This window comes from Alkalicoccobacillus porphyridii, from assembly GCF_007293315.1.
GTDB lineage: Bacteria > Bacillota > Bacilli > Bacillales > Bacillaceae_D > Alkalicoccobacillus > Alkalicoccobacillus porphyridii.
This window is the reverse complement of record NZ_VLXZ01000002.1, coordinates 346,030-432,031: the sequence shown is the minus strand read 5'-3', so window position 1 is coordinate 432,031 and position 86,002 is coordinate 346,030. Positions and strand designations below refer to the sequence as shown.

Below are 86,002 nucleotides of genomic sequence, written 5' to 3'. Positions count from 1 at the left end.
TCCACAGTAGCTCAGTGGTAGAGCAATCGGCTGTTAACCGATCGGTCGTAGGTTCGAGTCCTACCTGTGGAGCCATTGCTTCCATAGCTCAGCAGGTAGAGCACCACCATGGTAAGGTGGGGGTCAGCGGTTCGAATCCGCTTGGAAGCTTTATAGAAGTACTGGTGTAGAAGGGTTTCTCCGTTGATGGAGAGGCTCTTTTTTGTGTGAAAAAGAGAAAACAGAACCTGACCTAGGTCATCACTACAATCTGATTTTTACTGGTCATGGTTAATAGTGTTGCGTATTAATGTACCTACGTTTAAGGTGACAAAAATATCACATACCAACTTATTTTGTCATCTAAAGCGTGCGACCCTGATTTGAAAAAGAACTACACTATGATTATACCAATTTGATCGGAGTGTACGACATGACTATTCATCATGCGCCAAAGAGCGTTTTAATCGCTGAAGGAGTACGTAAATCCTATGGTTCTAAAGGAAATGCTCAACAAGTCTTAAAGGGAATCGATCTTCGTGTCGCGGAAGGGGAGTTTGTTGGCATCATGGGGCCTTCTGGCTCAGGTAAGACGACGCTTCTTAATACGTTAGCCACAATAGATCATGCTACAGATGGGCAGATTTTTATAAATGAACATGAGATTTCTAAAATGAAAGATCATCAACTTTCAAGGATCCGTCGTCAGCATTTAGGGTTTATTTTTCAAGATTACAATTTGCTTGATACGTTGACGGTTAAAGAAAATATATTGTTACCTGTTTCGTTAACAAACATAAGTAAAGATCAGGCTGAAACAGAGTTTGATGCGATTTCAGAGTTGTTAGGCATTAAGGAGTTAGCAAATAAATACCCTTCTGAAATTTCGGGTGGTCAAAAGCAGCGAACCTCTGCAGCACGAGCATTAATTCACTCGCCCTCGCTTGTTTTTGCTGATGAGCCCACCGGTGCCCTTGATTCAAAAGCCGCCTCCAATTTATTAGGGAATTTACATGAGATTAACCAAACACGCCAAGTCACGATTGTCATGGTGACTCATGACCCGATGGCATCTAGCTATTGTAGCCGGGTAATCTTTTTAAAGGATGGAAGAATTTTTTCTGAATTGTATCGGGGAGAGAAAACGAGAGAAACCTTCTTTAAAGACATTCTTGATATGCAAGCCGTTCTTGGAGGAGGCAATCAGATATGAACACACGGAAATTAGTACTCCGAAGTATGCGAAAAAACATCAAAATGTATTATCTCTATTTTTTCGCGATGATTTTTAGCATCGGTTTGTATTTTATCTTTTCTACCTTACAAAATGATCAAACTGTTGGAAAAATGGTTCAAGCTAGCGTGAACTTCTCGACGGCCCTACAAATCGCTGGAATCTTACTCATTTTTATTACGATTGTGTTTACGCTGTATGCGACCAGCATCTTTATTAGAAGAAGAAGCCAAGAAATCGGATTGTATCAGCTAATTGGCTTGTCTAAGGCCTGGGTCGCTCGAGTATTAATTTTGGAACATACCATTTTGGGTTTAGGGGCTTTGCTTATTGGAACACTCGTTGGAGCATTACTCTCGCGACTCTTTCTTATGCTGTTTTTGAACCTGATTGGCCTTGAGGTTGTGTTTGGCTTAAGCTTCTCCTTCCAAGCGCTAATCCAAACGATTGCTGTTTTTACTTGCTTGCTTATGGTCACATCCATACAAATTATATGGACGGTTTATCGTAGTACATTACTAGAATTATTTCAAGCAGATCATCAAAACGATACGTTTGTCGAACGTCCAAGCATCGTTTCAGGTATGTTAGGGCTAGCAGGATTAAGTTTAATTGGGTTTGGTTATTATGTGTCCACTTTTATTGCATATAACGCAGATGCTCTGGTTTTTCTTATGTTAATCGTTCTCGTTTGTACCATACTCGGAACCTATTTAGTTTTTCATACGACAATTAGCTGGATATTGAATGCTTTTCGAAAAAAGAAAAGTGGAAATCTCGGATTGTATAACAGCCTATCTGTTGCGCCATTAATGCACAGAATGAAAGGCCACGCCAATTCGTTAACGATCATTACGATCCTATCTGCTATGGCGATTACGATGATCTCTCTTTCGTATTCCTTATATTATTCAACCGAAACAGATGTGAGATTGTCGATGCCTTTTGATTTTGCCCTAGAGAATATGCCGGAAGAAGGCGCTGAGATAGCCAGTAAGTTAGAGGAGGCACAGATAGAATTCGATCAATATCAAGTAGATGGCATTCGATTTCAAGGCGCATGGGTGGAACAGGATTCAGAGGCAGCTCATCTGAATAGGCCGTTTTTGCTGTTCTCAGCAGAGCGGATGGAGCAGGTTGGATTAGAGCTTGAACGTCCCCAAGAGGGTGAAGCCATCTATCATAGTTCGAGAGCCATTATAGAAGGCATGGAGGTTAACTCTCCAAAAGAGGTGAGGTACGCGTCGAATGATGAAGTAAATCGACTAACGGTCCCAAAATCTCGGCTTGATAACGTGATGAATTATATTTTTTATGGCGATCAATTAGTTGTATCTGAAGAAACCTTCGCGAGAATGAGAGACAGCATTCAGGAGGATGAGTACAAAGAAACTTTGGCTTTTGATGTTTTTAACGTATTGGATCCGGAGAAAACGGATATTGCTACAGACATTTTTTTATCTAGTGTGGATCGTGACCTATTACTCAGAGACTTTTATTCCACCTATGAGGGATCACGTCAAACCTTTGGATTACTCATTTTCATCGCCGGCTTTCTAGGCTTGGTCTTTCTCCTATCAACGGGAAGTATATTGTACTTTAAACAAATGACAGAGGCTGAACAAGAAAAAAATCATTATCGGACCCTGCGACAGCTTGGATTTCAAGTGAATGATATTATGAAGGGCATCATTCGTAAACAGCTCTTTGTTTATTTAATCCCTCTGGGAATAGGGTTAACTCACGCTGCTTTTGCCCTTAACGTAAGTTCTATTCTCATCGCAGCAAGCATGCTGACCCCTATTCTGATTAGTATGGCAGCATATATTGTGATTTATTTAATCTTTGCGGCATTTACCATTCAATACTACAAAAGCATTGTCAAAAGTGCCTTATAGAAAGGAAACGTTGAATATGAAAAAGCTACTTGTGTCCACTCTTGCTTTACTGATTACAGTTGCAAGCCTATACTTTATTTTCCGTGAGACCTTTGACAGATTTAATCCATTGATTGAAGAAGAATTTGTTTATGTCGAAGTTCATGATGAACCAACGGATGATAATGGAAGATTTAAGTATGACCTGAAAGGTGTTAACCAGGATAACAAAACAAAAAGAGTAATATTTAGCACCAGTGCAAGGCTCGAACCAGGTACGTTCATTAGAGTGCTTGCGAAAGGGACGTACTCTAAAGAATATAAATCTATCAATGAGGATGAAATGCCGTGATATAAAAATGCTAGCGCAAAAAAAAGACAATCTACTTTCTCTTTTAAAGAAGTAGATTGTCTTCATTATTTAACGAGAGTGCACAGCTACATCTAAATTCAGCCAATTCACTTCTTCTGTAGTTAATTGTAGCTTTGCTCCATGCGCACATGAAAGCATTTCTTCATTGTTTTGAGGACCGATAATGGCTGCGGTAGGGAATGATTGATTTAATACATACGCCAGCGCAATTTCAATGGTTGATACGCCTTTTTCATTCGCGAGCTCTGTGGCACGATCAAAACGTTGCCAGTTTTTATCATTATAAAAAACGCGGACTAGGTCTTCGTTTGAAAAGTCATTGCGATCAAAACGTCCTGTGAAAAAGCCCCGAGCTTGGGAGGACCATGAAAGAACCGGAATGTTTGACTGCTGATGCCACTGAATGGCTGAAGGATTCAAGCTAATACATCCCGGCCAGTACGCTTCCTTCGCTTTAGCGAGACTTAAATTCGGACTTGAAAAAGAGAAAGCACGTAATCCGTGAGTTGCTGCATATTCGTTCGCTTCTTCAAGGCGAGAAGTCTCCCAATTCGAACCACCAAAGGTAGAGATATGGCCATCCTCTACAAACTGATTCAGCCACTCTAAGATTTGACCCACTGGAACTGTAGGATCATCTCGATGGAGGGCGTAAAGCTCCACGTGATCCGTTTTAAGACGATCCAGGCTAATTTTTAGCTGTTCCTGAAGTTCCGCTTGGTTAATCGTGTGTCCGTGCTCGTTCGGGTGGCCTCCTTTTGTCCAAATATTTACTCGATCGCGATTGCCTGCATCTAACCAATTGCCGATTGCTTGCTCGCTTAACCCACCACTATAAATATAGGCTGTGTCGATGGTGTTTCCACCGATACGTAAATAATTCTCAATCATCTGCGTTGCCGTTTCTTGATTTTCTGGTGTGAAATAGTCAGATCCCATAATGAGAGATGAAACAGGTGAGGCCAAGCCTTCTAGTTGGATTGATTTTAACATGTATTAAAGCACCACTCTTTCTTTATTATCGCAAACGAAGCACGTAACCATCATGACAATTACTATAATGATTACGCTTCCAAAAACACCTCGGTATTTACGTTTTTGCACAATCATACAACGTCTTAAAAATCATATCATTTTTCTGTGGAATAGAGAAAAAAGCCTTAAAAAAGAAACCGGTTTCAATTAAAGGTATATCGGTTTGATGATTTTGTCAATCGCTTATACATGTTATTTATCTCTATAAAGAAAAAAATATAACGACAACGCATTGGTTTTGCTAACGTTGCCGCTCTTCACAAGAGTTTCTCACGGTTACATACGTTGGAATGACGGTTTCTTTTTCTTGTTCTTCTTGCGCGATTAGACCTATTAACGTTTCAATCGTTTTTTTCGCGAGCTTTTGATAATTGTGGTTAACAGAGGTTACGCCAGGGGGGAAGTGCTCTGCTAGATAGGTATCATCAAAGCCAGTAACCGAGATGTCAGTAGGAACCTTCAATCCGAACTTTTGAAACATTTTAATGGCGCCAATCGCTACAAAGTCATTAATACACAGAACCGCTGTCGGTCTATCATCGAGGTGAATAAGGTGCATTGCATCCTCTTCTCCTGCCTCAATGCTGTAACCACTATTATGAATCCATTCCTCTTTAAATGTTAATCCTTTTTCTTTCATCGTCTCCCGAAAAACATCTATCTTTTCATCTGTCGAAGAGACGCCTATCTCTCCACCTAACAGGCCAATCGTCTGGTGTCCTTGACGATCGAGTATATCTAGTAATCGGCGAACGCCACTAGCTTCATCTGTGCGAATGGTATGGGCATCTACACCATCCATCTTTCCATTTACAAGCACAATAGGTACATGCTCCAGTGCGCCTATCATTCCTGTGCGCAGTTCCTCTGTGGGGTGAGTTTGATTAATTCTCCCGCCTAAGAAAACAATACCATCAACCTGGCGAGAGATGAGGCTATCTAAATAGGCTTGTTCAATAGAGAAATTCTGCATAGAGTTACATAAGAGGCATGTGTAGCCTTTATCAAGTGCCTGCCTTTCAAGCATCTTTACAATCATCGAATAAAAGGGATGATCGATATCAGGAAGAATGATACCAATCATCTTTGATTGTTTTAAATACAAGCTTTGTGCCATCACATTCGGTTTAAAGTTGTATTTATTAATTAACTCCAACACTCTGCTTTTTGCAGGCTCCCGAACGTTTGCACTTCCTGTTAATACCCTCGAAACAGTGGCAGGTGACACATTCGCTTCTTTGGCAATGTGATAAATCGTTACGCCGTCTTTCTTTAGCATGCGTTGTCTTCTTCCTCTCTCGATCATTTTCTTAATTTCTACCAAAATTATAGATTCGATTGTGAATAGAGTCAAAGTGCTGGAGTGATCAAATAGAAAAAATTATGAAAGTAAAAAATGTATATTGACAAAAAAGGATTTATTTTTTAAAGTTAAATGAAACCGGTTTCTTTAAATGTAATTCTTAATTGGAATGAAAAAAGAGAGTTTATTTGTAAAAATGTAAGCGGTGACAATTCATTGTATGAATACAACCGCTTAAGGGGAGCGATGACATGAAACGTTTATCTATGTATTCAGCAGCGATTGTTGCACTTGTGTCTTTATCAGCTTGCGGAGGTTCTGGGAGCGATGACAATACGTTGACCGCTTGGGCATGGAATATTAACATTCCTGTTCTTGAAGAGGCAGCAGAGCAATTTAAAGCAGACAATCCTGACTTTGAATTAGAAATTATTGAAGTAGGTACACCAGACGTTTATCAACGAATTACTACAGGTCTTCAAGCGAATGGGGAAGGTTTGCCAGATATTATGCTCGTTGAAGACGACCGAGTCCAAGGCTATCTTTCCAATTTTCAAGACTCTTTTTTAGATATCTCTGAATACGGATTTGGAGAAGACCATCATGATAAATTTCCATCCTTTAAAACTGAATTATTATCTGTCGACGATGGGGTGTATGGTTTTCCTTTTGATGCAGGTCCAGCAGGCGTATTTTACCGCACGGACTTATTTGAAGAGGCAGGCATAGATCCAGATCAAATTGAGACATGGGACGATTTTATTGAAGCGGGACATACCTTACGTGACGAGCTTGATGTTGCTTTAACCGGCATTGATATTAGTAATGATGATGGGGTTTACCGCATGATCTTAAACCAACAAGGTACATTCTATTTTGATGAGAACGAAGAGATTGCTCTTGCATCTGAAGAATCTATCAAGGCCATGGAAATTATACAACGCCTTCATCAAGATGGATTAAACGAAAATTTAGTTGGATGGGATGCCTGGTTAACGGGATTAGCTAACGGTAGTGTAGCTACTGCTCCAACCGGTGCATGGTTAACAGGGTCATTAACAGAACAAGCACCTGATTTAGAAGGGCAATGGGGCGTAATGCCACTTCCGGCAATGGAAGAAGGCGGGAACCGCGCATCTAATCTAGGCGGAAGCAACTACATGATCTCATCACGTACCGACAACCCTGAGCTTGCTTATGAATTCATGGAGTACTTTTCTACTTCAGATGACGTGCAGCTAACAGCTATGGAAAACGGACTGTTTCCTTCTCTTAACACCATCTATGACAATGAAATCTTCACTTCTCCTGTTGGTTACTTTGGAGACCAGGCCATCTGGGAACTATTTGCTGGGATGATGGATGACATTCCTGCGGTGAATTATACAGGGAATTATTCCATTGCACGTGATGAAACAGAAACAGCTCAATCGAATGCAGCGAATGGTGCAGATGTTACTGAAGTCATGACAAGCGCTGAACAACAATTACAAAACAGAATGAATTAATGAACTCACAAAAGCGAGTGAAGCGGTCATTTTACCCGCTTCACCGTTTCAGAGAAAGAGGGCTGTGGCGATGAACCGGTCAAAGGCAACACCCTATGTATTTATAGCACCAGCCGTCATTTTATTTTTACTTTTTACGGCTTACCCAATTATTGCTTCCGTCATTCTTAGTTTTCAAAAATTCGAAGGCGGTAGTTATGTCTTTGCAGGCTTTGACAATTACATACGACTAATCTATGACACGATCTTTCAAACGGCGCTATTAAATACGTTTATTATCTTTATACTCCAAGTACCGTTAATGCTATTACTTTCAATGATCCTAGCAAATGTCTTAAACAATCAACTGCTTCGCTTAAAAGGGTTTTTTCGGGTTTCGTTCTTCTTGCCCGCGGTAACCTCATTGGTTGCGTATTCGTTACTATTTTCAGTGCTACTACAAGATAATGGCCTGATCAACCAATTGATTTCTAACTTTGGAATAGCCGCCATTCCCTGGCTAACAGATGGAACTTGGGCTAAAATCTCCATTGTTATCGCCATGACGTGGAGATGGACGGGGTATAACATGATTATTTATCTAGCGGCTTTACAAAACATCCCGCATGAGATGTATGAAGCAGCTAAAATGGACGGAGCAGGGAAGATCAGACAGTTCTTTTCCATCACGGTCCCTAGCTTAAAGCCTGTCATCTTGTTCACGGGTATACTTTCAACGATTGGTACACTGCAGTTATTTGATGAACCTTTTAACCTTACAAGCGGGGGTCCAGCCAACTCAACAATGACACTCGGTTTGTATATCTATGAGAATGGATTTGAGTACTTTGACTTTAACTATGCAAGCGCCGTGGCGTATGTAGTCGTTATGCTTGTGGCTGTGCTTTCCATAATTCAATTCAAAATAACAGGTGATAAATGATGAAAACAGCAATAGGACAGCGACACTTGTTAGGGAAAATAAGTATGTATGTCTTTCTTCTAATCTTTTTAATCCTATCAGTCTTTCCTTTTTATTGGATGTTTATTGGTGCGACCAACCCTTCTTCATCTATGTTTGCAAGTCCTCCAACCTTTATACCTGGTAGTCATTTTTTGGAGAACTTTAGGAATTTAGATGCGAATGTAGGCATTTGGCGTGTTTTATTTAACTCCCTTTTTGTAGCAGGCTTATACGTTGTACTCGCATTAGCCATTAGCACAACCGCAGCCTATGCGTTTGCTAAGTTTTCATTTAGAGGGCGAAACCTCATTTTTACAATCTTTTTGCTTTCCATGATGATTCCATATCAAGCCACGTTAATACCACTGTTTCAAATGATGGCAAATTTTGATTTACTAAATACATACTTTGCTCTCATTGCACCACAACTGTGTTATCCGTTTGCGATCTTTCTTATGAGACAAAACTTTCTAGCTTTCCCTTCGGAACTGCTGGAATCAGCGCGGTTGGACGGGGCGGGGGAATGGCGAATCTTTTTGCAGATTGTTCTTCCGTCAATGAAGCCAGCTTTAGCGGCAACGTCTATCTTCCTGTTTATGTTTCAATGGAACAACTTTATGTGGCCACTCATTGCCATACGAACACCGGACATGTACACGTTCCCAGTGGCCTTATCTACACTTAGTGGGGTATCCTATACAGATTATGGTCAAGTGATGATGGGGATTACGATTGCTACTGTTCCTATTCTTATCTTCTTCCTCGCCATGCAAAAGCACTTTATTTCCGGCATGCTAGGAAGCGCATTAAAGTAACACGTAATTTTAAAATGATTCATTGGAAGAGAGTAGCGATAATCGTTATTCTCTTTTTTTGTAAAGTCGGTAGAGCTCAAACACTTGCGAGAAGAACGGACTAGTTTAGGAGAGTGAGTCCTCCAATATCGGTTAATGCATACGTTTATGTCTTGGTAAATCCCATTCTCTCTTGTTATGGTCAGGGATTTTCTTGGTAAGCACCATTCGCTCTTTGTAAAAGACGAATTCCTCTTGGAGTAAAGAAGGTCTTACTTGGTATAGACCTTCTCATCTTGGTGCTCTATGACTTTTTCTTGCTAATTAATCCAGTGGTCTTGGTTATGCGCTAACCCGACTCCGTCGATTTATCTCAATGATGAAGTTGGAGAAGTAATTAATTAAATAAATATACTCATCGAGTAGAAGGATAATCATTAATTGATTATCCGACCTCTCACACCACCGTACGTAGCGTTCTTAATATTCAATTATATTGGTTCGTTTAGTTCTAAATTACTCTGATTAATCCTGTAAACATAATCACATAAAATATTAATATCGTCCTGGTTGTGACTATTTATTATGATAGTTCTACCCTCTGACTTGTACTTTAATAGTAAGTCTCGGATATCATTCACGCTTTTACTGTCCAAAGCATTAAATGCTTTGGACAGTAAAAGTACTTGTTGATCCTCCATAATGGCTAGCGCAATAGCTAACTTTTATTTCATACCTAAAGAGTAATTTTTAACGATTTACTTTGAATCACTCTTTAAACCTACCAATTCCATTGATTCAGAGATTTTTTTATCATCAATTTTACCTCTGATCAATGCTAATTCTTTTAGATTTTGAAAACCTGTTTTATTTGCAATATAACCTGGGCGATCTATAATAATTCCAAAATTATCAGGAAACCTTATATCTTTTCCTATTTCTTTACCTTTAACTTTTATTGACCCTTCGTCCGGAAAGATAAATCCAGATAAAGGGATAAGTTATTGGACATTTAAACAAGAGGTAAACCTCTATAATCCTTTATTAATAAGGTTTTAAGAAACTCAGGGTTTTCTGAACAAAACCTTAGCGTATGTTTTCCGCGAAAAGATACTTGGACCCCTAATAGTAATTATGAATGGTAGCTCAATGATAATTAAATTATCTTATGTTACTGTTAGATTTACAAATAATTAGGAGGGATAGACTTGTATAAACTTTTATTACTAATGATACCCTTTTCCTTTATTATGATTGGATGCGGCAATGGAACAGCTGAAGAGCCTGCCGAAGATGTTGAAAACGAATACAGTTACGAGGGAACAATTACTGAAATTGGTGAAGCGGACCATACACCAGGTACGAGAATAACTGTTGAATCTAGCAATGAAAACGAAGAATACTCAACTGTCATTTTTCCAATTAGCTCTATTGAAGATACCCTTGAAAGAGACCTTGTTGTAAATGACAACGTAACAGTGTATCATGACGGATCGATGATAGAAGAATCTTTACCTCCCGTTCAACATGCTGTAACAAGAATTGAAATTAATAACGAATAAGGTCTAAACGTAAAAAAATGGCTCTCAGAATCGAGGCCATTCTTTCTTCATTTACTATACGGACATCTCTTCCTTATAAACGTTCCTTTTCTTTATTCATTACAACCCTATAAATATAAAAGCCAAGCAGTAGAAACACGGTCGAGCTTAAAATATAGATGGGCCGAATGGCGATCCATTCTGCAAATATATTAATAAGAGCCACCATCACTATTGCACAGCCCGCTTCAACCATGCCTATAAGATTTGTAAATCGACCCATAATTGATACGGGAACATGGTTTTGGTAAAACGTTAAAAACCCTACATGTGCAAACGTGATTGCAAATGTCATTGTAAAAAATCCAATTGAAGCGATGGTAAAGGAAGTCGAGAACGCAAATATTAAGTACCCAATAGGGGTAATCATTGCCCCGAGACCAATTAATATATTTATTTTCAACACTTTCGCAAACCAGGCATTAAGTAATGAACCTGCTACCATCCCAAGGCCTGCAATTCCAACTAAAAATCCATAGGTGCTTTCTGAGAAAAGTAATACGGACGTTGCAAAAGCTGCTTCAATTGAATCTATTCCAGCTAAAAACACGCCAAACCCTCCGAATAATAGGTATACCCACGTGACATGTGTGTGTTTACGTCCATAAGCAAGAACCATTTTCCAATCTTCCTTGATAACAGCAAACGTGATTCTTGTATAGATAGCTTCTTCATCCCTTTGATCAACGTTCGGAAGCAGCATAATAACAAATGCTGAAAGAACTAAAGCAACGGCGTTCATAAAAATAGCCATCTCCGGGGTGCTTATGATAAAGAGAAGTCCTGCAATCGATGGACCAATGATAAAACCACTGGACTGAATAAAGTTGCGCAGTGAATTAAAACGTTGCCGACTTTCTTTCGGAATCAACTTCGTCATATAGACAAGAGAGGTCGATTCAAAGATTGAACTTCCCATATTAATGATAAAAACAAGGAAATAAATCAAGATTAATGAATCCAAAAATGGTAAACAAAAGATGAGGCATGCTCGAACGACGTCTAGCGTGATCATCAATGTTCGTTTATTTAACCGATCAATAAATGAACCGGCCCACACATCCGTTACAAGTGTAGCGATCGGAATTAACATATATAATACTCCCACGGCGAGTGGCGAATAATCCGTCATAATTAATACCATTACATTTAATGCGAGTAAATAAACCCATGCACCAATATTTGATATGCCAACACCGATAAGCAAAAGCAAAGGGGCTTTCCAATTCATATAGCACCGCTCCTAACCAATTTTTTGAACAACAAAAAAAGTCTCACCTCCCAAGGTTCTAAACCTTGGGGGCGAGACTTCGGATTGTTAGAAGTTTCGCGGTGCCACCCCAGTTTGTTATTGTATCGCTACAACAACCTTTTCAAGTACGTCAGGTAAACATGATTATACTCTATCTCTATAACGGGAGAACCCGGTACACCATCACTTTCAATTGAAAGATCCTTTGTACAGCTCAGAGACTTGTTTCCTTGTGCCATTACATCCTCCATTCCCACCATCTGGAGTTCTCTGTTATGCTTTTGCACAAATACTCTTCTCATCATTGCCTTTTCGTTTTTCTATTGTACCCAATTTTCTAAATAAAGGAAAGAGGAAAATGAATTCTAGATTGAATGTAATTAAGTATACAATTCTTCATGTTAAAAACTGTTTATTCCTTATTATCATTATGATTTTCTTTATCTGTATAATACGCCTTCATCTCTTTTAAAATATATCTAGCTATGTCCTCAGGAAAATAATTGTTAAACTCGTGACTGTACTTGGCAAAGAAATCATCATCTTCAGTAAGATTTAAAAAGCTTCTATTCGCTGGAAATAAGTGATCCATTTTTTTTAGGATATCTTGTACTTTTTGTCTGCTTGGAGCGTCATCAAACTGTATGGCATGACTAATGGCTTGAATTAATAATAACATTTCTCTATCTAACTTCTCTTGAAATTGTGGATTATGTAACAACTTTATCTCTTTCATAAGCTGCTCGTCAGCCTTAAAATGATGTTCGATTGCTTGCATTTGTATTTTTTCTCGCCTAAATAAATCGAGCAAAATGAAAGTGAAATCATGTAGTTCCTCCTCGGAAATACCTTCAACGCCGTACAGCCTCTCCATTCTTGAAATAACTTCTAACATATCATTTAGCTCGGCTTGTTTTTTCTCTATTAACTGTTTTTGCGCAAGCAGTAGCTCTCGATGCTTTAACTTTTGATCTGTCAGTTGTTCTTTTATTTCATGTAAAGATAAACCGAAATGCTTTAAAATCATGATTTGCTGATAGAGTTCCCATTCTAGCTGTGTATATAGTTTTCGACCGCTTTTATTATATTTTTGGGGAGTAAGTAACTCGATTTTATCGTAGTAACGTAGTGTTCTTACCGTTGTAGCGACTATTTTTGCAAATTGTCCAATTGTCACTTCCATGTTACGACCTCCTTTTCTAGATTATATCCTGTGACGTAACGTCACAATCAAATATATAAATAAACGGAATGGAATTTATAAAAAGGGTTGCTTACGACGTTACGTCACAATCTATGATTGGTTCTATATTACACCTGAGAGGAAGGTTATGTATGGAACAACAACAATCATTATTTCGAAATCGTCCATTTATTTTTCTATTTATTGGAGGTTTTTTGGCGATAATCGGTTTTACCATGTTTTTCATGACGACTACTTGGTTTGTCATTTCTGATTTAGGTTCTGCTAGATCACTAGGCCTCATACTCATTGCCATTACGGTGCCTCGTATTCTGATGATGTCATTTGGTGGAGTTCTCGCTGATAAATTTAAAAAGACAACCATCATGTTTAGTACAAGTTCAATCCAAGGAATTCTTCTGGTTATCATCTATTTATTGAATGATGCCAATCAGTTAACGTTTGTATACCTCATCATATTGGGTTTCTGCTTTGGTACATTGGATGCGTTTTCTGGACCAGCAGGAACATCACTAATTCCGAAGTTGGTACAGGGCCATCAAATCAAACAAGCGAATGCCATCATTCAAGGTTTGGGACAGATAGGCTTTGTGATTGGGCCAGTTATAGCTGGAAGTGTGATGGAATTCGCTGGCGTCACAACTGGTTATTTAGTGGCAGCAATTATTGTGTTATTATCAGCCTTTTTTATGTTTCCACCTTTCTTAAAGGAAGGTCCTGTAGACAATACAATTAAACAAACACCGCTTAAAGATCTAATCGAAGGGTTTACGTATGTTAGAGCCAGTAAATATCTACTAACGGGTATTCTCATATTAATTACGTTAAACTTTTTTGCCTTTGGAGCGATCTCTATTGCTATCCCCATTTTAGTTGAGACCTATGGAGGCACGCCTATTAATCTTAGTTACATTGAGGCGGCTTTAGGTATTGGAATGCTTGTAAGTACAGCAATAATCGGTTTGGTGAAAATGAGACGTAGGGGATTAACCTCGCTTGCTGGATTAATTGCCACGTTACTTGTGGCTATAGCGTTTAGTCAAATCCCGAATCTGTATATTTTAACCGCGTTGGCCTTCTTCATTGGATTTACGATGACCTTTGTTTCCATTCCGTTCTTCACTTCAGCACAGGAAGATACGGATCCTCGAATTATGGGAAGAGTCATGAGTATTGTGTTTCTGGCCATGAACGGGTTTGACCCACTTGCTTATGCGAGTGTCACATTACTTGTTTCCAGAGGAATTGATATTCAATTAGTCATATTATGCTTTTCTCTAGTTGGTCTACTCATAGCTTTGATTACTTTATGGAAGGGGAAAACGTATCGAAATTACACGTCTACCTATTAGTAGAAGAAGGTCAAAACAATAGAAAAGGGATGACCGTCACGGTCATCCCTTTTAACTAATTCAGTTTCTCGCCTTGATACACATCTGCTTGTAGGGGAGCACTTAGCATATCTTTAGCAGCTGCGATGAAGGATTGGAAATGGGGGCTTGTGTTATGCGCTTGGACAGCCTCCATGTCCTTCCAATTCTCTACCATAACAAATCCGTTAGCGTCTTTTGGATCTTGGAATAGCTCGTAGCTGGTATTACCAGCTTCGGCACGAGTTCCCTCAATGACTGCTTCAATTTCTTTTAGAAATTCCTCTTTATATTCTGGTTTAACCGACATTTTTGCGTGAATGATAATCATTGTTTTTCTCTCCTTATTTCCACTCTGCAATTTGGTCTACCGGCAAGCGATAAGAAGCGTAACCTGGATCTACGGCTTTTCCGATAGATAATAGCATAACTGGTACATAACGATCCTTTTCCAAATCAAATGCTTCTGCGATCTTATCCTTCTCATAGCCACCAATTGGACATGTATCATAGCCATATGCTTTTGCAGTCAGCATAAGGTTCATGGAGACTAGGCCACTGTCGATCAATATGCTTTCTTTATTTGCTTGATCCGTCCTACTACCTAATAGTCCGCGTATAGCAGGTACTTGTCGATCTCTTACGTCTTCAGGCATTAGACCTTGCTCTACGGCTTTTCCATAGATTTCTTCCAAATAGTCAAGATTGTTCATATCGGCAAAAACAGCGATGACGGCAGATGAGGTTGTTACTTGCTGTTGATTAAACATGGCTAGCGGAGCAAGCGTTGCTTTTGCTTCCGGGCTGTCAATCACCACAAAGCGCCATGGCTGTATATTGGTTGAAGAGGGAGCCTTTGTGGCTACTGAAAGGATTTCAGTCATTTCTTCCTTACTAATTTTGATGTTTTCATCATACGTACGGACGGAACGGCGATCCTTTACGATTTCTAGGAATGCCTCTTTATTGTAAACAGATGTTTGATTCATTTATGTTCTCCTCCTAATTGACTCTTTGTGACACGTGATACATTTTCACTGACTCTATCCAGCATCTGCAGAAACTGTTCTAGCTCTTCTTCTGAAAATCCAGCAAGAGTGTCCTTCACAAATTGGCTTTTCTCCTGATAGGAATGCTCAATTTGACGTTTGGCTTCTGCTTCTAATTTCACCCACGTTGCTCGCTGATTATCTTCTTTTCTATAACGTACAATCGTGCCGGCAGCTTCAAGTTGTTTTAAATGCCTAGTGACAGCAGCGGCATCAATATTCACTTCTTTTTGCAAAGCTGATTGGGCCACTTCCTCATGCTGTAATAAGTAATGAAGGATCTCCACACGGGAAGGACTGGACCCTAAACATGACTCAAACTTTGAGGTGAGCTCTTTATTTACAGCCTGAAGCTGTAAAAAGATTTGCAAACGAACGGTACAAATGGTCACAGACATACCCTCTTTCTGAACATTGACCTATCAATTATTGAAGTATCAATAATTGATAGGTCAATGATATCTCCTGACGATATAAATGTCAATATAACTGCATGTGGCTGAGGAAAATGAAGAGTTTGTGTTTCAGCTAACAGAACCAGGCAAACCTACAATTGATGTTAGTACTTTATTTGATTTAGTGTAAAGAAAACACAATGCAAGGCACCTTCCAGGCGATGGAGGGTGCATTATTTTTACTGAAAACAACCGAAGACATCTGGATATTTTTGTAGTATTCTGAAATTATCAGTATAAATACGATAAATTAGACTGATATAAAGGAGGCCTGAGTGATATGGTGAACCGTGAAACGTCATCTGCATTAGGAGAATTCATTAAGTCTCGCCGGTACCGACTTCAGCCTGAAGACGCAGGGATCAATACAAATCCTGGACGAAGACGTACGCCAGGACTTAGAAGAGAGGAAGTTGCCTACCTTGCTAATGTGAGTATCACGTATTATACCTGGTTGGAGCAGGGTCGAGAGAGGAACCCTTCACCTGAAGTGTTGTCCAGTATCAGTCAGGCACTTCAACTGGATAAGGACGAGAAGAAGTATCTATTCGACTTGGCTACATATGATCCCACTAGCACCTATTTTTCATCAAACTCTGAAAAACTTAATGCTAAATTTCTGCAAGATCTCGTGAATCAATTGCGTTATCCTTCATTTATTGTAAATGAAGTAGCTGATGTAATTGCTTGGAACCGGGGGGCAGAGCTAATTGTAGCCGATTTTGGAGGCTTGCCGGAGAGTGAGCGAAACATCGTGTTGCTACCGTTTTTAAATATGGAGTACCAAAAAAGGATGCTCAATTGGGAGGATTTTGCAAGTTATATGACCGCATTGAGCCGGGCAAGCTACGTTCAACACAAAGATAATCCTTTATACATGGAACGATTTGAACGATTAAAACAGAACAGTGAGGACTTCGCGCGTATGTGGGATCGGCATGAGATTCGCCAAAAAAACATAGTTCCAGTTCATTATCGTCTTCCTACCGGACAGGAGCTCGCGTTCACTATTCATTGCGCGGTGGCCATTGATAACAATCCAGGGCTGCACTGGTGTTTTCTGGTACCAACACCTGGTTCGGGAACGGAAGAGAAACTTTCACTTCTCCTCGCTCAAGACACGGAATAATTCATGCACTCTTAGCCTGTTAGTCTCGTTAATAGTATGAGTGCAGTGTGGTTAGCTTTCTTTGTTGTTGTTAGGATCAAGATAACTTCAACGAAAAAGAGGCGATTTCATGAACCAATATCAATATGTAGGCAAGCTGGCAGTGGTCACCGGAGCTTCATCCGGGATCGGAGAGGTGTATGCCAAAGAATTGGCGTTAAGAGGCTGCCATGTCGTACTTGCTGCGCGTTCCAAAGATAAGCTGGAGGCATTAGCGAGCGAAATCAAACGGAAACACGGTATAAATGCATATGCCGTGCCTATCGATTTGTCTAAGGCAGCTGCACCACGTCAACTGGCCGAAATAATCGCCGAACTTGGTCTAACGGTTGATATTCTTATCAACAATGCGGGCTTTGGTACATATGGCCGCTTTGAAGATATAGATGCGGAGCGAGAGCAGCAAGAGATTATGCTGAATACAGCTGCACTTGTTGACTTGACACATCACTTTTTACCCGGCATGCTTAAACGCCAGGATGGCATCATCGTAAACGTGGGATCGATGGCCTCTTTTGTACCTTGTGCTTACTCAGCTGTTTATGGTGCCACCAAAGCGTTTGTGTTATCTTTCACCGAAGCACTGTGGGCGGAAACCCGCGAACGAGGTGTACGCGTGCTTGCCCTGTGCCCAGGTGCAACGGATACAGGCTTTTTTGATGCGGTAGGTAGCAAGGATATGGCAGCGGGAAGTGCGATGTCCACCCCAGAAAACGTAGTGCAGGCTGGTTTCCGTGGAATTGATCGTGGAAGCAGTTATATCGTCGATGGACGTAACAATTTTATGGCGGCCCAAATGGGACGTGTCTTACCCCGACGAAGAGTAGCTTTACTCATGGAACGCCTATCGCGCCCAAAAGCAAACTGAATGAAATAAACATACGTAAAACACCTTCACAACGATGGAAGGTGTTTTTGTTTTTTGGATCTAGCGAATTGGCGTAGGTATTACCTTATTCACCATTATTGGAATAACTATCTTGATGTAATTGTACTTAATTAATTAAAATAGCTCAGTTATAAATACAAAAAATGTGACTATAAAGACAGAAACCAGTATCCATCCAACCCTTCGATTTCTCTTAAACTCTAATAATCCCAACAAGAGCATCGACAAGCTTAAAAATAGAAACATATACGGTAGAAGGTCATGATTGTTTGTAAGTAGACCAAAGGCACTGATAATCAAAACAATTATGGATGATATAGTAATTAATATTTTTAGCAAAACCTGACAGCTCCTTTTTTGGGTAATTTAGCTTATTGTATCATTAAATAAAATAAAGACCTCTACACGTCCTTCCTCGTCTTCTTCAACGAAGCTCCAATTAATACATAAGCAATAAACCCACCAAGGCCAAACATAGCGTGAGTGGGCCAGTTCGCTGAGAAGCTATAACGACCATCCTCAGCAAAAAATTGAAGTAAAAAGCTAAAAAAGAAAAATATAGTGAAGGCGATGAGTCCGTTCGTAAAACGATTGCCTGTCATAGTTTAACCTCCATAGTTTTGTTAGTCTTTCCATACCCTGAGAATTACTTACAAAACAATAGAATATCCACCTACAAGCTAGAGTGCAGCACTTCCTCAATGTCTGCCACCTGTATTACGAGGTTATCAACCTGCCCAGCGGAAACACCATGTAATTCTAATCGTTGCTGTAAGGATATAAGGTTTATCCCAAAAGTATGTGACCGCGTGTTTAAGATCAAGTCATCAATAAGTATCGTTACATTCATGGCATCAGGATCAAAGTCCTCTGAAGGGTGCATTTCAAAAGGTGTTTGCACAGGAACGGATAGCTGTGGCTGCTCCCAATCTATATGGGAATCTCTTGTATTGATAATAAGCCAGATAGGTACTTTTTTACCTTCATGATAATCATAGTAAACCTTGTAAGAGATCATATTTTTTCACCTTTTCTTTATAGTCTTGTTTTGTTCACTTTTTTGCCTATTGTATTCTTGTTCTCGTATGTATTTAGGGCTACACTTATTATAACTAGGGCATGATGTGAGTGAACAGAAGGGGCTTATACATAATGAAACGATATCGTTGGTTAATTGGCGTATTTGTAAGTGTACTTATTATTGTTTTGGGCTTTGTGATACCAGTTGAAGTCGACCCACCGGAAAATGATACGGTTATTATTGACTATACACTCGGGGAATACAGTGCACCCGCTTGCTTTGATCAAGCGGAATTTACAAATAATATTGATGAAACTACGTTTGAAAAGGTAGAAGATCATTCAAGGTTCAGCCCAGAATCTGATTGTACGACAGAGGAGTTTACAGTAACCACTGTGCCGTTGTGGTTTAGTTTGTTTAGATAACCCTATACAGGAGAGGCGGCAACTACCTGCTCGCCTCTTTTTTATCTAGGCTCAGTGGTTTTAGGTTGTTGGTAAACATGACGATGCTCTTGTCCTTAACATTACTCTTCTTCTTGGTCTTATGAAGGACTCTCTTAGTAATTTCAATGACTGTGCCTGTTGACCCCATACTTACACTCTTGGTTGAATATCCCCGTTTCTCTACTCCAAGAACCTCAGCAACTTCCATATAACTATAAAAAGCTGCACGATTATTGCATCTAGGGCAAAAAAGTACTTTATTCATTATCATTAGATGTTTTAGAAATAAACTTTTATCTGGAGATGATCAAGGTATAATAAAGAAAAGATTGTAGGAGGCAACCACATGGAAACATTTGAAGATTACCTAGCCACGATTGACGTACCTGAGCATCGAGAAAGAATGGAGTACATTTTTGAATGGGTCAAAGAAACATTTCCACAATTAGAGCAACGCATTGCTTGGAATCAACCCATGTTTACGGATCACGGTACATTTATTATGGGTTTTAGCACGGCGAAAAAGCATATGTCCGTTTCCCCTGAAAGAGCAGGCATGATCCATTTTGACGAGGTCCTTGAGCAAGGGGGCTATGATTACACAAAGCAGCTGGTACGCTTTAAGTGGAGTGAACCTGTCGATTTTTCCTTACTAGAGCGTATGATCGCCTTTAATATTGAGGACAAGGCGGACTGTACGAGTTTTTGGAGGAAGGAATAATTCGTAGTTATTACTATAGGAGGAGGGCGTTGAAATGACAAGGGTTGAGGATTAAGTCTCCCATACAATAAAGAAGGAAGGTGATAAATTACGTAAGATAGGGAGACACCGTCCATGAACAATTTTTTTATAAATACTCATTTTGCAAAGCTCTGGTTTCATCAAGCATGTAAAGTATTAAATGAGCGGTTCCGTGAGCTGATCATTCCACTGATTGTTTTGAGTCTAAGTGGATCGCCTTTGATAACAGCATTTGTACTCTTATCACAACAAGTAGGCTCGATTCTATTCTCTATTCCAGTAGGAACGATTGTAGAGAAGAGAAATCCTATATTCGTCTTAATTAGCAGTAGCTTTATACAAGCTCTGCTCATCTTTAGCCTTGCCTTTAGTACTCACTCTAACACGGTTCAACCTGTTATAATCGCGTGTCACTTATTTTTAATAGGGGTAGTGACGCTCTTTCACAACACAGCCTTTCAAGTAATTATTCCGAAGATAGTTGGACGTAAGCGGCTATTCTCTGCGCATACATTACTTGAAGGGGCAGATGCGTATGTTACGCTGATTGGACCAGCATTAGGAGGGTTTCTTCTTGCGCAATATGGCGCAAGCATTACTCTTGTCCTGTGTGGTGGCTTGTTATTGATATCAGCTGTACTAATTGTGATGCTTCGCTTTACGTACGTAAAAATAGAGATTGATGGTGCAAAAACAAACGTGAGAGCAGGGTTTCAAGCTTTTTCTCAACAGGCACAAGAGGGAGTCCGGTTTTTATATGCCAATCCTGCACAAAAAGCATCTTCAATAGCTACATTTTTTTTAAGCTTTGCCACAATATTTATTGTGTTAAGTGTGATTTTTCATGCTGGCACAACTCTGAACCTATCGGAGTCAGCAATTGGGGTGATTCTATCCTTTGCCGGGCTTGGAAATATTCTCGGTGTACTGATTATGAACCGGTTTAAAAGGATGAACTGGCTTTACTTGCTGTGTGCTTTGTTTATTATTTCAGCGGTTGGTGTCGTATTTATACTTTCTGGTCACTTTGTGCTGATGTGTATAGGAATGCTGATATTTGATGGCGCTTTATCAATGGGTTTTGTTGTTCAACTAACGGTTCAGCAAGGCGTGACACCCGACGCTTTTCTAGCTAGAGTGAGAAGTGCTGTTTATGTAGTAGGTGGGCTCTCTTCAATACTTGCTACCTTTTTAGCAGGGGTCTTAACAGAGTGGAATTCTAATCTAGCTTTGGTTTTTGGCAGTTTCATGCTCGTCTTGCCTGCGCTTTTTCTAATTAAGTACAAAGGTAGCAGTGTACCATTGGATCAACTAAAGCCAATGTAAGTAAACATAAAGAAAACTCCCTTAGACGTTCAAGGGAGTTTTTGTTAATGATTGATAAACTCGTGCCCCTTTTGGGCATTTCTTTTCGTCTATAGTAATGAAGGGGGGCTGAAGCTTGGAGGATAATGAGTTAGTAAAACAGATACTTGAAGGCGATGAAATTGCCATGGAACGATTACATAGGCGGTATGCGCAGCAAATCTACCATTATATCTATACAGAAACAAAGAGCTATGAAGATGCTGAAGAAATTCTTCAAGAGGTTTTTTATAAGGTTGCTACTAAGTTGCATCAATTTAAGAGGAGATCTTCCTTCAAGACGTGGATGTATGTCATTACAAAAAATACGATTGTTGATTATTACAGGAAACACACAAATCAGTTAAACACGGTTCCACTGCAAGAAGAGTTGCTGGAGCATAATAGTAGTTTTGAGGATTTGGAAAGTGTCTCAGATCTACAGCAAGCAATTGAACAATTGCCACTTAAATATCGCAGAGTCCTTCACCTGCGCTATGTTGAAGAGTTTTCTCTGATGGATACCGCACGTATCATTGGGGTATCCGTCATGTCCGTGAAGTCTACACAAAAAAGGGCAAAAAAGCTATTGCAGACTCAGCTTCAAGAGGGGGGAGTCAGAAATGGATAACCATCATGATAAAGGTAAGAAATATATACCAATTCCTCATCATACGTATAAAAAAAGCCTCACCGCCTTTAAAAAGGGTTTAGATGAAATGGAGAAGCCAAAACCAAGAAATCGCGTGGCACTTGTAGCTAGTATAGGAGCAATAGGTGTGGCTGGAGTATTGGCACTCGCCTTAGCGCCTACGTTTGATAGTCAGGACAAACCAGCTGAGCCAGTTGAGATGAATAGAGATGAAGACATAGAGAATAGTGAATTTGACATTGAAGAAATTGAAGAAATAGAAATCGATGAAATCGGGGTTAATGAAGATCTACTCTCCGATGTATTTGTGAGAGAACCTTTTGATGTGGGTTCAAGTTCGCATAGCTGGTCTATTCACAGGGAAGAATTGATGGTCATGGTTTTAGAGGATTGGATCGTAAACAAGGAAGAGATTGAACATGGAACGAAAACAATCATTAATGGGACAACGGGTTTAAATCAAACCATCCTCATTTTTGATTCAGAAGCAACTCAAGATGAAATGGAGCAAGCTAAATCAGACTTACTTGCAGATTATGTGTATACCGAGGCAACAGTGGTTCCAACTGATCAACTAGCGAGCTATATGGAGAATCACCCCGTCACAGATGGTCTATTTATGCTAGGTTTTGAGGAGCGATTTGCCATAGAGTTAGACGAGGAAACGAAGATGGTCACGATGATAAATGAACCTGAAGGGCGTTTATATGATTATGTGGAAGCAACCCTTTTTGATAAGAAACTTATTTTCTTTTCAGAGGTTCCAACCAATCATTCGAGTCAGCTGGCAGCCACGTATTATACCTTAAGCTCAATTACACCGTCAGATGATTACGAGGTATCAAAGGGTCCCTACGATCAAAAGCACGGAAGGCCAACCTTCCTAACAATGGTGATGGGAGGGTTTCAATGGGAGTTTGTTGATCTTCACTTGTATGAACACGAGCTCGGTTTCACTAGTTATATAAGGGAAGGGGCAACGCTTGAAAAAATTGAGCGCAATGGTTTTACGGAGTGGAGGTTTTCGGATGAAAGTACAAAGGAACACCGTTATTACTCCTTTGGAAAAATAGATCCAAGCATCCCTCTGGAGGATATTAAACGTACATTAATTGACGGCTACGGTCTTGACCACAAAGGAGTAGATGGTTTAAGTGAAATTATGTTTTCACATAGAGAAAACCCTGATACTGAAAATGAAATTGGGAGGTCTTTTGAGTTAGTGCAGAAGCAAGGAGAGTGGTACTATATCTACACCGAAGACGATCATAGCGAAGGTTTTGTTGGCCCGAGTCTATGGGGGCTAGCTAATAAATTTCAACAAGAGATCATATTTGAATAAAATGAAGGACATCCCTACCTAAAAAGAGAAGTGATGAAGTAAAAAGGAAGGGGATCAAATCATGTCTAATCCATCAAGTCGAGTTGATACCGCATCACGTATCATTCATGCGGCACCTGAAGAGGTATACTCAGCATTTATTCATCCAGAGAAGTTAATGATCTGGCTCCCGCCTGAAGGGATGACGGGTTCAATAGATGCGTTTGATGCAAGAGAGGGCGGTATGTATAAAATGACTCTTACGTATCATGATCTAGATGAAACCACCTCGGGTAAATCTTCAGATAATACAGATGTTGTTCAAGCAGAGTTCTTAACAATCATCCCAAATCACAAAATTGTTCAAGCGATCATCTTTGATTCTGAGGACCCTGCTTTTGCGGGGAAAATGATTCAGACCTGGCTTTTTGAGCCCTTCTCAGAAGGAACAAAAGTAAATATTATATGCGAAAATGTACCTGAAGGAATACGGAAAGAGGACCATGACGAAGGATTAAGATCAACACTGGAGAATTTGGCGGAATTTATGGAAGACAGGCCTGTTTAAGAGGGCTTTCTTACCAGAAGCTTTAGCAAACAAAAAAATAGCGAGGGACGTTCTAGCTCAAAGTAGAACGTCCTTTTTTTCACTTATTGTTCTTCAATCTCTTTACAAGCCCAAGCATCAATTTCAACTTTAAATGAAGGAGCTGCCAAGGCTACGACGTAAATCATTGTAGTACACGGAAGATGATCGCCAAGAAAGTCTTTAACCAATTGTCTCCGTTTATCTGTATCAAATTCTCCTACTAAATAAAAGACTAGCTTGGTGAGATCTTCTATTCCCATATTCGCTTCTTCGAGATTAAATTTAATATTATCCAGTGCTAATTCAAATTGTTCTAATGGATCTTCAGGTACGTATTTATTAACATCCATGCCTAATTGTCCCGATAGTGTTAGCCATCTATGAGGACCAGTTACTTCAATTTGGTGGACGTAGGGGGCAACAGGTGCATGTATTCCATTTGGGTTTCTAGATGTTTTCATGGGGACACTCCTATATTTGTGTTTTGGCAAGACTTTTCATCCCGCGATTAGCGTACACCCATTTTCGGGAGTGGCTATCGAAGAAACGAATGAACACTTAAGCGTGGACTCTAGTCCTAATGTTAAATAAACGTTTAAATAACTCAATTAAAATGGATTCTCTCCAACAACAAACGGAACGACAAAAATATAAACAGATCCAGCGCTTAATAACCAAAATAGACCAGAGGATAGGCGCTGTCTATAGAAGTCACTTTGTCTAAATAGAATAAGGCCAAAACCTAACGTATAGATTGCAAATAAAGTATAAGAAAGCCCAAGCCAGTTGACCCAGACATTGCCCAAAAACGGAATATCAAACATGTTGTAAAACGGACCCACGAGATGATAGGTAAGTGTAAATCCTCCAATTAAAAACAACCAAAATTCAATGATTCGAAGCGTGTCTTGTCTACGTTGGCTCATAAAAGTACCCACCTTTCTTTAACACATAATCGTAAATTCATAACCTGTGGCTTCTCTTTTAGAAGGCGTTTTAAATTCTCTAAATACGAACGTCAATCCGCTCACATCATCAGGAAGTGGGGGTGAAACAACATATGTGTTAGACATGTGATCTGCTGAACCGCCACCACCCTGCCACTGACAGTTGTAGGTCTTGTCATCACCCTCAATGAAAAGCTCTAAATGAGGATATTCATGGTGTTCATGCTGATGCAACGCCTCAGCTGGAATATAGCGATCACACGTTAAATAAATAAGACTCGCATTTTGAAATTGTCGCATCGTTGTCATGGAATAAAACACATCATTCTCTCCATGTGCCTTAAGAATAGGAATGTTTTTCAAAAAAACTTTTGGCACAATTATAGGTTGCTGAAGGTCCTCGTTTACCAATGTGGAAAATAGACCATTTAAAAACTCTTCATAGAATTGATACTCTTTGGCCCAAGAAGAGAGAAGCCTCTGAGGCGGAAAGCCAGGATTATTGTCCGAGCGTTTTTTTCGTTCATTGACAAGCTTACAGATCTGTTCATCAATATCTTGAATGGATGGATCATAGTAGTCAGTAGGGGGTTCAAATGATGAATGGTACAAGAGATCTCCTCCGTAGTTAATAATATCTATGCATTCTATATTTTAACTGAGATCACTTAGGTTTGTTAAGGGAGAACAAAAAAACTAACGGTTGATTGTTTTAATTTAGTCCTCTAGGTTTCATCTCTTAGCAGCAAAAAGTAAACATTTCCGCTACGTTTTTGATATGGGTTAACAACGTTTTCCTTACAAGATTAAAAGCTTTTGGTTTGTTCTGTAAAAAAATAGGGTATTAAAATATGGGTAAATATATATAAAGGGGTTATTGTACATATGAATGTATCATGGAAGCTTAATATAATGCTCGTCTGTTCAATTTTTATCGTCGTGGCTTGTTCGACTGAGGAGACTGAAATAAAAGAAACGACAAGTGATGAGAATCCTGTAGAGGAAGAAACAGACATTATGGAAGAAGACGTGACTCAGCAAGAGGATAATTTAATGGATCTTATTGATTATCCATTAGGAACGTTTGAAGATATAAATCAAGACAAGGCTGTTAAAGTGGAGTATAGCTCTTTACAGGGTGACATGTTTGAAGACGCGATTACACATAGAATGTTCTATGGACATCATGAGCTTTTAGGATCAATACAAGAAACGGCTTCTTTTAACTATAACTTGCAAGATGAGGAAGTGACATGGTCCTTTATAAATGACGGGAATTATGATGGAAACACAGTTTACAAGGATCAATTCTTTGTTGCAGATTATGACGAAGAATATAAGTATGCAAGAATTGCAGCCCTATCCACTGATACAGGAGAAGTTGAGCAAACCTATGAAAATGAGGAGTTTCGACGAGTTCAACAAGTATATGCGTCAGAGGAGCATATGATGTTTTTGGCCTCTCATATTGAAGGGGACGGTACCTATTTAGTCGTTCACGACCGAGAAAGCGGAGAGTATCTGACGATGCTTGATGCTTCCGCAAGTTTTCGTTTTTTTGAATTGGAAAACTATTATATAATTATGGATCCAAACCAACCTATCATAGTGTACGAAAAAGAAACGCTTGAGAAAGCGTACGAGATGGAAGATACAAGCTTTGTACCAGTTTCCAATAGTCAGTACATCTATACGTTAGATTATATGGAAGATGTGCTAAGATCTTATGATCATGAAGGAAATGCACAAGAAGAGCTGCATCTTGATCATTCAACGAATCGTCATCAACTGTTTCCTCCTGTAGTGACGGAGGATTATGTAATTATCCTAGATGATGAAGGAATTCGATGGTTTGATTCACAACTTCAAGAGGAACTACATTTCATTCCAGTAGATGAAGACTATAAGTATCATTATTTTGAAGGAACAGATGAATTTCTCGTTTTGAGTCTCTTTAATAATGAAAATTCAGTCAGGGAAGAGGACCAATTCGCTGCGCTTATTAATATAGAAAGCGGGGAAGTCATGAACACCTTTCCGATTGAAGAACATTTTCTTAATATGGTTTCATCTTCTGTCCATACACATGATGGTAAAGTGTATTTTGCCACATCAAGTGGAGGAGAAGAGGGTAGAAGGGACGCCACTGGGATTACATATTATGTGTTTGGAGAAGATGTTCATAGAGGTTTCGGGGAGTGACTTAGTCAAACAGAAGGTACTTTCCCTAGAAGAGAGTACCTTTTCCTGTATAAATATGTAGCTTTAACTTTTTCTATTCCTTGAATGGCGTCTTATCTATTCTGACTATAAATATTGCCCGTTTAAATCTTACCCTGACATTCCACAAAAAAGGGTTGGGATTCTTTATCGAGACATCTTTCGATTCTTTCTCTGAAGTTGTTCCATGTTACCATCTTTAAGGCGTCCTCAATTGGAAAGAAACCCACTTCAAGACTTTCTGGCGAGGTGGTTAGAATACCTCCAACGAGCTGCGCTAGAAATAACGTATTGCAGATGGAATGCTCTACATTTTGAAAAATACCGCAGAAGGAAATGATCTCTATATCAATACCCGTTTCTTCCTTTGTTTCCCGAATGGCAGCAGCCGTTAGAGATTCCCCTTCTTCCACCTGTCCACCAGGCATCTCCCAACCTCGTCTTGCCCCTTTAATTAGAAGCAATTCATTATGATCATTTAAAACAATTGTAGCAGCTGAAACGATATGTTTAGGTGGTACAAAAGTCATTCAAAGTGCCCCACTTTCTAAAAAAGGTGATATTTAGTAGTATATCATGTGTGGTGAAATTTTCCTGAGGAGGTACTAGATTTGAAGCTGCGCGATCAACCGAAGTGGAGAAGGGTAAGTAGTAGTTTATTTTTTATTGCTTATCTCATTGCCGCAACCTTTTTTCTCATCGATTTTATAAATCGAGAGTCAGGAATGCCTTTAAACCCATTGTACGGATTTATCTGTAATGTGATCTTTGGTATAGGTCTTATTAGTATTTCAATAGCGGATTATGTTTCTGGGTATGCAAAGAGTAGATCCGTATTGTTCATGTCAGTCTTTACTGGAGTGATATTCCTCTTCTTTGCTTCGCTTTCAATGTTTGTGTATTCATAGGGCTGCAATGCCCCGGCGTTAAACAAATTCAGAAGGAGAGACCTTATAGTACGTTTTAAATGATTTAGAAAAGCTATAGGCATCTGAATAACCTAACGTGTTAGCAATCTGTTGGATAGTATATTTTTTGCTAAATAACATTTTTTTTGCTTCATTCATTTTTAATTGATGAATATATCTTCCTGGTGTAACACCAATCGCGCGTTTAAAATAGGAGATGAAATATTTCTCAGACATGCCGACGATCGTTGCAAGCTCATGAATGCGAATCGATGTAGAGTAGTTATTTTGGATGTATGTAAAGACGGGCTGCAGGTTGGTCATATCATCGGCAATGTTCTTCGTATCCTTGAGGTATTTATTAAACTCTCCGGTATACTGACCGTTCCCATAATTCTCTATAATCTTTGATAGCAACATTGTGAGGCTGCCCTTTAAGCGAATGGCAGACATAGGTATGCTTTTCTTGTATTGTAAATAGGCTTCTAAGTACATTTGTATTTCCTGCTCAACTAAATGGCGATGGAGGATGCCTGTTAAATCAAAGTTATCTAAGATGTGGGTATGCTCCCCAAGAGAAAAGTCAAAATGAGTAAAGGTAAATGTGCAACTTTTACTGATTATAGTTGCTGTATAAGCAATTCTGGGACTAAAAAGAACAAGCTCCTTTTCTCGAACAATAAAAACCTCATTCTGTATACGAAGCTCAATTTCCCCATGCTCTATATACCATAAATCGTAATCGAGATGTTTTTTACTTTCCACCCATCCCTCAAAGTGTGTAATCTCACTTGCCACATTTATCCTTATAATCACAAATTCAGAAAGCGTATTAAAAATACCTAGGTTTGTCATGTAGGAGATCTCCTTGTAGGTAGTTTAAAAAACGTCCAATCTTACTCTAAGACATCAAGAACATACTTTATCTTATTTTAAATAATTTCTGCTCTCATATAATTTAAGACATAGCTAATATGGGAGGGGATAGATTATGAAACATCCAAAGGTTGTTGTACTAGGAGCAGGAAGCTTATTTTTTGGTCGTCAAGCCATATGGCAAATGGTCCATTCGCCGTATTTGAACAACGGCACTTTATCACTCGTTGAAACTAATGAGGAAAGACTTAAGAAACTAGTTCAATTGGCAGAGATGGTGGTTAAAGAAAATGATGTAAAGCTCCGTATTGAAGGATCGCTCCAGCGAAAGGACGTACTTGAAGATGCTGACTTTGTCATTCTAAGCTTTGCAAATCAAACCGTGAAGTATAGAGGCATTGATTGTGAAGTGTCTGAAAAATACGGAATCAGGATGTGTTCAGGTGACACGATTGGACCAGGAGGCATCTTCCGTGCCATGAGAGAGTTACCTGAAATTATGGCCTGCGCTAAAGACATTGAAGAGATCTGTCCAGACGCTTGGGTAATTAATTATATTAATCCTTCAACTGTTCATGGTATGGCTTTAAATAAATACTTTCCAAAGCTGAAAAGTTTTGCGTTATGTGATTCGCATCATATGCCTCATAAAAAGATTATCTATGCTAAGAGAGCTGGTCTCATTAAAAATGAAAGCGAATACACAAAGGAGATGGATCAACAATTCGATTTGCGCATCGCTGGAGTGAACCATTTCACTTGGTTGTTAAAAGCAGAATACAACGGAAAAGATCTATTGCCTGCCATTGCCCAGTCTCTAAGACAATCAGCTGAAACGGAGACAGTAGGTGGAGATACAGGAGCAAAGGCGATTTATAATGACGCCATAAGCTATCAATTGTATGAAATATTTGGATATGTACCTACTTGTACTGCTCATACTAAAGAATATGTTCCATATTGGCAAGGACTTGGGAAGAATAAATCAGTCATACCACCTCTTTCAATATGGGAAACAGAAGAAAGATACCAAAGGCACGATGAGATGTGGCAAGAAATAGACGATTTTATCACGGAGAAAACCCCGATTAAGAATTATATGAGCACCTATGGTCCAGATCATGCAACAGACGTTATTGAAGCGATGGTGTCTGGATCGAAGCAACCTTTCTATATTAATATTCCTAATAATGGAGCCGTAACTAACATGAATGATGATGCCTTTCTTGAATTGCTTTGTGAGGTCTCGTTAGACGAAGTCAAACCACTTCACGTAGGAGAAATGCCAAGAGGAATTAGAGGTTTACAGGAAGTGGTCTTAGATACACATGAATTAACAGCTGAAGCAGTTGTAGAAAAAGACTTCAATAAACTTCGAAGAGCGATGCTAACGGATCCTCTTATAAACTCGATTGAAGATGCGGATCAAATCATTAAGGAGCTTTTAGAGAAAGAGAAAGAGGCGATCCAAATTATTTCATAGCCTAAGCCTGCAGATCAAAAAATAAAGGACAAAGCTGGTATTGAGAAATATAATGCTTGTCCTTTATTTATAGAAATAAATGTAAGCGATTTCATTTGTCGGAGGAGGGATATGATGTCGATTGAAAGTAAACTTAAAAGAAAAGGTGTTAATGAAAATCTAGAATACTTGCATGTAAAAAAGAAAAAAGCATCATTTACCTGGTATCTTTTTTTGGCTCCAACATTACTAGGTATATTATTGTTTATTGCTTACCCTGTTTTTGAATCGGTGAGGTTAAGTTTTTATAGCTCCAATGGGACCATAGAGAACTGGGTTGGTTTAAGGAATTACGAACGAATTATTGCAGGAGGTGCATTCTGGAATTCAGTCTATAACACGTTTTATATTGGTTTTTTTCAATTACTGATCGCTATTCCCCTTGGGTTTGTGATTGCAAGTATGATTAATCGAATTCAGCGGTTTAAAAGCTTTTTTAAAGTGTTGTTCTTTCTTCCAAATGTAACATCAATTGTAGCAGCAGCCATGATTTTTGCCTTCTTATTACATCCTGAGTTGGGTTTATTGAATTATCTATTGGAAATGTTATGGTTACCCACCTCTCCGTGGTTATCAGATCCGTCAACATCTAAATGGGGCGTGATCTTACTAACAGTATGGCATTGGGTTGGATTTGTCATCATCATTTGTTTAGCGAATTTACAAGCCATTTCACCAGAACTGTATGAAGCGTCAGAAATTGATGGTGCCTCGAAGCTTCAGCAATGGTTTTACATTACAATCCCAAACATGTCAGGAACGTTTGCTTTTCTCATTATTATGGGGTGGATTTCAGGGTTGCAACGATTTAACGAAGTATTTGTCCTAGGTGGACCAGGTGGAAGTCCCAACCGATCCTTACAAACAATGGTTGCGTACATCTATGAACGAGGATTTGGTGGATTCGAATTTGGCATAGCATCTGCTGCAACCACTTTGCTTTTTATTATTATTTTACTCTTTACAATGCTCAATCTAAAAATCACTAGGTTGAAAATTTAGTTAGGAGGATCTAATGCGAGATAAGCTTGCTCAATACACCATGTTCATTATTTTGTTAGTCGTAGGGTTAATCATCGTTTCACCATTCTTATGGATGGTAAGCGTTAGCTTTGATCGATTAGCAAATATGCGAATTCCGTTTCCACCTACATTTATCCCAGAGGAATTAGGGGCATTTAACTATGGCATCATATTTGAAAACGGCAGACTGTTACGAGCATATCTAAATTCAACAATTGTCACCTTAGCGTCTGTAACGCTACAAGTAAGTGCTGCTCTGTTAGGTGGCTACGCATTTTCAAAGGGTACCTTTAAAGGGAAGAAGGTTTTGTTTCTCTTCGTATTAGCAACGATGATGATCCCAATTGAAGCTAGATTGATTCCGCTCTATCAAATGTTTAATGCGGCTGGATTGTTGAATACCTTATGGCCTGTCATTGTGCCATCAATTCTATATGGATTCGGTGTTTTTCTATGTAAGCAATACTTTGATCGTATTCCTGATAGCTTAAGGGAGGCAGCACAAATTGATGGTGCAAGTGAGTTTCGAACGTTCTTTCAAGTATATCTTCCTTTAGCGGGACCCATTGCAGCCACATTAGTCATTTTATCTTTTATGGGAAATTGGAATGAATTTGTGTGGCCGCTTGTTGTGCTAAATGATGAGAATTTGCATACAATTCCGATCTTTTTGGCGAGTTTTTCACTTGAGAATGGAACATCTTTAGCTGGTATGACAATGGCGTTAGCAACGATGAGTGTTGTCCCAATTATTATTGTATTCCTATTTTTTCAACGTTACATTATTCAGAGCATTGCCTTAAGCGGAATTAAAGAATAGATACAGCTAAAAGGGGATGGTGGTTTTGAAGAATAGACTTACTTTTGTAGCTACAACGATGTTTTTATTAGGAGCTTTCATGACGGGATGCCAAGGATCTAGTGAAGAGACAGTAACAAGAACATCAAATGAGGATCCTGTGGAAGGAGATTGGTCAGGAAACCTTAAAGTTGTTTTGATAGGAGATTTTCAGCTACAAGATGCGACCGACCCTATAACTGGTGAAAGGTCACAAGGATTGTATGTCATTAAAAATGAATTTGAACGACTTTATCATGGAGTTACTGTTGATTTTGTGATTATGCCGTGGAGAAACTATGTCCCGAATACCCAAGCCATGATGGCAGGAAACGAGGCGGATGTGTATCAGATGCCTGGTGTGAACGACTTTGCCGCTCAAGGATTACTTGAACCTTTGCAGCCATTAATAGACGAGGATGAATATAGCTTAGACCATTTTTCCGATAATTTAGTAGAAGGGTGGATGACACTCGGTCCAGATGATGATGAGCCTGAAATATACTCTTTACCGTTTCTAGGTGACTCTCGCTTTATTCAATATGACAAAAAAATATTCTCAGAATGGGAAGTTGAACCCCTCTCAGAAAAACCGACTCTAGAAGAAGTCGCTGAGAAGGCAAAGGCCATGACGGGAACCAATCCAGTAACCGAAAGAGATAATTATGGAATTTACTTTACCGGTACAAATGATACATCTCTAGCTCTAACAAATGTAATGGAAGGGTTAAATGGTTCGTGGGGAGAAGGCTACAAATGGGATGAAATTGAATTGAATTTTGACTCTCCAGAAATGCTTGAAGCACTTAATTGGATGATAGAAATGTCAGAATATGTGCCCGCAGGATTCATTAATGGTCAAGGGAATGAGCAATGGAATACACCTGAGAATAATGTAGCGATTTCAATAAATACAGGACCTGGTGATTTAAAAACACTATTTGCTCAAGGGATTGAGGATCAATATGGAATTGTAGAAAACTTCAAAAATGAAGAAGGGATCGGAGGAACATTCTCAGGTAGTCCTTTAGCCATTGCTAATCAATCAACAAACAAAGAGCTAGCATGGGAGTTTATAAAGTTTGCATCACATCCATTTGTTCAAGAATATCTATGGGAGGAATGGGGGAGTACTCCAGTGTTAGATGAAGCAACAGAATGGGATAGTATCAAGGAGCACGACTTAATGCTTCCTGTTTTGGAGGCAATGACGACCGCCGTGACTCCGCGATATCCTTGGGCTTCTTCTCAGCCTAGATATATATTACAGTCAAAAGTTGAAGGAGCCTTAACTGGTGATATCACCCCTGAACAAGCGCTCAAGCAAGCGCAGGAAGAGAGTACGGAGTGGTTGCGGGCTCGTTAGGAAGATTAGAAGCGTAGAATGGTTAAATTCTGCGCTCTTTTAACGCCTCACCTCATAATGTAACTCAACAAACTGATTAAAGGTCTGCGTCTGTTTGAGTGTAAGATTTAAGGAATGATTAGACTCTTTAAACAGTGGTATGCCATTGCCTAATAATACCGGCGAAACAGTAACAATGATTTCATCAATTAAATCTTTCTCATAAAAGGAGTGAATCAGATCCCCACCACCAACAAGCCAAATATTCTTTCCTGGTTTTTGCTTAAGCTCCTGCAAAAATGACGTTACATCATCATCTATAAATGTCGCATGCTCATGGGCGGGTAAGTTTGAGTTGGTAAATACATAACATGCCTTATCTTTATACGGGAAAGGGAAGTCCTCTGATTCAAAGTCCAACAACCATTGATAGGTTCTCTTTCCTAGTAAAACCGTATCGATCATCTCATAAAATGCTGAATAGCCATTGTCGCCTTCACCTTCCACAGCAAATAGCCATTCAAGCGAATCCTCCTTTGTTGCAATATACCCATCCAAACTCGCAGCAATAAACAACGTAAGCTTTCGATTTGTCATCGGTTGCTCTCCTTTCTTCTGCCTTATCATCAATATATACTACATATATGATCTTATAAAATGGAGGGAAATAAAACAATGGCTCAAAATCAACAGAAGATCACCACATTCATAACCTTTGAAGGACAAGCTGTGGCGGCAATGGATCTCTATACATCTGTTTTCAAGGATGCAAGAATTGAGAATGAGGTACGTTATGGAGTGGAAGGACCAGGTAAGGAGGGCACTATCCAGCATGCGGTCTTCTCCATTCATGGCCAAGCATTTATGTGTAGTGATAGCTTTGTTAAGCATGATTGGGATATCACACCTGGTGTCTCGCTTTTTGTCCATTGTGAGGACGAAGAGGAGATCGACGTTGTATTTACAAAGCTTTCTGATGGAGGTAAGGTTTTAATGCCTTTAGGAGATTACGGATTCGGTAAAAAATTCGGCTGGGTGGAAGACCCGTTTGGTGTGTCCTGGCAGTTGAATCTACCGGAATGATTAATTGGTTAGAAAACACCGTCTAATGCACAAAGGCTTAGACGGTGTTCAAGATTCTAATTCACAGGAAAACGTATAGTTTAAATTAAATTGAGACTGCTCTAGATTTACCACGCCACCAGCCTCGATGCAACGCTCACTCGCAAGTCTTATTTCTTTAGAGTTAAAATATATCTTTGATGCCACTAAGAAAAGTCCCATTAAAATAATGAAGCTTCCAAGAAAAACAAAGATCCTTCTAGTTTGTCTTGTCATGTGTGCCACCTCGGTTGGGAAAAATATAACTAGATTTTTTTTAAAATCATTTTAAGATAGTTTAACAATAATTTAAAGACCCTCCTAGTGTTTCTTAAAGTTTTTATAAAATTTCCCTGCGTCTTTTGTTTTGATGACTGCCACTAAAGGGTATAGGTTTTCTACTATTTAAGAAACGAGAGACGATGGGGGATAAACATGAAATCATTTCAGGTTCTTATAGGAGTCACGAGTCTTGCAGTGCTTTTAGCTGCTTGTGCCGAGCAAGATGATCAGACAACGGATGAGCAACCAGCAGAAGAGGTGGTTGTAGACGATGAAAGTCAGCCGGAACAGGATGCTGAAATAGATGGAATGAATGAGGAAGAAATAGAAGAGGAATCTGCTGAAAATGAGTCTGAGCCTGAATCGGAAGAAGAGGTTCAAACAGTAGAAGAAGACCCAGTCGAGACAGAGACAGAGGAACAGCCATATCAAGAGGAACAAGTGGAAGATGCCTACACTTTAACAAGTACAAGAACTCAAGCTACTGATGAACATCCACTTAGTCTATTTACCATTGCTTTTGAACGTGTGGAAGATGACACTTCGCTTGAAGAACGATTGAAGCAGTCGCTAACAGAGGGTGATACGACGTCCAATCAGGTGCTAGAGGAACTTGACGAGCTAACCATCGAAGGTCAAACGGCGTCGCTTATTTTTACTGAGGATGTTCAAATAACGCTTGCTTCTACGGAACAATTACAATTTCAAGAGATGTTATTTGAGCTCAGCGCCCTTTACGGCATTAATCAGCTTGATTTCTTTGTGGAGGATGAGCAAGGTGTGTCGTTCGGCGAGACAGGAGAGCTAGATGGGTTGGAGGTTGAAAAGGTTGGAACACGGGGATATTTTGTTGTCACAGACAATGACGTAGAAGGCTCAACCTACGTAAGTGGTGCGTATACTGAGTTAGAATACTATAACGATGAGGTAGAGAGCCTGGACTTCGCGGATGCTGTTGAACATATGAGAGCGGTAGAAGAGGAGAACGTCCTCTACACCTCAGGTATCCCAGACTCAATAGAAATTGATTCGGCCGAGCTAAATGACGGTGTTGCGGAGATCCATTTCACACAAACAGAAGATACAGAATGGACGGAAGAGCAGATAGAGGATTTTGAACATGTCCTTCAACTCACGGCATTAGATTATGAGGCAGAAGAACTGATTTTGGTGAATGAAACGGAGCGCGCGAGGACGGTGTTTTCTTTCTCTAATTAGGTGATTTCATCAATAGAGAAAGATCTAATACCAAAAACAAGTGGGGAAATCCTTATTATTGTGTGAATAATCATTCCACTACTTAACAACCGGACAAAATAGGAGGACCGACACCTGTGGATCTATACATCAAAGAATGCTCATGTTTATCAAGAACAACTTGAGGAAACCGCACGTCAACGGTTCCCTTGTTTTTAGCTAGCAGGTTCACATTGTTTAATTGAGAATACATACTTTCCAATTTTCTTTTTAAGGTAAAAGGGCTTTCGTTTGATGACCGAAGCTAGTGCGTGTTGACGAGCCTCTTGTCGAAACTGTTCAAGCCTCGCTTTGGCATATTGTAAATCATCTGTTTGCATGGGACACCCTCCTTTAAAGTGAAAGTTCACCAATATTCCCGAATGAGTTTTTCTTTTCTACGGATGTATCTAAAATCTTGCCTTTTGGGGTTGCAAGAAGTTTTTGTACACTGGCTTTCTGTGCACTATTTGCCACGTATAATGTGCCAAAAAGGTGGATGGCTGAAAGCTTTTCCGTTAATAGATCAGGATTAACACGGTCCGTCAAGGTAAGGTCCGTATGAATAATTACCACGGTATCCTCATCCAGCGCTTCTGCATCTTCTTGCTCCCATTGTTCCTTCTGTACGAAGCGAAAGCTGTCTGTGTAGCTGATAACATCTGTCTCAAATCGATTCAGACATTCGTAAACTAAGTCTTCAATCTCTTCATGGCAAATAATATAGGAGGTTGAATGGATCGATGCAAAGGCGCTCTGCATCGCTTCCCGCGAAACGGTTTTATCAAAAATGAGTGGAGAGCTAGTGTATAGCAAGCTCTCTTTAAAACGTTTGATCGAACGATTAGTGAGCTGCAGGGATTTACTTAGCTTTAGGTAGCCAGTCGGAGTGACCTCGACCTTCCCATTTACTGTGGCTTTTTCATAGAATACCTTTTCCTGATTCTCGGATATTATTGCTTTACCATTTAGCACGATGCTAGCAATCTTTTTAGAAAAAAGAGCTAAATCCACGTCTTCATGAAGCGTTATTTTTCCTGATGCAACCAAGGCACTTTGATCGTGTAAACCTTCTAGGTACCCGTTTGTCATGTTAATATTTCCATATTCCATCCTTGGGAGAGATTGACCATAGGTTTCAATCATGCCAGAATATCCGTTTAAGATGGATCCAACTGCGCCTTTTACATGCTCAGGCGTATAGACAACACCACTCACATAAAATTGACACTCGGTGTGCTTTATATCCTCTATACTTACATCTTTATCGATAATAAGCGCACCCATAACCATAACTGTAGTAGGGTTTTCAAAGGACTGAAGATAGTTTGCATCTGCAATGAAACGTCCTGTGGCTTTACGTATATTGTTGTCTACTTCAATTGTTGAACCGACATTTCCGATGTTTAGATGAGGTAGGAGATAAGCTGTTTCCCGAGAATGCAAAACCACCCCAACATTTTCAATACGATCAATTTCGTTGATGCTTTCCATTGTTGCAGAGACAATGTTTAATGTCCCGACATTACCAATCTTCTTTCCCATCATAATTCCTCCTCTAGATACATACGTAAAGTATTTATTGCTTGAGCTAAATGATAGCGAATTGTTGATGCGGTTAATCCGGTTTGCTGCCCAATTTCTTTACTGGATAGGCCGATCCAATAGCGCTTAAAGACGATGTCACTTTGAACCTTCGGAAGCTTGCTAAGAAGCTCAGTCATTTCTAAAGAGGAAAGTCCGATAGGGGAGAAAACGGGTTCATAGGTATCCTCCCATTCCTGCTCACGTTGGTATTTACGGCGCTCGTCAATCAACGCATTCTTCATCACCCTATAAAACCAGGCCTTTTGTTTGTGACGTGCCCAAGAAGTCATATCGGGCTGCGATAATGCCTTTTCAAACGAATGCTGAATGAGATCATCCGCCTCCTGTTCATGCCGCGAAATGGACAGGGCAAATCGTTTGATATCTAATTCAAGATCCAAATACATGTCCTGCACATTCATAAGCTATCCCACCAACATTTTTTCTTTAGTGTACCTGATTCTCATTAAGATAACGGATGAGAATGATAAAGTGTTGGTGAGAAATGAAAAAATTTAACGATGGGTAGAAAGAGGGAGGATGATGTGAAGCAACGAATATCACGTCCTAGCTTCTTAATGGTGTTTACTCAATTCAATCGACGCATCACAGGCTTAGTTGTATGTGAATTTTTCATCTCATATATTTTTAAAGCCATTGCAAGAATGACTAAGCAAATGGCCGTAATTAATATGGTTAAGCTCACACCTACTATCTGTGCAATGACACCACCTAACGTTAGGCCTAAAATTGTTACTAAGCTATTAACCGATGATATAGCGCCAAACATTCTTCCTATCTTATCAACAGGAGTAGATGTCTGAACGGTGATTTGAAAGGTTACGAGCACAAGACCAATGGCAAACCCACCAATGAAGAAGCAGATAGGCATAATAAGTAACGCTAAATATTCAGGTATATACGTACATAAAATAGCAAGAAAGAAAGAAATACCCAGAACGAAAACGCCATGGTACATATTTGCATAATAATCACGGATCGCCCGCTTGCGTAAAAGAGCCGTAATTAGTAAAGTACCTGCCCCACTTGCAGCCATAGAGAAACCAAGCATCTGTGATGTGTTGCGAAACGATTGATCTAAAAATAAAACAAGCTGTGAATCAATCAATTGAATAAAGAACAACCCACTTGCCATAGCAATCATGCCTACAAAAATAAATGGAGAGGACGCAATCATTTGAAATCCCTCCAAGCCTATAGAGGATTTCTTTGTCGTAGCTTGTTCTGTTTGAGAGAGGGAATACTGGTCTTTTTTTAAGAAAAGGAGAACTACAACAGAAAGGAAATAAGCGACACTGACCACATAGAAGAGTGTTGAGAAATGGAGCATAGCTATCAATAGGCCACCTAAGGACGGGCCGAATATCTTACTTGCGTTATCAATCATTCCGCTCACGGCAACCCCCTCTTGCAGTTGTTCTGGATGAAGCACTTCTTTAAGCTTTCCATTTTTAGCTGGAATAAAAAAGCTCTTGAACAGGCTCAAGAGTAGTAGAATCATCGCGAGGAAATAAATGTCGGAAGCGATAGGAGTAAGTAGAACAACCATCGCCCTACCTATCTCTGATAATAACAGCAAATATTTACGATCAAACCGGTCAGCCAAGCCGCCTGCAAAAGGCGAAATAAAAAGCTGAGGAATAACAAACGCCAGCATCAAGATTGAGATTTCAATCGATGAAACACGCAACTCCACCGCCGCCATCGCCAGCATACATATCAAAAACATCCAATCCGCAAAAGAAGAAAAGGTCTGTGCAATGACCACATTCATATATTGTTTGTTTTTCCACACCGATCCACGTTCCATCGAATCCACCCCACAGTTTGTTTGATCTACTTATGTAACGTTTCAAACAAATAAACTGTTGGTATGGAATAGAAATAAAAAAGCAGCCGAGTGGGCTGCTAACCTTTTATGTGCTTTTAAATACCGCGGGAGTACCTGAGCTAACGGGCTATGTCCTTTTATCGAGGCCACTAAAAAAGTCATGTAAGAATGAGCTGAATGGCGCCGCTACAGGAGAACCCTAGCACCCGCAAGAACGGCCTCAGCCCTCGAAGCGGAAAACCACCACTTCGATGTCTTCAGACTCGTTCTGTTCCGCAGGAGTCTACGGGTTCTCCTTCCGCTAACATTCTGACTTTAACAATTGGAGGACGATTGCAGCCTTAAAAAGATCGTTTTTCAGTGGCTTCCTTTTTACCCTGCAGGTGTCGGTCTGTCTATTTTTTCCGCTTGTTTTAGGGTAGGGAGTGGTATAACTATTTACACAATAATGAGGACTTGAGCTTGTTCGAGTACCATCCCGTTCCATTCCATCGCGCACGATCCCTCTACTTTCGCGCATTCTGAGAATTTTCGAGCATGCAATCATGGGAATCGCGCACACTGGCAAGGTTAACGCGCATTATAGAAATTATCGAGCAACACCTCACTGAAATCGCGCAATTTCAACGCATTTCCGCGCATTCTAACTTGATCGAGCCCCAGCCCCGGCATCACGCGGTATGCCTACTTCTCAATGTCCAAATTTTATACACCATGACGGATGAAGCGAAAATGGTGAGGTAGGTTAGAATGATCCAGCCGACTTGTAGGTAGGTAGCTGTAGCGTCTTGAACTGTGGCGCTGGTTAGCCAATCTTGATAATGGATTGCGCCTAGCACGAGTGCTGTCATGAAGAGAATGAATAGGCTCATTCCTTGCCAGAGCTTGCTTTTTGTTTTCCCCGACTCTGCTTGATATTGTTGGGCCCAGCCGTCTTTTTTGTAAGGGGAGAGCTTGTCGATCCACACTTGGATAAAGGTGATAAAGTTGACCCAAAGATAGATTTCCGTACTGACGACGAGTCCTGCAGAAATGACGTCAATGGGTCGGCTCATCGGAGTCTTTAATGCGAGAATGATATTTAGAATAGATGCTAGAACGATAGGGATAATCCAAAACCAAGACCAAGTAAATTGGTCCGTAGATATCGCAACGGTCATTAGCACAAAAAACAGCACACGTATAAATAGGTCAATGAAAGTCTTAATCTGTGATCGCCAGAGCATGCCAAAATGTCTGGTCTTAATTTCTAATTCTTTATTTGTTAACAAATCCACGGTTCCCCCGCGCCATTTGTTTCGCTGTTGCCTATATGTGTGATAAGAGCGCATAGCATCAACAAAACACCGGGAATCTGGACTAATGAGTGTTTTCCATTTTAGCTTTTGCAGCTGCCATGTCAGTAGCATGTCTTCCACGTCACTATCGTTTTGCCATGGACCATCAAGGTTATTTTCATCGACAATTTTCTGCAGAGCTTCTGGGCGGAATAATGTAGCCTGTCCACCTAGAACATAGGTGCTCCCTCCGTGATATTGGAGGTTTAAGAGCCACGCTGCCATATCCTGCTTTTGCTGATGGGTCCACCATCGTTGAATCGGACCGCCATATTTTCCACTTTTCATTTTTACTTCATAATGGGGATCATCCCGGTTAATAGAACTTTTTTTGAGAGGCATTCTCATCGTATATTTTGCCATGACCCCACCAATATTTCTCGCACTCATCAGGCCAGCCCAAAGATTGATTAATGCATTAGGAGCCATGCGACTGTCCGCATCCATTCCAAGTATCGCCTTCACTCCCTGACGATATTTTTCTTGGAAAGGGGTTAGCTGTTGATCATACAGATCCATTACATCTCCATAAATACTCTTCCAGGCTGTATTTAATGCTCCAACCTTTCGTTGTTTGTTTCCCTCAGTTCGCAATACAGTTACGCGTAAATTTAATTCATGTCCAGCGGTAAAGGCTACTTCCTCAGTTTTGTCCGTGCAATTGTCCGCAATAACAAATATATCAAGCTCGATATTTGGCGGCAGTTCCTGATCGGCCAACCCTTCCAGACAATCTCGAATAGAGTGTTCTTCGTTATGTGCAGGTATAAAGGCGACAATACGTGGTTTGACATATACTCTTTTCAGTCCTGACAGATCAATTGATGAATTCATCTTACCCCTCCAAAAATCAGCAATGAACAACTTCTACGTCATTCTATTTCGATATATAGAACAAAAGAACTGAAGTGGAGGGTTTTTTAAAATGAAAAGGTAAAAAAGTTTGGGTATTTATGTAGGTCGGTAGTCGCGTGTGGGTCTTTTAATCTGGGAAAAGGACCGTGTCTACAAGGGAGAGGAGAACATATATAGGTATATACGTCACAGTAAAGGAGAGGTATGGTATGAACACACTTGAATTCATCTCTTCCCTTATTCATTCAGTTATCTGGCCAACGGTTGTGTTTGTTTTAGTTTTACTATTTAAAGAGCATTTAGTTCAATTTATTTATTCTATTAGAAGGGTTTCCTTTCGAGAGGTGCATGTGGATGTTGCAGAGCGGTTGACTGAAATGGAATCGAGTGCAGGAGGACAGACACGTAGCTTGAACGCACATGAACCAGCTGAGGGGCACGTAGAAAGCATGATACGGCTGACGAACCAAGTTGATGACATTGCATCTTTTTCACCTAGAGCAGCAATTCTCTATACGTGGTCCATTGTAGAGAGTAGCATTTATGACATCATTAAAGAGCAATCAAGCTTAAATACTGGAGATATAACGCTTTATTGGAAATGGTTAAAAAAGAAAAAAGTCCTTGATCGTCACACGATGAAACTTCTACACAACATGCATCAATTACATGAAGATGTCGCCACAAAGCAAGGTACACATGAAGTGACTCCCTCCGATGCTAGAAGGTTCTGTACATTAGCCCAGCGTATCGTAAGAGCCATTCGGGAGAGGAGCTGATGGTGCGGGTGGGACAAGTTAAACGGGGTGATAGTAAAAAGTTGCTTCTATGAAAAGAAAAATGAGGAGCTGCTGCACAGGAACATGCCTGTTCAGCTGCAAATCCTATTTTGAAATGGACCAAACCTGCTCAACAGACCAGATGTGGGTGTCAGCATTCTCTTTATTCATCTTTGACGCTACATCTTTTGCTTCTTGGAACGTGGTGAACGTTTTTTCTGTTAGATTGTTATGCTCTCGGTGTAATGACTTTGTTTGCTTAATCGTTTGACAGACAATACGATACATATAGATCCCCTCCAAGAATTTTAGAAAGCAGTAGATCTAAAAAAAATGAGTGAACAGATCTTCATCTATTCACTCAGTACGGATGATTTATCTTTTTATTGTCTCATACAAGTGGGGGAATAGATAGGTATATATCATTTATGGCTTATTACAAGCTACGTTTTGTGTATAGCGAATACTAATTAGCGACTCGAAAAAGGGCAAATTGTTGTAAAAAAATAAATACATAAAAAAACATTAGCAGAAGAGAGAATGAGCTCTTTGCTAATGTTTTTTATATGGGTAGGAGCAAACCATGCTTATGCTGGCATTGCATTCCCTATTATTTTCAGCTTTCAACCTTTCTGAAAAGCAAACGAATTAAGTTTGTTATCGTACCTAAAACAAGTGATACCCCAGCAGCAAATAAAATGACGCCTAAAACCGTACCTAAGGTTGGCGCACCAATGATTTGGATAATAAAAAATACGAAAGACAAAACAAAAATAATAATGTAGTCGAGTATCCTAAATTGTCTCACTTAAATCGCCTCCTTTTGTAAAAACAACTACGACAACCTATGAAACCTAAATAAGGAGTTATTCATTTTTTATCTGCTTAGATTTAATATAAAACCGAAAAATGAATTTACAAGTAAATATAAAGAAAATTTCACAATTTTTTGTCGACATCATTATCATTTCTACAAACTTAATGTTCACTTTTTACGTTTGTATGAAGCGTATAAATAGAAGCATGCTAACTTATTAGCAGAAGAGACAAGTTGATCAGTACCAAGGTAAAAAAGGGGCAAATGCGCGGAATCACTCTGATATTGCGCGAAGTTGGAGCCGATATGCTCGAAAAAATGAATAAGGCGCAAAAACCAAGCTCGAGTGCGCCTTCCCTATGAAGAAATGATCTAAAAATTTGAGAATGCGCGATATGATAGAGTAAACGTGCGATACCAAGTGGCTGGAAGCATTAGCAAGAGAGGTGGGCAGTTCATCAAGAAGTACGGCGCTTTTACCAAGAGCAGGGAGCCGGTACCAAGAGAGACGGGGACGATAGCAAGAACTTTGTTACGTTTACCAAGAGCGTACAGCTGATACCAAGATCAATCACCGTTTATAAAGAAGGATGATGCCTTTACCAAGAACGAAGCCCATCTTCAAGAGCAATGCTCAGGTTATTATGAAGCGCACAGCCTTTACCAAGACGCATGCAATTACCCTCATATCAAAAAGCTAGGCTCCCCTCATGGCAGAGGAACTTTTTTAAATTTAGGTTTGACATTGTATATATCGGTTATATACAATATATACAAAGAATACACTTTGCGAGGTACTGATGAATATAAATCTATCTAACTCTTCACAAGAGCCGATTTACATGCAGGTCAAAGACCAAATTAAACAAAGCATTTTGCGAGGTGAACTACAGGAAGGTGAATCGCTTCCTTCCATGCGTCGTCTGGCTCAGGATCTCCGGATTAGCGTCATCACCACAAAAAGAGCATACGAGGAGTTGGAGCGTGAGGGCTTTATCACCTCCATTGTAGGAAAAGGCTCTTTTGTTGCCGGGCAAAGCAATGATCTCATCCACGAGAAGCGTCTAAAGATGATTGAAGAGAGCTTAGCCAGTGTTGTAGCTGAAAGTAAGAACCTAAACATTTCCTATCAACAGCTAGAGGAGTTGCTAAGGATGCTTTACGAGGAGGAAGAGTAGTGGAAGATGTGGTTACACTTCAACATGTGAATAAAGCCTATAAAGATTTTGCTTTAAAGGATATTTCATTTTCGGTTAAAAAAGGGTATATTACCGGTTTTATCGGACCGAACGGGGCAGGTAAAACAACTACCATTAAGCTAATGCTTAACCTCCTAGAGGCAGATTCAGGTAGCATCAATGTCTTTGGTCACAACTACTTAGGCCATGTAAATGACATCAAACAACGTATTGGCTTTATTTATGCGGATCATCATTTGTATGGTCATTTAACCATTGAAAAGATGAAACGTGTCCTTGCCCCCTTTTATAAAAATTGGGATGACCAGGTATTTGCAGAGTATGTGGAACGTCTTCAATTACCTTGGACCAAAAAAATCGGCCACTTGTCGAAGGGTATGGGAACAAAGCTTTCCATTGCCATCGCCCTTTCTCATCACGCTGATTTGATTATCCTAGATGAACCCACCTCGGGATTAGATCCCATTAGTAGAAGAGAAATTCTTGAGCTGTTAACAGAAGTGATTCAAGACGAGGAGAAGACGGTCTTTTTCTCGACTCACATTACAACCGACTTAGAACAAATTGCTGATTACATCACATTCATTGATCAGGGAAGCATTGTGTTTAGTGAAAGCAAGGAATCTATTACAGAACGATATTATCTTGTTCGTGGCGCAAATGAGTTACTAGATAAAGATATTCGTAGCCTGTTTGTACAAGTAAGACAGACCTCTGTAGGTTTTGAAGGTCTAACGAATCAAGCAGAGCTTGTAAGGCGTTTAATGGAAGATCATGTTGTGATGGAGCGAGCTTCGCTTGAGGATATTATGGTGTACACCGTAGGAAAACGTAAGGAGGAATAATCGTTGAGACAAATGGTGTCGTGGCTAAAACGATGTGTATGGACCATTCTTTTATTTGGTACCGTTTATTTCATTCTTTATTTGATAGATCAAACTTCATGGAACCCGGGATGGTGGAATGATCGAATCTTTGAACGTATCCAGACTGCTGTGCCCGAAGGCTGGTTCGTGAATCAATTTGCCTTCTTTGATCTGTATGAATTTAATTTTTTGATTACTGTGTTAGGCGTAGGGATGATACTAGGAATCATCTGGGATTTGTATTATTACGTACTGTTAAATAAAAAGGAGGACCAAAGTGATGGCGGCTATACTTGAGGTTGATCAACTACAGAAGACGTATGCTGATTCAAATTTTGGCTTAAAAGATATATCCTTTGCCATTCCTTATGGATCCATTGTCGGCTTTATTGGTGAAAATGGCGCAGGAAAATCAACGACGATGGGGTCCATTCTCGGCACACTTCATAAAGACAGCGGCACGATTAGAATCTTTGGGAAAGAAATGGATGCAAAAGATGTGCACATTAAAGAAGACATTGGTGCAGTCTTTGATACGGTAAAATTACCGGGTGGTTTAACTGTGAAAAAGCTAGAGCGAGTGTTTCAACAGCTTTACTCTAATTGGAACAAAGAAACCTATTCCAACCTGATTCAACTGTTTTCTTTACCTAAGGATAAAAAAATCAGCGGCTTCTCACGCGGGATGTCTATGAAGTTATCCGTCGCTGTCGCTTTATCACACGAGGCAAAGCTCTTAATCTTAGACGAAGCCACTGCCGGACTTGATCCAGGTGGTCGAGAGGATATGCTCAAGGTTCTAAGAGAGTTTGTGAAGGGTCAAGAGCGAAGCATTCTGCTCTCCTCACATATCACAAGTGATATTGAACAAATTGCAGACCGCCTCATTTTTATTAAAAGTGGGGAGATCTTATTACAGGAAACAAAGGAGGAGATTTTAAATCACTACGGAATCGTTCAATGTGACCCTGTTGAATATCAGAACATTCCGTCAGAAATTAGGCTAGCTACGAGAGGCAATGAGGTATTCTTTGATGTGCTCGTTTCAGATAGGGAAAAGCTGCCTAGCTCGTTACAATCTAAACGTTTTTCAATTGATGATGTCACATTACTGCTCATGAGAGGTGAACGAGTATGAAGGGTTTGTTGTTGAATCAGTATTATGCGGTGGAAAAAACAATTTGGTGGTACATTCCGCTCTCGCTGGTACTAGCAACGGGTTTAGTGTTTTTTGATCATCCGATAGTCCAAAGATTGGCGGCATTTATACCTCTTATCTTATTAGGGGGTGCTGCGTTAGAAGTGTTAAAGCAGGAAGCGAAGTCTGGATGGAGTCAGTACGTCTTAACTTTACCGATTAAGCGAACATGGGTGGTACAAAGCCACTATTTATTCTTCTTTTTACTTGTTCTTGTAGGAATTGTGATTGGTCTTGTTGCCTACCTCATTGCACAGCTTATATTTGGAATTGGGCTAAGCAATGGGTATATACATGGTCTAATGACTGTACTGGGATTAGTCTTTACTCTTGGTTTCGTATCTTATCCACTTACCTATATTCTAGGAACTGAAAAAGCTGAAGTGATCTCCTACATTGGTGTAGGTGCTGGTCTTGGAATGTATGTCTTAATTGGGGCCCTATTTACGTTTCTGCCCCTTAATAACGTACCGTTCATTAACCCAGATATTCTTTTTCCTGTTAGTTTTTTGGCTATCAACTTTATTCTATTTATCATCTCGTATATCATTTCAGTCCAAGTGTATAAGAGGAAAGAGTTCTAAAAAATGTGTATGAGGTGAATGAATTGTCCAACAGAGTATATCTTAGAAAACTCGAACCAACCGATCTGCTAAGTCTCCACCAAGCTCTTGATGATGAGGAAATCCTTTACATGACCGGCACGCGTCGGACCTTTACATTCGAACAGGTTCAGCAATTTTACAAAAAGTGTGTAGAAGACGATACACGCCATGACTTTGCCATTTGCTTGACAGAAAATGATAGGCTCATTGGTGATTTGGCTATTATGAATATTGAGACAGAAGATCACAAAGCGGCTTTTAGAATCGCCCTTTACCGAACCGATCTCACTGGAAAAGGCTACGGAACAGAAGCTGTTAAACAAGCCATAGAATTTGCGTTTGATGAGCTTGGATTAAACCGGCTACAGCTAGAAGTCTACTCCCACAATCCACGTGGTTACCATGCGTATAAAAAGGCAGGTTTTATTGAAGAAGGCAGACTTCGACAAACGCTGTACATGAATGGTCAGTATTCTGATGAAATTATTATGTCGGTGCTGCGGGAGGATTATGAGGCGAGACGGGGATAGGTTTGGATGTAACGCGATTGCGTGGAATGAGTTAGAGTGCGCAAGGCCATTCACTAAGTTCTATAAAACAAGCTTAAAGAGCAGTAGGATATTCTACTGCTCTTTAATAACTCAAAAGGGTGGACTCCTTCTTCCATTGGCTTCTTGGGCGAGTGGTTTTGTACCATTGCAGGCAAAGGATAAAGATGATAGCAAGATCTACAGCATCCCCACCGTAATACATGATTTGGCTTCCGAGTTGGGCTTGGTCGCCTGGGACTCCATTGGGAGGCTGGGCATAGAGGTATTTAGATAAGATATTGTGCGCAGCTAGGGCAAGGATTAAAACGATGGAACGATAAAGGTATGAAAGACGATGTGAGATTGGATCGATATATAGAATAGATGCAGTGAACAGGTACCCAGCTATAAATACATGTAGATGAATAAACAAATGTAAAAACACATACTCATGCATAAGTGGATACAGTTCAGTTGTATATAATAGCCAAAGGCCGCCAACATTTATAAGTGTTGTAAAAATCGGATGCAGGCTGATTTGTCCCACCCAGCTTTTGAGCAAACGAGTAATAAATCTTGCAGGCTGTACTGGAAGGGTTCGAAGTAGTAAACTCATTGGAGCGGCTAAAACCAATAGCAAAGGTGCTAGCATTCCTAATAATAGGTGTCCCATCATATGCGCAGGGAACCAAAGGTGTCCTAAATCAGCCAAAGGACCAAATACGGCAACCGTTGCACAAAAGCTTCCGGATACAGCGCAAATAATTCTATGAAGCGGCCATTGTTTGTAGGATTGATTTGAGATGACAACCGCAACTAAATAGCCAATCAACCCCATCAAAAAGAAGCTTGCCAGAATCAGCTGAGGAATCATATTAATCATAACTCGATGACTTCCTGTAACGTCGTAACAAGAAGATGCCAGCAATAATCATAACTCCTGCTAAGACGTTCCAAATTACATCATAGACCCACACATTTTCCACGTAGCGAATTTGATGAATTCTCATCCATTTGTGCTGGATGATACCATCATATAGCTGAAAACTCCCTGCGCCAAGCAGCACGCCTCCCCACCATTTCAGGGGCACGTATGCGTCTCGCCGTTTTATGTCAGCTAGTAAAAACAACGAGGCAATGGTCGCAAACCAGCTAAAGGCATGGAATATTCCATCCGAAATGAGGCCAATATCTGTGGTTGCTAAATCATAAAAATGATGCCAGCGCAGTAATTGATGAAAAACAGCCTCATCAATAAACGCAGCAAATCCAATACCAAATAGAACGCCGGACCATACATTACGGTTTTTGGATTGGCTAGCCACAAGTTCCTCCTATATACTTTGTCTTTTTAACCATTATCCCCTTGACTAGGTAGAACTAAACTAGAGTGAGACGATAGCTTTCTAACATTAACTGAATGCAAAAGTATACTCAAGGGTGCAGATTTCTAGAGAAGGTAGGAGATCCTATAGTTACATTCGATCACACTCAGCACATGCATGTGGGCTATTACGAAAAAGGCATAGACTTTGAGGCAACTTTTTTAAAAGTAGCGGGTCAGGAGAAATGGTGCCTGTACTTTGAGCAGAACTTCTACCAGGTAGTGCTCCATGGGGATTATTCAGAGGATGAAACGTTTGGTTCATTAGTGGCAGTAATAAACGGGGACCTCACCTACGAACTAGGATGCTTAGTACTTAAGCAGTTCCTAGAACGAGAGAAATTAATAAAAAAAGAGTAGCTCATGGTTAAAACTACGTAACACCTACCTAAATGTTTAATTTTAGAAAAACGGGGAACTCTAAATAAACGTTTGTTTAAATCAATCAGAGGATGGATGAACCATGTTATATTTACTTGCAATTTTATTACCACCAGTCGCGGTTTTACTTGTAGGAAAACCATTTCAGGCACTCTTAAATTTTATTCTGACTTTGTTTTTTTGGGTTCCTGGCGCAATTCACGCGTGTTTGGTTGTTGCCGATAAGAAGGCAGACGACCGGGCAAGGAGATATGGACGTCATAGATAAGGGTCAAGACCTTATTAGTGTATAAATAGTCATAAATAAGTGTGGGTACAGCAACAGATCTACTGTTGCTGTTTTTTTGTGCAATCATTTTCCAGTTGTATAAAGAACGTATGTTCGGTTATACTACTTACTATGAGGTGGGATAATGGATGATACGAGAAGATATGTATCCTTTAGTGAATCGATTTATTGTCTGTTCAACTGCACGTAATGTGATTGAGAGGCATTTGAGGAAGCTGCCGACGGAGCGGCTTAGAATGATGTCTTATGAGCTAGGCAAGGAATTGCATGATTTAAAGAAGGAGATGCATGCACGTGAAGTGAAGCTAGCCAAAATGCCACCATCTAGTGCAGATTTCTATGGATACACCCTCTATCACAGAGGGTGGCGGTCAGAGCATCAGGTTCTTAAAGCGATTATTCAAAGGGATGTCGAGCTGCTTATTGATGAATTAAAAGTAAAAACAGCCAAAAAATCTTTAAGCTGAGGCCAAATACGAGCGGTCTCGGCCTTTTTTATCGTTCTCATTTGAAGTCTTAAATGCCGATAGTATACAATAGTAGATAATATATGAAAGAAGACGACGTAGGCTATAATGAAAGCGCTTCACATTGGGTCATACTCATTTGAATCTTTGGTACCATTAAGGTGGCTCAACTATGTTCAAGAAGTTTAAAGTTAGAACGGTTCTTTTTAGCAGCTTTGCTTTGTTTATTATTGTGCTTTTTTCCGTTGTTATCTTGGTCTCTTACAGAATTATGGTTAATGAAATGGTGACTCATACCACTGCCCATCAAGAGGAGGCATTGGGGTTATACAGTAATGAGATCAACAACCAGCTTCGTGCAGTTGAAGAGATGTCACTTATGTTATCAACAAATAGTACGTTACAGAATTTTTTACAAGGTACGTATAATACAGAGCGGTACTACTATCAGAATCAACGTTCCAATGTTCATTCTTATTTGTATCAAGTCATACTTAGTATGTCTTTAGTTGAATCGATTGATGTCTATATGGACCAACCGCCAGCTTATGATCAACAGCTCCCCATTCGTTATTTGTCCATTCTTGATTTGCATGACCATCCAGAAAATGAAACCTATATTCAAGGGGATGAGGGGTGGCTTGGTCTCCATCAAAAGCATTTACAAGAGGATGGAGAAGAGATCGTTTCCTATTCTCGAAATATTTATTCGCCTAATGGAAATCTTCGTGGCGTGCTGGTTCTGAATATTCCCATTTTAAAATTTAGATCTTTCATTGAAGGAAATGGAGACTATATAAGAAATCGAGTCCTTCTAGACTCAAATCAGCAAATGATTGCAGCGGTAGGTCATTCTGAGCTTGCTTCTGAATTTAACAAGTGGCAGTCCGTATTTGAGTCTGAGAAGGGAAAGCAGGAAAGTGAGCAAGGCTTGATGGTCTGGTCACCGTTAAACGAATCTGGATGGAAATTGGTAGAGCTAACTCCGAGGGAAGAGTTAACAGGTGGTGGTGCTCGAATGGCCAAAGTGTTATTTGCGCTTGGGTTGGCCGCAATGATATCTGCTTTGTTTGCTACCTATTTTCTCTCGGTAAGATTCACAAGACCGATTCTGGTGTTATTGAGTGCCATGCGCCATTATGGTCAAGAGGAAAAGTTAGTAGTCCCTCGGGATTATCACAATGAATTTGGAAAGCTTTTTGCAGGGTTTGAGCGGATGACACAACGAATCAAAAAACTGCATCGTTCGCTTGAGGAACAAAGCTACCTCCAACGCCAAGCTGAAATTAGTGCGTTACAAGCTAATATTAATCCACACTTTTTGTACAATACGCTGGATCAGCTTAATTGGATGGCGATTGCAAGAAATCAGCAGGATATGAGCAAAGTCATAGAATTAACAGGTAATATGCTAAGAATTGGACTTTCCAAAGGAAAAAGCTTGATACCGATTACAGATGAATTGGCACACATACAATATTATATGGAGATTCAGCAATATCGTTTAAGTGAGGGGTTTACTTATGAATTTAGAATCGAACAAAGTACGGAATCCTATTATGTTCCTAAATTTACCCTACAACCACTTATAGAAAATGCTATCATTCATGGCTTCCACCGACGTAACAAAGGTCAAATTCGGGTCACGATTAAAGAATATGAGAACAGTCTACTCATTGAGGTTACGGATAATGGATGTGGATTTAATACTGAGAATATCAGTAAGAGAGGCTACGGCATTGAAAATGTGGAAAAGCGTATAAAGGCTTTTTTTGGAGAGGAATATGGAATAACGCTATGGAGTAAGCAAGGAGTAGGAACGATAGTCAAGATCACGTTAGCTAAACAAAAGAATGATCAAATCAGAGGTGGGGACGTTTATGTGGAGAACCGTGATCATTGATGATGATGTACAGGTATTAGCTGGTTTGAAGACAATTATTCCTTGGAAAGATCTTCAATTAACACTTGTAGGTGAAGCGAGAGATGGTCAAGAGGGAGTAGACCTCATACGAGAAGTGAAGCCACATCTTGTAATTACAGATATTTATATGCCTGTAATGGATGGTCTGGAAATGATTCAACACCTCTCCGCAAAAAGCGAATACAACGGAAAATGTGTGATTTTAAGTGGGTATTCTGATTTCGAATACGCTAGAAAAGCACTTCGTTTACGAATTGATGAATACCTTTCAAAACCCACCTCTCCAGAAAAGCTGAAAGAGGTCCTGAAGAGAGTAACCAAGCAATTAGAAGATCAACACTCCACGCTTTTAAAACAAGAAGAAATAGAGGATCAATTAAAATCATACGAGTCATTATTGGAACAACGTTGGCTAAGAGAAATTGTGGTCGGTGAGTGGGTTGAAACCAATTCCTCATTCCCTGCAACCTCTCTTAAAGAGAAATGGGAAGGGAAGCAGCATCTCGTATGTGTCATGGCAGTTCACCATCGGAAAAGTATGAATCAAAATGTAACGGATTGGCACTTACTTCGTGTGGCAGCCCGCAATATCGTGAATGAAATTGCAAAAAAGCACCCCTTTGATGTGGAATGGATTGATCTCTACAATGAGTATTCGGCTTTGTCGATTCATTTTGATCAAGGTGTCTCATGGGCTTCAGCATTATTACATCTGCAACAAATGACTTCAGAGGTCGTAGTAGCCGTATCCACCTACTTGAAACTAAAAGTAATTATAGGAATTGGTAAGCCGAAGGCGGATTGGCAACAGCTTTTTGAGTCCACGACAGAAGCAATGCAGGCTTTGAAAGAGCCGGCTTGCTTTTCTGAATGGCACCCTCAAGTAGCGATCTCAGAATTACGGGAGAAGACGACTGATCAAGAGAAGCAAGATAGCAAAGAACTATCATGGTTTTATTTACGCATCGTGGAGGCGATTCGATTTGTGCGGAGGGATGAAGTAGAGAGGTTGCTTGATCAATGTCTCAGTCAACTTGAATCAGAAAACAAACTAACGACTCCAGACCAATTGCGTATTGCCGGAACTGAGATCTGGACAGCGATTACTTATTCAATGCATCATACAGGAATGTCAGTTGAGGATATTTTTTCAGATATGGATTTAAATGAAGAGTTAAACAAGGTGTTATTTCAAGTAGAGCTTAAAGCACTGTTATTATTAAAGGTTGACCGAATCTTTAGTTACTGGAAGCTGGATGATAATACACGCCATAAACGAGCGATTAAGAAAACCCTAGAATATATCCATAATCAGTACCATGAAGACATAACCATCCAAGACATTGCAGCTGAATTAAACCTATCGAGAAATTATCTGGGACAGCTTTTTATAAAGATAGTAGGTGAAACATTTAAGTCGTATGTAACAAGGGTCAGACTGGAAAAAGCAAGAAGACTTTTAATTGAAGGGGAGGGGCTTTTAGTGTATCAAGTGGCAGAATCAGTAGGCTATAGCCATATCCCTTATTTCACAAGACAGTTTAAGCAATACTTTGGCTGTAGTCCAACAAAGCTACTTAAGGAGTCCGAAGAAAAACAAATGCATTCCCATTAAGCTGACAAACAAGCGGTGGCCTTTTCTCTACTTAGTAGGGAGGAGGCCTTATTCTATGAGAGTTTTTCCATAAGGTGCTTGTAAGGGATGCAATTTTTTTGCAACTTTTTTAACGTTTGTGTCCTATTCAACAAAAGAGAAAGCGTTTACAATTAATGAAAGCGTTTTAAAAAAGGGGAGGGACATTTATGAAGAAGACGAAAAACAGGTTAATGCTTAGCTGTTTATCTCTAACATCCGTTCTTATTTTTGCTGCATGTTCATCAGAATCCGGTGGCGGTGAAGGTGGAGGCAATACTGGAGGAGCTGCTGATGAAGGCGGTGAAGAAGCAGATGTGCAAGAAGGCCAAACCGAATTAAGAGTTTCTTGGTGGGGCGGACAGGAAAGACATAATCGCACCATTGAAGCAATTGAGCTATTTGAAGAAAAGAATCCTGATATTGCAGTGAGTACGGAATTCAGTGGGTGGGATAGTCACTGGGAACGTTTGTCTACGCAAGCAGCAGGTCGGAACCTTCCAGATGTTGTGCAGATGGATCTTCAGTATCTAAATGAATATGTCTCAAGAGATTTGTTAGTTGACTTAAATGAATATGTAGACTCAGGTACGATTAACTTTGATAACGTTGATGAAGCGCTTATTGAAGGTGGGATTGTAGACGACAGCCTATACGCGGTCAACCTAGGAACAAATTCACTATTTGTCCTTTACGATCCGGCTATTTTTGAAGAGGCTGGGGTGCCTGTTCCTGAGCCTGGTTATACATGGGAAGAATATGCAGATACGGCCAGAGCACTCTATGATGAATTAGGCGTCTATTCTGGAGAATTTTCGATTATGCCGTTTTTCAGTCACTATTTGCGACAGCATGATTTATGGCTTTACAACGAAGATTATACAGAGATGGGTTATGACGACCAGTATTTAATTGATTTCCTTGATATGTACAAGGAACTGCTCGATGACGGAGTAGTACCTGGTCCTGATGTGACAACTGATATCCATGGCTTGGAGGATCAACTTATCATACATGGAGATTCTGCAACCCTCCCAGAAAACAGCAATCTTATCATTGCATATGTCTTGGCGGCAGATCGTCCGCTGGAGATGACAACCTTCCCGGTAGTAGAAGGTGGATCAAATGGACATATCTTAAAGCCTGGTCAATTTTTATCAATTTCCTCTCAGTCTGAAAACCAAGACGAGGCAGCGCGCTTCATCGATTTCGTTACAAATGATCTTGAAGCGAATGAGATTCTAAATGCAGAAAGAGGCGTGCCGATTTCTTCAGAGGTTAGAGATCATATTTACGAGGACTTAGATGAAGTAGAGCAAATGCAGTTTGATTATATGGATTTAGTAGAGGATTATGCCGCTCCGATTCATCCACCAGAGCCACCAGGTACAAGGCAAATAGGTGAAGCGTATACGCGCTTACTGGAAGAGCTTTCTTATGACATGATCACAACAGAAGAGTTTGCAGAGAGATTCAGGGAAGAAGCAGAAGGCATTCTCAACAATTAATAGGAACAACACGAGAAAGAGGCAGGGTGTTTGCTTCTTTCTCTTTTAAAAAGGAGGCATATCAATGGCCGGCACAGAGAAGGTAGGAGTGAAGCAAACCTTAAAGCCTGAATTATCTAACGAAGCTAAACGGAAACGAAGAAAGCAGGAGCTCATTGCATATGCTTTTATTTCTCCTTGGTTACTTGGTTTTTTTGGTTTTGTAATTGGACCTATGCTTGCATCTCTATACTATTCATTTACAGACTATGACATGCTATCTAGTCCAACATGGGTTGGCTTAAGTAACTATACTGATTTACTTACAAGCGATTCGCGATTTCGAACCTCCGTTCAAGTGACGTTATTATTTGTTTTAATCTCAACACCGTTAAAACTAATTTTTGCCTTAGCTGTTGCCATGCTATTTAACAATAATAGAAGAGGAGCGGGCTTTTATACAACGGTATTCTATATTCCTTCCATTATTGGCGGAAGTGTAGCAGTCGCTGTGATGTGGCGTCAATTATTTGGTGGGCAGGGTGCCATTAATGACTTTCTATTATTTCTAGGTATTGAAGGTCGTAACTGGATTGCTAGTCCCGATCATGCCTTAGGTGTCTTGATCCTTTTGGTCATCTGGCAATTTGGCTCACCTATGATTATTTTTCTTGCAGGACTGAAACAAATACCAAAAGACTTGTATGAGGCAGCGGTTGTTGATGGAGCAGGAGCCATTCAGAAATTCTTCTCAATTACCCTACCGCTACTCACACCAGTTATCTTTTTTAATTTAATTATGCAAATGATCGGTGGCTTTCTTGTCTTTACACAGGCATTTATCACAACAGAAGGTGGACCACTCGATCGTACTTTATTCTATGCTCTTTATCTCTATGAAAGAGCCTTTCAAAACTATCAGATGGGTTATGCATCAGCTATGGCTTGGATGCTGCTTATCGTGGTCGCTATCATTACCGCGTTAATATTCTACAGCTCAAAGAAATGGGTCTATTACGAATCGGAAAAGGGGTGAAAATATGGACAAACATCAAAAGATGAGAACGATTTTATATCATTCTGTTGTCATCGTCTTTGGCGTAATTATGTTATACCCAGTCTTATGGATGATAGCGAGCTCGTTAAAGCCACACACAGAGATCTTTCAACAAGCTTCCTCCCTTATTCCTTCTACATTAAATTGGGGAAACTATTCGGAGGGATGGGCAGGGTTTGGTCGAGTTGGGTTTGATCAAATTTTCGCAAACTCCCTCTTCGTTTCAACGTTAAATATATTGGGAGCATTATTTTCTTCATCCTTTGTGGCTTATGGATTTGCTAGGTTAAATTTTCGTTTCAAAAAGACGTTATTTGCCTGTTTAATAGGAACCTTAATGCTTCCGATGCAGGTTACGTTGATTCCACAATACATTTTGTTTAATTATTTTGGCTGGGTCAATACCTTCTTGCCATTAATTGTACCTGCATTTGTAGGTGGAGCTCCATTTTTTATCTTTTTGATGGTTCAGTTTATCAGAGGAGTACCTCGCGAGCTTGATGAAGCAGCGGTTATTGATGGGTGTTCAACCTTTGGGATTTTTTGGAGGATTATTTTACCATTATGTAAACCGGTGTTGGTTACAGTGACTATTTTTGCTTTTATGTGGAGCTGGGATGATTTCTTTGGTGCCCTGATTTATCTAAATGACCCAGGGTTATATACAGTTGCATTAGGACTAGCTAGTTTTCTTGATTCTTCGGGAGTTAACTCATGGGGACCACTTCTTGCTATGTCTACATTATCCTTGTTACCACAATTTATTATTTTCTTATTCTTTCAAAAGTATCTCGTGCAAGGGATTGCAACGACGGGTCTCAAATAATCCTTTTCTTTGGAAATATATAGATTATAATAAAAGGAAAACGATGAGTAGGTGTAAGGCGCATGTTTTTGATTATCTTAATGGTTGCATTTTTTATCGTGTTTTATATTAGCTCAAACAATATTGAGAAGAGCTTAAAACGGATGGAAGAGCAAAATCATCAAATCATAAGGCTTCTCAAGCAGAATAATGAAATAAAGTAAGTAAGACGCAGCGGAGTTGAGCTGCGTCTTTTTTAGTGCGGTCTGGAAGTCCCTGTGCCTATGTCAGAAGTAAATGTCCGTCTGTATTCATTTGGTGACATGTGCTTAAATCGCTTGAAGACCTTAATAAAGTAGCTAGTGTGTTCGAAGCCAAAGTGTCTGGAGATATCATCGATACGTTGATTTGAAACAATCAATGATTTACAGGCTTCTTCTACTTTCTTCTGATGAACATATTCAATGAAGGTCAGGTTAGTTTCCTTTTTAAACAATCTACTGAAATAACTAGGATTCAGGTAAAGTGCATTAGCGACCGTCTCCATTTGAATCTTCTCGTGAATATGATCCTCTACATATAATTTAGCTTCCAGGATTTCTCCCTTTATTAAAGAATGAGAAAGAGTCATTTGCTGCATTACATCCATCAGTCTTCTAAGCATCGCATCCTGTAGTTCATGAAGGTACTCACATCGGTCAATGAGTAAAGATAGCTCACCTAATGAGCGAAAGCCGATACCTGAGGCTTGTTCAGCTTTATGTTCAATGCGTTCTAGTGTATAGAAGGCCCAAGTTTTGACGGTCCTTGAATCATAGTGCTTCTCACTAATAAGCGAGAACCACTGAGAGATCTCTTTGAATAGTTCATTCTTTTTAGAGTGCATTAACAAACGAACAACGTATGCGAGATCAGGTGTAATTTCCTCATAAATATCAGCCTTTGCATGAGCAAGAGGGTGGTGGGGAAGATCCAATGTTTGATAAAAAATTTGATTCTCTGTTTGCAATGAATTCTGTATGTGTTTTGGTTCTTGATGTTTCTTCCAGCGTGATTTTAACGTTATAATAGCCGCTTCAAATTCCTTGGGTTCGAGGGTATCTTTAAGCAGATAATCACAGACAACTAAACGAACCGCTTGTTGCGCATAGGAAAAATCATCGTGACAAGAAATAATGAGAGCTTCCATGTTTTCGTTTAATTGCTTCAGTCGTTCTATTAGATCAAGTCCATTTAGCTTAGGCATATCAATATCTGTAACTAATAAGTCTGGAGGATCCGACAATGCCAGGGATAGAGCTTCTTCACCATCTCCTGCCGTGCCAATTACATGCAGCCCAAGAGAAGACCAATCAATCGCCTGTTCCATAAAATGAAGCATTTGAAAGTTATCATCAACGAGCATGACTTTCATTAACAGCTTCCTCCTTCACTAGGAAATTTGAGAGTGAATAAAGTACCTCGAGCTTCCTTACTAGTAACCGTTATTGAAAATAATGGACCATACTTTGTTAGTAGACGTTTGTATACATTCAAAAGACCGACACCATCTAAGGAGGAATTGGTTGGATGTAGCTCCTTGCTTTCAAAAATAGACTGATAGGCAGTTTGTGTCTCTGCGTTCATTCCTACACCGTTATCCTCTACAATAATACAAAGTACATTTTTCTCTACACTGGAACGAACAGTTATTGTCCCTTGCTTTGTGCCGAACCCATGCTTACAGGCATTTTCAAATAATGGCTGCAGTAAGAACCTAGGAACCTGCTGTTGAAGTGATAGATCATCTGTATCCTTGACCAAGAGTATAGGATATTGTCTCATGGCATTCATTAATTCCAAATAGTATTCGGTATGCGCGAGCTCTTCTTCTAATGTAAGTTGTTCTTGTGTTCGGTAAAGGTCTCTCATGTATTTACTTAAAGACAAAAGCAGTCTTGACGAAGAATGATCGCCATTTTGAATCATTCTGATGCGAATGGTATTTAAAATATTAAACAGGAAATGAGGTTTAATTTCTGCTTGTAAGGCATCCATCTCGGCTTTTCGTTTCATTTTCTGTTCAGATTGGATCCGATACACCATGTCCTCAATTTGGTCTAACATAGAATCAAAAGAGCTTCCTAAATACCCCAGCTCATCAGACCCTCGAACGTTGGATCGAACCGAAAGCTCACCAGCTTCAATTCGCTTAGCTGTGGCAGTAAGTGTATGAATAGGTTTTGCAAAACGATTGATGAGATAGATGCAGACAAAAATTAAAACAGAAAAAGCAATCATTTGTACAAATAAAGCACTAGTAAAAGCCTGCCAAATTCCATCACGAGCTTCACTATAAGGAGTATAGCGAACGAGACGTAAATTGCTTTGAGGAAGCTCCTTTGCTACAGCAACATAGTCTCCATCTGTGCCGTCCTCATTTAACTCAAGCATAAAAGGCTGTCCAACGAGAGATGAATCTTGATGATAGAGGATGATATTTGAATCATTAATAATGGTAAACGTGTGACTAGCATTCTCGGGTGATAGCAATTTATGGACGGTGGAGGTTTCAATCCCTCCGAATAAGTAGCCAGTGGTTGTTCCAGAATAGCTTGTGATTTTGCGGCCAATAACAAACAGGTAATCGGATGATGAATATCCTAGTTCCAAATCACTTATGCTGAACCATTTCGTTTGATAGGGGGAAAGCTCATCCAATTCAGTTGCCCACTGATTAATGGTTTCATCAGAATATTGATTTCTAAAACCTGCTTGAGAAAGGAACCACTGTTCTTCACTTAATAAGGCTAAATGAATATCGTTATAACGAGTGATATGCTCTAAGCGCTCATTTATCACTAAATAATCCAAGGGCTCAAAACCATTTGATAAGCTAGCATTTAATCTTTGTGGAATTTGTTCATCAAATTGCACGCTATTCATCGTCTGTATCAAACCGTCGATCTGAGATGAGACATAGGAATGAGAAAGTTCAAGTGCATTTTGCTCACTAATAACAGTCTGTACTTTTAAAGCGTCGAGACTTTTTAATAATGTATACGTACCACCCAAAGTTAAAGGAAGAATAATGATAATAAACAACAGAAGCAGCATTTTTGTCCTAAATGATCGTGGAGTTTTCCATAGTTGAGCTGCCTTTATTATCATGTCCTCACATCCTTTATTAAAAAGGGAGGTGTCAGGCACCTCCCTTGATCCTACTAATTAGCATTATTGTCGATTACTTGTTGTACACTTTCTTCAGCTCTCTCGATGGTTGTTTCCAAGTCTTGTTCTTCTAACAAGAACCGATCTGTCTCATTCATGTATGCGGTTACAACTTCCCCAATATAAGGAACCGGGATATTCATGTCAGCTGGCTCACTCGCCTCCAATGTAGCTTGTAGTGAGTCGCGATTAACCATCTCGATATTTGGCGTATTATCTAAGAGGTTGTCAAGTACAGTATCGATGTCAGCATTTTTGTAATCGGGATAGTACATACCTTGATCGAGAATACCTTCAGTAGTGTACCAGCGTATAAAGTCAAACGCCTCTTGCTTATGATCAGAACCAGAATAAACGGTAAGGAAATCAAGCCCAGCAGGAGTCGTGATAGGGTCGTTGTCATTAGCCTTAGGATAAGGGGCGAAGGCGGTCCTAAATGTAGAAGGCTCTTCTGGACGGCCACCAGCCTCATTAATCATCCAGCTCCCGGTCATAATCATCGCAGCACTTTCAGAAAAGAACTGTGGACGATAATTTAGATCAAGAGAGATGGTATCAGCGTGAGGTGTAGCAGACCCTTCATCTATTCCCCTTTGACGTATCTCTAAAGACTGGCGAATAATATCACTATTTATATTGGACGTGACACCATCATCTTGAACCAGATTGCTTTGCTCCGATTGATTCATGGCAGCCAATTTCACATAATCAACCCACGTATGAAAAAAGGTTCCGTATCGCTTAGAAGATCCTTCACCTTCTGTTAAAGCCTCGGCATAATCCATATAGTCATCCCAAGTCCAATCTACTGGAATATCAAGTCCGGCTTCATCTAAAGCGTCCTCATTTAGCATGACAAATGATTGATTATACTTCCCAGGAAGGGCATAGTATTGATTATCTACACTGGTGTCATTTTGATAATCATCCTCGTATTGAATTCCTGCCTCATCTAGGTAATCATTTAATGGCTCAAACATGCCTTGGCTAATTCGTTGCGAGTAGTTAGCAGCATCGTTGACCATGATAACATCAAGCTGATCACCAGAAGCTGCGGCCAAATCAATTTGTTGTAAGGTTTCATTTGCATCATTATTTTCAGGGGTAACGGATTCAATTTTGATGCCTGTTTCTTCTTCATAGGCAGCAAAGACTTCGTCCCAATTGTCTTGTTCTTCATTATACCAGTGATGGACACGAATGGTAGTTTGATCTGAATCTCCATCCCCTGAGCCTTCATTTGAACACCCAGTAACCAAAACAATAGCAGATAAACTGACACCGACGAACCATTTATTCGATAAGTTCATTTTTAGTTCCTCCCAAATCTTTTTTGTTATAACGTGTTATCCCTTTACCCCTCCGGAAGCAATCCCTTCAAGAACGTATTTCTGCCCAATAAAGAAAATAATCAGAAGGGGAATGATGGCAGAAACAGTGCCGGCCATAATGAGGCTATATAACTCACCACTCATCGTTGAAAACCGAGCAATTCCTAGTTGAATGGTTGCTAAAGAATCTGATCTTAGAAAGATGAGTGGCCCTTGATAATCATTCCATGTCCATATGAATCGAAGGATTGAATACGTTGCAATAGCTGGCATAATTAAAGGAACGGCAATTTTATAGAAAATCGTAAAATGATTAGCACCGTCAATTTTTGCAGATGCAATCATATCATCATGAATGCCTACAAAAAACTGACGAAGCATGAATGTGCCGAGCACGCTAAAACTATTAAGTAAAATCAATCCCAAATGGGTGTCAAATAAGTCAAGATACATAAAGAGCATAAATTGTGGTACTAGTATAGCTTGAGCAGGAATCATAAATGTTGAAAGCACAATCAAAAATGCAATGGTACGCCCTTTAAAGTTAATCTTTGAAAACCCATACGCCGCTAATGCAGAAACAACTGTTGAAATAATGGTAGTCGTTACCGTGACCTTTATAGAGTTCCAATAATAAAGCGGGAAGCTCCCTCCCCAAACGGATGCATAATTATCCCACCTCCAATCACTAGGAATCCATTTAATCGGATAAGCAAATACTTCATTTTCCAGCTTCAACGAGGCGGAAATCATCCAAAGAAACGGGAGAAGGAAGAGGATGCCACCAGCAACCATAAATATTGTGATAACCACTTTTGAAAGTTTCATGTTGATGACTCCCTTCTAGTAATTCACCCATTTTTTTTGAATGATCCATTGAACACCGGTAATGATGAACAAGATTAATAACAGAATCATAGAAATAGCCGAAGCATAACCTGAGCGTAGATTCTCAAATGCTTGTTCATATAAGTAGTACACGATAACAGAGGTGGAATAGCCTGGGCCTCCACTTGTTAGAACAACAATTAACTCAAAGGATTTAAAGCTATAGATAATTCCTGTGATGAGTAAAAAGAAGGTTGTAGGTGACAATGTTGGTAGAGTGATATTTTTAAATTTTTGAAGAAAATTAGCTCCATCTACCTCGGCAGCTTCATACAACTCCAATGGTATATTTTGCAAAGCGGCCATGTAGATAATGAGGTTAAATCCTATGGACGTCCAAATTGTAATTAAGATAACTGAAATGAGCGCCCAACTGGAATCAGCTAACCAACGAGGTGGATTTTCAATACCGATAGAAATAAGAAACTCATTTATTGGACCAAACGATGGATGGAACAATAACTGAAAAACAATCGCAATCGCAACGGTAGACGAAATGTATGGCATGAAATAAACAACCTTAAAGAAGCCTTTAAAATACACATACTTGTTAATAATAATTGCTAGCCACAAAGCAAGAATCATCGTTAATGGCACAGCGGCAATCAACCACACGTTATTTCGAACGGACTGAATGAATAATTGATCATTTAACAAGCGTTGATAATTCTCCAGGCCCACAAAAGCCATATCATCGATTCCTCTTATAAAGACCCAATCTGTAAAGCTCACAAATAAAGCAGCAAAAATTGGGATGATGACAAGGATCGTGGTCCCTATCGTCATGGGTGCGATAAATAAATAGCCAGCCAGCGTTTCTTTTGTACTAGCTTTTATTAAGGGGCGAGCTCTTGAGGTCTTGGTGGGCCTCGTTTTCGTTAAAGGATCCAACCGGTTCACATCCTCTCTTTCATAGCGACTAATTAGTACATCTCTAGCATACGTCGCAATGAATACGCTTACATCAGAGGATTTTGAGTTATTGATAGCACATATTTGACTTTACGAGGGTGCGTCCACCTGAAAATCAATGCAAAAATCCTTACTACCGTGTACAGCTTCATAGGTGAAATCAATCAGGACAACCGTTTGAGTGCTTCCATCATGAGTTTGAAATGCGGTGTGGTGTAATGTAAGGTTCCAATCATTCTGATCAAATAGTAACGAGATCTTCAAACCTAAACGTGATAACTGCAGGCGTCCTGGAGATTGGTCAACAACATCGGCAAGGCTGACATATCGTTCTTTGATCTGGGAAGGAGATGTAAGGATAAATGAATCTTTTAGTCGGACGAACCCATTCTCAGTATCAAGATCCCAGCTTCTCAAAAAAGATGATAATGACGGCACTGAATAAGCACAAGTCAATTCCATGGATAGGAGGTTTGGAGTAAGCTCCATCTCTTTGGATACAAATGTGCTACCAGATGCTTGGACGGCCCCGCCAATTTGTGGGACGGAGTGCCCTTGAGATCCGTTTGTTAGAAATTGATAACGAGAAGGACTGAAATAATCCTTGTTGTAATGCCCCGCACCCAAATCTGAAAGAAGAGACACGCCATTTACATAAATCATAAAATGCCCTAAATCATTATGGTTATGAGGTTCATCATTATGTCCACCTTTTGCAGCAAAGCCTATTTTCTGTTGGCGATAGGTCGACGTTTTTACAAAGACTTGTGCTTCAGGAAAAAAGCTCTCATGCGTTGGCCAATCTGTACCTTCTTTTGTTTCATCGAACCATAGGAGGTCGCGTATGGCTGGTGCAAATCGATAACACGGATCAGACCCATATGGTGCACATATGGAAGAGTGGGGCAGGTGAACAGTTTTATATGTATGATGCAAATAATGACTCAGTCCAAGCATAGGAGAGGCTTGTTCTAATGCGTCGGAGAAGTTGGCGACTGTATGTGAATCTATAAATACTTTTTCCTGAAAGGTAGCGGCTTTTTTTACTTTATCATGCGCAAATAAATTGACCTCTCCAGCTGTTTTCTTATATAGCAAATCAGCAAAATACACATAGTAGCCAAACCCATATTGCCAATAGTGATAACCCTCCATACATACACCCTCACTTGTCAGTCCACGTACAAAGTATTTAACGCTATGAATGCATTTTTGTAGAATCGTCTGCAAGTGCTTGTCGTCTTCTATAAGATAGATTGCGCTAGCCCCAATGGAACCGGAGCACACAGATGACCAATTATGCTCGGATTGTTCCCAGTGGTGCTGACGCTCTAGAAACGGCTTAAAAATTCTTCTATTAACCTCATAACGGATGCGTTTGATGATGAAATCCGGAAGGCGAGTCTCATGCATAATGAGAATTTCGGCTAGAGAAAAAGCCGTCTCAGCTGAAAATAAATCAATCTGTTCGTAGGCTTGGTCGTTCTTTTCTGATAGGGTAAAGGCAGAGTCACGATTTATATGTGCAGGTAAACACCATGTCCATTCTTCACAGATGCTCCATAGAATATCTTTTAGATGCGTTTGATATTCTTTTTGTTTAGGGTTCAAATATAAGAGAATAGCAAATGTATTTAAACGTTTACGGCGATTAAAATAAATCTGCTGATAGGGCTCGCGGTCTCCGTGTGAATCATAGGCTTCATAAGATGTGTACGTAAGTGTAGGAATGGAATCCTGCATCAACTTTGCAGCTTCCTCTGTTAGGTCACTGACCCACTTTTGTAAAAAGCTTGAGTAGGCAATTTTTTCATTTGCCCGTTTGGTTGTCATGGTGTTCCCGTGAATATCGGTAAATAAAGACATAAACATCTCCTCCTGCTTCTATCATAATAACCATGCTAGATATGTGAATCGTTAAATGGTTTCAGCAAAATATAAACTATTCACCGGTAAAAAATGTTGTACTTTTATGAATTGAAAGGGCTTACAATCTTTATTATAACAACTGTCAGGAAGGTGAAAACATGAGTCAGCAACATTCCTCTTCGCAAATAAGATCAGAGACAAAGGTTGAGCTTGAAAACATGTTAATGAAAATTCTCGATCCTGCTATATCAAGATTTAAGCCTGATGAAGCTGGAATTCATTTAGGTGATACGGGGGCTGCCTTTGATACGAAGACGACAGACATGGAGGGTTTCTCTAGGCTGATGTGGGGAGTCACTCCGTTTATGACTGGTGGTGGCAAGACAGAGGCCATTCAGTCGTTAATTGTAGGAATCAAAAATGGGACCAACCCCGAACATCCAGCGTACTGGGGCGAACTTAAAGATTATGACCAAATGCTTGTGGAGATGTCTGTATATGGCTATGCATTGTGTTTAATTCCAGATCAATTCTGGGGAGGGCTTAACAAGGAAGAAAAAGATAGATTGGTAACGTGGCTTTCGCAAAGCAGCGAGTATAAGTGTCATGACTGTAATTGGCTCTTTTTCCCCGTACTTGTTCAGTTAGGCTTAAAGAATGTAGGAGCAGCCTATTGTCAGTCGACTATTGAACAATCGCTAACACGAATAGAAGACTTTTATTTAGGTAACGGCTGGTACGCTGATGGAGACGATGCCCACCGAGATTACTATGTCTCTTTTGCGATTCATTATTACAGTTTGTTTTATGCGGTCATGATGGAGAAGGAAGATCCAAAACGAGCCACTCTTTATAAGGAACGAGCAGCCTTATTTGCTCAAGATTATATATATTGGTTTGCTGATGGCGGAGAAGCTGTTCCGTTTGGTAGAAGTATGACCTATCGCTTTGCTCAAGCCGGCTTTTGGAGCGCCGTTGTTTATGCTGAAGTGGATGTATCACCTTATTCACTTGGAGAGATAAAAGGTATGCTCATGAGACATCTGCGCAAATGGATGCAACAGCCCATCTTTTCACCAGAAGGGATACTTACTATTGGCTACGCGTATCCAAACTTGTGTATGGCGGAAAATTATAATTCACCCGGCTCACCTTATTGGGCATTAAAGACCTTTTTAATTCTGGCTTTACCTGATGAGCACTTATTTTGGAGTGTTGAAGAAAAGCCTATGCCCGAACTGGAAAAGGTCTCTGTTCAAAAAGAAGCAAATAAAGTATTGGTGCGTGACCAGAACCACGCGACTATTTTTAATGCAGGACACACAGAAACGAATGCACATACACACACATCCGCCAAATACGAAAAATTCGTCTATTCCAGCCATTTTGGCTTCAGCGTACCTCGTGCTGAATGGGGGCTGGAACAGGGGGCGTTTGATTCCATGCTAGCCTTAAGTGAACAGGATAATATCTATCGAGTAAAACGAACTTCTGCTCAATTAGATATAACAAATCAAACCATCTATATGAAATGGTACCCCTGGAATGATGTGGAAATTGAGACTTGGCTCATTGCTGGCTTACCTGCACATCTTCGGGTTCATCGTATTAACAATGCTAGACCTCTAACAGCCGCAGAGGGGGGATTTGCTGTAGGACTTATGACTGGGCAGCATTCAGTGGAAGAGGGGGGACTTGCGAGCTACAAAACAGGCGCAGGAAGTAGCGCCATAAAAAATATAGTAGGTCATGGAGAAGCCACGCTAATCATGCCAAACGCTAACACCAATCTAATGAAAACTAGGACCTGCATCCCCACATTAAAAACAGAGTTACATCCAGGAAAACACCTCTTAGCAGCGATTGTGTACGGCTCTCCTACAGAGACAATGCAGGAAGGTTGGGAAACATCCTTTATTGCCAAACATCAGGAAGGACGAGTGACTTTTTATAAAAAAGGTGAGACAGTTCCATTGCTGCAGTTGGAAATGGAGGATAGGAGTGAGTCAAATTAGAAAGAAACGGACGATTGTCCGTTTCTTATTTTTGTGGTGAGCTCGAAATGGGGAGGATATGCCGTTGTTCTTGGTGAAACGCTGTTGCTCTTGGTAATAAGCTCATACATCTTGGTATCGTACAGGTGGTCTTGGTAAAAAGAGCAGGTTTCTTGCTGAGACAGCCAAACTTCTTGGTAAAGCCTCTCCGTTCTTGGTAAAGAGCACAAACCTCTTGCTGAGATAGCTAAACTTCTTGGTAAAGCCTCCTTGCACTTGGTAAAGAGCTTAAACCTCTTGCTGAAGCACCTAAACCTCTTGATAAACCACCAAAACACCTTACCGACAGACCCTATCTTGAGTAGATTCCACTTAACATGCAGATGATCCTCTCCTTTCTCCTATCCTAACTCTGAAACTGCACAAATTCCGGATTGGCTGTAATATACAGACCACTTCGTAGCTGGTACATGCGGGAGCCATTGACGGTTAGCTCTCGTACGACCGTAAAAACCTCGTCACGTGAAACTGTTTCATAGCGAGCATCCCAATCGGCACGATTGTATACCCACAAAGCAGTCGCAAGGACGCGCACCGTGCCAATCGACTCATTTGTTGAGCTGCCAACGTCAGCGATAAACCCTTCCCAATCAGCTAACAAATTGGCAGGGCAGTTTTTTCCCGTCCAGTGCTGATGTGTCACAACATGTGAGAGGGAAATATCATGTTGCTGCATAAGAAGTTGAACGAGTTTAATCGCATTCGCTCGGGCAGCAATGAAGTTCCCATCCTGATTCACACAAATCTCAATTCCTATTGATTGATGGTTGCCAGTGGATCCGGCATGCCAACCTACTTCATCTGTAGGTAGATGCTGATAAGTCTCTGAATCATCAACGGTATAATGCCATGAGACTTGACGATTCTGTGCATCGTCACCCTTTACGTAACGAGCATGCATTTCTGCATTTGCTCCTACATTTGTGTTTGCAGTCTCGTGAATGGTTACATACCCTACTGTAAGGCTTGTCCCAGGACGGTTTGTATTGGTACTTGTAATAAAATCTTGGATAATATTCATATTATTCTTCCTCCTCCTGTTGATTGGAAAGTTCTTGTGTTAATTCCTCGATGGCAGAGGTTTGATCCGCAATCTTTTTTTCGAAACGAAGCAATAGATACACAGCGACAGCACTTGGAAATCCTACATTTGCGAGTAGCATGGTCCATTCTGGTGTTACGCCCATCTTCTCACTCCTTTTTTGAAAGCTACTAACTAAAGAGAACGAGATCCATGAAAAATAAACTTTTTTCCCAAAATAATAAGCACATATGTTCGTATTTTCTGTGTATAATAGGGAACATAAGTTCTTACTATTTTTTATGGACGTTGTTTTAAGAGGCGTGTTCATCTCTTTAAAAGAGAAAGGAGGAATGGAAGATGAAGCATCCAGTTCAATATTCATATAAGAACTTATCTGAATACCAAGAATTTGTACACATGCACTCTGAAGTTCTAGAACACCCTGTCTTAAAAGCTTTTTTGGAAGAGAGTAGTCACGGAGAACAGCTAGCCAAAAGTATCTCAAATCCAACTCAAGAGAATATAGATCAAGTCAATGAGAGCTTCCGTACTTTTTATTTGGAGCTTCGTTTAGTGAAGTATCTATCACAACTCATTCACTTTTACTCGATTGATGTAAATAAACGATACAGGCGACACTTTGCGAGGCACTCCTATATAATGGATCAACCTCTTTCAACCGATCATTCGCTTCATTTACATGATGTGCTCGCGTCCAAAGAGCCAAGCACTGAACAGCTGGTGCTTGATACAAGTGAAGATCTTGAGGAACTGATAGAGAATCCACAGCTTTATCGTCAGTTTCTCTCTTTGTCGGACAAGCAGAAAAAGGTCCTGAACCTCAAATATGTTTATGGGTTAAGCCATAAAGAAATTGCCGCTAAGGTAGGAAGTACTCCACAGAATATCTCGCAGGTTGCAGCAAGAGCACTTAAAAAGCTAAAAGAAGCTATACAGCAGGAGGGGAACCGTGATTAAAGAGAAAAAAAGTGAGAGACAAGAGGCATTAATTAAAAAGATGGAGCCAAAGATAAAAAAGAGTGTTCAAAGTATACCTTGGCAATATCGTGAGGACGTAGAGCAGGAAATTAAAATGAAGGTCATGGAATCCATTGATAATGTAAAAACGGTCGACGTGCCTGGTTTTTTTGAATACACTCAAAAAGAAAAAAGACGAAAAGCAGGAAAACAACGAGACAAATCGAATGTATCAAGATCAACGAATAGAGAGAAGGGTTAACATGAGCGTACATGCCAAACAAATTTTTGTGAACCTACCGATCAAAAGTTTAAAGCAATCTAAGCAATTTTTCTCAGAGCTTGGATTTACCTTTAATGAGCATTTTGAAAATGAGAACACCACATGCATGATCGTTAATGAATCGATCTATGTCATGCTGCTGGAAGAGGATCGTTTTCAGTCGTTCACAAATAAAGAAATCCCAAACCTAGCAACAAGTGCTGGCTCCATTCTTGCGTTTTCATTAGGTAGTAGGGCAGAGGTAGATGAGGTGGTCAACCGAGCACTTTCCGCTGGAGCGAGCAAATACAACGATCCACAGGATCACGGTTTTATGTATGGCTGGAGTTTTGCAGATCTGGATGGGCACTTATGGGAATTCTTTTACATGGATGAAGAGGCGGCTGCACAAGCAGCACAACAGCAACAATAATAGCCATCAGGGAGAAACGGACATTTGTCCGTTTCTTTTCTTTATTTACACAATGATAAGGGCTTACTTGGCAACGACTTTTTTGGTCATATTATGTTTTCTTATTGGCAACCTTTAAGCATTCATTCACGAACTTGTCGATTCTCCGCCATCGACATGCAGAACTTGACCTGTGACAAGGCGACCATCATCTGAGGCGAGATATACATAGGTTGGAGCAAGCTCAAATGGCTGACCTGAGCGATTGAACAAATTATCTCCGTGTAAGGCGTTTGCATCTGAAGAGAAGCTCGCTGGAATAAGAGGTGTCCATATCCTGCCTGGTGCAACAGCGTTCACACGTATTCGTTTATCAGCAAGGCTTCTAGCCAGAGCACGAGTCCAGCTGACAATTGCCCCTTTTGTAGCGGTGTAATCAATAAGTAACGGTTCTCCTTGATAGGCAACCACTGAGGTTGTGCCAATGATAGAATCCCCAGCTTCTAAATAGGGCAGGGCGGCTCTGCTCGTATAAAAATGAGAATAGATATTCACTTTGAAGGTTTCATCAAATTGTTCATCTGTTATATCCGTTAATTCATTCTGTTGGAATTGAATGCCTACATTATTCACAAGAATATTTAAATCGCCAAATGTATCCACCGTATCTTGGACAATCTTCTCACTTTGTCTTTTTCTGCTAAGGTCACCAGGTAAAAGCAGACACTGTTGCCCGAGCTCTTCTACACGTTTTTTGGTTCTCTCAGCATCCTCATGTTCATCTAAATAAGCAATCGCTACATTGGCACCTTCCTTAGCAAAGGCAATGGCCACAGCTGCACCTATTCCACTGTCCCCACCAGTAATTAGAGCGACTTTACCTTCTAGTTTTCCGCTTCCTTTGTAGTGAGGGTTTTCAATGATTGGTTTTGGAACCATAAGATCCTCGTAACCCGGTTGCCGTAGCTGTCTTTGCTCTGGTTGATTTAATGGCACCTCTTCATATCGAGTAATTTTTCCGTAAGTTGGATAGACAGGGTAAGGGTCCTCTATTTTATTTTCTTCGAACCATTGCTGATAGGCTCGTATCTGTTGAAGCTCTTCCTCAGAGATCGAATCACGTGCTCGCTTATTTTCATTTGCCATCCGTACCGCCTCCTTCACCCACTACATTATGAATAGGCGTTTGTCTATGTGATAAGAAGACAGGCGCAGATGTTTATGTAATTACGTAAGGTAGGAGAGGAGGTGACGTCTGTGCAAATTGAATTCTTTCCCGAGGTGACGAGGTTACTTGAGAATGAGCCAGAGAAAGTAACCATGCAATACATGCGTAATAGCTGGTCTATGCCCACTATTACTGTAAGACCTCCTTACTATAAAGATCCACGTATTGAGCCTTATTATCCTAAAGTGTAGAAAACATCGGAAAAGTCCTTATGAGTGTGTAAATACTGATTTCAATACCTATCAAAACAGCGGACGAAAATGGAGGAGGCCACTGAACTGAATGGCGCCGCTACAGGAGAACCCTACGCTTTCCGCTGGAACGGCCTCAGCCCTCGAAGTGGAAAACCACCACTTCGATGTCTTCAGACTCGTTCTGTTCCGCAGGAGTCTACGGGTTCTCCTTCCGCTAACGTTGTGACTTAATTAATGAAATTTCTCAGTCTTATAATGATCGTTTTTCAGTGACATCGATAATAAGGTTCAATGACACCAATCGACGTAGCAGGGTTAGCTCATTACCTTGCCTCGGGTAAGTAGCCCCATTTTCGGGAGCGGCAGCAAATAAACATAACATTTTACGTCCTACATCAATGTCATTTACACATAAGCATCGACTCTATCGCAACAGCAAAATCGACAGAAGCACAAGCCCTCTGTCGATTTCCACCTACTCATCAATAGGAACATCATCTGCTTCCACAATTTCGTAATTCTCTGTATACCGTCCTTTTGCTAGCACTCTTACATAGGTTCCCTCCTCTAGGATGGCGCTGGTCGTGAATGATACGGTTTTACTTTCACCACTTTCGTTCATTCCAGTTAACGTATATCGAAATCGTCTATCCTCTTCTTTAGGTGTTTCGTCTAATTGTACATAGACATACTCTTTTTCAACGAGAGGATTAAAACGATCCATCTCTTCTCTGAAGATAAGATAGAGGCTAGCTAATAAGATCAAAACCACAGTGGTAGATATTAATATTTTTTTCATTGTCTATCCTCCTTATGTTATAACGAGCTTTTTACAATTTGTCTGTAATAGTTAATCGTTAGTACAGCGAAAACTAGATAAATAAAAACGTAGACTGTCATTGCAATAAGTATTGGTGTGACGATGCTAGAAACAACAAGAACGGATCCAACATTAATAGCAAAGATGGCATGCAGTAAACCAATAAGAAGTGGAATGAGAAAAACAAAGGCTTGTTTTCGAATAATTCCTTTCATAATGTCATGCACCTGAAACCCTAGCTGTCGTAATGTTTTGTACTGATTTTTCTCTTGCTCTGCTTCTGTCATTTGTTTGAAATACAGAATACTTCCTGTTGAGACAAGGAAGACAAAACCTAAAAATCCAGATACAAAAATGATTAAACCAAATGATTGAAGTGATTCCTGGTAAAGGGAATGATAGTCTATTAGAAAGAGATCTCCCTCAAAACTAGACATGAATAATGGAGAGGCTTCTTCTCGATCTTCGGTTTGATCTAATAAAAATGTGTGAAGCACTACCTGTTCGACATCGTCATCCTGTTGCATAATTTCGAATGCTTCCTCAAAGGTTTGTTCAGAGACGACTAGCTGTTGACCGTAAAAGTTATAATTCATTGCATTTTCAATGACTAACTCTGTTATTGTTAAGGAAAAGGTATCCTCATAAAGAACTTCTTTAGGTAAAGAGCCGTCAGCCCCTTCAATTAATGTTCTTAAATGATAATAAACAGCCTCGCCGTCCTTTGGAATAGGTACTTCTAGGCCTGCTTGCTGAAGTTGTTCAGCGGGCAAAAGCATCACATGTTGAGTACGGGGTTCTTGATGCGAATCTGCCTCTAAGAAATCAGCCTGAAACCTAAGCATGTTCACTTCATTGTGACTGAAATCTAGCTCCTCCTCATCCAAGGTTTCGACTAATGTCGCAGCCTCGTTTTCCATATCCTCTAATACAAAGTCAAAAGGCATAGAAAGAGTGGTGTCCGACTCAAGTGAATAATACAAGGAATACGAAAGAGAAATCATTGTAATCGTCATAGCAGACAATACTGTTATTAATGTTAATGAGTTTGCATGCTCCTTCATCCGATGCATAAGTGGAGCAACTGATAAGCTATGATAAAGTCCTAGATGGCCATCCTTCTTTTTTCGAAAGAGGTAAAGTACCCAGCTTATACTTGTTCTGAAAATGAGATACGTACCGAGTATGGTTAAGGCTAAAACCAATAACATCATGAAAAAAAGTGATTCTATATGATCTAAAATCGTTGTTGACACGTAATATCCTGATGCGACAAGGAGGAAGCCCATTACAGCTAAAAGACCGACAGTTAAGCTGGGTCGTTTAGTAAGGTCATCCTGCTTCTTTTCAGCGTGAAATAATTCAATCAATGTGCTTTTATAAATCTTCATCACAATTTGTATGGAAGAAACGATCGTTAACAAAACAAAGACCAGTAGCGTTTGAATAGTAGCTTGCCAGGATAGTGATAAGCCAACGATTTCTTCTATTCCGATTAGATTTAGAAGAATAAGAAGAAAAAAACGAGAAAGCATTGTTCCAAAAACCATGCCAATCAACAGCGCACCTATACTAAGTATGAGGTTCTCTAGAAGGAGAATACGTACAATCCAAAACTTTGAAAGACCAATGAGCTGATAGATTCCGAGTTCCTGACTCCTTCTTCTTAAAAAAATATTCGTGGCATAGATGGAGAATATAATAGTTAAAACGATGAGCAAGATTCCTGCCACTTGGAAGGCTGTAGAGAAATTCATGCTTGTATCCATAAGTTCCCCGATAGATGCGTCATGCTGTAAAGTAGAGAAGATATAATAGAGTCCAATACTAAAAATCATGGCGAAAAAGTATAAGTAGTACATTTTTAGATTCTTGCGCATACTGCGCAAGACCAAGCGGTTTGTTGTCATTCTTGAATGCCTCCTCCAAGAACAGCTTGCATATCAAGAATTTCTTTAAAGAAAGATTCCCTCTTTTTTTCTCCGCGATACAACTCAGAGAATATGCGTCCATCCTTTAGAAACACAACACGACTGCAATAACTAGAAGCGGCCGGATCATGGGTAACCATAACAATGGTGACCTGACGCTTGTGGTTAATGTCAGTTAAATTCTCAAGTAAGTTTGAGGCTGCTTTTGAATCAAGTGCACCGGTTGGTTCGTCCGCAAAAACAATAGATGGTGAATGAATAAGTGCACGTGCAGCAGACGTACGCTGCTTCTGGCCCCCAGAGATTTCAGAAGGATACTTATCAGCCAAATCTTTAATATCTAGAATTCCTGTAATCTCGTTATATTCTTCCTCGGCCTGGTGTTTACTTACGTTTGTTAAAGAGATGGGTAAAAGAATATTCTCTTTCACAGTGAGAGTATCGAGCAAATTATAATCTTGAAAGATAAAACCTAGATGGCTTCGTCGGACCTTCGATAGCTTGGCGTCCTTCATTTTGGATATCTCAAGATCATGAAGAAGGATGTTCCCCTCTGTTACCCGGTCAATGGTTGCTAACATATTTAGTAGCGTGGTTTTGCCTGAGCCTGAGGGACCCATAATCCCAACAAATTCTCCCTCCATCACTTTGAGGTCAATTCCTTTTAATACTTGTTGAGCACTTCCTTTAGATCCATATGATTTGCATACTCGTTCAGCGGTTAGCACCGTTTTTAATTGTGTTGAGTTAGTCATTTGTCACACCCCGTCTTTTCTTTGTAGATATAGTGTAAGCCTTATAGGTACCTAATGTCGTAGTTTTAACGTGATAATACGCCACGTAAAGGTGATATTTTTGTCACATTAGATTGAAAAAAAAGTCAGGACAAATTCTCCTGACTTACAACTCTTATTAGATGGATAGTGCTCGTACTTGTTCAAATGGATGGTTCTTGGAGAAAACCAAGTACGCTGTTGTTCCGTTACCAACTTCTGATGTTACATTCATTTGGATATGTAGCTTCTTTGTGATCTCTTTCGCAAGGTAGAGGCCAAGGCCCGTTGCGGCGTGTTGCACTCTACCATTCTCGCCAGTAAAGCCTTTGTCAAAGATTCGAGGAAGATCATGAGCCTGAATACCCGGTCCTTCATCTGTTATCTGAAGTGTTACAAATCCTTGTTCAGTCTGATAAAGCTCGACTTGAATCCTTCCTCCACGGGGACTATATTTAATTGCATTTGTTAATAGCTGTCTAAAGACAAATTGACACCATTTCTTATCTGTTAGGGCTAGCGTTTTTTGCTTTTGAGGAATATCGACAGAGATATCTTTCTCCATACACCAGGAGAATAATTCACGAATCTCTTCCTTTACCATTTCTTCTAAGTTGACTTCTCCCACGGAAAAGTCAGTTTCGAGTGTGGGCAACCGTGAAATATACAGCTGTCTATCTACTAGTAAGTGAAGTCTTAACCACTCTGCATCTAGCTTTTGTGCTAATTCATGATGGCGGTGGGCATCGATTGTAAGTCTCATAGCAGTAAGAGGCGCTTTCATCTCGTGAACCCATGAGTCTAGATATTGATGTTCTAAAATTTGTGCAGATGTATGCTCACTTACCTTCTTTTTATGCAATTGATCTGCTGAACTTAAAAAGGAGTACATAAGACCATCAGGAAAGCGGTTGGATGGACTGGGTAGGTTCTCTATCCAATCCTCCTCCATTTGATCAATGAGTGTACGAATTGATTTTAAATAGGAGGTCTCACGCTTATATCTCCATATAAAAAAACATAAAAATGTAACGAGGAATATAATGTTTAGGTAAAGCAGAGAGTAGGGATTAACCGTAATTCCGGCATCAAGTTGGATTAATGTATTCGTTAAAAAAAGCAATACACCAATTAACACAATCCAGCTTTTTTTGTATATCATGTAAGATACAAACATTGCCATCCTCCTATAGTGTAATGGCCATATAGCCTAGCCCTTTTTTAGTGGTTATGGCATCTGAGAGCCCGATAGAATTGAGCTTTTGACGTAGTCTAGTCATATTAGCGGTGAGCGTATTATCATTAATAAATTGATCATCGTCCCAAAGCATTTTCATAAGCTCGTGCCTTGAAACAATGTTGTTATTTGCTTTAACAAGAACGGTTAAGATAAAGAATTCGTTCTTAGTTAAATCAACCTCAACACCATTCTTATGTATACCACCCTTTTTCAAATCAATGATCGCTTTGTTCCACTCTAATACGTCAGCCTGTGCGTCTTGATAAGCATAGGTTCTACGTAAAATGGCTTGTATTTTTGCAACGAGAACGTCCATATTAAACGGCTTTTGAATATAATCATCTGCCCCCATGTTCATGGCCATTACCATATCCATTGGATGATCTCTAGAAGAAAGGAAGACAATCGGTACCTTTGAAACGGCTCTAATTTCTCTACACCAGTGGAACCCATCAAACTTCGGAAGCTGAATATCTAAAATCACGAGGTGAGGGCTACTCTCTAGAAAAGGACCCATCACATCGGCGAAATCTGTGGGATGACTGACCTGAAATGACCAATTACTTAAACCAGATTTTAACGCATCTAAGAGAGTGTGGTCATCTTCTACAATAAAAATATTCATGTCCATTAGGATCACCTCTTATTTTATATACCTTCATTCTACTATGGTGTCATTTATAAAACTACGGAGGACATTACTCATTGATTTATCCTTAGTAAATTGATAGAATAAATGAAATATTAAAAGCTCTTATCAAGAGAGGCAGAGGGACTGGCCCGATGAAGCCCGGCAACCAACATTTGTAAAGGTGCCAATTCCAGCAGAACGCTGTATGTTCTGGAAGATAAGGAGAACGGGCACACGTCTTCTTATCAGAAGGCGTGTTTTTATTTTATTTGGAGAGGAAGATGGGGATGAGGTATGGATTTTGGCTGCCGATCTTTGGGGGCTGGCTGCGCAATGTAGAGGATGAGCAAATGCCTTCCACATTTGACTATGCAAAAAAAGTTGTTCAAGCTGCAGAGAAATGGGGATACGATACCACTCTGCTCGCGGAACTCTACCTTAATGATATAAAAGGACCTAAAGAAGAAGTGCTAGAAGCCTGGACAACGGCAGCGGCACTTGCTTCGGTCACAAGTAAAATAGAGCTGATGACGGCCATTCGACCGGGCTTTCATAACCCAACGATCACTGCAAAAATGGCGGCAAACATTGACCAAATTAGTAACGGTCGTTTCACGCTTAACGTTGTGTCTGCCTGGTGGGCAGAAGAGGCTCGGCAATATGGTGGCGTCTTTACAGAACATGATGAACGCTATGCGCGTACGGAAGAATTTATTGATGTGCTCAAAGGTCTTTGGACAGAGGAGAGCTTTTCCTATGATGGTCAGTATTATCAATTAAAAGAAACCAAGTTTGCGCCAAAACCTGTGCAACGTCCGAACCCTATTCTGTATGCAGGTGGAGAAAGTGAGCAGGGGAAAACAACGATTGCACATAAATGTGATGCGTATGTCATGCATGGGGGGACGGTTGAGGAAATTCGCGTTAAGATCGCTGATATGAAGGAAAGGCGTGCAAAAACGGGTCAACAGCCTTTCAAAAGCTTTGGCATGGCGGCTTACGTGATCTGTCGTGATACAGAAGAGGAAGCTGAGCAAGAGCTTCAACGTATAACGGATGTCAAAGAATCAGATGCGTATGCTGGCTATAGTGATTTTACAAGCAAGTCTCAGCTGGAGCAGCAAATTGAGCTACAGGACTATTCTGTATCAAACCGCGGCTTACGACCGCAACTGATTGGCACCCCTGAAACCATCGCAAGGCGTATTCTTGAGTTTGAAGAAGCGGGACTAGACCTCGTTCTATTGCAGTGTTCTCCTCAATACGAGGAAATGGAACGTTTTTCGAGGGATGTCATGCCGCTTGTTGTACAATATAGAGGTCAGTTGAACCCAACTAATTAAAGGAGATGGATGAACGTGAAAAAAATATATGTTATCCATGAAAATCAGGAATGGAGTGTCCATTTGTTTAATCGGCTAGAAGAGCTCGGTCTACCATACGAGGATTGGCACCTGGCATCTGGCACGATTCCTTTACACGAAGCTCCTCCTGAAGGGATTTTCTATTCAAGAATGAGTGCCTCCGCTCATACGCGGGACCACCGCTACGCGCCAGAATTGGCGGCTGCTGTCTTATCATGGCTCGAACGTCATGGACGGACCGTTGTAAACAACAGCCGTGCGCTCCAGCTTGAGCTCAGCAAGGTGACTCAATATATGGAGCTTGAAAGATTTGGGGTGCGGACTCCGAAGACCATTGCTGCTGTAGGTTATGAGCAAATTTTACAATCGGCTGATGCATTTGAGGGACAACCCTTTATTACAAAACATAATCGTGCCGGAAAAGGGTTGGGTGTTAGACTTTTTCAAAACAAACCAGCACTCGAAGCCTATCTGAAAAGCGATGAATTTGAAGAGCCAGTGGACGGCATCACGCTTTTGCAGCAATATATTGAAGCTCCCGAGCCTTATATAACACGTTGTGAATTTGTCGGTGGCCAATTTGTCTATGCTGTACGTGTGAATACCTCCGAGGGATTTGAGCTTTGTCCTGCAGATGCCTGCTCTATTGAAGACCTGTTCTGCCCAGCGGGAGAGGAGCCGCAAGCGAAGTTTCAAATAGACGAAAGCTTCAACGATCCTGTGCTTGAAAGCTACGCAAAGGTCTTAGAAGCAAACGGCATTCAAATCGCCGGTATCGAATGTATCCGAGATAAAGAAGGGAATCTCTACAGCTACGATATTAATACCAATACGAACTACAACTCAGAAGCAGAAGAGAAGGCAGGAACCTATGGAATGCTAGAAGTCGCCAAATACCTAGGCAGCCTCCTCAAGGAAGAACAGCCTGCATTGGTTTAATTAATGAAAGTACTTCGGGGCTGACATTGTTTTTAGTCGGACACGCTAGATCATGTTCCTCATTTAGACAAATATAAATAGAGGGTAAAGTCATCTGCGGATGATTTTACCCTCTATTTTCTTTTTTATAGTTAAAGGCGAATAGTTCTTCAGGCGCACTTGAATCTGAGTGGATAATGTAACTGAACGAGGTCGTTCTTGTGGTAAGCATGTCCCCATTTTGGGAGCGGTAGCAGAAGAAACAAAACATGAACCTAGAACCTGAAGGGTAATGAGAAGAAATCTGTAGGGTTGTTCTAGATATTATGACATTTTATACTTCAAGAAAAGATTTACAGAGAGGCTGAAAAATATATCAGCTTAGAAAGTAAATGCTTTTTTGAGATGAGGAGATGAAAAGATGAAAAGTGAAGACATACTTCGTGAAGAACTTGACCCTGCTAGAGAAGTGGATACAAGTAAACTCAAAGAGCCTATCGTTAAAGAACCACCCCATGGCAACCCACTTTTGTCTCATCGATTTGGAGCAGATCCCTATGCAATAGTGTTTAAAGATCGCGTGTATATTTATAGCACAAACGATACATTGAAATATGATGATGAAGGTAATGTGATTGATAATAATTACGGGCATATCCATAGTATAACTGTTGCTTCCTCTCAGGATTTAGTGAACTGGACAGACCACGGAGCCATTCAAGTAGCTGGCGAAGAAGGAGCGGCGCCATGGGCTACACAATCCTGGGCACCGGCTGCCGCTCACAAAGTCATAGATGGGAAAGATAAATTCTTTTTATACTTCTCTAATAATGCTAGTGGCATTGGTGTTTTAACGAGTGATAGCCCTATAGGTCCTTGGAAAGATCCAATTAAGCAGCCTCTAATCTCTAGAGATACTCCTGGCGTAAAGGGAGTGACATGGTTATTTGATCCGGCTGTTTTAGTGGATGATGATGGAAAGGGCTACATTTATTTTGGTGGCGGGATTCCAGAGGGCGAGTATGAAATGCCTAATACTGCAAGAGTCATGGAGCTGGATAAAGATATGATTAGTGTCGTTGGGGAAGCGGAACCTATTCAAGCGCCATTCATGTTTGAGGATGCTGGAATTAATAAGGTAGGCTCTAAATATTATTATTCCTATTGCTCTAATTTTTATAATGGAGAACGACCTGTGGGTAGTCCTGGTGCAGGAGAAATTGCGTACATGATAAGTGATCATCCTAAAGGACCGTGGACTTATCAGAGTACGATTCTAAAAAACCCAGCACAGTTTTTTCAAGTTGGCGGGAATAATCACCATGCCATGTTTCGATTTAAAGAGCGTTGGTACATCGCTTATCATGCACAAACGTTGTCAAAAGCGATGGGGGTTCCTAAAGGCTACCGTTCCACGCATCTAAATCGGATTTTTTTCAATGATGATGGCACTATTCAAGAGGTGCACGCAGATTACCAAGGGGTTAAAAAGGTCTCCAACTTAGATCCTTATCAACCAGTGAATGCCGTGACTTACGCATGGCAAGCTGGCATTCAGGTATCTGAATGCACTGTTTATTACAACCGGTTCGTTGTTGGAAGTATTACAAAAGGAAGTTGGATAGGGTTGTCATCTGTAGACTTTGAAGCAGGAGCAACCCAATTTGAAGCAGTAGTATCGAGTGAAAAGGAAGGAGGAATGATCGAAATACGTTTAGACCATCAAATGGGAGAGACGATTGGTTGGATTGACATCCCAAATACAGGTGGGAAAACGTTATATAAGAGCATTTCTCGGACAGTGAAGAGAATAACAGGCGTACACGATGTATATTTTATCTTTGGTGGAGTCGACGATCAGGATTTGTTTACATTCTTAAGCTGGCAGTTTCGTTAAGATTCTCATCAATATTGACATAAAGGGCAGTTCCAAAATGACTTGGAACTGCTTTGTTAGGTTTAGAAAACATATTGATGTACCGCGTTAATCCAAATAAGAGATTAAGTGATTATAGAATTTAACGGGTGAAAAAGCTACAAATAGGCAGGTTTTGATAAATAAATGTAAGCGCTATATTTATTATAATAACGCGATTTATAAAACCTGAATTAAGGGGGATTTAGATGAAAAAGTGGAAAATTATTTTGTTGTGTTCTCTCCTTTCTATCCTTTTTGCATGCAGTAGTGAAAGTACTGGTAATGATGAGACTGCGAACTCGGAAGAAAGTACGGAGACTACTGAAGAAGCCAACAAGAGCGAAAATGAAGAGGAAAATCCAAACGCTACACCGGAAATGGATTTTGATATGGATGGTCGTGTGATCAAAGTTGTATCATGGTACGATGAATCGATTCCTGATAATAGTCCAGACAACATTGAAAGACTGAATAATTTAGAAGAATTAAAAGAAAAACACAATTTTGATATCGAATATATCACTGTCGACTATGGTGAGTATAGAGACAGAGCAACAGCAGCATTCATGGCTGGGGAGCCTCTTGGTGATATTATGCGTTTAGCAAGACCGTGGATGATTCCTACCCTGACCAAGCAAGGGATGTTTGAGCCTGTAGATGAGTATGTAACAAACGATCAAGCGTTTGTTTTACAATATACAACAGAACATTCACAATTTGAAGGAAGAGGCTACGGATTTAGAATTGGAGTAATGGGAGCATCTTCTGGTATCTTCTACAACCGTACTTTAATGGACGAATTAGGCATGGATCCACTCCAAAATTATGTGGATGATGATAATTGGAACTGGGATACATTCATGGAAGTAGCTAGAGATGCGAATCGAGATACTGACAATGATGGTACAATCGACACATTTGGACTTGCAACGAGTAGTTTAGTCGTTCCTGCGTTAGCTTCCAACGAAGCCAATTTAGTAGATGGGGATCAACAAAGCTTGGATGACCCACAAACAGTAGAGGTATTAGAATTCATTTCTAAACTGGAGACTGACAATATTGCACGCCCTACAGAAGGTGGAGATTGGACAGAGCCAAACCAATTCTTCGTAGAGGGGAATACTTTAATGTACCCTGGTATGGATTACGAAGCAGGTGATTTTAACGAAGTACTATCTGAGTATGATATTGGATTCCTTCCTTTCCCTAAAGGACCAAGTGCATCTGAGTACCATACTTCAAATACGATACCGAACTATTATACAATTCCATCAGGAACAGAGAATCCGGAACAATTGGTCTACCTATGGGAGAAGATTTACGCTATTGACTCCATTTATGACTATCCAAAACAGCCAGATTTAGAAACATTCTTTTCAAATGAAAATGACATTGAAAATGCCCGGATGGCGATTGAGAGCATGAGAATCATTGAACAGTCCGATTCTTATCCATCCATGCCTTATTATGAAATGGTAGATGAGTTAAGAGAGGGCGTATCCGTCTCTACCGTCATCGAGACATATAAAGCACCTTTCCAAGCAGCCATCGATGAAATTTGGAACGAGTAGATTTTTAAGATCAGCTAACCTCAAGCAATGAGCGAGCGGCTGGGACAGAAGTAATTTAACTAATAGTAAAGCTGAAGAATGTTGGAGTCTTTCCAGTCATTGTTCAGCTTTTTTATTGTACAAACGAGGGTAGATGTCGCTCCAGAAATACACATATCGAGGCCACTGAAAAAGTCATGTAAGAATGAGCTCATTTCTAGATGGATTTTTCAGTGACCTCGATGTACAGGAGAATTAAAATGAATGGGCTTGCCCGGTTAGTTTAATGTCTGACCTTGGGTAAGTACCCACCTTTCCTTATTAACACAGAAGACCCAAACGATGATTTATAGATCAGCATCATCGCTTGGGCCTTAATGAGATAAATTATAGAAATTATAATAAAAATAAAGTCCAGCTCAGCCATGCATTTCGTTTACAGACATTGTCGGGACGATGTGATATTTTCTCCTATACATGGAAGCGCTTACACCAAAGTGCGATTTAAATTTCTTATAAAACCAATCTAAGTCCGTGTATCCAACCTCTGATGCAATCTCATATATTTTCAGATCCGTCATTGCGAGTAGAGTTTTTGCTTTTTCCATCCGTCTATTAAGAAGGTATTGATGGAACGTCATTTTTTCCTGGGCTTTAAATTTCTGACCAAGGTAAGAACAGTTGTAATGAAGGTTATCTGAAATTTCTTTTAGAGTAATATTTGTATTTAATGATCGTTCTACATAATTTTTAACTTCTTCAATCTTATCTTTTACGCTTTTTCGAGAAGTGATGGTGTGTTCATTTGGAGATGCTGCAAGGGAAAGAGGTTTATTCCTTTTTAATGTTTGCTTTATTGTTAGTAAACTATTTGTTAAATCTTCAGAGTGTAAAGGAGCGGGCAAATAATCGGTGACTTGTAGTTTAATGGTTTGCCTTACGAAATGAAACTCTTCCGTACCACCAAAAAGTAATAATGGAATGGTACTTTCTTCGCGTATGCGCTTACATAAATCTAATCCCTGATGATCGGCGTCCTTTAAATGAATTAAGACGGTGTCATAGTCCCTTCTTCTAAATTGAGTAAAAGCTTTTGAAAAAGACTCTGAGGATGTTTGTAATGTAAATCCGTGATGATTCCAATCAACCATATTTACGAGCTTATTCTCGGATTGGTTCTCTGGATCAATGAGCAAAGCCTTATACATGAAAATCCCCCTTACCTTTAGATGAATGATTTTTCACGAAAGCAACAACTCTTAACTGGGAATGTATGTGTTTTCATTATATGAAATTTATGATTCGAAAAAATGTGCTTTTCTTTATATTTCTCACATTCGTTTATTTAATTTGGAATCCCCTAAATGTTCCTATCGCTGCAGAGGGTAGCGATCTAAGAAAAAATTGTGGAGGTGAGGGGTGGTGTTAACCGGCTAAAAAACAAATAAACAAAGGGCGATCTCCCATTCTGTTTGATAAAAAAATAGAATTAAACAGGTGAAATAACTAAATATAATCAGGTTGTTGGACGGTAAATGAAAGCGTTATATTTGATTTAGAAAGCTGAATTATTCAAGCTTTTTAGCGGGAATTCTTTGAGGAAATGGCACGTAAGACGGCTAATGTTAGTCATACTGATGCTATTTTTGTGTCTGATGAAAGTCGACACCCCTGCAAAAATGAAAGCGTATTCAATTGAAAGGATTCTTCACAATAAAAATCTAATAAACGGGGGGATTAAAATGAGGAAATTGTTTCTTGCTTTACTGTTGGTGTTCGCTATTGGTTTAACAGCTTGTAGTTCTGACGGAGCTAACACAGGAAGTAACGACGATGGGGTTGCTAACAATCCATCTGATGATGTTGATGAGAATGAAAACAACGAAGAAGAAGTGGAGGATAACATTAATAGAACCCCAGAAATGGATTTTGATTTAGGGGGCAAAACAATCAAAGTGGTCTCATGGTGGGACATGGAGATCGATGACTCAAACCCTGATAATATTGCACGCATAGAAAACCTAGAAGAATTAAAGGAAAAGCATAATTTTGAAATTGAATATGTTGCGATTGACTATGGAGAGTATCAACAACGAGTGACTGCATCACTTTTAGCTGGAGAACCAATAGGAGACATCGTTCGATTAGGAAAAACATATACCGTTCCAAACCTCGTTGAACAGGATTTATTGTGGCCAATAGATGAATATACAAAAAATGATAATGCGTTTAACCAGGCGGTTACAAATGATCTTTACACACACAATGGAAGAGGTTATGGATTTACAGAGGATAAAACAAACTTAGTCCAAGGTATTTTCTATAACCGTACGCTAATGAATGAATTAGGTATGAAGCCACTTCAAGAATATGTTGATGAAGATAACTGGAATTGGGACACCTTTATAGAGACAATTAAAGAAGCAAATGTCGATCGTGACAATGATGGAAGTATTGATACATGGGGTCTTGCTAATCGTTCCGTATTAGAGAGAGCTTTAGCATCAAACAATACGTCTTTAACTGTTGAAGATCAACAAAATTTAGATGACCCGGCAACAGTGGAAGCTCTTGAATTTTTGTCTGAGATTGCTACAGAAGAGTTAGCCAGACCAACAGAAGGTGGAGATTGGACGGAGCCCGGTCAGTTCTTTCGTGAAGGCAATGTCTTGATGTACGGTGGGGCACTTTGGGAATTTGATGGGTTCCAAACTGACATGCCGGACTATGATTTAGGATTCGTCCCATTTCCAAAAGGACCGAGTGCAACAGAGTATCATTCATATGAAGGATTATTCCAAGCGTTAACGATTCCTAAGAGTGTAGAGAATCCAGAACAACTACTTTACATCTGGGAAAGAATAAATGATATCAATTCAATTTATGATTATCCTGGTCAAGAATCGTATGAGACATCATTTGCGAACGAAGAGGATATAGAAAACGCAAAAATGGTAGCTGATAATTTAATCGTATTAGACCACTTTACATTTGAG

The 86,002-nt window shown here is 40.0% G+C and carries 90 protein-coding genes, 2 tRNA genes, 1 riboswitch and 1 other annotated feature (1 of these 94 cut by a window edge); of the genes, 52 read left to right on the top strand and 40 right to left on the bottom strand.

The window, feature by feature from the left end:
* The 5 genes from FN960_RS05450 (at position 1) to FN960_RS05430 (ending at position 3,442) form a co-directional block, all read left to right on the top strand.
* Positions 1-75 (top strand) — tRNA-Asn (locus tag FN960_RS05450).
* Positions 76-77: 2 nt separating this feature from the next.
* A tRNA-Thr gene (locus FN960_RS05445) sits at positions 78-150 on the top strand.
* Between the two features lie 262 nt (positions 151-412).
* Entirely contained in the window at positions 413-1,192 is a 780-nt protein-coding gene (locus FN960_RS05440) for an ABC transporter ATP-binding protein (RefSeq protein WP_143847643.1), read from the top strand.
* Entirely contained in the window at positions 1,189-3,111 is a 1,923-nt protein-coding gene (locus FN960_RS05435; RefSeq protein ID WP_143847641.1) for an FtsX-like permease family protein, read from the top strand. The genes FN960_RS05440 and FN960_RS05435 overlap by 4 nt, the downstream gene beginning before the upstream one ends.
* A gap of 16 nt (positions 3,112-3,127) precedes the next feature.
* Positions 3,128-3,442, top strand: coding sequence for a YxeA family protein (locus FN960_RS05430; RefSeq protein ID WP_143847639.1), 315 nt, complete (start codon positions 3,128-3,130; stop codon positions 3,440-3,442).
* A 69-nt stretch (positions 3,443-3,511) separates the two neighbouring features.
* Here FN960_RS05430 and FN960_RS05425 read toward each other — a convergent pair whose 3' ends face one another.
* Together FN960_RS05425 and FN960_RS05420 are read right to left on the bottom strand one after the other, a co-directional pair.
* Complete coding sequence (locus tag FN960_RS05425) at positions 3,512-4,456, bottom strand: aldo/keto reductase (RefSeq protein WP_143847637.1); 945 nt, start codon at positions 4,454-4,456, stop codon at positions 3,512-3,514.
* Positions 4,457-4,739: 283 nt separating this feature from the next.
* Positions 4,740-5,777 carry a LacI family DNA-binding transcriptional regulator gene (locus FN960_RS05420; RefSeq protein WP_185970933.1) on the bottom strand — a complete coding sequence of 346 codons (1,038 nt, stop codon included), beginning with the start codon at positions 5,775-5,777 and terminating at the stop codon, positions 4,740-4,742.
* Positions 5,778-6,052: 275 nt separating this feature from the next.
* On the opposite strand from FN960_RS05420, the gene FN960_RS05415 reads away from it, so the two are divergent.
* The 4 genes from FN960_RS05415 (at position 6,053) to FN960_RS05395 (ending at position 10,608) form a co-directional block, all read left to right on the top strand.
* Positions 6,053-7,309 carry an ABC transporter substrate-binding protein gene (locus FN960_RS05415; protein WP_143847633.1) on the top strand — a complete coding sequence of 419 codons (1,257 nt, stop codon included), beginning with the start codon at positions 6,053-6,055 and terminating at the stop codon, positions 7,307-7,309.
* Positions 7,310-7,379: 70 nt separating this feature from the next.
* On the top strand, positions 7,380-8,231 hold the full coding sequence (locus FN960_RS05410; RefSeq protein WP_143847631.1) for a carbohydrate ABC transporter permease: 852 nt from the start codon (positions 7,380-7,382) through the stop codon (positions 8,229-8,231).
* Entirely contained in the window at positions 8,228-9,067 is an 840-nt protein-coding gene (locus FN960_RS05405) for a carbohydrate ABC transporter permease (RefSeq protein WP_438799708.1), read from the top strand. The genes FN960_RS05410 and FN960_RS05405 overlap by 4 nt, the downstream gene beginning before the upstream one ends.
* A 1,187-nt stretch (positions 9,068-10,254) precedes the next feature.
* Positions 10,255-10,608 (top strand): hypothetical protein, encoded by a 354-nt coding sequence (locus tag FN960_RS05395; protein WP_143847628.1) that lies wholly within the window; start codon positions 10,255-10,257, stop codon positions 10,606-10,608.
* A gap of 73 nt (positions 10,609-10,681) precedes the next feature.
* On the opposite strand, the gene FN960_RS05390 is transcribed toward FN960_RS05395, so the two are convergent.
* Both FN960_RS05390 and FN960_RS05385 read right to left on the bottom strand, forming a co-directional pair.
* Complete coding sequence (locus tag FN960_RS05390) at positions 10,682-11,878, bottom strand: MFS transporter (RefSeq protein WP_143847627.1); 1,197 nt, start codon at positions 11,876-11,878, stop codon at positions 10,682-10,684.
* A 64-nt stretch (positions 11,879-11,942) separates the two neighbouring features.
* Positions 11,943-12,213: a binding site (T-box leader), on the bottom strand.
* Positions 12,214-12,311: 98 nt separating this feature from the next.
* Entirely contained in the window at positions 12,312-13,082 is a 771-nt protein-coding gene (locus FN960_RS05385) for a MerR family transcriptional regulator (protein ID WP_143847624.1), read from the bottom strand.
* 152 nt (positions 13,083-13,234) lie between these two features.
* Between FN960_RS05385 and FN960_RS05380 the strand changes: the two genes are divergently transcribed.
* Positions 13,235-14,455 carry an MFS transporter gene (locus FN960_RS05380; protein WP_143847622.1) on the top strand — a complete coding sequence of 407 codons (1,221 nt, stop codon included), beginning with the start codon at positions 13,235-13,237 and terminating at the stop codon, positions 14,453-14,455.
* Between the two features lie 55 nt (positions 14,456-14,510).
* Here FN960_RS05380 and FN960_RS05375 read toward each other — a convergent pair whose 3' ends face one another.
* From FN960_RS05375 to FN960_RS05365, 3 genes are read right to left on the bottom strand one after another with little or no spacing between them, the layout of a single operon-like run.
* Positions 14,511-14,804, bottom strand: coding sequence for a putative quinol monooxygenase (locus FN960_RS05375; protein ID WP_143847620.1), 294 nt, complete (start codon positions 14,802-14,804; stop codon positions 14,511-14,513).
* Between the two features lie 13 nt (positions 14,805-14,817).
* The gene (locus FN960_RS05370) at positions 14,818-15,462 is read right to left on the bottom strand and encodes a nitroreductase family protein (protein ID WP_143847618.1); all 645 of its coding nucleotides are present in this window, start codon (positions 15,460-15,462) and stop codon (positions 14,818-14,820) included.
* A complete protein-coding gene (locus tag FN960_RS05365; RefSeq protein WP_143847616.1) occupies positions 15,459-15,920 on the bottom strand; it encodes a MarR family winged helix-turn-helix transcriptional regulator in 462 nt (153 codons plus the stop codon). The genes FN960_RS05370 and FN960_RS05365 overlap by 4 nt, the downstream gene beginning before the upstream one ends.
* A gap of 337 nt (positions 15,921-16,257) precedes the next feature.
* Here FN960_RS05365 and FN960_RS05360 point away from each other — a divergent pair, with 337 nt between their 5' ends.
* Positions 16,258-17,106 (top strand): helix-turn-helix transcriptional regulator, encoded by an 849-nt coding sequence (locus FN960_RS05360; protein ID WP_143847614.1) that lies wholly within the window; start codon positions 16,258-16,260, stop codon positions 17,104-17,106.
* Between the two features lie 109 nt (positions 17,107-17,215).
* Positions 17,216-18,013 carry an SDR family NAD(P)-dependent oxidoreductase gene (locus FN960_RS05355; RefSeq protein ID WP_143847612.1) on the top strand — a complete coding sequence of 266 codons (798 nt, stop codon included), beginning with the start codon at positions 17,216-17,218 and terminating at the stop codon, positions 18,011-18,013.
* Between the two features lie 422 nt (positions 18,014-18,435).
* Here FN960_RS05355 and FN960_RS05345 read toward each other — a convergent pair whose 3' ends face one another.
* Positions 18,436-18,636 carry a hypothetical protein gene (locus tag FN960_RS05345; RefSeq protein ID WP_143847608.1) on the bottom strand — a complete coding sequence of 67 codons (201 nt, stop codon included), beginning with the start codon at positions 18,634-18,636 and terminating at the stop codon, positions 18,436-18,438.
* A gap of 71 nt (positions 18,637-18,707) precedes the next feature.
* A complete protein-coding gene (locus FN960_RS05340; RefSeq protein ID WP_143847605.1) occupies positions 18,708-19,052 on the bottom strand; it encodes a hypothetical protein in 345 nt (114 codons plus the stop codon).
* Between the two features lie 134 nt (positions 19,053-19,186).
* Here FN960_RS05340 and FN960_RS05335 point away from each other — a divergent pair, with 134 nt between their 5' ends.
* From FN960_RS05335 to FN960_RS05310, 6 genes are all read left to right on the top strand, one after another.
* Positions 19,187-19,480: a hypothetical protein gene (locus FN960_RS05335; RefSeq protein ID WP_143847604.1), complete on the top strand. Its 294-nt coding sequence runs from the start codon at positions 19,187-19,189 to the stop codon at positions 19,478-19,480.
* Between the two features lie 367 nt (positions 19,481-19,847).
* Positions 19,848-20,222 carry an iron chaperone gene (locus FN960_RS05330; RefSeq protein ID WP_143847603.1) on the top strand — a complete coding sequence of 125 codons (375 nt, stop codon included), beginning with the start codon at positions 19,848-19,850 and terminating at the stop codon, positions 20,220-20,222.
* Positions 20,223-20,336: 114 nt separating this feature from the next.
* Entirely contained in the window at positions 20,337-21,569 is a 1,233-nt protein-coding gene (locus FN960_RS05325) for an MFS transporter (protein ID WP_143847602.1), read from the top strand.
* 115 nt (positions 21,570-21,684) lie between these two features.
* A complete protein-coding gene (locus tag FN960_RS05320; protein ID WP_143847601.1) occupies positions 21,685-22,218 on the top strand; it encodes an RNA polymerase sigma factor in 534 nt (177 codons plus the stop codon).
* Positions 22,211-23,581, top strand: a complete 1,371-nt coding sequence (locus FN960_RS05315) for a hypothetical protein (protein ID WP_143847600.1) — start codon at positions 22,211-22,213, stop codon at positions 23,579-23,581. Before FN960_RS05320 ends, FN960_RS05315 begins: the two co-directional genes overlap by 8 nt.
* Before the next feature lie 61 nt (positions 23,582-23,642).
* A complete protein-coding gene (locus tag FN960_RS05310; protein ID WP_143847599.1) occupies positions 23,643-24,128 on the top strand; it encodes an SRPBCC domain-containing protein in 486 nt (161 codons plus the stop codon).
* An 83-nt stretch (positions 24,129-24,211) separates the two neighbouring features.
* On the opposite strand, the gene FN960_RS05305 is transcribed toward FN960_RS05310, so the two are convergent.
* From FN960_RS05305 to FN960_RS05295, 3 genes are all read right to left on the bottom strand, one after another.
* The gene (locus FN960_RS05305) at positions 24,212-24,610 is read right to left on the bottom strand and encodes a RidA family protein (RefSeq protein WP_143847598.1); all 399 of its coding nucleotides are present in this window, start codon (positions 24,608-24,610) and stop codon (positions 24,212-24,214) included.
* Positions 24,611-24,757: 147 nt separating this feature from the next.
* Entirely contained in the window at positions 24,758-25,075 is a 318-nt protein-coding gene (locus FN960_RS05300) for a hypothetical protein (protein ID WP_143847596.1), read from the bottom strand.
* Positions 25,076-25,093: 18 nt separating this feature from the next.
* A complete protein-coding gene (locus tag FN960_RS05295; protein WP_143847594.1) occupies positions 25,094-25,708 on the bottom strand; it encodes a chorismate mutase in 615 nt (204 codons plus the stop codon).
* Positions 25,709-25,981: 273 nt separating this feature from the next.
* Between FN960_RS05295 and FN960_RS05290 the strand changes: the two genes are divergently transcribed.
* Complete coding sequence (locus FN960_RS05290) at positions 25,982-27,298, top strand: hypothetical protein (RefSeq protein ID WP_143847592.1); 1,317 nt, start codon at positions 25,982-25,984, stop codon at positions 27,296-27,298.
* Positions 27,299-27,420: 122 nt separating this feature from the next.
* Here FN960_RS05290 and FN960_RS05285 read toward each other — a convergent pair whose 3' ends face one another.
* Positions 27,421-27,846: an NUDIX hydrolase gene (locus tag FN960_RS05285; RefSeq protein WP_143847590.1), complete on the bottom strand. Its 426-nt coding sequence runs from the start codon at positions 27,844-27,846 to the stop codon at positions 27,421-27,423.
* Positions 27,847-27,927: 81 nt separating this feature from the next.
* On the opposite strand from FN960_RS05285, the gene FN960_RS05280 reads away from it, so the two are divergent.
* Positions 27,928-28,224: a hypothetical protein gene (locus FN960_RS05280; protein ID WP_143847588.1), complete on the top strand. Its 297-nt coding sequence runs from the start codon at positions 27,928-27,930 to the stop codon at positions 28,222-28,224.
* 18 nt (positions 28,225-28,242) lie between these two features.
* On the opposite strand, the gene FN960_RS05275 is transcribed toward FN960_RS05280, so the two are convergent.
* Positions 28,243-29,079, bottom strand: a complete 837-nt coding sequence (locus FN960_RS05275) for a helix-turn-helix domain-containing protein (protein WP_143847586.1) — start codon at positions 29,077-29,079, stop codon at positions 28,243-28,245.
* Positions 29,080-29,215: 136 nt separating this feature from the next.
* Between FN960_RS05275 and FN960_RS05270 the strand changes: the two genes are divergently transcribed.
* The 4 genes from FN960_RS05270 to FN960_RS05255 all read left to right on the top strand — a co-directional run bounded on the left by FN960_RS05270 (position 29,216) and on the right by FN960_RS05255 (position 33,849).
* Complete coding sequence (locus tag FN960_RS05270) at positions 29,216-30,583, top strand: family 4 glycosyl hydrolase (RefSeq protein WP_143847584.1); 1,368 nt, start codon at positions 29,216-29,218, stop codon at positions 30,581-30,583.
* Positions 30,584-30,694: 111 nt separating this feature from the next.
* Positions 30,695-31,624, top strand: coding sequence for a carbohydrate ABC transporter permease (locus tag FN960_RS05265; protein WP_185970932.1), 930 nt, complete (start codon positions 30,695-30,697; stop codon positions 31,622-31,624).
* Positions 31,625-31,637: 13 nt separating this feature from the next.
* Positions 31,638-32,465 carry a carbohydrate ABC transporter permease gene (locus tag FN960_RS05260; RefSeq protein WP_143847582.1) on the top strand — a complete coding sequence of 276 codons (828 nt, stop codon included), beginning with the start codon at positions 31,638-31,640 and terminating at the stop codon, positions 32,463-32,465.
* Between the two features lie 16 nt (positions 32,466-32,481).
* Complete coding sequence (locus tag FN960_RS05255) at positions 32,482-33,849, top strand: extracellular solute-binding protein (RefSeq protein ID WP_438799697.1); 1,368 nt, start codon at positions 32,482-32,484, stop codon at positions 33,847-33,849.
* 39 nt (positions 33,850-33,888) lie between these two features.
* Here FN960_RS05255 and FN960_RS05250 read toward each other — a convergent pair whose 3' ends face one another.
* Positions 33,889-34,425: a dihydrofolate reductase family protein gene (locus FN960_RS05250; RefSeq protein WP_143847580.1), complete on the bottom strand. Its 537-nt coding sequence runs from the start codon at positions 34,423-34,425 to the stop codon at positions 33,889-33,891.
* A gap of 78 nt (positions 34,426-34,503) precedes the next feature.
* Here FN960_RS05250 and FN960_RS05245 point away from each other — a divergent pair, with 78 nt between their 5' ends.
* Positions 34,504-34,911, top strand: coding sequence for a VOC family protein (locus FN960_RS05245; RefSeq protein WP_143847578.1), 408 nt, complete (start codon positions 34,504-34,506; stop codon positions 34,909-34,911).
* Positions 34,912-34,959: 48 nt separating this feature from the next.
* On the opposite strand, the gene FN960_RS05240 is transcribed toward FN960_RS05245, so the two are convergent.
* A complete protein-coding gene (locus tag FN960_RS05240) occupies positions 34,960-35,166 on the bottom strand; it encodes a hypothetical protein (RefSeq protein ID WP_143847576.1) in 207 nt (68 codons plus the stop codon).
* A gap of 198 nt (positions 35,167-35,364) precedes the next feature.
* On the opposite strand from FN960_RS05240, the gene FN960_RS05235 reads away from it, so the two are divergent.
* Complete coding sequence (locus FN960_RS05235; protein ID WP_143847574.1) at positions 35,365-36,429, top strand: hypothetical protein; 1,065 nt, start codon at positions 35,365-35,367, stop codon at positions 36,427-36,429.
* A 194-nt stretch (positions 36,430-36,623) separates the two neighbouring features.
* Here the strand turns inward: FN960_RS05235 and FN960_RS22750 are convergent, their stop codons facing one another.
* The 5 genes from FN960_RS22750 to FN960_RS05215 form a co-directional block, all read right to left on the bottom strand.
* Positions 36,624-36,788: a hypothetical protein gene (locus tag FN960_RS22750; protein ID WP_185970931.1), complete on the bottom strand. Its 165-nt coding sequence runs from the start codon at positions 36,786-36,788 to the stop codon at positions 36,624-36,626.
* A 13-nt stretch (positions 36,789-36,801) separates the two neighbouring features.
* On the bottom strand, positions 36,802-37,995 hold the full coding sequence (locus tag FN960_RS05230; RefSeq protein ID WP_143847572.1) for a hypothetical protein: 1,194 nt from the start codon (positions 37,993-37,995) through the stop codon (positions 36,802-36,804).
* Entirely contained in the window at positions 37,992-38,456 is a 465-nt protein-coding gene (locus FN960_RS05225; protein WP_143847571.1) for an RNA polymerase sigma factor, read from the bottom strand. The genes FN960_RS05230 and FN960_RS05225 overlap by 4 nt, the downstream gene beginning before the upstream one ends.
* A 167-nt stretch (positions 38,457-38,623) precedes the next feature.
* The gene (locus FN960_RS05220) at positions 38,624-39,865 is read right to left on the bottom strand and encodes an MFS transporter (protein ID WP_143847569.1); all 1,242 of its coding nucleotides are present in this window, start codon (positions 39,863-39,865) and stop codon (positions 38,624-38,626) included.
* 692 nt (positions 39,866-40,557) lie between these two features.
* Positions 40,558-42,057, bottom strand: a complete 1,500-nt coding sequence (locus FN960_RS05215; protein WP_143847567.1) for a glycosyltransferase family 2 protein — start codon at positions 42,055-42,057, stop codon at positions 40,558-40,560.
* A 230-nt stretch (positions 42,058-42,287) separates the two neighbouring features.
* On the opposite strand from FN960_RS05215, the gene FN960_RS05210 reads away from it, so the two are divergent.
* The gene (locus FN960_RS05210; RefSeq protein WP_143847566.1) at positions 42,288-42,857 is read left to right on the top strand and encodes a hypothetical protein; all 570 of its coding nucleotides are present in this window, start codon (positions 42,288-42,290) and stop codon (positions 42,855-42,857) included.
* Positions 42,858-42,962: 105 nt separating this feature from the next.
* Here FN960_RS05210 and FN960_RS05205 read toward each other — a convergent pair whose 3' ends face one another.
* Both FN960_RS05205 and FN960_RS05200 read right to left on the bottom strand, forming a co-directional pair.
* Positions 42,963-43,145: a hypothetical protein gene (locus tag FN960_RS05205; RefSeq protein WP_143847564.1), complete on the bottom strand. Its 183-nt coding sequence runs from the start codon at positions 43,143-43,145 to the stop codon at positions 42,963-42,965.
* 328 nt (positions 43,146-43,473) lie between these two features.
* Positions 43,474-43,665, bottom strand: coding sequence for a hypothetical protein (locus tag FN960_RS05200; protein WP_143847562.1), 192 nt, complete (start codon positions 43,663-43,665; stop codon positions 43,474-43,476).
* 809 nt (positions 43,666-44,474) lie between these two features.
* Between FN960_RS05200 and FN960_RS05195 the strand changes: the two genes are divergently transcribed.
* Genes FN960_RS05195 through FN960_RS05170 form a run of 6 tightly spaced genes read left to right on the top strand, consistent with a single transcriptional unit; the run spans position 44,475 to position 48,072 of the window.
* Positions 44,475-44,852 (top strand): GntR family transcriptional regulator, encoded by a 378-nt coding sequence (locus FN960_RS05195; RefSeq protein ID WP_143847560.1) that lies wholly within the window; start codon positions 44,475-44,477, stop codon positions 44,850-44,852.
* Positions 44,852-45,718 carry an ABC transporter ATP-binding protein gene (locus FN960_RS05190; protein ID WP_143847558.1) on the top strand — a complete coding sequence of 289 codons (867 nt, stop codon included), beginning with the start codon at positions 44,852-44,854 and terminating at the stop codon, positions 45,716-45,718. The genes FN960_RS05195 and FN960_RS05190 overlap by 1 nt, the downstream gene beginning before the upstream one ends.
* Before the next feature lie 12 nt (positions 45,719-45,730).
* Positions 45,731-46,036, top strand: coding sequence for a YfzA family protein (locus FN960_RS05185; RefSeq protein ID WP_498034072.1), 306 nt, complete (start codon positions 45,731-45,733; stop codon positions 46,034-46,036).
* Positions 46,020-46,877 carry an ABC transporter ATP-binding protein gene (locus tag FN960_RS05180; RefSeq protein ID WP_143847554.1) on the top strand — a complete coding sequence of 286 codons (858 nt, stop codon included), beginning with the start codon at positions 46,020-46,022 and terminating at the stop codon, positions 46,875-46,877. Before FN960_RS05185 ends, FN960_RS05180 begins: the two co-directional genes overlap by 17 nt.
* A complete protein-coding gene (locus FN960_RS05175; protein WP_143847552.1) occupies positions 46,874-47,521 on the top strand; it encodes an ABC-2 transporter permease in 648 nt (215 codons plus the stop codon). The genes FN960_RS05180 and FN960_RS05175 overlap by 4 nt, the downstream gene beginning before the upstream one ends.
* Positions 47,522-47,544: 23 nt before the next feature.
* On the top strand, positions 47,545-48,072 hold the full coding sequence (locus FN960_RS05170; protein WP_260681925.1) for a GNAT family N-acetyltransferase: 528 nt from the start codon (positions 47,545-47,547) through the stop codon (positions 48,070-48,072).
* 103 nt (positions 48,073-48,175) lie between these two features.
* Here the strand turns inward: FN960_RS05170 and FN960_RS05165 are convergent, their stop codons facing one another.
* Positions 48,176-48,946 (bottom strand): cytochrome c oxidase assembly protein, encoded by a 771-nt coding sequence (locus FN960_RS05165; protein ID WP_438799724.1) that lies wholly within the window; start codon positions 48,944-48,946, stop codon positions 48,176-48,178.
* 1 nt (position 48,947) lies between these two features.
* Positions 48,948-49,397 (bottom strand): DUF2243 domain-containing protein, encoded by a 450-nt coding sequence (locus tag FN960_RS05160; protein ID WP_143847549.1) that lies wholly within the window; start codon positions 49,395-49,397, stop codon positions 48,948-48,950.
* A gap of 95 nt (positions 49,398-49,492) precedes the next feature.
* Here FN960_RS05160 and FN960_RS05155 point away from each other — a divergent pair, with 95 nt between their 5' ends.
* From FN960_RS05155 to FN960_RS22745, 9 genes are all read left to right on the top strand, one after another.
* Positions 49,493-49,816, top strand: coding sequence for a DUF3986 family protein (locus tag FN960_RS05155; RefSeq protein WP_143847548.1), 324 nt, complete (start codon positions 49,493-49,495; stop codon positions 49,814-49,816).
* Positions 49,817-49,919: 103 nt separating this feature from the next.
* Complete coding sequence (locus tag FN960_RS05150) at positions 49,920-50,105, top strand: YqaE/Pmp3 family membrane protein (RefSeq protein WP_143847546.1); 186 nt, start codon at positions 49,920-49,922, stop codon at positions 50,103-50,105.
* 149 nt (positions 50,106-50,254) lie between these two features.
* Positions 50,255-50,593 (top strand): YhjD family protein, encoded by a 339-nt coding sequence (locus tag FN960_RS05145; protein WP_143847545.1) that lies wholly within the window; start codon positions 50,255-50,257, stop codon positions 50,591-50,593.
* A gap of 172 nt (positions 50,594-50,765) precedes the next feature.
* Positions 50,766-52,496: a cache domain-containing sensor histidine kinase gene (locus FN960_RS05140; protein WP_143847543.1), complete on the top strand. Its 1,731-nt coding sequence runs from the start codon at positions 50,766-50,768 to the stop codon at positions 52,494-52,496.
* Entirely contained in the window at positions 52,474-54,132 is a 1,659-nt protein-coding gene (locus FN960_RS05135; RefSeq protein ID WP_185970930.1) for a helix-turn-helix domain-containing protein, read from the top strand. The genes FN960_RS05140 and FN960_RS05135 overlap by 23 nt, the downstream gene beginning before the upstream one ends.
* A gap of 188 nt (positions 54,133-54,320) precedes the next feature.
* Positions 54,321-55,658: an ABC transporter substrate-binding protein gene (locus FN960_RS05130; RefSeq protein WP_143847539.1), complete on the top strand. Its 1,338-nt coding sequence runs from the start codon at positions 54,321-54,323 to the stop codon at positions 55,656-55,658.
* 64 nt (positions 55,659-55,722) lie between these two features.
* Entirely contained in the window at positions 55,723-56,673 is a 951-nt protein-coding gene (locus FN960_RS05125; protein WP_143847537.1) for a carbohydrate ABC transporter permease, read from the top strand.
* 4 nt (positions 56,674-56,677) lie between these two features.
* Complete coding sequence (locus FN960_RS05120) at positions 56,678-57,520, top strand: carbohydrate ABC transporter permease (protein WP_143847535.1); 843 nt, start codon at positions 56,678-56,680, stop codon at positions 57,518-57,520.
* A gap of 62 nt (positions 57,521-57,582) precedes the next feature.
* A complete protein-coding gene (locus tag FN960_RS22745) occupies positions 57,583-57,723 on the top strand; it encodes a hypothetical protein (RefSeq protein WP_185970929.1) in 141 nt (46 codons plus the stop codon).
* Between the two features lie 32 nt (positions 57,724-57,755).
* Here FN960_RS22745 and FN960_RS05115 read toward each other — a convergent pair whose 3' ends face one another.
* The 6 genes from FN960_RS05115 to FN960_RS05090 all read right to left on the bottom strand — a co-directional run bounded on the left by FN960_RS05115 (position 57,756) and on the right by FN960_RS05090 (position 65,706).
* Positions 57,756-58,913 (bottom strand): helix-turn-helix domain-containing protein, encoded by a 1,158-nt coding sequence (locus FN960_RS05115; RefSeq protein WP_143847533.1) that lies wholly within the window; start codon positions 58,911-58,913, stop codon positions 57,756-57,758.
* Positions 58,913-60,649 carry a sensor histidine kinase gene (locus FN960_RS05110; protein WP_143847531.1) on the bottom strand — a complete coding sequence of 579 codons (1,737 nt, stop codon included), beginning with the start codon at positions 60,647-60,649 and terminating at the stop codon, positions 58,913-58,915. Before FN960_RS05110 ends, FN960_RS05115 begins: the two co-directional genes overlap by 1 nt.
* 53 nt (positions 60,650-60,702) lie before the next feature.
* Positions 60,703-62,019, bottom strand: coding sequence for an ABC transporter substrate-binding protein (locus FN960_RS05105; protein ID WP_143847530.1), 1,317 nt, complete (start codon positions 62,017-62,019; stop codon positions 60,703-60,705).
* Between the two features lie 36 nt (positions 62,020-62,055).
* A complete protein-coding gene (locus tag FN960_RS05100) occupies positions 62,056-62,868 on the bottom strand; it encodes a carbohydrate ABC transporter permease (protein ID WP_143847528.1) in 813 nt (270 codons plus the stop codon).
* Positions 62,869-62,883: 15 nt separating this feature from the next.
* Positions 62,884-63,828: a carbohydrate ABC transporter permease gene (locus FN960_RS05095; RefSeq protein WP_306461603.1), complete on the bottom strand. Its 945-nt coding sequence runs from the start codon at positions 63,826-63,828 to the stop codon at positions 62,884-62,886.
* A 102-nt stretch (positions 63,829-63,930) separates the two neighbouring features.
* Positions 63,931-65,706 (bottom strand): heparinase II/III family protein, encoded by a 1,776-nt coding sequence (locus FN960_RS05090; RefSeq protein WP_185970928.1) that lies wholly within the window; start codon positions 65,704-65,706, stop codon positions 63,931-63,933.
* A 161-nt stretch (positions 65,707-65,867) separates the two neighbouring features.
* Here FN960_RS05090 and FN960_RS05085 point away from each other — a divergent pair, with 161 nt between their 5' ends.
* The gene (locus FN960_RS05085; RefSeq protein WP_143847525.1) at positions 65,868-67,724 is read left to right on the top strand and encodes a DUF2264 domain-containing protein; all 1,857 of its coding nucleotides are present in this window, start codon (positions 65,868-65,870) and stop codon (positions 67,722-67,724) included.
* A 385-nt stretch (positions 67,725-68,109) separates the two neighbouring features.
* Here the strand turns inward: FN960_RS05085 and FN960_RS05080 are convergent, their stop codons facing one another.
* Positions 68,110-68,784 carry an N-acetylmuramoyl-L-alanine amidase gene (locus FN960_RS05080; RefSeq protein ID WP_143847523.1) on the bottom strand — a complete coding sequence of 225 codons (675 nt, stop codon included), beginning with the start codon at positions 68,782-68,784 and terminating at the stop codon, positions 68,110-68,112.
* A 1-nt stretch (position 68,785) separates the two neighbouring features.
* Positions 68,786-68,950, bottom strand: coding sequence for a YvrJ family protein (locus FN960_RS05075; protein WP_143847521.1), 165 nt, complete (start codon positions 68,948-68,950; stop codon positions 68,786-68,788).
* Between the two features lie 194 nt (positions 68,951-69,144).
* Between FN960_RS05075 and FN960_RS05070 the strand changes: the two genes are divergently transcribed.
* From FN960_RS05070 to FN960_RS05060, 3 genes are read left to right on the top strand one after another with little or no spacing between them, the layout of a single operon-like run.
* On the top strand, positions 69,145-69,765 hold the full coding sequence (locus tag FN960_RS05070) for a sigma-70 family RNA polymerase sigma factor (protein WP_143847519.1): 621 nt from the start codon (positions 69,145-69,147) through the stop codon (positions 69,763-69,765).
* Entirely contained in the window at positions 69,758-70,027 is a 270-nt protein-coding gene (locus tag FN960_RS05065; protein WP_143847517.1) for a hypothetical protein, read from the top strand. The genes FN960_RS05070 and FN960_RS05065 overlap by 8 nt, the downstream gene beginning before the upstream one ends.
* A gap of 1 nt (position 70,028) precedes the next feature.
* Positions 70,029-70,460, top strand: coding sequence for a VOC family protein (locus FN960_RS05060; RefSeq protein WP_143847515.1), 432 nt, complete (start codon positions 70,029-70,031; stop codon positions 70,458-70,460).
* A gap of 126 nt (positions 70,461-70,586) precedes the next feature.
* Here FN960_RS05060 and FN960_RS05055 read toward each other — a convergent pair whose 3' ends face one another.
* Positions 70,587-71,585 (bottom strand): SDR family oxidoreductase, encoded by a 999-nt coding sequence (locus FN960_RS05055; protein WP_143847514.1) that lies wholly within the window; start codon positions 71,583-71,585, stop codon positions 70,587-70,589.
* A 111-nt stretch (positions 71,586-71,696) separates the two neighbouring features.
* Here FN960_RS05055 and FN960_RS22740 point away from each other — a divergent pair, with 111 nt between their 5' ends.
* Complete coding sequence (locus FN960_RS22740) at positions 71,697-71,858, top strand: hypothetical protein (RefSeq protein ID WP_185970927.1); 162 nt, start codon at positions 71,697-71,699, stop codon at positions 71,856-71,858.
* 478 nt (positions 71,859-72,336) lie between these two features.
* Here FN960_RS22740 and FN960_RS05050 read toward each other — a convergent pair whose 3' ends face one another.
* The 5 genes from FN960_RS05050 to FN960_RS05030 all read right to left on the bottom strand — a co-directional run bounded on the left by FN960_RS05050 (position 72,337) and on the right by FN960_RS05030 (position 77,256).
* A complete protein-coding gene (locus tag FN960_RS05050) occupies positions 72,337-72,660 on the bottom strand; it encodes a YxeA family protein (RefSeq protein ID WP_143847512.1) in 324 nt (107 codons plus the stop codon).
* Between the two features lie 17 nt (positions 72,661-72,677).
* Entirely contained in the window at positions 72,678-74,591 is a 1,914-nt protein-coding gene (locus FN960_RS05045) for an ABC transporter permease (RefSeq protein WP_143847510.1), read from the bottom strand.
* Positions 74,588-75,367 (bottom strand): ABC transporter ATP-binding protein, encoded by a 780-nt coding sequence (locus tag FN960_RS05040; protein WP_143847508.1) that lies wholly within the window; start codon positions 75,365-75,367, stop codon positions 74,588-74,590. The genes FN960_RS05045 and FN960_RS05040 overlap by 4 nt, the downstream gene beginning before the upstream one ends.
* A 157-nt stretch (positions 75,368-75,524) precedes the next feature.
* Positions 75,525-76,562, bottom strand: a complete 1,038-nt coding sequence (locus FN960_RS05035) for a sensor histidine kinase (RefSeq protein ID WP_143847506.1) — start codon at positions 76,560-76,562, stop codon at positions 75,525-75,527.
* Between the two features lie 10 nt (positions 76,563-76,572).
* A complete protein-coding gene (locus FN960_RS05030) occupies positions 76,573-77,256 on the bottom strand; it encodes a response regulator transcription factor (protein WP_185970926.1) in 684 nt (227 codons plus the stop codon).
* 120 nt (positions 77,257-77,376) lie between these two features.
* Positions 77,377-77,480: riboswitch (SAM riboswitch) on the top strand.
* Between the two features lie 63 nt (positions 77,481-77,543).
* Between FN960_RS05030 and FN960_RS05025 the strand changes: the two genes are divergently transcribed.
* From FN960_RS05025 to FN960_RS05010, 4 genes are all read left to right on the top strand, one after another.
* Entirely contained in the window at positions 77,544-78,599 is a 1,056-nt protein-coding gene (locus FN960_RS05025) for an LLM class flavin-dependent oxidoreductase (RefSeq protein ID WP_143847683.1), read from the top strand.
* A 15-nt stretch (positions 78,600-78,614) separates the two neighbouring features.
* On the top strand, positions 78,615-79,559 hold the full coding sequence (locus tag FN960_RS05020) for an ATP-grasp domain-containing protein (RefSeq protein ID WP_143847504.1): 945 nt from the start codon (positions 78,615-78,617) through the stop codon (positions 79,557-79,559).
* Between the two features lie 400 nt (positions 79,560-79,959).
* On the top strand, positions 79,960-81,435 hold the full coding sequence (locus FN960_RS05015; RefSeq protein WP_143847502.1) for a glycoside hydrolase family 43 protein: 1,476 nt from the start codon (positions 79,960-79,962) through the stop codon (positions 81,433-81,435).
* 227 nt (positions 81,436-81,662) lie between these two features.
* On the top strand, positions 81,663-83,027 hold the full coding sequence (locus FN960_RS05010; protein ID WP_143847500.1) for an ABC transporter substrate-binding protein: 1,365 nt from the start codon (positions 81,663-81,665) through the stop codon (positions 83,025-83,027).
* Positions 83,028-83,425: 398 nt separating this feature from the next.
* Here the strand turns inward: FN960_RS05010 and FN960_RS05005 are convergent, their stop codons facing one another.
* A complete protein-coding gene (locus tag FN960_RS05005; protein WP_143847498.1) occupies positions 83,426-84,214 on the bottom strand; it encodes a helix-turn-helix domain-containing protein in 789 nt (262 codons plus the stop codon).
* A 534-nt stretch (positions 84,215-84,748) separates the two neighbouring features.
* Here FN960_RS05005 and FN960_RS05000 point away from each other — a divergent pair.
* Positions 84,749-86,002, top strand: the 5' portion of a protein-coding gene (locus tag FN960_RS05000; protein WP_143847496.1) for an ABC transporter substrate-binding protein. Its footprint extends 114 nt past the window's final position; only the first 1,254 of its 1,368 coding nucleotides appear in the window; its start codon is at positions 84,749-84,751; its stop codon lies off the right edge, out of view.

Bases quoted from the DNA above. Each gene is read 5' to 3' on its own strand.
- FN960_RS05150 (WP_143847546.1), top strand. From the start codon at position 49,920: ATGTTATATTTACTTGCAATTTTATTACCACCAGTCGCGGTTTTACTT.
- FN960_RS05370 (WP_143847618.1), bottom strand. From the start codon at position 15,462: ATGAATCAAACATCTGTTTACAATAAAGAGGCATTCCTAGAAATCGTA.
- FN960_RS05375 (WP_143847620.1), bottom strand. From the start codon at position 14,804: ATGATTATCATTCACGCAAAAATGTCGGTTAAACCAGAATATAAAGAG.
- FN960_RS05285 (WP_143847590.1), bottom strand. From the start codon at position 27,846: ATGACTTTTGTACCACCTAAACATATCGTTTCAGCTGCTACAATTGTT.
- FN960_RS05380 (WP_143847622.1), top strand. From the start codon at position 13,235: ATGGAACAACAACAATCATTATTTCGAAATCGTCCATTTATTTTTCTA.
- FN960_RS05120 (WP_143847535.1), top strand. From the start codon at position 56,678: ATGGACAAACATCAAAAGATGAGAACGATTTTATATCATTCTGTTGTC.
- FN960_RS05365 (WP_143847616.1), bottom strand. From the start codon at position 15,920: ATGTCTGTGACCATTTGTACCGTTCGTTTGCAAATCTTTTTACAGCTT.
- FN960_RS05145 (WP_143847545.1), top strand. From the start codon at position 50,255: ATGATACGAGAAGATATGTATCCTTTAGTGAATCGATTTATTGTCTGT.
- FN960_RS05235 (WP_143847574.1), top strand. From the start codon at position 35,365: ATGAAATCATTTCAGGTTCTTATAGGAGTCACGAGTCTTGCAGTGCTT.
- FN960_RS05250 (WP_143847580.1), bottom strand. From the start codon at position 34,425: ATGACAAATCGAAAGCTTACGTTGTTTATTGCTGCGAGTTTGGATGGG.
- FN960_RS05430 (WP_143847639.1), top strand. From the start codon at position 3,128: ATGAAAAAGCTACTTGTGTCCACTCTTGCTTTACTGATTACAGTTGCA.
- FN960_RS05355 (WP_143847612.1), top strand. From the start codon at position 17,216: ATGAACCAATATCAATATGTAGGCAAGCTGGCAGTGGTCACCGGAGCT.
- FN960_RS05275 (WP_143847586.1), bottom strand. From the start codon at position 29,079: ATGACAAACCTAGGTATTTTTAATACGCTTTCTGAATTTGTGATTATA.
- FN960_RS05410 (WP_143847631.1), top strand. From the start codon at position 7,380: ATGAACCGGTCAAAGGCAACACCCTATGTATTTATAGCACCAGCCGTC.
- FN960_RS05225 (WP_143847571.1), bottom strand. From the start codon at position 38,456: ATGAATGTGCAGGACATGTATTTGGATCTTGAATTAGATATCAAACGA.
- FN960_RS05080 (WP_143847523.1), bottom strand. From the start codon at position 68,784: ATGAATATTATCCAAGATTTTATTACAAGTACCAATACAAACCGTCCT.
- FN960_RS05310 (WP_143847599.1), top strand. From the start codon at position 23,643: ATGTCTAATCCATCAAGTCGAGTTGATACCGCATCACGTATCATTCAT.
- FN960_RS05060 (WP_143847515.1), top strand. From the start codon at position 70,029: ATGAGCGTACATGCCAAACAAATTTTTGTGAACCTACCGATCAAAAGT.
- FN960_RS05215 (WP_143847567.1), bottom strand. From the start codon at position 42,057: ATGAATTCATCAATTGATCTGTCAGGACTGAAAAGAGTATATGTCAAA.
- FN960_RS05085 (WP_143847525.1), top strand. From the start codon at position 65,868: ATGAGTCAGCAACATTCCTCTTCGCAAATAAGATCAGAGACAAAGGTT.
- FN960_RS05005 (WP_143847498.1), bottom strand. From the start codon at position 84,214: ATGTATAAGGCTTTGCTCATTGATCCAGAGAACCAATCCGAGAATAAG.
- FN960_RS22745 (WP_185970929.1), top strand. From the start codon at position 57,583: ATGTTTTTGATTATCTTAATGGTTGCATTTTTTATCGTGTTTTATATT.
- FN960_RS05105 (WP_143847530.1), bottom strand. From the start codon at position 62,019: ATGAACTTATCGAATAAATGGTTCGTCGGTGTCAGTTTATCTGCTATT.
- FN960_RS05195 (WP_143847560.1), top strand. From the start codon at position 44,475: ATGAATATAAATCTATCTAACTCTTCACAAGAGCCGATTTACATGCAG.
- FN960_RS05255 (WP_438799697.1), top strand. From the start codon at position 32,482: ATGGTGGTTTTGAAGAATAGACTTACTTTTGTAGCTACAACGATGTTT.
- FN960_RS05420 (WP_185970933.1), bottom strand. From the start codon at position 5,777: ATGCTAAAGAAAGACGGCGTAACGATTTATCACATTGCCAAAGAAGCG.
- FN960_RS05025 (WP_143847683.1), top strand. From the start codon at position 77,544: ATGAGGTATGGATTTTGGCTGCCGATCTTTGGGGGCTGGCTGCGCAAT.
- FN960_RS05130 (WP_143847539.1), top strand. From the start codon at position 54,321: ATGAAGAAGACGAAAAACAGGTTAATGCTTAGCTGTTTATCTCTAACA.
- FN960_RS05260 (WP_143847582.1), top strand. From the start codon at position 31,638: ATGCGAGATAAGCTTGCTCAATACACCATGTTCATTATTTTGTTAGTC.
- FN960_RS05220 (WP_143847569.1), bottom strand. From the start codon at position 39,865: ATGGAACGTGGATCGGTGTGGAAAAACAAACAATATATGAATGTGGTC.
- FN960_RS05405 (WP_438799708.1), top strand. From the start codon at position 8,228: ATGATGAAAACAGCAATAGGACAGCGACACTTGTTAGGGAAAATAAGT.
- FN960_RS22750 (WP_185970931.1), bottom strand. From the start codon at position 36,788: ATGCAAACAGATGATTTACAATATGCCAAAGCGAGGCTTGAACAGTTT.
- FN960_RS05035 (WP_143847506.1), bottom strand. From the start codon at position 76,562: ATGTTTGTATCTTACATGATATACAAAAAAAGCTGGATTGTGTTAATT.
- FN960_RS05205 (WP_143847564.1), bottom strand. From the start codon at position 43,145: ATGTATCGTATTGTCTGTCAAACGATTAAGCAAACAAAGTCATTACAC.
- FN960_RS05135 (WP_185970930.1), top strand. From the start codon at position 52,474: ATGTGGAGAACCGTGATCATTGATGATGATGTACAGGTATTAGCTGGT.
- FN960_RS05125 (WP_143847537.1), top strand. From the start codon at position 55,723: ATGGCCGGCACAGAGAAGGTAGGAGTGAAGCAAACCTTAAAGCCTGAA.
- FN960_RS05240 (WP_143847576.1), bottom strand. From the start codon at position 35,166: ATGACAAGACAAACTAGAAGGATCTTTGTTTTTCTTGGAAGCTTCATT.
- FN960_RS05140 (WP_143847543.1), top strand. From the start codon at position 50,766: ATGTTCAAGAAGTTTAAAGTTAGAACGGTTCTTTTTAGCAGCTTTGCT.
- FN960_RS05010 (WP_143847500.1), top strand. From the start codon at position 81,663: ATGAAAAAGTGGAAAATTATTTTGTTGTGTTCTCTCCTTTCTATCCTT.
- FN960_RS05045 (WP_143847510.1), bottom strand. From the start codon at position 74,591: ATGACAACAAACCGCTTGGTCTTGCGCAGTATGCGCAAGAATCTAAAA.
- FN960_RS05165 (WP_438799724.1), bottom strand. From the start codon at position 48,946: ATGATTCCTCAGCTGATTCTGGCAAGCTTCTTTTTGATGGGGTTGATT.
- FN960_RS05440 (WP_143847643.1), top strand. From the start codon at position 413: ATGACTATTCATCATGCGCCAAAGAGCGTTTTAATCGCTGAAGGAGTA.
- FN960_RS05155 (WP_143847548.1), top strand. From the start codon at position 49,493: ATGCAAAAGTATACTCAAGGGTGCAGATTTCTAGAGAAGGTAGGAGAT.
- FN960_RS05230 (WP_143847572.1), bottom strand. From the start codon at position 37,995: ATGATGGGAAAGAAGATTGGTAATGTCGGGACATTAAACATTGTCTCT.
- FN960_RS05050 (WP_143847512.1), bottom strand. From the start codon at position 72,660: ATGAAAAAAATATTAATATCTACCACTGTGGTTTTGATCTTATTAGCT.
- FN960_RS05330 (WP_143847603.1), top strand. From the start codon at position 19,848: ATGGAAACATTTGAAGATTACCTAGCCACGATTGACGTACCTGAGCAT.
- FN960_RS05015 (WP_143847502.1), top strand. From the start codon at position 79,960: ATGAAAAGTGAAGACATACTTCGTGAAGAACTTGACCCTGCTAGAGAA.
- FN960_RS05110 (WP_143847531.1), bottom strand. From the start codon at position 60,649: ATGATAATAAAGGCAGCTCAACTATGGAAAACTCCACGATCATTTAGG.
- FN960_RS05360 (WP_143847614.1), top strand. From the start codon at position 16,258: ATGGTGAACCGTGAAACGTCATCTGCATTAGGAGAATTCATTAAGTCT.
- FN960_RS05300 (WP_143847596.1), bottom strand. From the start codon at position 25,075: ATGAGCCAACGTAGACAAGACACGCTTCGAATCATTGAATTTTGGTTG.
- FN960_RS05040 (WP_143847508.1), bottom strand. From the start codon at position 75,367: ATGACTAACTCAACACAATTAAAAACGGTGCTAACCGCTGAACGAGTA.
- FN960_RS05335 (WP_143847604.1), top strand. From the start codon at position 19,187: ATGAAACGATATCGTTGGTTAATTGGCGTATTTGTAAGTGTACTTATT.
- FN960_RS05345 (WP_143847608.1), bottom strand. From the start codon at position 18,636: ATGACAGGCAATCGTTTTACGAACGGACTCATCGCCTTCACTATATTT.
- FN960_RS05175 (WP_143847552.1), top strand. From the start codon at position 46,874: ATGAAGGGTTTGTTGTTGAATCAGTATTATGCGGTGGAAAAAACAATT.
- FN960_RS05305 (WP_143847598.1), bottom strand. From the start codon at position 24,610: ATGAAAACATCTAGAAACCCAAATGGAATACATGCACCTGTTGCCCCC.
- FN960_RS05115 (WP_143847533.1), bottom strand. From the start codon at position 58,913: ATGAAAGTCATGCTCGTTGATGATAACTTTCAAATGCTTCATTTTATG.
- FN960_RS05325 (WP_143847602.1), top strand. From the start codon at position 20,337: ATGAACAATTTTTTTATAAATACTCATTTTGCAAAGCTCTGGTTTCAT.
- FN960_RS05435 (WP_143847641.1), top strand. From the start codon at position 1,189: ATGAACACACGGAAATTAGTACTCCGAAGTATGCGAAAAAACATCAAA.
- FN960_RS05030 (WP_185970926.1), bottom strand. From the start codon at position 77,256: ATGGACATGAATATTTTTATTGTAGAAGATGACCACACTCTCTTAGAT.
- FN960_RS05180 (WP_143847554.1), top strand. From the start codon at position 46,020: ATGGCGGCTATACTTGAGGTTGATCAACTACAGAAGACGTATGCTGAT.
- FN960_RS05315 (WP_143847600.1), top strand. From the start codon at position 22,211: ATGGATAACCATCATGATAAAGGTAAGAAATATATACCAATTCCTCAT.
- FN960_RS05100 (WP_143847528.1), bottom strand. From the start codon at position 62,868: ATGAAACTTTCAAAAGTGGTTATCACAATATTTATGGTTGCTGGTGGC.
- FN960_RS05425 (WP_143847637.1), bottom strand. From the start codon at position 4,456: ATGTTAAAATCAATCCAACTAGAAGGCTTGGCCTCACCTGTTTCATCT.
- FN960_RS05290 (WP_143847592.1), top strand. From the start codon at position 25,982: ATGAATGTATCATGGAAGCTTAATATAATGCTCGTCTGTTCAATTTTT.
- FN960_RS05340 (WP_143847605.1), bottom strand. From the start codon at position 19,052: ATGATCTCTTACAAGGTTTACTATGATTATCATGAAGGTAAAAAAGTA.
- FN960_RS05210 (WP_143847566.1), top strand. From the start codon at position 42,288: ATGAACACACTTGAATTCATCTCTTCCCTTATTCATTCAGTTATCTGG.
- FN960_RS05385 (WP_143847624.1), bottom strand. From the start codon at position 13,082: ATGGAAGTGACAATTGGACAATTTGCAAAAATAGTCGCTACAACGGTA.
- FN960_RS05415 (WP_143847633.1), top strand. From the start codon at position 6,053: ATGAAACGTTTATCTATGTATTCAGCAGCGATTGTTGCACTTGTGTCT.
- FN960_RS05185 (WP_498034072.1), top strand. From the start codon at position 45,731: ATGGTGTCGTGGCTAAAACGATGTGTATGGACCATTCTTTTATTTGGT.
- FN960_RS05055 (WP_143847514.1), bottom strand. From the start codon at position 71,585: ATGGCAAATGAAAATAAGCGAGCACGTGATTCGATCTCTGAGGAAGAG.
- FN960_RS05070 (WP_143847519.1), top strand. From the start codon at position 69,145: ATGAAGCATCCAGTTCAATATTCATATAAGAACTTATCTGAATACCAA.
- FN960_RS05265 (WP_185970932.1), top strand. From the start codon at position 30,695: ATGATGTCGATTGAAAGTAAACTTAAAAGAAAAGGTGTTAATGAAAAT.
- FN960_RS05270 (WP_143847584.1), top strand. From the start codon at position 29,216: ATGAAACATCCAAAGGTTGTTGTACTAGGAGCAGGAAGCTTATTTTTT.
- FN960_RS05090 (WP_185970928.1), bottom strand. From the start codon at position 65,706: ATGTCTTTATTTACCGATATTCACGGGAACACCATGACAACCAAACGG.
- FN960_RS05075 (WP_143847521.1), bottom strand. From the start codon at position 68,950: ATGGGCGTAACACCAGAATGGACCATGCTACTCGCAAATGTAGGATTT.
- FN960_RS05245 (WP_143847578.1), top strand. From the start codon at position 34,504: ATGGCTCAAAATCAACAGAAGATCACCACATTCATAACCTTTGAAGGA.
- FN960_RS05390 (WP_143847627.1), bottom strand. From the start codon at position 11,878: ATGAATTGGAAAGCCCCTTTGCTTTTGCTTATCGGTGTTGGCATATCA.